53 protein-coding genes and 5 pseudogenes (1 of these 58 cut by a window edge) are annotated in these 90,377 nt (G+C 71.9%); 31 read left to right on the plus strand and 27 right to left on the minus strand.

Annotation, left to right across the window (positions count from 1 at the left end):
- Together ELQ39_RS01015 and ELQ39_RS01020 are read right to left on the minus strand one after the other, a co-directional pair.
- Positions 1 to 1,355: the beginning of a type I polyketide synthase gene (locus ELQ39_RS01015; protein ID WP_242590626.1), read on the minus strand. Its footprint begins 15,040 nt before the window's first position; only the first 1,355 of its 16,395 coding nucleotides appear in the window; its start codon is at positions 1,353 to 1,355; the stop codon falls past the left edge of the window.
- Positions 1,356 to 1,387: 32 nt separating this feature from the next.
- Positions 1,388 to 2,581 carry a cytochrome P450 gene (locus ELQ39_RS01020; protein ID WP_242590627.1) on the minus strand — a complete coding sequence of 398 codons (1,194 nt, stop codon included), beginning with the start codon at positions 2,579 to 2,581 and terminating at the stop codon, positions 1,388 to 1,390.
- A gap of 470 nt (positions 2,582 to 3,051) precedes the next feature.
- Between ELQ39_RS01020 and ELQ39_RS01025 the strand changes: the two genes are divergently transcribed.
- The 4 genes from ELQ39_RS01025 (at position 3,052) to ELQ39_RS01040 (ending at position 6,704) form a co-directional block, all read left to right on the plus strand.
- Positions 3,052 to 3,669 (plus strand): FMN-dependent NADH-azoreductase, encoded by a 618-nt coding sequence (locus tag ELQ39_RS01025; protein ID WP_277994579.1) that lies wholly within the window; start codon positions 3,052 to 3,054, stop codon positions 3,667 to 3,669.
- Between the two features lie 143 nt (positions 3,670 to 3,812).
- Positions 3,813 to 5,069 carry a cytochrome P450 family protein gene (locus ELQ39_RS01030; RefSeq protein ID WP_242590629.1) on the plus strand — a complete coding sequence of 419 codons (1,257 nt, stop codon included), beginning with the start codon at positions 3,813 to 3,815 and terminating at the stop codon, positions 5,067 to 5,069.
- A gap of 76 nt (positions 5,070 to 5,145) precedes the next feature.
- Entirely contained in the window at positions 5,146 to 5,865 is a 720-nt protein-coding gene (locus ELQ39_RS01035; RefSeq protein ID WP_242590630.1) for a class I SAM-dependent methyltransferase, read from the plus strand.
- 41 nt (positions 5,866 to 5,906) lie between these two features.
- Positions 5,907 to 6,704 carry a methyltransferase domain-containing protein gene (locus ELQ39_RS01040; protein ID WP_242590631.1) on the plus strand — a complete coding sequence of 266 codons (798 nt, stop codon included), beginning with the start codon at positions 5,907 to 5,909 and terminating at the stop codon, positions 6,702 to 6,704.
- A 987-nt stretch (positions 6,705 to 7,691) separates the two neighbouring features.
- On the opposite strand, the gene ELQ39_RS01045 is transcribed toward ELQ39_RS01040, so the two are convergent.
- The gene (locus ELQ39_RS01045; RefSeq protein WP_190005839.1) at positions 7,692 to 8,708 is read right to left on the minus strand and encodes a Gfo/Idh/MocA family protein; all 1,017 of its coding nucleotides are present in this window, start codon (positions 8,706 to 8,708) and stop codon (positions 7,692 to 7,694) included.
- Complete coding sequence (locus ELQ39_RS01050; protein WP_242590632.1) at positions 8,705 to 9,700, minus strand: Gfo/Idh/MocA family protein; 996 nt, start codon at positions 9,698 to 9,700, stop codon at positions 8,705 to 8,707. Before ELQ39_RS01050 ends, ELQ39_RS01045 begins: the two co-directional genes overlap by 4 nt.
- A 970-nt stretch (positions 9,701 to 10,670) precedes the next feature.
- Between ELQ39_RS01050 and ELQ39_RS01055 the strand changes: the two genes are divergently transcribed.
- From ELQ39_RS01055 to tpg, 3 genes and pseudogenes are all read left to right on the plus strand, one after another.
- The gene (locus ELQ39_RS01055; protein WP_190005837.1) at positions 10,671 to 11,123 is read left to right on the plus strand and encodes a MarR family transcriptional regulator; all 453 of its coding nucleotides are present in this window, start codon (positions 10,671 to 10,673) and stop codon (positions 11,121 to 11,123) included.
- The gene (locus ELQ39_RS01060) at positions 11,120 to 11,431 is read left to right on the plus strand and encodes a replication initiation protein, RepL2 (protein ID WP_190005836.1); all 312 of its coding nucleotides are present in this window, start codon (positions 11,120 to 11,122) and stop codon (positions 11,429 to 11,431) included. Before ELQ39_RS01055 ends, ELQ39_RS01060 begins: the two co-directional genes overlap by 4 nt.
- Before the next feature lie 617 nt (positions 11,432 to 12,048).
- A pseudogene (tpg, locus tag ELQ39_RS01065) lies at positions 12,049 to 12,366 on the plus strand (telomere-protecting terminal protein Tpg); the annotation flags it as partial.
- 81 nt (positions 12,367 to 12,447) lie between these two features.
- Here the strand turns inward: tpg and ELQ39_RS01070 are convergent.
- From ELQ39_RS01070 to ELQ39_RS01085, 4 genes are all read right to left on the minus strand, one after another.
- Entirely contained in the window at positions 12,448 to 13,695 is a 1,248-nt protein-coding gene (locus ELQ39_RS01070; protein ID WP_242590633.1) for a ParB/RepB/Spo0J family partition protein, read from the minus strand.
- Complete coding sequence (locus ELQ39_RS01075) at positions 13,692 to 14,954, minus strand: ParA family protein (protein WP_242590634.1); 1,263 nt, start codon at positions 14,952 to 14,954, stop codon at positions 13,692 to 13,694. Before ELQ39_RS01075 ends, ELQ39_RS01070 begins: the two co-directional genes overlap by 4 nt.
- A 202-nt stretch (positions 14,955 to 15,156) precedes the next feature.
- The gene (locus ELQ39_RS01080) at positions 15,157 to 15,966 is read right to left on the minus strand and encodes a hypothetical protein (protein ID WP_242590635.1); all 810 of its coding nucleotides are present in this window, start codon (positions 15,964 to 15,966) and stop codon (positions 15,157 to 15,159) included.
- A 263-nt stretch (positions 15,967 to 16,229) separates the two neighbouring features.
- Positions 16,230 to 17,720, minus strand: a complete 1,491-nt coding sequence (locus tag ELQ39_RS01085) for a SulP family inorganic anion transporter (protein ID WP_242590636.1) — start codon at positions 17,718 to 17,720, stop codon at positions 16,230 to 16,232.
- 368 nt (positions 17,721 to 18,088) lie between these two features.
- Between ELQ39_RS01085 and ELQ39_RS01090 the strand changes: the two genes are divergently transcribed.
- The 4 genes from ELQ39_RS01090 to ELQ39_RS01105 all read left to right on the plus strand — a co-directional run bounded on the left by ELQ39_RS01090 (position 18,089) and on the right by ELQ39_RS01105 (position 22,264).
- Entirely contained in the window at positions 18,089 to 18,508 is a 420-nt protein-coding gene (locus ELQ39_RS01090) for a MerR family transcriptional regulator (protein ID WP_242590637.1), read from the plus strand.
- A gap of 836 nt (positions 18,509 to 19,344) precedes the next feature.
- Positions 19,345 to 20,343 carry a bifunctional DNA primase/polymerase gene (locus ELQ39_RS01095; RefSeq protein WP_242590638.1) on the plus strand — a complete coding sequence of 333 codons (999 nt, stop codon included), beginning with the start codon at positions 19,345 to 19,347 and terminating at the stop codon, positions 20,341 to 20,343.
- A complete protein-coding gene (locus ELQ39_RS01100; protein ID WP_190005830.1) occupies positions 20,340 to 21,866 on the plus strand; it encodes a DNA primase family protein in 1,527 nt (508 codons plus the stop codon). Before ELQ39_RS01095 ends, ELQ39_RS01100 begins: the two co-directional genes overlap by 4 nt.
- Complete coding sequence (locus ELQ39_RS01105) at positions 21,863 to 22,264, plus strand: DUF6009 family protein (protein ID WP_190005829.1); 402 nt, start codon at positions 21,863 to 21,865, stop codon at positions 22,262 to 22,264. The genes ELQ39_RS01100 and ELQ39_RS01105 overlap by 4 nt, the downstream gene beginning before the upstream one ends.
- 127 nt (positions 22,265 to 22,391) lie before the next feature.
- On the opposite strand, the gene ELQ39_RS01110 is transcribed toward ELQ39_RS01105, so the two are convergent.
- Genes ELQ39_RS01110 through ELQ39_RS01120 form a run of 3 tightly spaced genes read right to left on the minus strand, consistent with a single transcriptional unit; the run spans position 22,392 to position 24,822 of the window.
- A complete protein-coding gene (locus ELQ39_RS01110) occupies positions 22,392 to 23,177 on the minus strand; it encodes an ABC transporter permease (RefSeq protein WP_225628244.1) in 786 nt (261 codons plus the stop codon).
- Positions 23,174 to 24,136, minus strand: coding sequence for an ATP-binding cassette domain-containing protein (locus ELQ39_RS01115; protein WP_242590639.1), 963 nt, complete (start codon positions 24,134 to 24,136; stop codon positions 23,174 to 23,176). Before ELQ39_RS01115 ends, ELQ39_RS01110 begins: the two co-directional genes overlap by 4 nt.
- An 11-nt stretch (positions 24,137 to 24,147) precedes the next feature.
- Positions 24,148 to 24,822: a DUF4097 family beta strand repeat-containing protein gene (locus ELQ39_RS01120; RefSeq protein ID WP_242590640.1), complete on the minus strand. Its 675-nt coding sequence runs from the start codon at positions 24,820 to 24,822 to the stop codon at positions 24,148 to 24,150.
- Between the two features lie 223 nt (positions 24,823 to 25,045).
- On the opposite strand from ELQ39_RS01120, the pseudogene ELQ39_RS01125 reads away from it, so the two are divergent.
- The 5 genes and pseudogenes from ELQ39_RS01125 to ELQ39_RS01145 form a co-directional block, all read left to right on the plus strand.
- Positions 25,046 to 25,129 (plus strand): annotated as a pseudogene (locus ELQ39_RS01125) (MarR family transcriptional regulator); the annotation flags it as partial.
- Positions 25,130 to 25,478: 349 nt separating this feature from the next.
- Positions 25,479 to 31,772: a non-ribosomal peptide synthetase gene (locus ELQ39_RS01130; protein ID WP_242590641.1), complete on the plus strand. Its 6,294-nt coding sequence runs from the start codon at positions 25,479 to 25,481 to the stop codon at positions 31,770 to 31,772.
- Positions 31,773 to 31,891: 119 nt separating this feature from the next.
- A complete protein-coding gene (locus ELQ39_RS01135; RefSeq protein ID WP_242590642.1) occupies positions 31,892 to 39,253 on the plus strand; it encodes a non-ribosomal peptide synthetase in 7,362 nt (2,453 codons plus the stop codon).
- The gene (locus tag ELQ39_RS01140) at positions 39,250 to 40,479 is read left to right on the plus strand and encodes a cytochrome P450 (RefSeq protein ID WP_225643949.1); all 1,230 of its coding nucleotides are present in this window, start codon (positions 39,250 to 39,252) and stop codon (positions 40,477 to 40,479) included. Before ELQ39_RS01135 ends, ELQ39_RS01140 begins: the two co-directional genes overlap by 4 nt.
- A 35-nt stretch (positions 40,480 to 40,514) precedes the next feature.
- Positions 40,515 to 41,762, plus strand: coding sequence for an MFS transporter (locus tag ELQ39_RS01145; RefSeq protein ID WP_242590643.1), 1,248 nt, complete (start codon positions 40,515 to 40,517; stop codon positions 41,760 to 41,762).
- Positions 41,763 to 41,779: 17 nt separating this feature from the next.
- On the opposite strand, the gene ELQ39_RS01150 is transcribed toward ELQ39_RS01145, so the two are convergent.
- The 3 genes from ELQ39_RS01150 to ELQ39_RS01160 all read right to left on the minus strand — a co-directional run bounded on the left by ELQ39_RS01150 (position 41,780) and on the right by ELQ39_RS01160 (position 48,343).
- Positions 41,780 to 44,695 carry a helix-turn-helix transcriptional regulator gene (locus tag ELQ39_RS01150; RefSeq protein ID WP_242590644.1) on the minus strand — a complete coding sequence of 972 codons (2,916 nt, stop codon included), beginning with the start codon at positions 44,693 to 44,695 and terminating at the stop codon, positions 41,780 to 41,782.
- 167 nt (positions 44,696 to 44,862) lie between these two features.
- Positions 44,863 to 45,075, minus strand: a complete 213-nt coding sequence (locus ELQ39_RS01155; RefSeq protein WP_093764685.1) for a hypothetical protein — start codon at positions 45,073 to 45,075, stop codon at positions 44,863 to 44,865.
- Positions 45,076 to 45,208: 133 nt separating this feature from the next.
- Positions 45,209 to 48,343 carry a type 2 lanthipeptide synthetase LanM family protein gene (locus ELQ39_RS01160; protein WP_242590645.1) on the minus strand — a complete coding sequence of 1,045 codons (3,135 nt, stop codon included), beginning with the start codon at positions 48,341 to 48,343 and terminating at the stop codon, positions 45,209 to 45,211.
- A 434-nt stretch (positions 48,344 to 48,777) separates the two neighbouring features.
- On the opposite strand from ELQ39_RS01160, the gene ELQ39_RS01165 reads away from it, so the two are divergent.
- Together ELQ39_RS01165 and ELQ39_RS01170 are read left to right on the plus strand one after the other, a co-directional pair.
- Positions 48,778 to 49,392 carry a LuxR C-terminal-related transcriptional regulator gene (locus ELQ39_RS01165; RefSeq protein WP_242590646.1) on the plus strand — a complete coding sequence of 205 codons (615 nt, stop codon included), beginning with the start codon at positions 48,778 to 48,780 and terminating at the stop codon, positions 49,390 to 49,392.
- Positions 49,389 to 50,033 (plus strand): helix-turn-helix transcriptional regulator, encoded by a 645-nt coding sequence (locus ELQ39_RS01170; protein WP_242590647.1) that lies wholly within the window; start codon positions 49,389 to 49,391, stop codon positions 50,031 to 50,033. Before ELQ39_RS01165 ends, ELQ39_RS01170 begins: the two co-directional genes overlap by 4 nt.
- A gap of 158 nt (positions 50,034 to 50,191) precedes the next feature.
- On the opposite strand, the gene ELQ39_RS01175 is transcribed toward ELQ39_RS01170, so the two are convergent.
- The 3 genes from ELQ39_RS01175 to ELQ39_RS01185 form a co-directional block, all read right to left on the minus strand.
- The gene (locus ELQ39_RS01175; RefSeq protein ID WP_225628235.1) at positions 50,192 to 50,926 is read right to left on the minus strand and encodes a Type 1 glutamine amidotransferase-like domain-containing protein; all 735 of its coding nucleotides are present in this window, start codon (positions 50,924 to 50,926) and stop codon (positions 50,192 to 50,194) included.
- A gap of 177 nt (positions 50,927 to 51,103) precedes the next feature.
- Entirely contained in the window at positions 51,104 to 51,826 is a 723-nt protein-coding gene (locus ELQ39_RS01180) for a 4'-phosphopantetheinyl transferase family protein (protein WP_242590648.1), read from the minus strand.
- Between the two features lie 157 nt (positions 51,827 to 51,983).
- A complete protein-coding gene (locus tag ELQ39_RS01185) occupies positions 51,984 to 52,235 on the minus strand; it encodes an MbtH family protein (RefSeq protein ID WP_024888416.1) in 252 nt (83 codons plus the stop codon).
- A gap of 257 nt (positions 52,236 to 52,492) precedes the next feature.
- Here ELQ39_RS01185 and ELQ39_RS01190 point away from each other — a divergent pair, with 257 nt between their 5' ends.
- From ELQ39_RS01190 to ELQ39_RS01210, 5 genes are all read left to right on the plus strand, one after another.
- Entirely contained in the window at positions 52,493 to 54,814 is a 2,322-nt protein-coding gene (locus tag ELQ39_RS01190) for a lantibiotic dehydratase (protein ID WP_242590649.1), read from the plus strand.
- A complete protein-coding gene (locus ELQ39_RS01195) occupies positions 54,814 to 56,346 on the plus strand; it encodes an amino acid adenylation domain-containing protein (RefSeq protein WP_242590650.1) in 1,533 nt (510 codons plus the stop codon). The genes ELQ39_RS01190 and ELQ39_RS01195 overlap by 1 nt, the downstream gene beginning before the upstream one ends.
- The gene (locus ELQ39_RS01200; RefSeq protein WP_242590651.1) at positions 56,343 to 57,389 is read left to right on the plus strand and encodes a threonine ammonia-lyase; all 1,047 of its coding nucleotides are present in this window, start codon (positions 56,343 to 56,345) and stop codon (positions 57,387 to 57,389) included. The genes ELQ39_RS01195 and ELQ39_RS01200 overlap by 4 nt, the downstream gene beginning before the upstream one ends.
- Positions 57,386 to 57,643 (plus strand): acyl carrier protein, encoded by a 258-nt coding sequence (locus ELQ39_RS01205; RefSeq protein ID WP_225628231.1) that lies wholly within the window; start codon positions 57,386 to 57,388, stop codon positions 57,641 to 57,643. The genes ELQ39_RS01200 and ELQ39_RS01205 overlap by 4 nt, the downstream gene beginning before the upstream one ends.
- Positions 57,644 to 57,829: 186 nt before the next feature.
- Entirely contained in the window at positions 57,830 to 60,130 is a 2,301-nt protein-coding gene (locus ELQ39_RS01210) for a lantibiotic dehydratase (RefSeq protein ID WP_242590652.1), read from the plus strand.
- A gap of 52 nt (positions 60,131 to 60,182) precedes the next feature.
- Here the strand turns inward: ELQ39_RS01210 and ELQ39_RS01215 are convergent, their stop codons facing one another.
- From ELQ39_RS01215 to ELQ39_RS01225, 3 genes are all read right to left on the minus strand, one after another.
- Entirely contained in the window at positions 60,183 to 60,908 is a 726-nt protein-coding gene (locus ELQ39_RS01215; RefSeq protein ID WP_242590653.1) for a dienelactone hydrolase family protein, read from the minus strand.
- Between the two features lie 131 nt (positions 60,909 to 61,039).
- Positions 61,040 to 61,168: a zinc-binding dehydrogenase gene (locus ELQ39_RS32500; RefSeq protein ID WP_242590654.1), complete on the minus strand. Its 129-nt coding sequence runs from the start codon at positions 61,166 to 61,168 to the stop codon at positions 61,040 to 61,042.
- Positions 61,169 to 62,704: 1,536 nt separating this feature from the next.
- Positions 62,705 to 63,178 (minus strand): MarR family winged helix-turn-helix transcriptional regulator, encoded by a 474-nt coding sequence (locus tag ELQ39_RS01225; RefSeq protein WP_242590655.1) that lies wholly within the window; start codon positions 63,176 to 63,178, stop codon positions 62,705 to 62,707.
- Between the two features lie 73 nt (positions 63,179 to 63,251).
- On the opposite strand from ELQ39_RS01225, the gene ELQ39_RS01230 reads away from it, so the two are divergent.
- The 7 genes from ELQ39_RS01230 to ELQ39_RS01260 all read left to right on the plus strand — a co-directional run bounded on the left by ELQ39_RS01230 (position 63,252) and on the right by ELQ39_RS01260 (position 84,350).
- Positions 63,252 to 63,626, plus strand: a complete 375-nt coding sequence (locus ELQ39_RS01230; RefSeq protein ID WP_242590656.1) for a cupin domain-containing protein — start codon at positions 63,252 to 63,254, stop codon at positions 63,624 to 63,626.
- Between the two features lie 154 nt (positions 63,627 to 63,780).
- Positions 63,781 to 65,358, plus strand: coding sequence for an MFS transporter (locus ELQ39_RS01235; protein ID WP_242590657.1), 1,578 nt, complete (start codon positions 63,781 to 63,783; stop codon positions 65,356 to 65,358).
- 407 nt (positions 65,359 to 65,765) lie between these two features.
- Positions 65,766 to 71,165 carry a type I polyketide synthase gene (locus ELQ39_RS01240; protein WP_242590658.1) on the plus strand — a complete coding sequence of 1,800 codons (5,400 nt, stop codon included), beginning with the start codon at positions 65,766 to 65,768 and terminating at the stop codon, positions 71,163 to 71,165.
- Between the two features lies 1 nt (position 71,166).
- Entirely contained in the window at positions 71,167 to 74,547 is a 3,381-nt protein-coding gene (locus ELQ39_RS01245; protein ID WP_242590659.1) for a type I polyketide synthase, read from the plus strand.
- Complete coding sequence (locus ELQ39_RS01250) at positions 74,544 to 82,691, plus strand: non-ribosomal peptide synthetase/type I polyketide synthase (RefSeq protein ID WP_242590660.1); 8,148 nt, start codon at positions 74,544 to 74,546, stop codon at positions 82,689 to 82,691. The genes ELQ39_RS01245 and ELQ39_RS01250 overlap by 4 nt, the downstream gene beginning before the upstream one ends.
- On the plus strand, positions 82,688 to 83,818 hold the full coding sequence (locus ELQ39_RS01255; RefSeq protein ID WP_242590364.1) for an LLM class flavin-dependent oxidoreductase: 1,131 nt from the start codon (positions 82,688 to 82,690) through the stop codon (positions 83,816 to 83,818). The genes ELQ39_RS01250 and ELQ39_RS01255 overlap by 4 nt, the downstream gene beginning before the upstream one ends.
- 19 nt (positions 83,819 to 83,837) lie before the next feature.
- Entirely contained in the window at positions 83,838 to 84,350 is a 513-nt protein-coding gene (locus ELQ39_RS01260) for a flavin reductase family protein (protein WP_242590361.1), read from the plus strand.
- A gap of 300 nt (positions 84,351 to 84,650) precedes the next feature.
- Here the strand turns inward: ELQ39_RS01260 and ELQ39_RS01265 are convergent.
- From ELQ39_RS01265 to ELQ39_RS01280, 4 genes and pseudogenes are all read right to left on the minus strand, one after another.
- A pseudogene (locus ELQ39_RS01265) lies at positions 84,651 to 85,786 on the minus strand (IS256 family transposase).
- A 243-nt stretch (positions 85,787 to 86,029) separates the two neighbouring features.
- Entirely contained in the window at positions 86,030 to 86,710 is a 681-nt protein-coding gene (locus ELQ39_RS01270) for an SMI1/KNR4 family protein (RefSeq protein WP_242590359.1), read from the minus strand.
- Positions 86,707 to 86,883, minus strand: a pseudogene (locus ELQ39_RS01275) (transposase); the annotation flags it as partial. The gene ELQ39_RS01270 and the pseudogene ELQ39_RS01275, both read right to left, overlap by 4 nt.
- Positions 86,884 to 86,928: 45 nt before the next feature.
- Positions 86,929 to 87,480: a type 1 glutamine amidotransferase domain-containing protein gene (locus ELQ39_RS01280; protein ID WP_337662985.1), complete on the minus strand. Its 552-nt coding sequence runs from the start codon at positions 87,478 to 87,480 to the stop codon at positions 86,929 to 86,931.
- A gap of 234 nt (positions 87,481 to 87,714) precedes the next feature.
- On the opposite strand from ELQ39_RS01280, the gene ELQ39_RS01285 reads away from it, so the two are divergent.
- Complete coding sequence (locus tag ELQ39_RS01285; protein ID WP_242590661.1) at positions 87,715 to 89,022, plus strand: LysR family transcriptional regulator; 1,308 nt, start codon at positions 87,715 to 87,717, stop codon at positions 89,020 to 89,022.
- Between the two features lie 321 nt (positions 89,023 to 89,343).
- On the opposite strand, the gene ELQ39_RS32620 is transcribed toward ELQ39_RS01285, so the two are convergent.
- The 3 genes and pseudogenes from ELQ39_RS32620 to ELQ39_RS32630 form a co-directional block, all read right to left on the minus strand.
- Positions 89,344 to 89,715, minus strand: a complete 372-nt coding sequence (locus ELQ39_RS32620; protein ID WP_443334318.1) for a helicase associated domain-containing protein — start codon at positions 89,713 to 89,715, stop codon at positions 89,344 to 89,346.
- Between the two features lie 40 nt (positions 89,716 to 89,755).
- A complete protein-coding gene (locus tag ELQ39_RS32625) occupies positions 89,756 to 90,031 on the minus strand; it encodes a hypothetical protein (RefSeq protein ID WP_443334322.1) in 276 nt (91 codons plus the stop codon).
- Between the two features lie 130 nt (positions 90,032 to 90,161).
- A pseudogene (locus ELQ39_RS32630) lies at positions 90,162 to 90,290 on the minus strand (hypothetical protein); the annotation flags it as partial.
- Positions 90,291 to 90,377: the final 87 nt, after the last annotated feature.

The raw sequence follows: 90,377 nt of genomic DNA on the forward strand, positions 1-90,377 counted from the left end.
GTGTCGTGGGGTGCGCCGGCGACGGCCGCGTCCGCGACGCCCTCGACGGTCCGCAGGACCGCCTCGACCTCCTCGGGGTGGATGTTCTCGCCGCCGCGGATGACGAGTTCCTTGATGCGGCCTCGGATGGTGAAGTATCCGGCGTCGTCGCGCCGGGCGAGGTCTCCGGTGCGGAACCAGCCGTCGCGCAGCGCCTCGGCGGTCGCGTCGGGGGCGTTGTGGTAGCCGACCATGACGTTCGGCCCGCTGACCCAGACCTCCCCGTCCGTTCCCGTCGGGACGTCGGTGCCCGTGGCGGGGTCGACGACGCGGACGTCGACCCCGGGTACGGGCAGGCCGCAGGAGCCGTCCACCCGGGGGCCGTCCGGCGGGTTCATGGTGATGGCGCCGCAGGTCTCGGTGCTGCCGTAGGCGTCGACCAGCGGTACTCCGAGGGTCTCCTCGACGTCGCGGCGCAGGCCGGCTCCGGTGACCGCACCGCCGACCAGGCCGATGCGCAGGTCCGGGGCGCTGAAGCCGTTGTCGCGGGCGGCCGTCACCAGGTGGTGGTAGGTGGTGGGGACGCCGGCGAGGAAGGTCGAGCGGTCCTCGGTCAGTACCCGCATGACGTCCTCGGCGGAGCTGCCGTCCATGAGCCGTGCGGTGGCGCCGGAGACGGTGACGGACAGCACGCACGCGATGTGCGAGAGGCTGTGGAAGAGCGGCAGCGGCCACAGCACCCGGTCCCGGTCCGTCAGGCCGGGGATCGGTACGTAGCTGGAGGCGACGGACCACAGGCAGTTGCGCTGGGTCGACAGCACGCCCTTGGGGCGGCCGGTCGTTCCCGAGGTGTAGAACATCCAGGCCACGTCGTCCAGGGCGAGGTCGTCCCTGGCGGGCACGGGCGGTTCGCCGTCGGCGAGTTCCTCGTACGCGTGGACGCCCGGCCCCTGGGGCAGGCCCCGCGGAGCCCCGCCGGTCACGACGAGCACGGTCTCGGGCAGCTCCCCCGGGGCGCCCCTGAAGTTCCGTGCCCGGGCGGTGTCGGTGATGACCAGGGCGGCGCCGCTGTCGGCGAGCAGGTACTCCAGCTCGGCCGGTGCGGAGGCGGGGTTGAGCGGCACCCCCACGCCTCCGGCGCGTACGATCGCCAGGTAGCTCTCCACGGTGGACACGGTGTTGCCGAGGCAGAGGGCCACGCGGTCGCCGCGCTCGACGCCGAGGTGCGCCAGGTGTCCGGCCAGTCTGCGTGTCCGTGCCTCCAGGTCCCCGTAGGTGACCGCGCGCCGGTCGTCCGCGAAGGCGACCTTGTCGGGGAAGCGGACCGCGTTCTCCAGAAGTGCGACGGGCAGGGGCTTGATCAGGTCGGTGCGCACTGGGCCGCGGGTCCTTTCGGGGAAAAGGGGGTTCACCAGGAGACGGGCAGGCTCTTCACCGCGAAGACGGATCCCTGGAGTCGCAGCGGCACCTCTTCGGGGGCGACGGCGAGGCCGAGGTCGGGGAACGCGCCCAGGAGGGCGGAGAAGCCGACGCGGAGTTCGACGCGCGCCAGGTTCTGGCCCAGGCACTGGTGGATGCCGAAGCCGAACGCCATGTGACCGGAGGTCTCACGGTCGATGTCCAGCTCGGCGGGGCACGCGAACTTCGCCGGGTCCCGGTTGGCGGCGGGCAGCGACACGGTGACGCTGTCGCCCTTCTTGACGGTCTCACCGCCCAGTTCGATGTCCTCCAGGGCGGTGCGGTACGTGTCGTACTGGTTGACGGTGAGGTAGCGCAGGAGTTCCTCGATCGCGGCGTCGAGCTTGCCGGGATCGGCGCGCAGTGCGGCCAGTTGGGCGGGGTGCTGGAGGAGGGCGAACACGCCGACGGCAAGGGCGCTCTCGGTGGTCTCGTAGCCGGCGAAGAGGAGCAGCGTGACGATGTTGCACAGTTCCTCGTCGGACAGTTGGCCGTCGGCGATCAGGCGGCTGATGAGGTCGTCCTGCGGTTCCTTGCGCCTGCGCTCGACGACCTCGGCGAAGAAGGCCGCCGCCTGTCCCATGGCCGTCATGGCCTCCTGGGGGTCGGCGTCGGGGTCGTGCAGGAGGGTCGGGGCGTGGCCGTAGCGGTCGGCTTCCTCGTAGGGCAGGCCGACGAGTTCCGACAGGATCCGCAGGGACAGCGGTTTCGCGTAGTGCTTGACGAGGTCCGCGGGGGAACCGTGTGCCCGCATGGCGTCGATCTGTTCGGCGGCCACGGTCTCGGCCCGCGCGGCGAGCCGGCCGGCCCGGCGGGCGGTGAACTCGCCGGTGAGCATGCGCCGGTAGTGCGTATGGTGCGGCGGGTCCATGTGGATGAACATGCCGGGGATCCGCGGGTGGTTGGGCATCACCTGTCCGCGGTGCGTCACCGGGAAGTGCCCGATTTCCGTGCTGTGGCTGAACCTCGGGTCGCTGAGGACCGAGCGCGCCAGTTCGTAGCTGGAGGTGATCCAGCCGACGTGTCCGTCCGGGTACACCATTCTCGCGAGCGGCCGTTCCGCGCGCAGCGATTCGAATATCGCGGGGGGATCGAACTGATGGGTGCGCGCCCACGGTTCCTCGAAGGATATTGCGTCGCTCATGGAATCCTTCCCCGGTTTTTCCTGCCTGCCATTCCGGCATCTCGGCAGCCAGATTAGGCGAGCGGCGACGGGGGGTCATCCCTCGGTCCGGTAGGGGGCCCGCATTTCAAGCGGTCCTGTTACGCACTTCGAGCGCGGGCGGTTTCCTTGAATTCCGGTCCAGGACCGCTCGACCTTCGCTCCAGGAATCCCGCTCATGTGTTCCGGTGACGCGGCGGCCGCGATCGGACTCAGCTCGCCCGCGAAGGGGCGAGCACGCCTGTCACCAGGGCGCCGGCGTTCTCGCGGCCGACCGGGACGGTGCGCGTGAACGCCAGGCCCCGACACCCCCCTACCAGGTCGGGGGGTGTCGGGCCGGCAAGGGCTCACTTAGTCTCGCCCATGAGATCAAGACCATGCTGTCGCGACGAATTGAAGAACGTCGCCGACCAAGTACAGGCGCGTTTCGCGACCATTAAGGGGATGTCCGCATGTCGCACCTTCTCCATGTCGATTCAAGTCTCGGTACTGAATCCGTGTCGAGGCGGCTGACGGCGTATTTCGCCGAGGAATGGCGTAACCAGCACCCGGGCGGCGGGTACGTCCACCGCGACGTCTCGGCTCAGCCGATCCCGCACATCACCGAGCCCGTGCACAAGGCGCTCACCTACCCGGGCACCGACAACGGCCAGAGTGCGCAGGAGCGCGACCTCACCGAGGCGATCACCCGGGAGGTGGTCGAGGCGTCCACGATCGTCCTGGGCGTCCCCATGCACAACTTCACGGTCCCGTCGACGCTCAAGGCGTGGCTGGACCGCCTCGTGCACCCGGCCCACATGGCGGTCCCCAGCCCGCTCGGCGGCAAGAAGGTCGTCGCCGTGCTGTCGCGGGGCGGCTCCTACGCCCCCGGCACACCGCGTGAGGCGTTCGACTACCAGCAGACCTATCTGAAGGCGATCCTGGAGGCGATCGGCCTCGGCGAGGACCTGACGTTCGTGACCGCCGAGCTGACGATGGCCACGGTGGCGCCGCAGATGGCGCAGTTCAAGCCGCTGGCCGAGGCCTCCATGGCGAACGCGTACGAGACCCTCGAGAAGCTGGCCCAGTAACCCAGTACCCCCGGGGGTCCTCAGGGCGAGACGCGTTCGCGGGCCCGCGCCTGTGGGCGCGCTTCGCCGACGCACAGCACCCGTTCCTGATCTGCTCGTTCGCGTTCGGTCCGCTCTTCCTTTGATGCAGAAGGGGAACACCCATGACCACGACCATCGGGAATCCGACCGATGTGGTCGAGCTTCTCTCGCCGGAGCTGACGGCCGACCCGTTCGGCGAGTACGACACGTTGCGCGAGCAGGCTCCGGTCCTGACCGGCACCTTGATGGGCGGGCCGCCGATGTGGCTGGTCAGCCGCTACGCCGACGTGCGCCGGCTCCTGACCGATCCCGTGTTCGTGAACAACCCGGCGTCCGTGCCGGGGGCCGCGCCGCGCGACCGCTTCACCATCATGAAGAAGCTCAACATCCCGACGGACCTGGTCGATTACCTCGCCGACAAAATCTTCGAGATCGACGGCCCCGACCACCGTCGCCTGCGCAAGCTGGCCTCCCGCGCGTTCACCGCGCGACGCGTGGCCCGGCTGCGGCCCCGCATCGAGGAAATCACCTCCACCCTGCTCGACCGGATGGCTCAGGCCGCACGCGACGGCTCCCCGGTCGACCTCATGGAGGCGTTCGCCTACCCGCTGCCGATCACCGTCATCTGCGAGCTGATAGGCATCGACGAGGCCGACCGGCCGCAGTGGCACGACTGGGGCAGCGTCCTGTCCACTCCCATGGCGCACGTCGAACGGCTCCCCACCGTCTTCCGCGACAGCATCGGCCAGTTGCTCGACATCATCGCGCGCCGCCGTGCCGCACCCCGTGACGACCTGATCAGCGCGTTCATCCAGGCCCAGGAGGACGACGGCGACCGCCTCTCCGACCGGGAGATGGTGTCCCTCGTCTTCACCATGGTGATCGCCGGCCACGAGACCACGACGTATCTGCTGGGCAACTCCGTACTCGCCCTGCTGGAGAACCAGGACCAGCTCGCGCTGCTGCGTGAGGATCCGTCCCGCTGGCCGCAGGCGGTCAACGAGCTGATGCGCCTGGGCCCCGCGCAGTTCGGGCAGCCCCGCTACCCGGTGGAGGACGTCGAACTGGGCGGCGTCAGCATCCCGAAGGGCGACCCGATCATTCCGCTGCTCCTGTCCGCGAACACCGACCCGCGCAAGTACGAGGACCCCCGGCGCCTGGACGTCGGCCGGGACACCGGGCACGCCCACGTCGGATTCGGGCAGGGGGCGCACTACTGCCTCGGCGCCCCGCTCGCCCTCCTGGAGGGGGAGGTGGCGTTGAACGCGCTGTTCACCCGGTTCCCGGACGTGTCCCTCGCGGTGGCCCGCGACGAGATCCCGTGGACGCTGCGCCCCGGCTTCACCCGGGCCGAGCGCATCCCGCTGCACCTCGGCTGAGCAGACCGCCGAGCCGCGCACCGGCGGGCCGGCACCGTCCGTCCTACGCCCACCACACCGTTCGCTGGAGACTCACGTGACCGAACAGAAGTACACGCTGCGCACCGTCACCCTGGACAACCTCAATCTGGAAGCCGTCTACGAGGGCTACCGCGAGGACACCCCGGACGCCCTGCCCACCCCCTGGGACATCGGCCGGGCCCAGTCGGCCCTGGTGGAACTGGAGGAGGCCGGCCAGATCAAGGGTGAGGTCATCGACGTCGGCTGCGGGCTCGGCGACAACGCCATCTTCCTCGCCTCGCGCGGCTACCGCACCACCGGCGTCGACGGTTCGGCCAACGCCATCGACGAGTGCCGCAAGCGCGCCGCCGCCCAGGGCCTCGACGTCGACTTCGCGGTCGCCGACGCGGCCAGCCTGGACGGCTTCGAGAACCGTTTCGACACCGTCGTCGACAGCGCCCTCTACCACTGCCTGAACGAGGAGAACCAGCGCAACTACGTCGCCGCGCTGCACCGTGCCACCAGGCCCGGCGCCAAGCTCCACCTCTTCTGCTTCTCCAAGGAACTCCCCCCGGCCTTCCCCGTCCTCCAGCGGATCAGCGAGCAGAACCTGCACGAGACCGTCGGCAAGCTGTGGAACATCACCTCGCTCAAGCCGGCCTCCTACGACACCTCCCTCACGCCCGAGATCCTCGGCCAGCTGACCGGCAAGCCGCCGCGCACCGGCCTGGACCTCGACAAGGAGGGCCGGATCCTGTCGCAGGTCTGGCAGCTCACCGCCGAACGCATCGACTAGCCGCCGCACCCACCCCGAGACCTGAGAAAGGACTTCCGCCGATGACCGAAACCCACGCCTGGAAGGCGGAGGATTTCGCGCAGGTGAACGCACCGCACGTCAAGACGGCACTGGCCGCGCTCCAGCTCACGGGCGACGCCCTGGAGCGGGGAGGCGCGTTCGCCGAGATCGGCTGCGGCACCGGGGAGGTCGCCCGGTTCGTCGCGGAACGGGGGTTCGAGGTCTGGGCCAGTGACGCGTCGCAGTCCATGGTGGAGGCCACCCGGAAGCTCTGCGACGGGCTCCCCGTGACGGCCGAGGTCCGCCCGGCCGAACAACTGGACTTCGGGGACAGCCTGTTCGACATCATCCACTCGTCCTGGGTGCTGCACTGGGTGACCGAGATCGACGAGCCGCTGCGCCGCGTGGCCCGCGGGCTCCGTCCGGGTGGGTACGTCGTCCTCCAGTGGACCGGCGCCCACCCGCGCCGCGAGGGCCCCGGCATGTTCGGCATCCTGCGGGAGATCGCCGGCAGCCCGAAGTGGAAGGACCTGCTCGCCGAGGCCCAGCCGGGGTCGTACGAGTACCCGGCCGACGAAGTGGCCAAGGTGCTGGAGGCGGCGGGCCTGGAACTCGTCCACTACGTGCCGGAACTCCCCCACCCGTTCAGCGCGAAGAAGACCCTGGCGGACCTCCCCGAGATGCGTGAGCGGTACAAGCTCGCCGGGTTCGCCACCCAGGCCGCCGCCCTGGGCGACCGTGGCGACGCGTTCGTGGACGAGGTGCTGACCGCCATGATCCTGGCGGGCAGGACCGACCCCCACCACGCCCGGATCATCGCCCGCCGCCCGGCGGCCTGACCCGGAAGCCCGCCCCGCACCGCCGAGCACGCGAACAGCGGGCCCGCCCCACCACGGCGACGGGCCCGCTCCCTTCATGCCTTGCCCGCGTGATCAGGAGCTGCACCGGTCGTGGGAACGGTCCCCGGACCGAGGGCACGGGTTCCAGCCAGGCGCGGAAGTGGCGCAGCAGCAGGGCGTTCTCGACGATGCGGTACCCCGGGACCCGGTCCTCGTCCTTCACCACCGCCGCCAGGGTCCGTCCGACGTGGTCCAGGTGGCTTCGGGTGTACGTCCGGCGGGGAAGCGCGAGGCGCAGCAGCTCGTACGGGGCGGTGGTGACCGGCCACCAGCCGGCACCGTCTGGGGGTACCCGGCGAGCACATCCTGACCGTGCCCTGCCTCACGCTCCCTGATCCGGACGCCGCGTGCGACGCCCAGCAGCCCCTGGAGTGCTCCGAATCCGTACGTCTCCTGGCGCAGCGCGCCGCCGCGCGCGTCCGCTCCGGCGTTCGCCGTCACGCCGCGCAACCGCGCCGCCGTCGCCCAACTGTGCCGGCGCCTCGACGGCATCCCCCTCGCCATCGAACTCGCGGCGGTACGTCTCGGCGCGATGGCGGCCGAGGAGATGCTGGAACGCCTCGACGACCGCTTCCGCGTGCTCTCCCTCCCCGACATGCCACGCACCGAGACGCGCTACCAGCACACCCTGCGCGGAGTCATCGACTGGAGCCACACCCTGTGCGCCCCACAGGAACGACTGCTGTGGGCACGCTTGTCCGTGTTCAGCGGCGGCTTCGACCTGTCCGCCGCCGAAGCCGCTTGCGGCCCTGAACGCCCAGGAGTACGCACAGGCGTGGGCGGACGGCGCCTCGGAGAACAGCGTGCTCCTCGCCCTGCGCACCAGCGCGAGGCCACCGTAGGGGAGCGCGGCTTCCCTCTGGAAGCCGCGCTACCGGGTCGCCACGACAGCGGTCTCCGTCCGACGGCGGGCGGGGCCCCGCTCGGCTAGGACGCCACGCCGTACGGCACGGCCAACTCGACGGGCCTGCCGGTACGCGCCGACTCACGGGCCGCCCGGATGACGCGCAGGGTGCGCAAGGCCGCCGCTCCGTCCGGGCCCGCCCCGCTCCCCCGGCTGACCCCGGCGACGAACTCGCCGAGCATGACCGCGTACGGGTCGGTCCCGCGCGTCTGCGGGCGCTCGCGGGACGTGACGGCGTCGAAGCCGCCGAGCAGCCGCGGGCAGGCGGTGAACTCCACGCTCGCCTTCTCGCCGATGAAGGTCATGACCGGCCCGGCCGCCGACGGCCCCGCGTCCGCCGCCCCCCAACTGCAGTCGAGCGAGACCACGGTTCCGTCCGCGTAGCGCACGGTCACCAGGGCGGCGCTCGCCACACCCGGCTCCGCACCCACCCCGTTCGTCTGCGCGTAGACCTGCTCCGCGTGGACACCGCCGAGCACCGCGTCCACCATGTCGAGGAGCTGGGGCGCGTTGGTCCCCAGCGCTCCGCTCCGGGCCGCCCGCTCGCCGGCCGGACGCGGCCCGTTGTACGCGCCGTGGATCGTCGTGAGGCGGCCGGTCACTCCACCCTTGGCGAGCTCCCCGCGCACGGCGGCGAACGCCGGGCCGAAACAGACCGGTGAGACGACGCTCAGCCGCACACCCGCCTCCTCGCAGACCCGCGCCAGCACGTCGGCGTCCCTCTCGGCGTCCGTCTCACCGTCGGTCGGCGGATACTCGCACAGCACCGGGACCCCGGCCCTGGCGGCCCGCTCCACCAGCGGGCGGCACGCGCCGGGCTCGCCGACGACGACCACCGCGTCGGGCCTCAGGCCGAACAGCTCGTCCCAGCCCTCCGCGAACGTCGCGCCGAGCCTGCGGGCAGTACTCCTCCCCCGCCCCGGGTCGTCGGGCGAACCGTCGGGGTCCGCGAGCAGCAGGTCCACGTCCGGCATCGCATGCAGCAGCCCGGCGTACGTCGCGGCACGCTCCTCGGCGAACGACAACACGGCGACCTTCATGCGGCAGCCCCCTTCACGGGCAGTTCGACGGCACGTCCCGTCCACGCGGACCGCGCCGCGGCCTGGGTGATGCGGACGGCGGCCAGCGCGTCGTGCGCCACGAGACGCGGCTGTGGCCCGCCCCGCAGCGCCTGGGCGAATTCTCGGATCTCGGAGGTGAACGGCGATTCCCCGTAGTAGCCGAACGTCCCGGCCGGACCTCCGGACACCTGGATCTCCTGGGGCCACTCGGAGTCGTGGACGATCGTGCCGCCCGTGCCCGAGACATGGAACGTGACCCGGATCGGCGGCTGCGGCGTAGGCGTCCATCGGCTCACCACCTGGCTCAGCGCGCCACCGGCGTGTGTGAGGACGACCGTGCCCACCGCGGCGGTCCCCTGCGGGGCCGGAGCGGTGATCTCGCCCTGGTAGTGGGCGTGCACCCGTACGACGTCCCCGAAGAGCCAGTAGGCGATGTCCACACCGTGCAGCATCTGATCGGTCAGGATGCCGCCCGACTCCGCGGTGGCATGGCCGGTCCAGGGACGCGGGTGGTACCCGGCCACGGTGAACCGGGCCACCGTGCCCGCGCCCAGACCCCCCTCGGTCACCAGCTCGTGCAGTCGGGCGAAGGCCGGGGCGAAACGGATGTCGTGCGCCGGGTAGACCGGCACACCGGCCTTCTCGGCCGCACCGACGATCTCCTCGGCCTCGGTCACGTCGGCCGCCAGCGGCTTCTCGCACACCACGGCCACCCCCCTGGCGATGGCGGTCAGGGCGATGTCCCGGTGCGTGTCCGTCGGCGAGCAGATGTCGACGGCGTCGACTCCGTCGAGGGCCTCGTCCAGGGAGTTCACGGCCTTCACCCCGAACCCGTCGAACTCCTGGACCAGTTCCTCGGCACGCCCGTCCAGCGAGTGGATCCGCACGCACGCCCCGGCGGCGAGCCACGCCTCCAGGTGCATCCGTGCTATCAGCCCCGCGCCGATCAGTGCCGTCTCGAGTTGTCGCACGGCGTCCCCCGCTTCTCTTCCCGGTAACTTCCGGTGTCTCCCCGGCACTTCTCCGGCACGTGTCGCCGCCGACACCCACAGGTCCGCAGCCTGGTCAGTGTCACCCGCCCCGCTGGAGGCGGCCATCACCAACGTGAGTAGTCCCCCACGTATCCCCCCTTGGACCCGACCGTCCTCACCGGCTCTCCCCGGGTGGCGGGTCAACGGTCCGCGGTCACGCACAGGTCCTCCCCGGCACGGTCACGGCACAAATGGCGTGGTCGGGGCCCGTGGTGGTTGCTGGAGGCACACGCGCGCCTGCCCGCCGAAGCGCGGGCATCGTCGTGGCTGACTTTCGGTGGTGCGGGTTCAGAACGGGCGGAGAGGAACTCGAGTGCGGGTCGAACAGGGCCGGTGCGGGCGCGGCGCGCCGTCGTCACCGGTCGCCGTACGCGAGGGCCGCTTCCCTCGCCTGTACGGCGGGACGTCACGGACCGTCGCCGAGGACCGCCCGAGGGCGGGGCGGCGCGGGGTGGAGCAGTTGGCGCTCACCTCAGCCAAGGGAAGAGAGTCCCCTGCCAGAACACCACCTGACCTGCATAAATACCCCTTCCGACCCAGATCGGCGGAACTGCCAGGCAGTTCCCTCAGCCGCACAGGACGATCAAGGGAACTGAGTGCCCGGTTCCAGGGATCGTGGCACCCGGTTCCGTCGGTCTGGCACCCGGTCCACAGGAACCGCCACACGGTCCTGAGGATCTGAGTACCACGATCCTGGGAACGCCTCAGATTGACGTCACGTACATGTCTGCGAGGTCGGAGGCACGCCGCCGGACCTGTTCGGCGCGTGGCAGGCGGTACTGTCGGCCGGCAAGGAGCACGGCCCACGAGCGCGGTTGATTGACTTCCTGATCATGTACGTTATGTTCATTTGGTCGGCCTCACGGCCGTCTGCCGCGAACACCGTCAAAGCCCACGCGTGGAGGGTCCTTTGGGAGCAGTACGCAGGCTGGTCGATGCCGACACCGGCGAGCCGGTCCCTTACGCGCCGTACGCCTTCTCCGGCAGGCACACCCAGGTGGACAAGGCACGCGTCGAGGCGATCACCGAGTCCAAGGCGTTCACGCCGAGCCAGAAGTTTCTCGTCCTTTGGTGGATCGGCGTCTCCCCCGAGGGGATGGAACCGCTGCGGGCCACGGGAGCGGACATCGCCAAGCGGGTAGGAATGTCCACGGACGCGGTGGGGAAGATCAACAGGAAGCTGGTCAAGCACCGCATCCTGGTCGTGCGGGGGCGCATCGGCAACTACAAGCTTTACCGCATCAGCCCTTACATTGCTTTCCACGGAACAGGGCTGGAGCAGCGTGAAGCGGTGAAGGCGTGCAACCCGCCGGACATCCCCGGTTTCGACAAGAAGACCCCCTCGCGGTGGGAGGCCCAGTGACCAGCGACGACAAGCAGAAGAACCTGGACCTGCTGAAGGCCACGGCCGGCATGACCGCGAACCAGCGTCTCGTCGTGATGCTGTACGCCCTGCATCCCACCGACCGGTCCGGGGCGATCCTGGAGACCGCCGCCAACCTCGCGAAACTGGTCGGCATGGCTCCCCCGGTGTTCTCCCGCACTCGCAAGCAGGTCATCGAGGCCGGCTGGCTCGAGGAGACGGAGAAGATCGGCCACATCAAGTACTACCGGCTCGCCCCCAAGCATCTCGGCGAGAACGTCGTCGTCCCGCTGCGTCGCGCGACCTGACAGCACCGCAATCCGACACGTCCTGAGCGCCGTCCCTCATTGACGTCACGTACATGAGGGACGGCGCTCAGGACGTCCTTGATGATTCCTGGGACAGCATCGAGAGGGGCCCCTGCCCGCCGGGGCGGGCGAGCGGCACGCCGCCGGTGATCATCGGCCGCAGGGACGGACACGCCTGTACGCGTTTTCGTACGCATCACGTACGCGAGATGTACGCCATGGGTGCCTTCGCGCGGTAGCGTGGCTCCGGTGCCGAGGCCGCCGCCGCGCCCTCCGGTGCCACCGTCGGCGTGCCCCCGCAGGAGCCGTTCTGCGGGCGGGGCGTCGGCCTCCGCGCCGTCCGCCCCGGCGCCGCAGGCTTCCTCCGGCCCGCAGCCCGACCGCGGGACCGGAGCGTCCGCCGCCCGGACCGCTCGCTCCCGGCCTTCGGCCCCGGCCTCGACGCCGACCGAGGTCAGGCCGGCACAGGTACTCTCCCCCACCGCCGAGTCGGTGCCGGGTCGGACCGTCAGGCAGTCGTCGGCCCCCGTCGTCCGGCAGCGGGCCGGACCGTCCCGGCGGGTGACGATCCGCGGTTCGAGAACGGTCCGCTCGCGGTCCTCGACGTCGAGGACGGCCAGGTGTGCAGGCGCTGGCAGCCCCAGGTCCGCGCCAGGGCGCGGCAGCGGGCGGCGACCATCGACGGCATCGTCCTCGACACCCGCGCCCGCATCGGCTACACCGCTCCCATCGGCACCACCGACGACGCACGTCTGCGCCAGTTGACCGTCGCCCTTCCCCCGCAGTACGCCGCCCGGCTCTTCGACGCGCAGCAGCAGGGCGCCGGCGAGCGGGGCCTCATGGAGATCACCGCCGAAGGGCTCAAGGAGGTGTACTTCCAGGACGTCGGCCGCCGCGCCGGCAGCCTTGTGGGGCACGTCGACTTCGAACTGTAGGCGGGCCGGCCGGGGAGGATACGCCCTGTCGGCACACCCCGCATCCGGTCGGCCCGCCTGCCACGACGGTGCGCTCTCGCGCTACTCCGCCCTGGCAGCCGACTGCTTCGACTGCTCCGACTGCTCCACGAAGCCACGCGCCAGTTCCTCCAGACGAGCCGGGTCCCGCTTCAGTGCCTTCATGCTGAGGAAGCGCAGGAGGGCGAAGAAGACGTCGTCCTTCTCGATCTTCGTGTCCAGGAGCATCGCGAGAGCACCCGGTTCGTCATACGGCACCTGGCGGACCTGCTGCGCGTCCCCGGACCCCTTCGATCCGGCACGGGACTCGGGCGTGTCCGTCCGCGGCTCCGGCACCGACTGAGGCTGCGCCGGAGCAGCCGGAGCCGGGGCCTGCACCGGGGGCTGAGCCTTCGTCCGACGCTGACCCTGCATCTGCGGACGCGCCTGCGCCGACGCCTGCGGGGAAGGGTGATCGTCAGTAGCCTGACCGGCTTCCGCCCGAGCCTTCGTCTCGGCGTCCCTTATTACGTCGTAATAGCTCTCGGCGGCCTTCTCCCCGTCCGTGCTCTCCGGCCGGGCCTCCTCCACCGGCTTCTTCCGGTTGCGTTCCTTCCGCTCGGCTTCCTTCCGGGCCCGCTCCTCCTTCAGCGCCTGGAGCGCCGCCTCCTGCTGCTCGGCCGGCTTGTTGCCCACGGCCCGCAGCAGGTCGATGGGCTCTTCGCTGATCCGAGCCTGGAGTTCCGGGGTGAGGTTGAGGAGAGCGAGCCGCTGGGAGACCCAGCCCTGGGAACGGTGGAGCCGCTTGGCCAGCGCGGTCTGGCTGCCATGGATGGCCAGGAGCCGTTGCAGGGCACGCGCTTCGTCCAGCTCTTCGAGGTCCTGCCGATGGATGTTGGCGACGAGAGCAGATTCGAGGAGTTCCTCGGAGGTGCTGCCCTGGTCGTCGCTGACCATCACCTTGAGCACGGCGAGGCCGGCTTCGCGGGCTGCCGCGAGACGGCTACTGCCGTCGATCACCACATGGGTGGTGTCGCGCTCGAGGTCCGCCGCGCGCTCCGGATTGGCCTTGATGTAGGCGTCGCGGTTCATGACCGTGATCGCCTGCTTCTGGCCGTGGGTCTTGAGACTGCCCGCCAGGTCGGTGAGGTCACCGAGGCTGGAGCGCGGGTTGTCGGGGTTGAGGCTGATGCGGTGCGGGGGAAGCACCGTCGGCGGGGCCACACCGTCGGTGGGGACCCCGGTGGCGGCGGCGACGGCCTGGCGGCGGGCGCTGACCGGGCGCGCTCCCCCACCGAATCGGCCGGCACCGAGCTGATCGGCCTTGCTCATGCGATCTCCCTGGCCAGCGCGCGCATGCCGATCGCCTGCTGGGACTTGGGCGCGTACGACAGCAGGGGCTGCTTCATACGCACGGCTTCCTTCTGTTCCTTGAGGTCTCCGATGAGCCCGACGACACGGGGATCCTTTATGTCCACCCACCCCTGGAGCGAGGAGGTGGCGATATAGCCGCGGCGGGAGTCGTAGAGGTTGACGACGATGCCGAGGTAGTCGATGTCGATCTGGAGGTCACTGCGCAGGTCTTCGATCTGCGTGGTGAGCAGTTCGTAGGCGTCGGCGGAGCTGTCTTCGGCCTGGACGACGATGAGGGCGCCGGACTGGCCGGGCTTCTCTCCGTCACGTCGGCGGCCGTAGTAGGAGGCCGCGTCCATGCTGAGGCCGAGGCTGGGCGGGCAGTCGACGACGATGAAGTCGTAATCGGATTCCAGCGGAGCCAGCGCCCGCTCAAGGGCTGCCTCCCTGGCGCGTACGGCGGACAGGCGGACGTCGAGGAGGAAGGCGTCGTTGCAGGCGGGCAGCAGGTGAAGCCGGCCGTTGAAGGTGTCGTCGTCGATGGAGACGATGAGGTCGCGGAGATCGCCCTTGGGGTCGCCTGCCATGTGGTTGGTGAGGCTGTCACCGTTCATGGGCAGAGGGCTGGCGCCGAGCTGGTTGGTGAGGTGGCACTGCGGGTCGAAGTCGACCAGGAGGACACGCAGTCCGAGACCGGGAAGGTTCTCGACGTCGAGGGGGTCGCTGCTCTGCGAGGGGTCGAACTCGGCGTCACTGGCACGGAGGGCCTTGGCGAGGGCCTTGGCGATCTGCACGGCGTGCAGGGTGTTGGGGTCCTCGGCGAGAGCCTCACCGAGTCCGGCGGTGATGGCGGTCTTCCCGACCCCGCCCTTCTGGTTGCAGACGATGACGCGGCGGGTGATCTCGGGACGGTCGACGTCGGGCGCGGGGTTGGAGTCGAGCCAGAGTTGCACGGACTGGGCCAGACCCTGGATCAGGGAGACACGGCGATCGGTGGCGATCTCACGGAACTCCTCCCACTGGCCCGGCGGCAGGAAGGTGGAGAAGGAGTCCGCGCCCGAGGTGTCGATGGTTGCCGGGGTGGACGCCAGGCTGCACCAGTCCCTGATGCCCTGTTCGACGGCGGCCTGGATCTCGATGCCGTGTTGAGCGGCTCTGATCTTGAGGTTCTGCCGGAGCCATCCCGGCAGCTTGGAGACGACCTTCTCGCGGTCGCTGGAGGTGGCTGGAGAACTCATGGAAGACACCTTACTAACGTCCATGATCCTTTGTGGCACCGACACGTTAGCAAGCAGGGCCCGTTGGGGGCGATGCCGCTATTACGCCGTAATAGCCAGCCCTGGCCGACCGGGGTCCGGTCAGACGCGGCACGGGTCTGACCGGACCGACCTACGAGCTATTACGCCGTAATAGCTCCTGTGCGGGAACGGACGGTTCACGTCACTCGGCCAAGGCCGAAACAACTGCCGCGCAGGCGGCGTGCGCCTCGTGGGTCCTCGCCGATGGCTGGCCCGTCCGGTGCTCAAGTCTGCGCAGGGCGCGCAGCGCCGCACTCAGGTAGCGGCTCAGACCGAGCATCTGCGTGGGCGTAGTGCAGTGGGGGAGAACTTCCGCGACTTCGCCGAGCCAGTACTCGACGTCCTCGTCCATGACGAGAGCGTCCTGTTGGTCCAGGAGGCTCTGCGCGGCACCGGCAAGCAGGTGGTGTCGTTGCCGGGCCGCCGCCTGCGCCCGTTCCTCGGCGGCCCGGTGTTCCGCGATACGTCGTTCAGCCTGCCTGACGGCTTCGGGCGTGCGCCGCACCCGTCCGGTGCCCGGGACCGCATCGGTCAGGGAACCGGCCTGAAGGCGCCTTGCTTTGTTGTAGGCGGCACTTGGTGTGCCGACCGCCAAAGCGGGAGCCAGTTCCCTCCATTCGGCGCCTGCGGAGCGGGCATCGTCGATGGCCGTGCTCTGGTGGACGCGCAGGCGTTCGCTCAGGAACTCCCAGAGCAGTACACGGATCAGAGCGGCCGCCTTCTGCTTCTCCACCGGCAGTGCCCGGAGAGAGCCGGCGCGCTTCTCGGCGTAGAGGAGCGCCCCGTAGAGCTCCTCGTCGGCAGGCATGCGCTCGATGCCGGGATCCTCCGCCTCCTCATGGAACTGACGCAGCTCGCCGACGAGCGCCCGGGCGTCCACCGGACCGACCCTTCTGACCTGCCTGACCAGCGGCTTCGTCGGGTCGGGGGACCCTTTCCTGCGAGATGCCATGAGGAACAGGATGCCCCTTCCCGGGTCGATTCACAGAATGTGAATCGCCGTGCAGGGCTGGCTCGTGGGGGAGTGAAGGCCCAACACACCCCCGCCTGACCTGCACTGACGCCTCCTCACCGCAGGGGCTGACCTACGCGGCGAGGTGTGGGACGACGGTGGTGGCCCCACTCGTGCTCTGGCTCGGCGTCACGGCGACACGGCAAAGGGGAAGGACCCCGGCCTGGCAGGCCGGCGTCCTTCCGCTGGGCGTGTGACGGGGGTCAGTGGCTGCCGACGAGTTCGCCGGTGAGCTTGCCGTGGAGGTCGGCACTGGGGTCGTTCAGGCCGATGATCTCGACGGTCTTGCCGCGCTGGGCGTACTTGGTCTCGATGGCGTCGAGGGCGGCGACCGAGGAGGCGTCCCAGATGTGGGCAGCGGACAGGTCGATGACGACCTTGTCGGGGTCGGTGGCATACGAGAACTGGCCGACCAGGTCGTTGGAGGAGGCGAAGAACAGCTCGCCGGTGACCCGGTAGACGACCGTGGCGCCCTCGGGGTCGACCACGGCGGTGACCTCGGCGAGGTGGGCGACGCGCTTGGCGAAGACGACCATGGCGGTGATGGAGCCGACGACGACGCCGATGGCGAGGTTGTGGGTGACGACGACCACGGCGACGGTGATGACCATGACGCCGATCTCGCCCGCGGGCATCCGCTTGAGGGTCTTGGGGGCGATGGAGTGCCAGTCGAAGGTCGCGCAGGACACCATGATCATGACGGCCACGAGGGCGGCCATGGGGATGTCGGAGACCACCGAGCCGAAGGCGATGCACAGCACCATCAGGAAGGAGCCGGCCAGGAAGGTGGACAGGCGGGTGCGGGCGCCGGAGACCTTCACATTGATCATCGTCTGGCCGATCATCGCGCAGCCGCCCATGCCACCGAAGAAGCCGGTGACGATGTTGGCGACGCCCTGGCCGATGGACTCGCGGGCCTTGTTGGAGTGGGTGTCGGTGATGTCGTCGACGAGCTTGGCAGTCATCAGCGACTCCATGAGGCCGACCAGCGCCATCGCGAACGCGTACGGGGCGATCGTCGTCAGGGTGTCGAGGGTGAACGGCACGTCGGGCAGGCCCGGCGCGGGCAGGGAGGACGGCAGCTCACCCTTGTCGCCGACGGTGGGCACGGCGATGCCGGCGGCGACGGTGATGACGGTCAGGATGACGATGGAGACCAGCGGGGCGGGGATCACAGTGGTGATCTTCGGGAAGAACACCATCAGGGCCAGGCCACCGATGATCAGCGGATAGACGGCCCAGGGCACGTCGTTCATCTCGGGGACCTGGGCCATGAAGATCAGGATGGCGAGCGCGTTGACGAAGCCGACCATCACCGAGCGGGGGATGAACCGCATCAGCTTCGCCACGCCGACCGCGCCCAGGATCACCTGGAAAACTCCGGCGAGGATGACGGCGGCGATCAGGTAGCCCAGGCCGTGCTCACGGTTGAGCGGGGCGATGACCAAGGCGACGGCGCCGGTCGCGGCGGAGATCATCGCGCGGCGTCCACCGACGATCGAGATGACGACGGCCATGGTGAAGGAGGCGAATAGGCCGACCGCCGGATCGACCCCGGCGATGATCGAGAACGAGATTGCCTCGGGGATCAGAGCGAGGGCGACGACCAGGCCCGCGAGGATTTCGGTGCGCCAGACCTTCGGGTTGTTCAGCCAGTCCGGCTTGAGGCCGCGCAGACGCGCGGCGGGAGTCACAGCAGCAGAAGACAAGGAGACGCGTACCTGTCGGGCTCGGGCACACCCCTACGGCAGGCCGGGGCGTACGGAAAGGACACGCGGGGGCCGGGCCGGCACCCTGCGGACGGCCCGCTGAACGGGACCGGAAGTCGTGGAAGACAGACGCGAGGCGGCGGCGCGCGCAGGCGGTCGGCGTCATGGGCTCGCGCACGCTCTCTCCTGCTAGAACTGGATCTTCGCCGGGGGCGCCATCGGCCCCGGAAACGACAGCAGCGGGGCAGCCGGGCCGCCCTCACCGTCAACAACTCTACCCTAACGTTAGAGTAGAGTTCGGAGGGTCGTACGGGACGCGGCTCGCCACGACCAGAAGGGCCAGGACCACGGGCATGGACTCCAAGCTCATGCAGATCGGCGAGGTCGCCGCGCGGACGGAGCTGTCCCTGCGCACCATCCGGCATTACGAGGAGACCGGCCTCGTCATCCCCTCCGCCCGCTCCCAGGGCGGCTTCCGCCTCTACACCGAGACCGACGTAGCACGGCTCATGGTCATCCGCCGGATGAAACCCCTCGGCTTCACACTGGAGCAGATGCGCGACCTGCTGGACGCCACCGACCGCCTGGACGCCGCGACCGGTCTGGACGCCGACGAGCGCGACGCTCTGCTGGAGCGCGTGCGGACCTACCGGCAGGCCGCCGACGAGCAGGTGGCCAAGCTGCGCATCCAGCTCGCCCGCGCCGAGGACTTCGCCGCCACCCTAAGTGCCCGCTTGGAGCAGAGCACCCCGGCCGCCCCGGCCCGGAGCTGAGACGAAGGGGTGCGCCTGATGCGGCACCCCGCGTCTGGGAGCAAGTGGTCCCGCAACCACGCCCAGCACTGCGGGTGCGACCGGGACTGGCTCGAAGCCCACGCGTTCCGGCCGGGTTCACGGTGATCCCCCGGGGGCAGGACCGGCCACTACGGGCACGGGGAGTCGGAGGCAGCGCAGACGAACCGGGGGAGTGGTGGGGAGCCTGAGTGACCGGGTCGCCGGTCCTTGAGTCGCTGTCCTGTGAGTCGCTGGCGGGCCTCAGTCGCTTCGGTAGCTTCAGTCGCTGGCCTCTTTGGGGCGCTGAGACTCTCTGAGACTGAAGACCAGCGACTCAGCGACTCTCGGTCGCTGCCTTCAGTCTCAGGCAAAAGACCAGGTCAGAGGCGTTTTCTAGACGCAATAGCGACTGAAGCGACTGAAGTTCCGGGTATATGAAGACATTCGCGTGCGCGTGTGCGCGTCATATATAGAAGCCTTCAGTCGCTTCAGTCGCTGTTTGGTTGGTCAGATACCATCTGACCTGCGGTTTCTTTAAGCGACTCAGACAGCGACCCAACGCCCTTGAGTCGCTGGGCTTGAGTCTCGGTAGCTGAAGAGCGTCATCCGGCCCCATCGACACGGCGTCGCAGGACTTTTCCCCAGGCTCCATGACCTCACCGGCCACGTTCGCTAGTCTGTGTCCATCGTTGAGTCGCTTCAGTCGCTGATGGGGGAGAGAGATGCCTGCTGAGCTGCGGCTTTCTCGCAGCGACTCACAGCGGCGCGCCCCGAAGACTTCAGTCGCTGAGCTCTCCCTGGCCACCGCACGTTGGTGTGCCCGCAGGGGCTGGCCGGTGCATCCCCTCGCCGCCGGTCGCAAGACCCCCGTGGCGAACTGCAGCGACTGTCGCGCACACCCGCACACCCCCGCCGACTGCCCCTGCATCCCCGCGGGCCGCTGGTGCCACGGGTTCCACTCCGCCACCCTGGATCAGGACCGCATCCAGCAGTGGTGGGGGAGCAACCCCAAGTTCGGTATCGGAGTCTCCTGCGGCGGGGCCGGACTCGTCGTCCTCGACATCGACGCCCACCCCGTCCAGCCGCCCACCCGGGACCGGATCCTGCCGGGCATCCCCATCGCCGACCACATCGACCTCACCGGTCTGGCCAACGGCTTTCACACCCTCGCCGTCCTGGCCGCACTGCGGGGACAGCCCAGCCCTGCCGACGACGCGTCCACGCTGCGCGTCCGTACCCCCTCCGGCGGGCTCCACGTCTGGTACCGGGTCGGCGACGGCCGCCGCTGGCAGTCCTCCGTCGGCTCCAGCCCCGGCCGGGCACTGGCCTGGCAGGTCGACGTCCGGGCCCACGGCAGCTACATCATCGCCCCCGGCACCGCTACCCGGCAGGGCGTCTACACCCCCCTCGGCACCGTCCGCGAACCGGCGGCGCTCCCGTTGTGGCTCGCCCAGGAACTCGAACGCACCGGGCACCTGCCCGCCCCCAACATCCCCGCCCCCAGGCCGGTCCCGCCCAGGGCCAGGCAGGCGGTGCTCGCCGCGGGCGGCGGCGGACGCGAGCAGCACGTCCTCGCCTCGGTCCTGGCCCCCGTCGAGGCTTGCGGGCAGGTGCCCGAAGGGGCAGGGTTCTCGGACACCCTCAACCGCGCCGCGTACACGCTCGGCGGGCTCGTCGCAGCCGGCCGCGTGGCCCGCGAGGAAGCTGAGCAAGCCCTCCTGCGGGCCGCGACCGAGGCCCGCCCCGGACAGGAGCGACGCATCAGGCAGATCATCCGCAGCGGCCTCACCGCAGGCTTGAACCGGCCGCTCCATGACAACGGGAGGCGCCAGTGACGTCCCCCAGGCCCGAAGCGCTCTTCCAGTTCGATCCCGAAGCCGTCGCCGCGCAGATCCGTGCGCAGGGCACCGCGGCCGTGCCCCGGCCCGCCCAGGCCGACGCCCCCCACAGTCCGGTGGGGGAGGCGACGGCCAACGGGCTGCTGCCCGACACCCTCTCCGACCGAGGCAACGCCAAGCTCTTCGTCAGGCTCTACGCCAACGACTACCGGCACGTTCCCGGCATCGGCTGGTACCGGTGGGACACCACCCGCTGGCAGATGGACGAGGACGACACTGTCCTGTGGGCCGCCGGCGACCTCGCCGAGAGCATCGCCACCCACGACCCTCGGGGCACCTTCACCACCACCGCCCTGCAGACCCACCGTCGCCGGAGCCTGTCCACCGCGGGTATCAACGCGATGCTGGCGCAGGCGAGGTCGGCGCCCGGCATGGTGCTCAACGCGGCTCGTCTGGACGCCGACCCGTACGCGCTGTGCACCCCGGACGGCATCGTCGACCTGCGCACGGGTCTTCTCAAGTCCCCCGACCCCAACAAGGACTTCCACTCCCGCTCCACGACCGTGGGCCCTCTGCACAACCCCACGCCCCGCTGGGAGAGGTTCCTGACCGACACCTTCGGCGACGACGCCGAAGGCCGGGAAATGATCGACTACCTGCAACTCCTGCTCGGGTACTCGGTCACCGGCGATGTGGGCGCCCAGGTGCTGCCGTTCCTGTTCGGTTCCGGCAAGAACGGCAAGTCCGTCCTCCTCGATGTGCTGATGAAGCTCCTCGGGGACTACGCCGACGCCGCGCCGCCGGGCTTCCTGATGGCGCGTCCCTACGAGGGCCACCCCACCGACCTGGCGGAACTGCACGGGCGCCGCGTCATCGTCTGCTCCGAGGTCAAGCCCGGTGACAAGTTCGACGAGGCCCGGGTCAAACTCCTCACCGGTGGTGACCGCATCAAGGCGCGTCGGATGCGGCAGGACTTCTTCAGCTTCCAGCCGACGCACAAGCTGTGGCTGCTGGGCAACCACCGTCCCGAGGTCGGCACCGGCGGCTTCGCCTTCTGGCGCCGGATGCGGCTGATCCCCTTCGAACGCGTCGTCCCCGACCACCGGAAGATCGACAACCTCGCCGACATCCTCGTCACCGAGGAGGGCCCCGGCATCCTGGGCTGGCTCATCGACGGCGCACGCCGCTACCTCGCAGGTGACCGTGACCTCACCGGCCCTGAACGCGTACGCATCGCCACCACCGCGTACGCGGAGACCGAGGACCACACCGGCCGCTTCTACGAAGAAAGCTGCGTGCTGGCACCTGATCTGCGCGCGGAACAGACGGCGCTCTACGCCGCCTACAAGACCTGGTGCCAGAATGAAGGGGCACCGGTCATGTCCTCAAGGGCGTTCGCGGCCCGTACCCGGGAACTCGTGGGACTGGCCTCGCCCAAGGAGATGATCCTTTCCAACCAGCGCAAGCACTATCCAGGCATCGGCCTGCTCACGGACCAGGAAAGGGCTTCAGGCGCATGAGCTCCCTGATCACCGAGGACGAGATCAGTCACGAGAGCCAGCTGGTCTGGCTGGAGGACATCGACGACCTCGACTACGTTCGCCAGAGCCTGGACCGACTCCCCACCCGGAAGGGCAAGCCCGCCTACCACCGTGACGGTCGTATGGTCGGCTACGCCATCCTCGGCCCCACGGCCAAGGCGTCCCGGGCCTCCGGCACCTTCCGCCGCCGTGTCTTCTGGCTCCTGCCCCACGACCGCGACAGCCAGCCCGACGGCCTCTACGCCAAGAGCGCCCCTGCCGAGGCCGTCGACCCGCGGACGCTGGAAGCCTGCGTCAAGGGCTACAAGACCGAGCGGTCCGAAGGCGGACCGCCGTCCAGCGCGATGCAGCAGTTGGGCATAACCCTGCCGCTGTGAAGCCGGCCGTCGCAGCCGACGCCGAAGGCCCGCCGCTGGTCACCCGGGAGGTGACTGCGACGGGCCTTCGGGGCGTGGTGCCGGGCCGGGGTGGGCGGTCGGGAGTGGTGCGCGTTGCCCACACCGCTTATTTGGGGTCGCGGTTGAACTGCGCCTGCGCCCAGCAGTAGCCGAGGACGGTCAGGGCCAGGCACCAGGCGACGGCGAGCCAGCCGTTGTGGCCGATCTCGGTGCCGAGGAGGAGGCCGCGCAGGGTCTCGATGGCGGGCGTGAACGGCTGGTACTCGGCGATCGGCTGGAACCAGCCCGGCATGGAGTCCACCGGGACGAAGGCGCTGGAGATGAGGGGCAGCAGGATCAGCGGCATGGCGCTGTTGCTGGCGGCCTCGGCGTTGGGGCTGCCCATGCCCATCCCGACCGCGATCCAGGTGAGGCCCAGGGTGAAGAACGCCACCAGACCGAGCGCCGCCAGCCATTCGAGAGCGGTGGCGTCGTTGGAGCGGAAGCCGATGGCGAGGGCGATCAGTCCGACCAGGACCAGGCTGACGAGGGCCTGGAGGACACTGCCGATGACGTGTCCGACGAGGACGGAGCCGCGGTGGATGGCCATCGTGCGGAAGCGGGCGATGATGCCCTCGGTCATGTCGTTGGAGACGGAGACGGCGGTGCCGATTGTGGTGCTGCCGATGGTCATCAGCAGCAGGCCCGGGACGATGTAGGCGATGTAGTCGGAGCGGTCGCCGCCGTCGATGCCCGCGCTCATGGCGTCGCCGAAGATGTAGACGAACAACAGGAGCAGCATGATCGGTGTGAGCAGCAGGTTCAGGGTCATGGACGGGTAGCGGCGGGCGTGGAGCAGGTTGCGGCGCAGCATGGTGGTCGAGTCGCGTACGGCGAGGGAGAGGGTGCTCATCGGACGGCCTCCTTGGGCTGGTCGGTGCGGGTGACGGTGGTGTCGCCGGTGAGGGCGAAGAAGACGTCGTCCAGGTCGGGGGTGTGGACGGTGAGTTTGTCGGCTTGGATGCCGGCGGTGTCGAGGTGGTCGAGGAGGCCGCGCAGGGCGCCTTGGCTGCCGTCGTTGGGGATGTGGAGGGTGAGGGCGTCGTCGTCGTGGGCGGCGTCGTCGAGGGTGCGGGTGGCTTCGCGGTAGGCGATGGGGTCGGTGAAGCGGAGGCGGACGTGTCCGCCGGGGATGAGGCGCTTGAGCTCGTCGGCGGTGCCTTCGGCGGCGAGCTTGCCGTTGTGGAGGACTGCGATGCGGTCGGCGAGTTGGTCGGCTTCCTCCAGGTACTGGGTGGTGAGGAAGACGGTGACGCCGCCGGTGACGAGTTCGCGGATGATCTGCCACATGTTGTGGCGGGCGCGGGGGTCGAGGCCGGTGGTGGGTTCGTCGAGGAAGATGATGCGCGGGCTGCCGACCAGGGTCATGGCGATGTCGAGTCGGCGTTTCATGCCGCCGGAGTAGGTGGAGGCGGGCTTCTTCGCGGCGTCGGCGAGGTCGAAGCGTTCCAGCAGTTCGGCGGTGACCCGTCGGCCCTCGGCCTTGGAGAGGTGGTGCAGGTCGGCCATGAGGAGCATGTTCTCCTCGCCGGTGATCAGGCCGTCCACGGCGGAGAACTGGCCGGTGACGCCGATCGCGGCGCGTACGGCCTGAGGGTCGGCGGTGAGGTCGTGTCCGGCGACCTGGGCCTGTCCGCCGTCGGCGGTGATGAGGGTGGACAGGATCTTGACGGCGGTGGTCTTGCCCGCCCCGTTCGGGCCGAGCAGCGCGAACACGCTTCCCTCGGTGACGGTCAGGTCGACGCCGTCGAGGACGGTCTTGTCGCCGTACGACTTGCGCAGTCCGTGGGCGGCGATGGCCGGGTTGGTCATGGCGGGGCTCCTTAGAGGCTGTGGGCGCTGATGTCGCCGTAGGCGGTGGTTGCGTGGATGTTCAGTTCGGCGGTGGCGCCGTCGGCGTTCTGGAGCGAGTTGCTGACGCGGCCGTAGGTGGTGCCGGCGTCGAGGGTCGCGGAGACCCCGCGGGCGGCGCCGACGGAGATCTCGCCCTGCTCGGTGCGCAGCGTGACCTTGCCGCGGGTGGCTTCGGCGATGCGGATGTCGCCCTTCTGGACGCTGATCTGTGCGGGACCGCCCAGGCGGCCGAGCGAGACGTCCCCGGCCATGAGCTCCAGGCGGACGCCCGCGGCCTCGTCGATCTTGACCGAGCTCTGGGCGCCCTGGAAGGCGACGTCCCCGAGCCGTCCCACGCCCCGCAGTTCGGCGGCGGCCGCCTTGCCCTCGACGCTGGACCCGGAGGGCAGCTGAACGGTCACCTCGACGGCGCCGGACGAGGTGCCGAGGACCCGGTTCTTCACCGGCGCGGCCTCGATGCGCAGGACGCCGTCGCCGTAGGAGACCGCGATCTGCTCCGCCGCCTTCACGTCGCGGCTCTTGGAGGCGTCGGCGGGCAGAACCTCGACGACGGTGTCGGTGCGGTCGGCGGCGATGAACCGGATGTGCCCGGCGGGGATGTCGATGACGGCCGAGACCTGGGTGGGAGTGTCGAACTGCGGCATGGTGCTCTCCTTCGCCGTTCCGTTTCCGATGACAGAAACGCTACGTTGCATTCACGACCTGGGCAACACATATGTTGCATGTATCAGAGAAATAGCCAGCTCAGAGCCGCTATTTCGTTGCAACGGTCTCTCGGATAACGCAACGCCCGTCCAGAGGTTCATTGCAATGATATGAAGGTGAACGCTATGCTCGGGGCGCCACAGCACACGGAAGGAGGCCGCGATTCCGGGAGGCAGGCTCACTCAGCAGGAACGCCGGCAGATCTCGCTGGGACTGGCCGACGGCCTCGCCTACGCCGAGATCGCCTGACGCCTGGACCGCCCCACCTCGACCATCACGACATCCCGGCGTCGCGGGGTCCGGCACGCACTCCCTCACTGCCCTGAACGGGCGTGGGGGCACCCCCAGCGGCGTTGTCGTCGGTTGCCAACGCCCCCACCCTGGACCTCGCGCGGGCGGGACGGTGACCGTCGATCTCGACGGGGTTCCGGTGGTCGCGCACCCGGACATCCCCGCGCCGGCCTCCGACCTCCCGCTGCCGCCCGCCAGACCCCGCTCCGGCAACCCGGTCTGCGTCCGGTGCTGCGTCTTCTTCCCTATGGAGCCCCGCCCCGCCGACGGCAGTCTGCTGGAAAACACGGCTTGGAGGCTCACAGTGACAGCAGGACCGGCCCCGGAGAGGGCTCTGGACGGCCTCGACATCCGCACCGCATCCTTCGCCCAGCGCCGACTGTGGTTCATGGACCAGCTCGCCGGTTCCTCCACCGGGTCGATGCTGCCGCTGGTGCTGAGGTTGAGCGGGGCCCTGGACGTGGAGCGGCTGCACGGCTCGCTGTCGGCGATCGTGGACCGGCACGAGGTGCTGCGCTCGCGGTTCACCGCCGTCGACGGCGAACCCGTGCAGGTGGTCGACGCCCCGGCCGGCGTCGCCCTGGAGCGCGTCGAGGTCAGCGGCCCGCAGGAGCTGTACGACCGGTTCCTCGGGCGCCCCGTCGACCTCGCCGCGCAGCACCCTGTCCGCGCCGTCCTCGCCCGCGTCGCCCCAGACGAGCACCTGCTGCTCGTCGAGGTGCACCACATCGCCGTGGACGGCTGGTCCTGGGGCGTGCTGCTGGAGGAGCTGGCCGCCGGGTACCGGGGGGACGCCGTCGCCGCACCCGCCGTCTCCTACAGCGACCTCGCCCGGGCCCAGACGGAGCGCCTGAGCGGGCCGCGTCTGAAGCGGATGCTCGCGCACTGGCGTGAGCGGCTGTCCGGGCTCACCCCGCTGGACCTGCCGACCGACCGCCCGCGACCGCGCACCTGGGACGGATCCGGCGACGTCGTCCGGTTCGACCTGCCCGCCGACGTGGTCGCCGCTGTCGACACCTACGCCCGCTCCCGCCGAGCCACCCGCTACATGTTCCTGCTCACCGCCTACCAGGTGCTGCTCGGACACTGGGCGGGCCGCGACGACGTCGCCGTGTGCAGCACCCTCGCCGAACGCTCCCGGCCCGACGCCGCCGGACTCATCGGCCCTCTGGTGAACACCGTCGTCCTGCGCACCCACCTCGCCGGCGCCCCGGACTTCGCCGGACTGCTCGACCGGGTGCGCCGCCGGGTCCCCGTCGACCTCGCACACGCCGAGGCGCCCTTCGACCTCGTCGTCGGTGCCGTCGGCGGATCCCGCGACCTGTCCCGACACCCCCTGGCGCAGGCCTCGTTCACCCTCCTCAACGCGCCGATCCAGCCGGTACGGATGCCCGGCCTGAACGTCGGTCTGGTCGAACCGCCGTTGTCCGAGACGCCGTTGGACGTCTTCCTCGACCTCACCCTGCGCGCCGACGGCAGCATCGCCGCCCTGCTCCAGTACGCCACCGCCCTGTTCGACGCCGCCACCATGCGCGCCTTCGCCCAGGCGTACGTCGCCCTGGTACGGGCGGTGTTGGCCGCCCCCGAAACCCCCTTGCGGGAGCTGCTCCGCGCGCTTCCCACGCGACCGGGCGCCCTCGCCCAGCCCCGCCCCGACTGGCACCGCGCCCCCGACCGCCCCGCCGGCCCGGCGCCCGATCTCGCCTTCTCCGGCGACCCCACGGCGATCGCGCTGAGCTGCGGCGACCAGAACGTCACCTACGCCGAACTCGACGCCATGACCGGAGGACTGGCCGCCGCCCTGCGGGAGGCGGGGGTCGAACCCGGCGGCGCCGTAGGCGTGCTGCTGCGCCGGGGGCCGTGGTCGGTCGCCGCCGTCGAGGGCATCTGGCGCGCCGGCTGCGCCTATGTGCCCCTCGACCCCGAACTCCCCGCCGAGCGACTGCGGTACATGGCGCGACAGGCCCGCCTCGCCTGCGTCCTCACCGACGCGGCGACCGCGGCCGACGCCGACGGTCTCGCCCCCGTCCTCCTCGACACCGGCGCCGTCGCCCCCGACGCCGACGGTCCCCGGCGCCGGCCCCATCCGAGGGAGCTGGCCCACATCATCTTCACCTCCGGATCCACCGGCCGCCCCAAGGCCGTCGGCGTCGAGCACGCCGCCCTCGCCTCGCACGTGGCCGCCGCCCGCGAACGCCTCGGCATCACCGCCGCCGACCGCGTCCTGGCCTTCGCCTCGTTCTCCTTCGACGCCTCCCTCGACCAGGTCCTGCCCGCCCTCACCACCGGTGCGCGCGTCGTCATGCGGCCCGACGAACCGTGGCTGCCCACCCAGGTCCCCGAGATCGTCGAGCGGCACGGCCTGACCGTCGTCAACGTGCCGCCCACCTACTGGGCGGAGCTGACCCTCTCCCTCGACCGCCGGCTCGCAGCCCGGCTGCGCGGCCTGCGGCTGCTGGTCCTCGGCGGCGAGAGCGTCCCGCCCGACACCCTCGCCGCGTGGCGCGCCGCCGTCCCCCACGTCCGCGTCTGCAACGCCTACGGCCCGACCGAGACCACCGTCACCGCCACGACCTACGACGCCGACGACCCGCCCGCCCACACCGTGCCCATCGGCCGGCCGCTGGGGGAGCGGCGCGTGTACGTCGTCGACGGCGACGGCGAACCCGTGCCCGTCGGCGTCGGAGGCGAACTCCTCATCGGCGGCACCGAGGTGGCACGCGGCTACCTCGGGATGCCCGCCCTGACCGCCGACCGCTTCGTGCCCGACCCGTTCGGCCCGCCCGGCGGACGCCTCTACCGCACCGGCGACATCGTGCGCTGGACCGCGAGTGGGGAACTGGAGTTCCTCGGGCGCCGCGACGACCAGGTCAAGATCCGCGGCTTCCGCATCGAACTCGGAGAGGTCGAGACGGTGCTGCGGGCCTGTCCCGAGGTCGCCCAGGCCGCCGCCCGCCCCGACCGCGCCACCGGCCGCAGCCTGATCGGCTACGTCGTGCCCGCCGAGGGCGCCGGCCCGGCCCCCGACCGCGCCGCCCTGCGCGCCTGGTGCGCCCGCCACCTCCCGCAGCACGCCGTGCCCTCGGACTTCGTCGTCCTGGACGCGCTGCCCGTCGGCGTCTCCGGCAAGCTCGACCGCTCCGCGCTGCCCGACCCCGCGCACACCCGCGGCGCCTCCGGGCCCGCCTACGCCGCGCCGCGCGACGAGACCGAACGGGTCGTCGCCGAGGTGTGGGCCGACGTCCTCGGCCTGGACCGGGTCGGACTCGACGACAGCTTCTTCGACCTCGGCGGACACTCCCTGCTCGCCACCATGGCCGTCTCCCGGATCGCCCAGCGCCTGGGCCGCGAGGTGGAGCTGCGCACCGTCTTCGAACACCCCACCGTCCGCGGCTTCGCGCCCGTCGTGGCCGGCGCCCGGGTCCCGGGGGCCGCCGACGTGGCGCCCGTCGACCGCGACCGGCCCCTGCCGCTGTCCTTCGCACAGGAGCGGCTGTGGTTCCTGGACCGCACCTCCGACACCGGCGAGTCCTACCTCCTCTGGTACTGCTGGCGGGTGCGCGGCGGACTGGACCGCACCGCCTGGCAGCAGGCCCTGGACGACCTGGTCGCCCGCCACGAGGTGCTGCGCACCGCCCTCATCGAGCGCGAGGGACGCCCCGTCCAGGAGGTCTGCCCGCCGGTCGGCGTGCCGCTGCACTGGGAGCGGGCGCCCGAGGCCGCCGAGGGACGCGACCGCGTGGCCGGACTGCGCCCGCGCGCCGCGGCCTTCGCCACCCGCCGGTTCGACCTCGCCCGGCCGCCCCTGCTGCGCTCAGGCGTGTGGGAACTCGCCGAGGACGACCACGTCGTCCTGATCAGCCTGCACCACGCGGTGACCGACGGCTGGTCCAAGAACGTCCTGCTCGACGAACTCGCCCGGCACTACCACGCCCGCCTGCGGGGCGAGAGCGCCGCGCTGCCGCCGCTGCCCGTGCAGTACGGCGACTTCGCCGTCTGGCAGCGCGACCGCGCCGACAGCGGCGCCATGGAGCCCCAACTCGCCTACTGGGAAGCCGCGCTCGACGGCGCTCCCGTGCTCGACCTGCCCACCGACCGGCCCCGCCCCGCCGCGTTCACCGGCCGGGGAGGAGCCGTCGAGATCGACCTGCCCCACGACCTCGTCGGCCGGGTCGACGACCTGGCGCGGGAGCACGGGGCCAGCCGCTTCATGGTGCTGCTCGCCGCCGCGCAGGCCGTGCTCGCCCGCTGGACCGGACAGGACGACATCTGCGTCGGCACCCCCGTCGCGGGCCGCGACCGGCTCGAACTGGAGCCGCTGGTCGGCTTCTTCGTCAACACGGTCGTCCTGCGTACCGACCTGTCCGGACGGCCGACCCTCGCCGGTCTCGTCGACCGCGTGCGGGACGTCGTCCTCGGCGCTTTCGGTCACCAGGAGGTGCCGTTCGAGAAGGTCGTGGAACGGCTGCGGCCCGAACGCGACCTCTCCCGCAACCCGCTCTTCCAGGTCATGGTCGACGTCCAGGACTCCGCAGGCGGCGGCCCGGCGCTGCCGGGCCTGGACGCCACCGACCTCGCCCTGCCGTGGAGTTCGGCCAAGTTCGACCTCACCGCGACCTTCGTGGTCCGGGACGCCGGGTTCGCCCTCAACGTGGAGTACGCGGCCGACCTGTTCGAGGAGGCCACCGCGGTCCGCTTCGCCGAACACGTCGGACGCCTCCTGCGAACCCTCGTCGACGCCCCGCACACCCGCGTCGACGAAGCGCCCCTGCTCTCGCCGCAGGAGCACCGCGACCTGCTCGCCGCCGCGGGCCAGGACGCCCCGCAGGCGCCGGCCTTCGCGGTGGAGGGCCGACCGGAGGCCACGGCCCTCGCCTGCGAGGGGACCACCCTCACCTACCGCGCGCTCGACGCCCGCAGCGGGGGGATCGCGGCCGCACTCGTGGCCGCGGGCGTCTCCCCGGCCGATCCGGTCGGGGTGTGCGTGAGCCGGGGTGTCGGAGCGGTCACGGCCATGCTCGCCGTCTGGCGGGCGGGCGGCGTCTACGTCCCGCTCGACCCCCGGTTGCCGGCCCGGCGGCTGGAGCACATGCTCCGGGAGGCAGGGGTGCGGCACGTCCTGTGCGACGCGGCCACCCGCTCCACCGTGGACGCCCTGGACGCGCGCCGCGTCGACCTCGACGACGCGCCGCCCCGCACCGACGGTCCGCGCCACACCCCCGGGCCCGACGACCTCGCCTACGTCATCTTCACCTCGGGCTCCACCGGCAGGCCCAAGGCCGTCGGCGTCCCACACCACGCCCTGGACGCCCATGTCGCCGCCGCTCGCGAGCTGTTCGCGCTGACCGACCGGGACCGGGTGCTCACCTTCGCCTCGACCTCCTTCGACGCCTCGCTCGAACAGATCCTGCCCGCGCTGAGCGTCGGAGCGAGCGTGCAGGTGCGGCCCGACGAGATCTGGGCCCCCGAGGAGCTGGCCGAACGCGTCGCCGAGGCCGGGATCACCGTCATGGAGCTCACCCCGTCGTACTGGGCCGAGGTCGTCGCCCGCCTGGACACCATGGCGCCCCGGCTACGCACCCTGCGGCTGCTGGTGACCGGCGGAGAGGCGCTGCCCGCCGACCCGCTCGAGCGCTGGTTCGCCCACCTGCCCGGCGTCGCGGTCGTCAACACCTACGGGCCCACCGAGGCCGTCATCTCCGCCACCGCGCACACCCTGCGGGCCCGGCCGGACGGCCGGGTGCCCATCGGACGGGCGCTGGGCAGCCGGCGCACCTACGTCGTCGACGCGCGCGGCGACCTGGCCCCGCACGGCGTGCCCGGCGAGCTCCTCATCGGTGGCCCGGAGTTGGCGCGCGGCTATCTCGGCAGGCCCGCCCTGACGGCCGAGCGGTTCGTGCCGGACCCGCACGGCGGACCCGGCGCCCGGGCCTACCGCACCGGTGACGTGGGGCGCCGACTGCCCAACGGGGAGCTGGAGTTCCTCGGCCGTAACGACGACCAGGTCAAGATCCGGGGCTTCCGCGTCGAACCCGGCGAGGCCGAGGCCGTCCTGCGCGCCCACCCCGGCGTGCGCGGCGCGGCCGTCGTCGTGCGCACCCTGCACGGCGAACCCGCGCTGGTCGGCTACGTCGCCGGGGACGGCCTGCTGGAGGAGTCCCTGGCCGCCCACTGCCGGGCCCAGCTGCCCCACTACCTCGTCCCCTCGGCGTTCGTCCTGCTCGACGCCCTGCCGCTGACCGTCCAGGGCAAGCTGAACGCCAAGGCGCTGCCCGAGCCGGAGCCCCGCGAGGCGCCCACCCTGGTGCCGCCGCGGACGCCGGCCGAGACCGTGGTCGCCCAGATCTGGTGCGAGGTCCTCGACCTGCCCCGGGTCGGCGTCCACGACGACTTCTTCGCGCTGGGCGGCCACTCCCTGCGCGCGGTGTCGGTCGCCTCCCGGCTGCGGACCGCCTTCGACTGTCCCTTCCAGGTCCGCGACCTGTTCGAACACCCCACGGTGGAGCGGCTCGCCGCCGAGGTGGAACGCCGTCTGCTGGAGCTGATCTCGCAGATGAGCGACGACGAGATCGACCTGTCCCTGACCGCCGAACTCTGACCGCCGAACTCTGACCACCGGACTCCCCCCCCGAACCCGGACGGCCGCCTGCCGAGGTCCATCCGGTTCGCCACCCGGCCCACAGCTCTGCCCCAGACCCTGAGATTCGGAGTGCCCTCATGACCACGTCCGACGTGCGCCCCGGCCCCCAGCCCGCAGGCGGTGGCCTCTCCCCGGCCGCCCGGCGACTGCTGGAGCAGCGGCTGCGCGGCCGGAAGGCCGTCCACGACGACGGCCCCGTCCGCGTCCGGCCCCGCCCGGAGCGAACCCCGCTGTCCCCGGCCCAGCAGCGCCTGTACTTCCTGGACCGCCTCGACCCCGGCGCCGCGACCTACCTGCTGCCCGCCGCGTGGCGGCTGCGCGGCCCCCTGGACGTGCCGGCCCTGCGCGCCGCCCTCGCCGACCTCGTCGTACGGCACGAACAGCTGCGCGTCGTCTTCCCCGAGCACGAGGGCGTCCCGTACCAGCGCGTCCTGCCGGCCGGCGACGCCGTGCTCGACGTCGTCGACGCGGCCGCGGGCGGAGAGGCGGACGCCGGCGCGGTCCGCGAGGCGGATGCCGTATCCGTCGGCGGGACGGATGCCGTCCCCGAAGACGAGGCCACCGCCCGGCAGGTGAACGCCGCCGTACACGCCGCCGCCCTGCGCCCCTTCGACCTCGCCCGCGAACCCGCCTTCCGGGCCACCCTGGTGCGCGCGGCCGACGACGACCACGTCCTCGTCCTCGCCATGCACCACATCGTCTCCGACGGCTGGTCCCTCGACGTCCTCGTACGGGACCTCGCCGAGCTGTACCGGGCCAGGCGCGAGGGCCGCGACGCCGATCTGCCCGAACTGCCCCTGGAATACGCCGACTACGCCCTCTGGCAGCGCGCCGCCGACCAGGGCCCGGCACTGGACCACTGGACCTCCCGGCTCGCCGGACTGACCCCGCTCGACCTGCCCACCGACCACCCGCGCCCCGACACGCCCTCCAGCCACGGCGCCGTGCACACCGTCACCCTGCCGGCCGCCCTGACCGACGGCCTCACCGCCCTCGGCCGCACCGCCGGGACCACGCCCTACATGACCGTGCTCGCCGCCTTCCAGGCAGCGCTCGCCTTCCACAGCGGACAGCACGACATCGCCGTGGGCACCGTCGTCGCCAACCGCGAGCGGGCCGAGACCGAACAACTCGTCGGGTTCTTCGTCAACACCCTCGTGATGCGCGGCGACTTCTCCGACGACCCGACCCCGGTCACGCTCCTCGCCCGCACCCGCGACGGGGTCCTGGAGGCGTTCACCCACCAGTCGCTGCCCTTCGAGAAGGTCGTCGAGGCCCTCAGCCCCGAACGCGACCTCGCCCGCAACCCGCTGGTGCAGGTGCTCTACACGCACACCGAGACCGGCGCGGGCGCCCTCGCCCTCGGGCAGGCCGAGGGCACGCCGTACCGCATCGGGCTCACCACCGCGAAGTTCGACCTCACCCTCGACCTGCGCGAGGGCGCCGGGCGCACCGAACTCGCCTTCGTCTACCGCCCCGACCTGTTCGAGGAAGAGACCGTCGCCGCGCTGGCCCGGCACACCGTGGCCTTCCTGGAAGCGTTCCGCACCCGCCCCGACGCGCCCCTGAGCACCGTCGACCCCCTCACGGCCGCCGAACGCGCCCGCCTGCTCGGCCCCGACGGCCCCGCCCGCAGGACCGACACGCCCGCCGCCCCGCCGCGCACCGCCGTCGACCGGCTCGCCGGACACATCGCCCGCACCCCCGACGCGCGAGCCGTCACCGGCTCGGGCCGGGACCTGACCTACGCCGAACTCAACGCCCAGGCATCCGCGTTGGCACGGCGACTGCGCGCGGCCGGCGTCACCCCGGGCGCCCTCGTCGGCGTCTGCCTCGACCGCACCCCCGACCTCGCCGTCGCCCTCCTCGCCGTCTGGCGGACCGGAGCCGCCTACCTGCCGCTGGACCCGACGCACCCCAAGGCGCGCCGTGAGTACACCGTCACCGACTCCGGCATCGAACTCATCGTCACCGACGCGGCCACCCGCGACGCGGTGGAGGGCCTGCCGGCCCGGCTGCTCGAACTGAACGCCACCGAGCGGGACACCGACGACCCGCGCCCCGCGGCGCGGGACACCGCCGGAGCGGGCGCCGCGCCGTCGCCGGAGGATGTCGTCCCCGCCCACGACGACCTCGCCTACGTCATCTACACCTCCGGCTCCACCGGCCGCCCCAAGGGCGTCGAGATCACCCACGGCAACCTGGCCTGGCTGCTGGGCGCCGCCGACCGGCACTTCGACTTCGGTTCCGACGACGTGTGGACCCTGATGCACTCGCCCGCCTTCGACTTCTCCGTGTGGGAGCTGTGGGCGCCCCTCGCCACCGGCGGACGCGTCGTCGTCCTCACCGGGGACGAGGTGCGCGACCCGGCCGCCGTGCACCGGGTGCTGCGCGAGGAGGGCGTCACCGTCCTCAACCAGACCCCGGCCGCCTTCAAGGGGCTGCGCGCCCATCTCGCCCAGAACGGGGCCGACTTCACCGACCTCGCCCTGCGGACGGTGGTCTTCGGCGGCGACGCCTTCGACGTGCGCGACTACCGCGACTGGTTCACCGGACCCGGGCCCCGCCCGGAGCTGGTCAACATGTATGGCATCACCGAGACCACCGTCCACGTCACGATCCGCACCATCACCGAGGACGACGTCCACGGCGACGTCCGCTCACCCGTCGGCCGCCCGCTCACCGCCGCCCACGGCTACGTGCTGGACACCTGGGGCCGCCTCGTCCCGCACGGCACCGTCGGCGAACTCCACGTGGCCGGCGGGGGAGTGGCCCGCGGCTACCGCAACCGGCCCGAGCTGACCGCGGAGCGCTTCCTCGACGACCCCTTCGGCGCCCCCGGCTCCCGCATGTACCGCACCGGCGACCTCGTGCGTGTCCTGCCCGACGGACAGCTCGCCTACGTCGGCCGCGCCGACCACCAGGTCAAGATCCGCGGCTACCGGATCGAGCCCGGCGAGATCGAGACCGCCCTGCGCGCGCTGCCCGGCGTCGCGGACACCGCCGTGGTGGCCCGGCGCGACGGCGGCGCCGCCCGCCTCGTCGCCCACGTCGTCACCCCCGAGGGCCGCCCCCTGGACGCGCCCGCCCTGCGCGAGGGACTGCGGCTGACGCTGCCCGAGTACATGGTCCCCGCCCTGTTCGTCCGCCACGACCGCCTGCCGCTGACCGCCAACGGCAAGGTCGACCGCGCCGCCCTGACCGCCGTGCGCCCCACCACCGCCCAGGATGCGGCGCACGTCCCCCCGCAGGGACCGACCGAGCAGGCCCTGGCGGAGGTGTTCGGACAGGTCCTGAGCGTGGAGCGGGTCGGACGCACCGACAACTTCTTCGACCTCGGCGGCGACTCCATCCTCGCCCTGCGCCTGGTCGGCGTCGGCCGGCTCGCCGGGCTCGGCTTCTCCGTCGCCGACGTCTTCCGCGCCCGCACCCTCGCCGACCTCGCCGAACTGGTCACCGACGCCGCCGACACCCCCGAACCGGTCGCCCCCTTCTCCCTCGTCGACCCCGCCGACCGGGACCGGCTGCCCGACGGCCTCGCCGACGCCTACCCGCTCACCATGCTCCAGGCCGGCATGCTCCACGAGATGCTCGCCGACCACCGGCGCGGCGCCTACCACAACGTCACCGACCTGAAGATCACCGTCCCCGAGGGCTTCGACGCCGCCGCCTTCCAGTCCGCCGTCGACGCCGTCGTCGCCGCCCACCCGATCCTGCGGACCTCCGTCGACCTCGTCGGCTACCGCGAACCCCTCCAGCTCGTCCACCGCACCGCCCACCTGCCCGTCGGCTACACCGACCTGCGCGGACTGCCCCGCGAGGAGCAGCGCGAGCGGCTGCGCCGGTTCGTCGACGCCGAGTTCGACCGCCGCTTCGACCTCGCCGCCGCCCCCCTCGTCCGCATCCACCTGCACCACGTCACCGACCACGACCTGCGCCTGGTCCTCACCGACTGCCATGTCGTCCTCGACGGCTGGAGCCTGACCTCCCTCGTCGCCGACCTGCTGGCCCTGCACCGCGAGGCGGTCACCCGGCGCACCGCTCCGCGCCCCCCGAGCGTCCCGGCCTTCGCCGAGTACGTCGCCCTGGAGCGGGCCGCGCTCGCCGACGAGGACTCCCTGGCCTACTGGCGCGACCGGCTCGCCGCGCTGCGCCCGGTCACCCTGCGCCGGCGCACCGACACGGCCGCCGTGGACGGTCCGCCGGTGCACGAGGTGCGCCGCTCCTACGCCCACCTCGCGACACGGATCGGACGCCTCGCCAAGGATGCGGGCGTGCCCCGCCGCACCGTGCTGCTGGCCGCCTTCCACCACACCATGAGCCTGTTCGCCGACCGCGACGACAGCGTGCGCGGCCACAGCATCGGCCTGGTCACCAACGGCCGCCCCGAGGTGCCCGGCGCCGACCGGATGCGCGGACTGTTCCTCAACACCGTGCCGTTCGGCGTGGACCGCCCGCGCGGCGACTGGCTGACCTACCTGAGGGACGTGTTCGGCGCCGAGCAGGAGATGCTGCCGCACCGCCGGGTCCCGCTGGTCCGCATCGCCCAACTGCGGCCCACCGAACCGAACCTGACCGACACCGTCTTCAACTACGTCAACTTCCACCGCCTGGCGCACGACTCCTGGGACGACTCCCTGGAGATCGCCCGCACGATGTTCCCGCTGCTGGTCAACGCCAGTGTCAACGCCTTCACCCTCGACGCCGACCCCGAGTACGTGGCGCCGGCCACCGCCGAACAGGTCGCCGACGTCTTCGTGGCCCAGCTCGAGGCCATGACCGCCGACCCGCACGCCCGGATCCGCCCGCCCGCCGCCACCGGCGCCGCCCGTGAGACGGTCCTCGGCTGGGCCGCGGGCCCGGACCTGCCCTCCTCGCCGCTGCTGTTCCACGAGCACGTCGCCGCATGGGCCGCCCGCACCCCGCACGCCGTCGCCGTCGAGCACCGCGGCCAGACCCTGACCTACGCCGAACTCCACGAGCAGGCCGAACAGATCGCCCGCCGCCTGCGGCTGCTCGGCGTCGGACCCGAGAGCGTCGTCGGCATCTGCGTCGACCGGGGGCCGGACTGGGTCCGCGCCGCGCTCGGCGTGCTGCGCTCCGGCGGCGCGTTCGTCCCGCTCGACCCCCAACACCCCACCGAACGACTCGCGTTCATGGCCGAGGACAGCGGCATGCGGGTGCTGCTGACCCAGCGGGCGCTGGACGGCGCCGTCCCCTTCGACGGCCCCACCCTCCACCTGGACGTGCCCGCCGAGCCGGTCGGACCGGTGCCGGGCCGCGAGCCCGACGCCGACACCTTCGCCTACCTGATCTACACGTCCGGCTCCACCGGCGTGCCCAAGGGCGTCGCCATCGCGCACGGCGGCCTGTCCAACATGCTCGAAGGCCAGCGCGACCTGGTCGGCCCCACCCCCGAGGACCGCGTCCTGCAGTTCGCGTCCTTCGGCTTCGACGCCTCCATCCTGGAACTGACCTGGGCCCTCGCCAACGGCGGCCGCCTGGTCACCGCACCCAAGGAGGACCTGCGCCCCGGCCCCGACCTGGCCCGCACCTTGCGCGAGGCCCGCGTCACCGGCGGCATGCTCCCGCCCAGCGCCCTGGCCGTCCTCGGCGAGGACACCTTCCCCGACCTGCGCGTCCTCCAGGTCGCGGGCGAGGCCTGCCCCGCCGAACTCGCCGACCGCTGGTCACGGGGCCGCCGCTTCCAGAACGTGTACGGGCTCACCGAGACCACCGTGTGGTCCGTCGCCGCCGATCTCACCCCCGGCCAGGGCCGGCCGCCCGTCGGCACCCCGATCCGCAACACCCGCGTCCACGTCCTCGACGACGACCTCCAGCCCGTCCCGGTCGGCGTCCCCGGCGAGATCCACCTCGGCGGACGGGCCGTCGGCCGCGGCTACCTCGGCCGCCCCGGCCTCACCGCCGCCACCTACGTCCCCGACCCCTACGGCGGCCCCGGCGAGCGGCTGTGCCGCACCGGCGACCTCGGCGCCTACCGGCCCGACGGCACCGTCGAATGGCTCGGCCGCCGCGACGCGCAGGTGAAACTGCGCGGCTTCCGCATCGAACTCGGTGAGATCGAGCACGCCCTGCGGCGACTGCCCGGCGTCCGCCAGGCCGTCGTCCTGCACCGCACCGACCTGCCCGGCGGCGAACCCGCCCTCGTCGCCTACCTGGTCACCGACGACACCGGCCGGCACACCCCCGAGGAGCTGCGCGGCGCCCTGCGCACCGCACTGCCCGCCTACATGGTGCCCTCGCGTTTCGTCCTCCTAGACGAGATGCCCGTCAACCGCAGCGGAAAGATCGACCGGCGGGCGCTGCCCCTGCCGCCCGCCGAACGCGACCAGGACGAGACCGCGTACGTCGCCCCCTCCACCCCCGCCGAGCGGATCCTCGCCGAGATCTGGCGCGAGGTGCTGGGCCTGTCCCGGATCGGCGTCCACGACGACTTCTTCCGGATCGGCGGCAGCTCCCTGTCCACCGTCCGCGTGTCCCTGATGGCCGCGGGACGCGGACTGCCCGTCACCGTCGGCGACCTGATCGAACACCCCACCCTCGCCCGCCTCGCCGCCCACGCCACCCGCGCGGTCGGCGCGGGACTGCCCCGGACCGTCACCTCCGAGGTGCGGCTGCGTGAGGGCGACGGCGAACCCCTGTGGTGCGTGCACCCCACCGGCGGCAGCGCCGCCTGGTTCGTGCCGCTCGCCCGCGCCTTGCCGCCCGGCCGCCCCGTCCACGCCTTCCAGGCCCGCGGACTGCTCGGCGGCGTCGACCCCAGCACCGTGACCGGCATCGCCGCCAACTACGCCGCCGAGATCACCGACCGCGCGGCGCCCGGCCCGCACGCCCTGCTCGGCTGGTCCATGGGCGCCAACATCGCCCTGGAGATGGCCACCCAGCTGCACCAGTCCGGCCACCGAGTCGCCCCGCTCGTCCTCATCGAGCCCTACCTGCCCAACCCCGCCGCCCGCGCCCGCCTCGAAGGCGTCACCCGCGACCTGCGGGAGGCCCAGCGCCAGCGCGACCGGCTGCGCGAGATGCCCGACTCCCCGCAGCGCGACCGCGCCACCGCCGAACTCACCGCCACCCTCCTCGGCGCCGGCATGAGCCCGGCCGAGGCCGCCCTCGTCGAAGGCGCCCCCATCGAGGTCTGGCACTCCCTGCTCGCCGCACTCGCCGCCTACGAGGTCCGCCCCTACCCCGGCCACCTCCACCTCGTGGTCGGCAGCGAGGCCGCGAACCTGCCCCGCGGCGTCCCGATGCCCGGCCTCGACGTCGACTTCGACACCTACGTCGAACGCTGGCGGGCCACCGCACGCGGCGGGCTCACCCTGCACATCAGCGAGGGCGACCACATGTCGATGATGGCCGAGCCCCAGGTCACCGGCATCGCCGACCTGCTCGCCGCCCTGGAGACCGGAGAAGCCCGATGACCACGTTCGCCCCCGCCCCCACCGAGCGCTATCTCCTCGCCCCCGACCTGGTCGCCGACCCCTACGGCCACCTCGACGCCCTGCGCGAGAGCGACCCCGTGCAGTGGAGCCCGCTCCACCACGCCTGGCTCGTCACCGGCTACGACGAGGTCATGCGCTGCCTGCGCGACCGCGCCGTCTCCGCCGACCGGGTCCGCCCCCTGATGGACGCCGTGCCGCAAGGAGCCCGCGAGGACGCCGAGCGCGCCTTCTCCATCCTGTCCCGCTGGATGGTCTTCAACGACCCGCCCCAGCACCGCCGGCTGCGCCAGGTCTTCCAGGAGGCCTTCGCCGCCCGCGCCGTCGCCCGCTACAGCGCCTTCACCGAGAAGGTCACCCGGGCCGTCCTCACCCGCAAAGCAGCTCCCGGCCACAGCGGCGACCTCATGGCCGACGTCGCCAAACCGCTGCCCGCCCTCGTCTTCGCCCGCTGGCTCGGCATCCCGCCCACCGACGGCCCCTCCTTCTGGTACTGGAACGCCCGCGTCGCCGACCTCGTGCTCGGCACCGCCCAGGAGGAGAGCGAGTACCGCGCCTCCCTCCAGGCCCTGGTGAGCCTGGAGGACTACCTCGGCGCGCTCGTCGAACGGCGGCGCGCCGAGCCCGGCGACGACCTCATCAGCCAGGTCCTCGCCGAGGGCCGGGTCGGCGACACCGTCAGCGAGCAGGAGTTCGTCGGCATGCTCACCCAGATGGCGTTCGCCGGCGGGGAGACCACCAGCAACCTCATCGCCAACACCGTCCTGGCCCTGCACACCCGCCCCGACCAGCTCGCCGCCGTCCGCGCCGAACCGGACCTGGCCCAGGGCGCCGTGGAGGAGACCCTGCGCCTGGACGGGCCGTCGAAGATGTCCATCCGCACCGCCGCCCAGGACCTCCAGCTCGGCGGCCACACCCTGCGCGCGGGCGACCGGATCTTCCTCGTCACGGCCGCCGCCAACCGCGACCCCGCCCGCTTCCCCGACCCGGGCCGCTTCGACGTCACCCGCGGCGGCGCGACCCACCTCGGCTTCGGCTTCGGCGCCCACTTCTGCATCGGTGCCGCGCTCGCCCGCCTCGTCGCCGTGTGCGCCGTGCGCACGCTCGTCTGCGAGCGGCCCGGCCTCGCCCTCGCCGACCCCGCACGGCTCTCCTGGCAGCCGTCCCTGCTCAACCGCAGCCTCACCGCCCTGCCCGTCCACTACTGACCGGACCGCACACGTCCCCCGAAGAGAGGCACCCCATGGCCACGACCCTCGCCGCGGACCGCCCGCGGCTGTGGGCGCCCGCCCGGCACCGTTCCTTCCGCCTGCTGTGGACGGGGCAGGCGCTCTCCCTGCTCGGCGACGGATTCACCGTCGTCGCCTTCTCCTGGATCACCCTGAGCCTGACCGGCTCCACCCTCACCCTGGGCTACGTCCTGGCCTTCCAGGCCGTGCCCCGGGCCCTGCTCACCCTGGTCGGCGGCACCCTCGGCGACACCTGGTCCACCCGCACCCTCATGGTGGCCTCCAGCTGGACCCGCAGCGCCCTGATGGCCGCCGTCGGCATCGCCGGACTCACCGGACACCTCACCGTGTGGATGCTGTGCGCGGCGGCCGCCGCGTTCGGCGCCGTCGACGCCTTCTTCCAGCCCGCCCGCGTCTCCATCCTGCCGTCGGTCGTCGACAAGGACCTGCTCGCCCCGGCCAACGCCCTGCTCGGCGCCGGCGCGCGCACCGCCGCCGTCCTCGGCCCTGCCGTCGGCGGCACGGTCATCGCCCTCACCGAGGCGCCGGTCGCCTTCCTCGTCGACGCCGTCTGCTTCGCGCTGTGCGGACTGTGCGTCGCCCGCATCCGCACCCGCCCCCGGCCCGACACGCCCAAGGCCGCCCCGGAGGAGAAGGGGCCCTCCCTCGGCGCCCGCATCCGCGAAGGCGTCACCTTCACTCTGCGCGACCCGCGTCTGCGCACCGTCGTCGCCCTCGACACCGCGGTCAACTTCTGTTACGCGGGCCCCTTCACGGTCGGCTTCGCCACCCTCGCCGACCAGGTGCTGCGCGGCGGCTCGGCCACCCTCGGCGTTCTCAACGGCGCCCTGGCCGGCGGTGCGGTCCTCGGCACCCTCGTCGGCGGGGCGGTCGGCGGACGGCCCCGCGTCGGCCTCCTGGTCGCCGGCCTCGCCGGCTGGCTGGGCGCGGGAATGGCCGTCCTCGGCCTCGCCCAGAACACCCCGGTCGTCATCGCGACCGTCCTCGCCATGGGCTTCGCCATCGGCTACCAGGGCGTGTTCGGACTGAGCTGGATCCAGCGCAACATCCCGCAGGACGTCCTCACCCGCGTCGTCTCCGTCGACATGGTCCTCGGCTACGCCGCCGCCCCGCTGTCGCTGATCCTGTGCGGCGCCCTGGCCCGGACGGGACACCTCGCCCTGTTCGGGGTCGTGGCCGCGGTCCTCGCGGTCACCGGGCTCGCGGTGCTCGGATCCCGGGCGGTGCGGGAGATGCGCTGAACCCGCCCTCGGCCCGTTCAGCCCGAGCGCAGGGCGGCCGACCGTGCGCACAGGTCCGCGCGGTTGGCCGCCCCCGTCTTGGTGATCAGGCTGGCGATGTGCTTCTCCGCCGTCCGGGGCGAGATGAACAGCCGGTCCGCGATGTCCTTGTTGCTGAGCCGCTCCGCCAGCAGCCGGAACACGTCGAACTCCCGGACCGTCACCCCTTGCGTGCGCAGCTGCTCGGGAATGCCGCTGGTGCCGCTGCGGTGCTGGTGCACCGGGGCGCCCAGACGGCGCAGCCCTGCCCGGCAGGCGCCGGTGACGGCCGCGATGTCCCGCTCGTGGAAGTGGTGTTCGGCGCGCCGCAGCCAGCCCACCGGATCGCCCCAGCCGCCCTCGTGCGCGGCGTCCGCGACCAGCCGCAGCCCCAGGTGCTGGGCCAGCGGATACGGCTCCGCCGCCGCCAGCGCCCGCGCCACGGCGGCCGCCGCGTCCGCGCCGGCCCCCTCCCGGCCCAGCAGGACCGCCTCGGCGAGGTGGACGAACTGCCGGTTCCAGCGCATGCGGGCCATCGCCGTCGCCGTGATCTCCGCGTACCGGGCCCGGTCGGCGTCACCCTCCAGCACGTCCAGCAGGAGCCCCAGTCCGTGGGTGCCGCCGAGATGGTAGGTGGAGGGGTTGTCCGCCTCCATGGCCTGCACCGCCGCCAGTTCCTCGCGGGCCAGCTCCCGGTTCTCCTCGAGCAGCGCGCAGAACGCGCCGGCCAGGCCCCTGGTGAGCGGCTCCTCCTGCGAACCGGCCCCGTCCCACTCGGTGAACGCCGCCAGCGTCGCCTCCATGGCCTGCCGGTCACCGCGGTGGGCCTCCAGCGTGGCCTGCGCCATCACCACGTACCGCACGGCCGGGGCCATCCGCAGCCGGCGCACGACGGCCAGGCACTCCGCGGCGGCGGAACGCGCCACGTCGTCCCGGCCGCGCAGCACGGCGTCCAGGACGAGGATGCCGTCGACAGTGTGCACGATGTTCACCGAGCCCAGCCGTAACGCCTCCGCACGGGCCGACAGCAGCCCGCCGGTGTCGCCCTCGGCCAGCCAGGCGTTGCCGCCCATGCGGGTCGCCGCGTACATGCGCTGCAACGGCAGCCGGTGCCGCTCGGCCGCGGACATCGCCTGTCCGAGCATGGCCTCCGACTCCTGCGGATCCCGCTCGCGCGCGACCGTGGCGAGCAGTTCCCAGGCCTGGCAGGCGACGACCGGCAGCCCGTGGCGCTCGGCCGTGTCGGCGGCGGAACGCGCCAGCTTCTCCGCGTGCTGGGTCCGGTCGGGGCCGGGGGTGTCCAGGGCGAGGTAGGCGGCGGTGACGTCCACGGCCGCCGCGGTGGCCTCGTCGGGGGTGCCCGCCAGCACCTCGCGGGCGCGGTCGACCTGCCGGTTGCCGTCGCTCCACCGCCCCGCCGTGTGCGCCACCTTGGCCAGCCGGGCGTGCAGCGTCGCCAGCCGGACGGGGCTCAGCCCTTCGCCGCCGAGCGCGTGCAGGTCGTCGGCCAGGTCGAAGGCGCGCGCGAAGTCGCCGGCCTCGGCGAGCGCGGGGAGCAGGTTCTCCAGGGCGGCGGCCCGCGCCTGCGGATCGCCCCCCTCGGCCAGCAGCGACTCGGCCCGGCTGAGCAGGGTCACCGCCGAGTTCAGGGCGCCCGCGGCCAGGGCGCGACCACCGGCGTCGGCGTAGAGCAGTCCCGCCTCGACCCGGTCGCCGGCCTCGCAGCGCAGACCGGCCGCCAGCGCGCACCAGTCGCCCTCCAGCGCCGGGTGCAGCTCTTCCACGGCCTGGGCGCCGCGCCGGGCCAGCTCCGCGCGCCGGCCCGGCGTCATGTGCGTGAACAGGGCCTTCAGCGTGGGGGAGTGGCGGAAGGAGTACCAGTCGGGCGCGGGTTCGTCGGGGACCACCAGGCGGGCGGCGACACCTGCGTGGAGATGGCCGAGCAGGGTCCGGTCGTCGACCCCGGTGACACGCTGGAGCACCGAGAGCGGGAAACGGCGGCCCAGGACCGCGGCGGCCGACATCAGCGTCAGCCCCTGTGCGCCGAGCCGGTCGATCCGGCGCAGGATGCCGCGCGCCAGCGTTGAGGGAACGTCACGGCGCGGATCGCCGACGGCACGCCAGCCACCGGGACCCTGCACCAGGGTGCCCGAGCCGATCATGGACTGGAGCAGTTCCTCGACGAGGTAAGGGCTGCCCGCACTGTCCTCCCACAGTCGGTCGAGGACCTCGGCGGGGACGTCGCCGGGGCTGTCCACGCCGAGCTGGGTGGCGACCATCTCGTGCACCTGCGGCCGGGACAGCGGCGGCAGTTCCACCACGGTGGCGGCCCCGCGGCGGCGGGCCGACTGCGCCAGGTCCAGCGCGTCGCTGATGTCGGTGCGCACCGTCGCCACCAGCAGCACGGGCGTGTAGGCCAGGTTGTCGACCAGGTACTCCAGGACGCCGAGCGTCTCGGGGTCGGCGTCGTGCAGGTCCTCCAGGAGCAGCAGCTGCCCCTGGCCGCGGCCGGCCGCGATGAGCAGCCGCAGCACGGCCTCCCCGAGGATGACCATGGAAGTGCTGTCGCGTTCCCCGGTGTCCCAGTCCGGGATCAGCCGCCCCAGCACCGGACGGTAGGGGCCGAGCGCCAGGTCGTCCAGGGGATCGCCGCCGCGGAACAGCGACATCAGCGCCTCGGTGAGCGGCCGGAACGGCACGGCGGGACCGGTGGTGCTGCTCCGGCCGCGCAGCACCCGCATCCCGGAACCCACGGCCTGGCCCACCGCCTCCGCCGCGAGCCGGGACTTGCCGACCCCGGCCTCGCCGACCAGGAAGACGACGCTGCCCATGCCCTGCCTGGCGTCGGCCAGGGAGCGCTCGAGCTGGGTGAGGTGGAGGTCCCGCCCGACCAGGGAAGGCGCATGGGAACGCATGAACGCTGATGATAATCGGCCGAGTCGGCCGGGGGCAGGTCGCGCCGGGGTCGAGGTCGACCGCAGATGCGCCGGAGCGCGTCGGGTGGGTGCGCGCGCCAACGCCGCGGCGCGGGCCCGCCGTGGCGAGCCCGCGCCATCACGGGGAACAGCCGGTGGAAGCGGGGTCAGTTGGGGGCGGAGACCGAGGTGTCGAGGCTGCTCAGCGTGATGACGATGCCGCTGGTGAGGACCATGCCGGCCAGCACCCGGGCGCGGGCGCAGGCCCGGTTGCGGCCGGAGAGGGTGATGCCGCCCACGACGTCCCGCTCGGTATGCGTCTCGGCGGACTCGACGGCGGTGAACTCGGCGGAGTCGGCGGCGGCGAGGTGCTGGTCCATGACGGTGGTCCCTTCTGGTGTCCCGTGTGGGCGCGCGGGTTCGGATCCGGGGAGGTGCCGTGGTGCTGACGAGCGCGGGTGCGAGTGGTGCGGGTGTGACGGGTGGAGCGAGCGGCACGGAAGGTGCGGGCGGTCAGTGGTCCGGGTGGTGCAGGAGCAGGACCGACGGGACGGTCCCGGGGTGGGCCAGGCGGAGCAGTCCGTAGCCGATGCCGGCCAGGCCGGTCAGGAGACCGGGGGAGGGGACGTGGTCGGGGGTGGCGCAGCGGTGGCCCTGTGCCTCGACGAGGGCGAGGACGTGACCGGTGTGCCGTCGCAGCGCCGAACGGGCCGTGCTGTCGCCCTGCCCGGCCAGGACGGTCAGAGCCTCCAGCCGGCCGAGGACGCCCTGGGCGAGGCTGAGGTCGGGACCGACGGGCGCGTCCGCGAGCCGCACGGAGGCTTCGAACAGGCTTGCGTCGTCCGGCGGTCCGACCGGGTTCGACAGCCCGGCGACGGCCCGTCCGGCCAGCCCGTGCGACCAGGACAGGTCCGCCGGATCGCCGTGGTGCGCACCGGGGTCCAGCAGGGCGACGGCCGTGCGCTCGGCGTGGGCGGCGCGCTCGGGGCGGTGGCCCGCGTAGCGCCGCAGCGCCCAGGCGATGCCGGCGGCGCCGTCGGCGAAACCGGCGGACGACGGGAGGCCGGAACCGGCCACGGCGGGCGTGACCGGGCACTCCCCGAGCGCCTGCACCAGCAGCAGGTCCGCGACCTGGTCCGCCAGCCGCAGCGCCGCCGGATCACCGGTGGCCTCGTACGCGGCGACCGAGGCGGCCAGGGCTCCCGCCCGCCCCTGGGCCAGACCGGAGTCGGCGCAGGCCGCCGCCGCGTGCCCCAGGGCGGTGAGCGCGTCCGGCAGACACGCGCGCAGTCCCTCGCCGAGGAGCCCCGCCAGCCGGACCAGGGCGTACACGATCCCGCCGAGTCCGTCGTAGGCGCCGGGGCCGGCGGCCTCGCTCAGCTGGGGGTCCTCGGCGAGCGCCTTGAGCAGGGCCGGCAGCGGACGCACCGCCTCGCGGGCCGCCGCGCCGTAGCGTCCCGAGCCGGTGAGCGCCTCGGTGTGGGCGAGGAACAGGGCGACTCCGCAGTAGCCCTGGGCCAGGCCCGCCCCCATCGGCAGGACGGCCCAGTGGTCGCCCGACACCCGCTCCAGACCGATCCAGTTGGTGCGGGTGCCGCCGCGGACCGCGCGGGCCGCGATCTCGTCTGCGATCCCGCAGGCGGCGGCCAGCAGCCGGGACGGGTCCGGCGCCACCGGCGGCACGGGGGCCGGTGCCAGCTCCGACCGGGGGCGGTCCGGCGGGGAACTCGCCCCGCGCACCGCGAGGGTGGCCGAGATGACCCACTCCTGGTCGAGGCAGTCGACCTCGTCCATACGGCCGATCTTCTCGCGCACCGCGGTCACGGCGGCCACCGGCAGAAGGTCGGGCACGCGGGCACCGTCGTCGGCGGTCACGGCCGTGCCGGTGGGCCGGTGGGTGAAGAAGGGGACGTCACCGCGCCACAGCGCCGCCGTCTCGTGCTCGATGAGCCGCTCGCGCGCCGGGTCCTGCGCGGACTCCGACCACAGCACCGCGAACACCCCTTCCCGGGCCAGGGCGTCGCCCAGCAGTGCGGGGTGGGTGGACTCCTCCAGCAGGGTGGCGTAGAGCCGGGTCGCGCGGGCGATGAGCCGGGCCGGACGGTCGCCCCAGCGGGCCAACGGGCCGTCATCGCCGACCAGTTCGCCGCGGTGGGCGACGATCGCCGCGTAGGCGGCGCGGAACCCCTCCAGCAGGGCCGCCGTGTGGTCGGTGACGGAGAGGGAAGTGCCGTGCGGCAACGGGTGGTTCTGGGCGGCGGGGCTGGCCAGCGGCCCGCGCACCGCCCGCATCGTGTCCAGTCCGCTGTCCTCCCAGCGCAGGCCCTCGCTGGGGAAGGTGCCGTCGGTGTCCCGGCCGAGCGCGGAGATGTCCAGCGCGCCGTGCTCCCCGATGAGCAGATGCGGGAGCAGGCAGGTGCGGTGGACGGAGGCGGCCAGCGCGTCCGCCGCCGGGTCGGCGCCCGCCGTGAGGGCCTGGCCGAGACCGGTGTGCAGCAGCGTCTCGGCGTCCACCAGGACCGGCTGGTCACCGTGCGCGATGACGTTCTCGTAGTGCATGTCGGCGCCGTCCACCGCGTACAGCAGGGCGAGCAGGGCGCCTTGGCGGCGGTAGAAGGTGTCGGTCTCGGTCACCGAGGAGCACCAGCGGTGCTCGACGAACTCCAGCCAGCCGTGGGACTCCCGGCGCAGCGTGCGCGGGGTGCGCAGGCCCAGACCGGGGACCTTCGCGTTGAGCCAGGAGACCAGGTCGTCGAGGAGGGCGTGCTGGTCGAGCGGACGGGGCTTGTGGACGAGGCGGCGGCCGTCCGCGAAGTGCAGGATCGCCACCGACCGGTTGCCCTGGTGGGCGTCGCCGCGGCCGAGGTCGACGCGGACCAGCCGGCCCGGCGTCCGGCCGTCGAGGAGAGCGGCGACCAGGTCCGCGCGGTCGGACCGGAAGCGGGCGACGAGTTCGGCCGTGGCCTCCGTCGCGTCCAGCGCGGTCCGGCTCAGCATCCGCGCCAGGACCGGGTAGGCGGTGAACAGGTCCGACAGTCCGCGCCGGGTGCCGGCCGCCGCGACGAAGGAGGCGAACCGCTCGCGCGGGCCGGCGCCCGCCAGGCGCCGGGAGCGCCGGGCCCGGTGCAGCTCCTGGGCCAGCGTGCGGGCGGCGAGCCGGACCAGCTGGTGGGTCAGACGGCGGGTGAACGCGTCTCGCCACACGGTGGCCTCGGCGTCCGGGACGCCGGCCGTCCGGTCCGCGAGGCGGGCGGCGGCCATGGCCACCAGCGGGCGCACGGCCGGCGCGAACGCGTCGGGACCCTCGCCGCCGACCTCGACCTCCGGCAGCCCCTCGGGGGCCGCGGCCAGCACCTCCTCCGCGTACGACGCCCAGTCGGGCTCGACGGCCCGCTCCGCCAGACGCTCCGCGGGCTCGGCGGCCAGGGCCGCCGCCGTGGCGCCGTCCACACCCAGCCGGTCCAGCCGGAGGGCGAAGCCCTCCGCGTCGCCGACCGTCCAGGGCAGCGGCCCGGCGGCGCCGGTCGCGGCGGCCGGCCCGGGGAGCCCGGGGGCGGCGAGCCGCTCTGCGAGGGTCAGCGCCGGGGCCCACCAGGCGGCGGGGAGTCCGGTGCTCCGGGAGGTCAGGAGGCTGGCGGTGTCGGTCACGGGAAAAAGGTCCCAGACCTCCCGCGCTCCCCACATGGGTAACCGTCCCCCATATTCTCCCCGGCCCCCTCCCCACGTGCGGGGGCATGGGGGACGGCACGAGAAAACCGCGGAGGGGGCATCCCTCTACGGGCGCGCGTGACGCATGGCCCGCGGACGCGACGGGCCGTGCGGGCCCGGGACGGGTACCCGGAGGGGCGCGCCCCCCATGCTCACCCCGGAGGGCCGGTCGGCGTCGCTGCTGGGCCCCCACCGGGCCGTCGCCCCCGTCCGACCGCCCGCCCCACCCCCACGACCCGGGCGCGTCCGGCGCGCAAAAGTGGGGTCCGTCTACCGATGCCCCGGCGGTCACGGGAGCGGCACGGTGTTCCCGAGTCCCCACGCCAGACCGCCCGCTCAGTCGAAGGGGCGCACGAACCTCCAAGGAGCAGCAGATGGGAGCATCCGTACCTGTCAGTGTGGTCGCACTCGACCCGGTGCTGGAGGCAGGCATCCGCGCGACCCTGCTCGTCCGGCCCGAACTGACCGTGTGCGAGCCCGCCGACGCGCGGGTCGCCGTCCTCACCGTCGACCGCCTCGGCCCCGCCGAGCTGGACACGGTGCGCGCCACCCGCACCCAGCCCCACCGCCCCGCCGTCGTCCTGGTCGCGGGCGCCCTCGCCTCCGGAGACGTCCTGCACGCCCTTGCCGCCGGCGCCCGGGGCCTGCTGCTGCGCCGCGAGGCCGACGCCTCCCGCCTCGCCCACGCGGTGCTGGCGGCCGCGCGCGACGACTGCACCCTGCCCCCCGGCCTGCTGGAGGAGCTGCTGGACCAGCCGGAAGCTCCCGTGCGCGGCTCCGGCGGCGGCTGGAGCGAGGGCTTGCTGTCCGAGCGGGAACGGTCGGTGCTGCGCCTGGTGGCCGACGGCCACGAGACGGCGGAGATCGCCCAGCGGCTCGCCTACTCGCCTCGCACCGTCACCACCGTCGTGCACGACATCACCCAGCGCTTCCGGCTGCGCAACCGCGCCCACGCGGTCGCCTACGCGCTCCGGGCGGGCCTGCTGTGACCGCCACCCTGACGGCGTCGCCCGTCACCGCGACGTCCTCCGGCGCCACGGTCACGACCGCACCCGCCGTCGTGGTGCGGGCCGTGCCGGCGCCGCGCGCGGAACGGGTCCGCGCGCTCGCCGAACGCGCCGGACTCCGGTCCGCCGCCGACGAGCCGGCCCCCTGCGCCACGGTCACCGTGATCGTCGCCGCCGACGCGGACCAGGCGTTGCGCGCGCCGCGCCCGCACGGGCCCGTCCTGTTCGTCTGCGACAGCGTCGCCCCCGAGGACCGGCGACGGATCCTGCGCGCCGGAGCGGTCGTCGTCGGCGCGGCCGAACTGGACGAGGAGAGCCTGCTCAGGGCCGTCCACCGGGCCGCGTACCCCCATCCGAGCATCCCCTACCCGGAGTTGTCCGGAGCGCTGAGCACCAGGGGCCGTGCGGACGGTCCTACGCGCCGGAGACCGCCGGCCCTGACCGCACGGCAGACGTCCGTCCTGCGGCTCATGGCCGAGGGCCACGGCAACGCGGACATCGCGCTGCTCCTCGGCTGTTCCGAACACACCGTCAAGAACGTCATCTACGAGCTGATGACCCGGCTCCAGGCCCGCAACCGCGCCCACGCGGTCGCCCACGCGGTACGCCAGGGCCTGGTCTGATCCCGGTCCGATCCCGGTCTCCGAACCCCGTCGGGGGGACGAGGTGGCTCACGACGCGGGGCACGGGAACGCGCGGACCCGGTGCGGGGGCGCCGGGGGCCGACCGCCCGTCGCCCCGCACGGTCGTGCGAGCGGCGGTGGCCGGCACGGGGCCGGGGTCACGCCGACGGAAGCAGACGCGGCTCGATCCGCTCCTCCACGGCCCGGCCGTCCTCCCGCCGCACCACGTACGCCGCCTTGCGCGGCAACTCCGCCACGGCCTCGACGAGTCGGGTGCCGCGGTAGACCAGGCCCACCCCGTCGTCGGTGCAGTGGGCCTCGGTGAACGTGCCGTCGGCGACCAGCCGGTGGAGCAGCGGGCGGCGGCCCTCGTCGGAGTCGTAGTGCACGCCGTTGCCGTAGGGGAGCAGCGCGAGTCCGTCGGTGACGGCCCGCAGGTCCGGGCCGAAGGAGTCGGTGGTGCCGCCCTGGTACCAGCAGATGGAGCCGGCGCTCACCCCGGCGAGCACCACCCCCGACTGCCAGGCGCGCCGCATGATCGCGTCCAGGCCGTGGACCCGCCACACCGCGAGCAGGTTGGCCACCGAACCGCCCCCCACCCACACCACGTCGTGGTCGAGCACCGTGGCCTCGACGTCCTCGACGTTGGGCATCGGGAACAGCTGGAGCGGAGTGAGGTCGTAGCCCGCCACCCGGGCCGCCTCGGAGACCCGTGCCGCGACCATCTCGGCGTCGCCCGCCGCCGTCCCCACGTGGAGGACGCGCGGCCGTCGGCCGTGCACGCCGGAGAGGTCGACCGCGTGGTGCACCAGGGCGTCGAAGAGCACCCGCGTACGTCGGCCGGGGCGGAAGCCGCCTGAGGTGGCGACGATGGTGGGTTCGGGCGCTGTCACGGGCGTGATCGTATCCCGGTCGCCCCGGTGGAGAGCGTGCGTTGTTCGTGAAGGCGGCGCGCGGGCCGGACCTCTCGGGGCGCAGCGCCCGGGCGTTTGCGCACGGCTCCGACGAAACGCCAACAGCGCTGCGGGGGAACGGAGTTGTCTGTTCCCCCGCCGCGCTGCCGTGCGCGGTCAGCACGTGCGCAGTCCCACCGCGGCCGCATAGCCGGAGGGCACCAGGACGTCGCGCACCGCCCAGCCCGGCGCCGGGTCCGCGGGCGCCGGACCCGTGCCCAGGTAGTCGAGCGCGGGGTTGCGCACCAGACCCGTGCCCAGACCCTTGAGGTAGGCCTCCTTGCGCACCCAGGCGCGGGTGAACGCGGCCGGCCTGCCGTAGGCGGGCAGTCGCGCCAGCTCGTCCGCCTCCGCCCGGTGCAGCGCCGACTGCGCGCTGAGCATGACCTTGACGGTGGCCAGCTCCTCCACGTCGACCCCGACCGGCGCCGGCGCGAGCGCCACCAGCACCAGACCGCCGCTGTGCGACAGGGAGAAGTGCACCCCCGACGCGGACAGCACCGGCCGCCCGTGCGGCCCGCCGCAGCCCGCGCAGGGCTCACGGGCCAGCGCCAGCGCGTCGGCCCGCACCCCCGTCACGACGCTCAGCACGTTCCGCAACCCCGCGTGGGCGACCACGTAGGCGTCGCGGTCCCGGCCGTGCCGGAAGGCGCGGGCACGGGCCCGCTCCTCCGCGTCGAGCACCTCGCGGGCGTACCGCAGGGTCTGCGCGTCCTGCTCCGCGACCCGGGCCAGATACAGCTCCACCGGGGCCCGCAGGGCCCGCGGGCCCCGCGCGGCGCGTCCGTCCCGCAGTCCCGACAGGTCCAGCACCGCCGGACACAGCCGCTGCGGCAGCACCGGCGGCGCGCCGGACCCGGACAGCGGCGCTCCCGGCGGCGCGGCGCCCGGCGCCGGGACTCGTGCCGACTGGACTCCCGGCGTCGGGGCGCCGGGCGTCAGGGCCCCTCGTGGCGGGTCGTGGGCCGAGGGTCCCGGGAGCCTGCCCGGGAGCCCCTCAGGCATCTGCCCCGGCCAGCCGCCGGCGCAGGCTCAGCGGACGCATGTCCGTCCAGATCACGCCGATGTGGTCCAGGCACGCCTGCCGGCCGCCGCGCACCCCCTCCGGGTACCAGCCCGCGGGCAGCTCACGGTCCGCCCGCCAGATCGAGTACTGCTCCTCGTCGTTGCGCACCACGAGGTACTCCTCGTCGGTGTCCGGGCGGGCCTCCTCGGCGTCCGCGCCGTTCGCGAAGTCGGGTTGCGTCACGGTGAACCTCCCGCGGGTGATGGGGCCGGCCGCAGGTCACGGCCGACGCCGACAGCGTGCACCGGGCCCGCACACCGAGATCAGGGACGAACACGCCGACCCCGCGGCACCTGTTGCTGCCGGATCTTCTCTGTCGGCCCGCCCCCGCCGCGCGGGACCGTGCTGTCCGGCCGGAGAACCCGGCGAACCCGGGGCGGACCACCGTCCGCCCCGGGGCCGGTCGCCTCCCCGCACCCCCTTTCCGGAAGGAGCACGCGATGTCGGACGAGCACGCACCTGTCCTGCTGCCGGGCGGAGGCTGGCGGCTGTGGGAACAGTTCGCGCTGCGCGGTCCGGGCTTCCCGGCCGACGGCGTGCTGCGCCTCGCCCCTCCCGGACTGGCCGAGGCGGCCGACAAGTTCACACCCGGCGCCCCGCTCACCGGCCCCGAGTGGGACGGCTTCACCGAGGAGCTGGCCGCCGCCGCCGTGGACACCGCCCGCCACCTCCAGGAGGTCGCCGCCCGGCCCCGCTTCCAGGCGGCCCTGGCCTGGCAGAACCCGGCCGTGCTGCGCACCGGCATCGCGCCGTTCCTGCGCTGGAACCCCGACACCGACAAGCGCAGCAGCATGCCCCGCCAGCGCGAGGAGCTCGTCGCGCACTACTGGCAGCGGTTCTGCGTCAAGAACGACACCATCGGCTTCTTCGGCCCCGTCGGCTGGGGCCGCTGGGACCTTGCCGCGACGGACGCCGTCGCCACCCGCGCCGGAGACACCTTCCTCGCCGCGAGCGCCGTGTACTTCTCCGGCTGGGCGATCGACGCCCTGGCCAAGGTGCTCGCCGAGGACCCCGCGCTGATGCGCTGGATCCCGCCGCGCCGCGTCTCCCTCGTCCGCACCGACGGCCTTACCGTGCGCGTGCCCGGACGGCCCGCGCAGCAGATGACGGAACGCGAGGCGGCCGTCCTGCAGCTCTGCGACGGAACCCGCCCGGTGCCGGAGATCGCCGCCGCCCGCGACCTCACCGAGGACGAAACGGAAGCGCTTGTCCGGGAGCTGGTCCGCCGGCGCTGGGTCCACTGGCGTCTGGAGGTGCCCGCGGCCACCCACCCCGACCGCGCCCTGCGCGCCATCGTGGAACGGGTCCCCGACGAGGAGGCCCGCGACCGCGCCCTCGCCAAGCTCGCCGTCCTGGAGCGCGGGCGCGACGCCGTCGCCGGCGCGGGCGACGACGCCGAGGCGCTGACCTGTGCCATCGGCGCCCTGGAAGCCGACTTCGCCACCCTCACCGACGCCGAGGCCCAGCGCGCCAAGGGCGCCCGGACCGCACCCTGCCGCGGACTCGTCTACTCCGACACCCGCCGCGCCGCCACCGCCACCGCCGGGCCCGGCCTGCTCGCCCACCTGGAACCCCTCCAGCTGTGCCTGACCGCCGCCCGCTGGATGACCAACCGCTTCGCCGACGGCATCCGTGCCCGGCTGCGCGCCGTGTACGACCGGCTCGCCGCCGACGGCCCCGTCGACCTCGCCGCCCTGTGGCTGCACACCCTGCCCTCCCCGCACCCCGAGGCCGGCGCCCTCATCGACGCCGTCCAGGGCGAACTGCGCGCCAAATGGACCCGGTTGCTCGATATCCCGCCCGGCGCCCGCCGCGTCCGGCGTACCACCGCCGAACTCGCCGCCCGCGTCCGCGAGGAGTTCGAGGAGCCCGGCGACGGCTGGTCGCTCGCCCGCTACTTCAGCCCCGACGTCCTCGTCGTCGCCGAGGACGAGGCGGCGCTGGCCCGCGGGGACGTGGAACTGGTACTGGGCGAGATGCACAGCGCCCTCAACACCATGGGCGCCTCCCTCTTCGTCCACCAGCACCCCGACCGCGACGAGCTGATCGCCGAGACCAGCCGCGACTTCCCCGGCCCCCGGCTGCTGCCCATGCTCGCCAAGGAACTGCCGCTGAAGTGGTCCACCCGCAGCCGCCCCTGTCTCGACCGCGACCAGGACCACTACGTGGCGCTGGTCGACCAGACCGGAGACCCGCACCGCCCCCGCACCGCGCTCGGCGCCGACGTCCCGGTGGAGGACGTCGACGGCAGGCTGACCGTCCGGCTCCCCGACGGCACCCGCTACGACCTCCTCGACGCCTACGCCAACACCCTCACCCAGCGCGTGATGGACCGCTTCACCCTGCGCCCCGAGGGCGACCACACCCCCCGCATCAGCGTCGACCGCATGATCCTGGCCCGCGAGACCTGGCAACTGCCCGTCGCGAAAATCGACTTCGCCGACGAGAAGTCGGAGGCCGCGCGCTTCGTCCGCGCCCGCCACTGGCGGCGCCGCCACGCCCTGCCACGCTTCGTCTTCGTCGTCTCCCCGACCGAACCCCGCCCGTTCTACGTCGACTTCGACAGCCCCGTCTACACCACCATCCTCGCCAAGGCCGCCCGCCGCCTCGCCCGTACCGACCCGGACGCCCGGCTGAAGGTCAGCGAGATGCTCCCCACCCCCGAACAGGCCTGGCTCACCGACACCGACGGCCGCCGCTACACCTCCGAACTCCGCTTCGTCGCCGTCGACCAGACCGTCACCGCCGAGGGGGACCGGTGATGCGCACCCTCGCCGACGACCTCGCCGAACACGCCGCACGGCACCCGGACCGGATCGCCCTGGACACCCCGGACGGGCCCGTCACCTACGGGCAGCTCGACCGGCGGACGCGGGAGGTGACCCGGCTGCTGCGCGCCCACGGGGTACGCCCGGAGACCGTCTGCGCCGTCGCCGTGGAACACGGCCCCGACGCCGTCGCGGCCATGACGGCCGTCCTGCGCTGCGGCGCCGCCTTCCTCACGCTGGACGTCACCCAGCCCCGGGACCGGCTGGCCTCCTTCGTCCGCAGCGCCGGCGCCCGCCTCCTGCTGACCACGACGGCCCACGCAACCGCCCTCGACCTCGGCACGCCCGTGATCGAGCTGGACGCGCCGGGCCCCGATGCCCCGGACACGACGGCCGCCGACGCGTGGCACCCGACGGTCGCCGACACCTCCGCGTCCCCGGCGGCCGTCGACCCCCACGCCCTCGCCTACGTCAGCCACACCTCCGGCAGCACCGGCGAGCCGAGTCCCGTGTTCGTCGAGCACCAGGCCCTCGACACCTACCTCCGCGACACCGTCCGCGCCTTCGGGCTCGGCCAGGACACCGTCGCCCTGCAAACCGCCCCGCTCGGCTACGACGCCTCGATCCGTGACACCTTCGCACCCCTGCTGGCCGGGGCCCGCCTCGTCCTCGTGGAGCGCGCGCGGCTGCTGCGCCCCGCCGATTTCGCCCGCACGGTGCGCGAGCACGGCGTCACCGCCCTGCTCAGCGTCACCCCTTCCTTCCTCACCCACCTCGCCGGACAGCGCGACCTGCCCGACCCGCTGGCCGGCGTCACCCTCGTCGCGTCCAGCGGTGAGTCCCTGCGGCCCTTCCTCACCGCGGGCGGCCGGTCCCTCGTCCCGGGCCGGCTGGTCAACCAGTACGGGCCGACCGAGTGCACCATGACGACCACCCGCCACGACGTCCCGGCGGACCCCGACCCGGCCCACGACGTGGTCGGCCTGCCCCGGACCGGCGCCACCGTCCGCGTCCTCGGCCCCGACCTGACCCCCGTCCCCGACGGAACCGTGGGCGAGGTCTACATCGGCGGCACGGGCCTCGCCCGCGGGTACGGAGGGCTTCCGGCCCGCACGGCGGCCGCGTTCCTCCCCGACCCCTACGGTCCGCCCGGCTCCCGCATGTACCGCACCGGCGACCTGGGCCGGTGGACCCCGCAAGGGCTGCGCTACGAAGGCCGCGGCGACCGCCAGATCAAGATCCGCGGCTACCGCGTGGACCCCGCCGAGGTGGAGGGCGCGCTGCTCACCCACCCCGCCGTGAGCCAAGCCGTCGTCACCCCGCACACCGACGACCGGGGCCGCGTGTACCTGGCCGCCCACGTCACCGGCGACCACACGACGCCGGACGCCGCCCTGCGCCGCCACCTGGCCCGCACCCTGCCCCCGCACCTGATGCCGCGCCGCTTCCTGCGCCACACGGCCCTGCCCACCACCCGTGGGGGCAAGGCGGACCGCGGACGCCTGGTCGCAGGGAGCACCGCATGAACGCACCGACCACGACGGGCCGCCCGGCCGCCACAGTCCGCCCGACGACCACGGTCCGTCCGGCCACGCCGGCCGCCGTCCCGCACTCCGCGCTCGGCGTCCACGGGCCCGCCGACCTCGCCGTCGCCGCCGCCCGCATCGCCCCGTACACCGTGCGCACGCCCCTGCTGCCCGGCCCGACGACCACCGTCTGCGGTCCAGGCCTGCTCCTGAAGGCCGAACACCTCCAGACCGGCGGCTCCTTCAAAGCACGTGGCGCCGCCAACGCCGTCCTCGCCCTCGCCGCCGACCGCGTCGTCACCGGTTCCTCCGGCAACCACGGCATCGCCCTCGCCCGCATCGCCCGCACCCTCGGGCTGGAACTGACCGTCGTCCTGGCCGCCGGCGCGGCCCCCGCCAAGGCCGCCGCCATCCGCGCCCTGGGCGCACGGGTCGTCCAGGCCGGCGGGGGAGTGGCCGAACGCGAGGAACGTGCCCGGACGATCGCCGAGACGACCGGCGCCGCCCTCGTCCCCTCCTCCGACCACCCCCTGGTGATCGCCGGCCAGGGCACGGTCGGCGCCGAAGTCCTCACCGACGCCCCCGACACCGACACGGTCTACGTCCCCGTCGGCGGCGGCGGCCTCCTGGCCGGAGTCTGCCTCGCCGCCGCCGGACACCCCGTCCGCGTCGTCGGCGTCGAACCCGCGCTCACCCCGCGTTACGCCCGCTCCCTGGCCGCCGGACACCCGGTCCAGCTGCCGCCGACCCGGACCGTCGCCGACGGCCTGCGCGGGCAGCGGCCCGGCCACTTCACCTATCCGATCATCCGCGACCGGGTCGACGACCTCGTCGCCGTCGGCGAGGCCGAGATCCTCGCCGCGGCAGCTCTGCTGCACCGCCACGGCGTCGACGCCGAACCCAGCGGCGCCGTCGCCCTCGCCGGAGCCCTGCGGGCCGCCCGGCGCCGCGAAGCCGCGGTGGCCGTCGTCTCCGGCGGCAACACCACCGCCCGACTCCACACCCTCACCGCAACCACCACCCTCCGGAAGGACACGCCATGACCCAGAACTCCGCCACCGCCGTCAGCACCCTCGACCTGCTCGTCGACATCTTCCGCGACGTCCTCGGCTATCCCGGCCTCACCGCGGACACCGACTTCTACGAGGCCGGCGGCGACTCCCTGGCGGCCTTTCAGGTCACCGGCCGCCTCCAGGAGACGCTGGGCTGCGACGACATCCCGGTCTCCCTGGTCTTCGCCTACCCGACCCCGCGCGACCTCGCCGAGGTCGTCGACGCGGACTTCGGCCGCGACTGAGCGGAGGGCCGGCGCGGCGGCCCCGCGGCGCCTGCGCCGCCCCGACGTCGCCCGACAGGCGCAGGCACCTGGGCCGCCCGCCGACCCTGCCGGACACAGGCACCGACCGACACCTCAGGACCCACCACACACGCCCCTCCACGACCACACCCCCCTCGTCCCGTAACGCGTCAAAGGAGTGCCGTCATGTCCGAAGACCTCGTGCCGTACCTCGGCAGATGGCGCCTGTGGAACCAGTTCGCGCTGCGCGGGCCCGGGTTCCCGGCCGACGGCGTGCTCCGCCTCGCCCCGCCCGGACTCGCCCAGGCCGCCGACAAGTTCGCCCCGGACACGCCGTTGTCAGGACCCGACTGGGAAGCCTTCGCCGCCGAACTGGGCACCGCCGCAGTGGAGACCGCGCACGTCCTCCAGGACATCGCCCGCACCCCGGCGTTCCGCCAGGCACTGGCCTGGCAGAACCGCCCGCTGCTCGACTCCGGCATCGCGCCGTTCCTGCGCTGGAACCCCGACACCGACAAGCGCAGCAGCATGCCCCGCCAGCGCGAGGAGCTCGTCGCGCACTACTGGCAGCGGTTCTGCGTGAAGAACGACACCATCGGCTTCTTCGGCCCCGTCGGCTGGGGCCGCTGGGACCCCGCGGCATCCGGCGCACATATCACCCCGGGTACCGGGCTGATCGCAGACTCCACCGTCTACTGGGCGAGTTGGGGCATCGACGCGGTGGCCAGGATGCTGGACGCGGACCCGGCGCTGCGCGAGTGGATCGCCCCGAGACCGGTCCCGTTCGTGGTGCTGAACGGGAACGAGGCGCGCGTGCCCGGCCGCCGTCCGACCACGGTGTCCGACGCCGAGGCAGCGGTCCTCGCCCGCTGCGACGGCGTGCGTCCGGCCCGCGACATCGCCGCCGACCTCCCCGGCACCGACGTGGCCCGGACGCTGCACGACCTGGTCGCCCGCCGCTGGGTGACCTGGCGACTGGAGGTCCCGGCCGGCACCCACCCCGAACGCGCCCTGCGCGGCTGGCTGTCGACCGTCGGCGACCCGGACCTCAGGCGACGCGGCCTGGACGCCCTCGACCTCCTGGAGCGGGGCAGGGCGAAGGTGGCGGCGGCCACCGACGAGACCACACTCCTCACCGCACTCCAGGACCTCGAACGCGACTTCACCGCACTCACCGACACGGCCGCGACCCGCGAGAAGTCGGCCTCCACCGCCCCCTGCCGCGCCCTCGTCTACAGCGACACCCGGCGCTCGGCCACGGCGCGCCTCGGCCCGGCCGTCGTGGAGGCACTGTCCCCGCTGCGCCTGCTGATGGACAGCGCGAGCTGGCTCACCGCCCGGCTGGCCGCCGTCGTGGAGACCGAGATCCGCACGGTGCACCACCGCCTCGCCGCCGGCGGCGACCCGGTCGACCTGGCCTCCTTCTGGTTCGCGTGCCTGCCCGTGCTGCACGGCACCGCCCGTACTGCGGCGAGCGAGTTGCAGCGAGAGTTCGCCGAGCGCTGGCAGCGGATCCTCGCGGTCCCGGACGACGCGCGCAGGGTCACGCGGCGGGCCGTCGACATCGAGGAGCCCGTGCGGCGGGAGTTCGAGGGCGGCGGGGGCTGGACGGCGGCCCGCTATCTCAGCCCGGACATCATGATGGCCGCCGACGGCCCCGAGGCCGCCGCGCGCGGTGACCTCACCCTGGTCCTCGGCGAACTCCACCTGGCCGCCAACACCTTGGGCGCCTCACTCTTCACCCATCAACACCCCGACGTCCACGAGCTGTTCGCCCTGACCGACCAGGACCACCCCGGCCCCCGACTGATGCCGCTCATCCCCAAGGAACACCGGGCCCGGCTCTCCGCCCGCGTCCGGCACACGCTGGTACGCCCGGAGGACTACCAGGTCGCCCTCACCGACTTCACGGCCGACCCGGCCCGCCCCCGCGCCGTCCGCAGCGCCGACGCGCTGGTCGAGGAACGGGACGGCGCCCTCGTGGTCCGGCTGCCCGACGGCGCTATCTTCCCCGCGATCGACGTCTTCTCCCATGTCCTGACCACGCTCTCGATGGACCTCTTCCAGCCGCTGCGGCCGGCCGCCCACACACCCCGGGTCACGGTCGACCGCCTGGTCATCGCCCGCGAGGCCTGGCAACTGCCCGCCGCGGACGCCACGTTCGCCGACGACAAGGACGAGGCCCGGCGCTTTGTACGGGCCCGCCACTGGCGCACCCGCCTCGGCCTGCCCCGCTTCGTGTTCGTCGTCTCCCCGACGGAGTCCCGTCCGTTCTACGTCGACTTCGACAGCCCGGTCTACGTCACCATCCTGGCCAAGGCCCTGCGCCGACTCGCCCGCAAGGACCCGTCGGCCACGGCGACGTTCACGGAAATGCTCCCGACCCCGGAACAGACCTGGCTCACGGACGACGAGGGCCGCCGCTACACCTCGGAGCTGAGGTTCGTCGCGTTCGACACGCGGGGGAGTGGAGCGGAGGGGGACTGAGGCGGAGGGGGCGGCCCTGGCTTGCGGTTCGGAAGCGTGGTGGGCGACGGGGTCACTCCGCTGAGGTCAGACACTCGGTGAGGAGGCCGACGACGTCGTGCCAGGCGCGCTGCGCGTGCCGTGGGTGGTGGCCGACGCCAGGGAGCGCGGCGTGGTCCACCGGAGGGTGGTGGAAGGCGTGCAGGGCACCGCCGTAAACCACGAGGCGCCAGTCGACGCCCGCGGCCTGCATCTCGGCGGTGAACGCCTCCCGTTGCGCGGGCGGCATGATCGGGTCCTCCGATCCGACCCCGGCCCACACCGGGCAGCGAATGCGCGCCGCCTCGCCCGGCCGGCCTGTGATCAGTCCGTTGACCGTCCCGATGGCGCGCAGGTCGACGCCGGCGCGGCCGAGTTCCAGCGCGATCGCGCCGCCGGTGCCGTAGCCGACGGCGGCGATCCGGTCGGGGTCGGTCCGTGGTTCGGCGCGCAGCGTGTCGAGCGCCGCGCGGCCGATGTCCCGCATCCGGTCGGGATCGGCGAGCAGCGGCAGGCAACGGGCCAGCATCTCCTCGGGGTCGTCCAGATAGCGCCCGCCGTGAAGGTCGAAGGCGAGCGCCACGTAGCCCAGCTCGGCGAGCGCGTCGGCCCGGCGGCGCTCGACGTCACTGAGCCCCGTGCCCTCCGGCCCGAGCAGCACCGCGGGCCGGCGATCGGCACCGGCCGGGAGTGCGAGGTGCCCGATCATCGTCAGACCGTCGGCCAGGTACTCGACCGTGCGCGTGGTGATCGTCGTCATGAGACCGGACGGTAGTGATCGTCGGGTCCGGTCGGGCCGCTGTTCTGCCGCTGGCAGAACGGCGCGGGTGCTCCTCCGGCATGCGGCGACGGCTCACGGTCCGCGGACGGGACGAGCGGTGCGGGGCGGGGTCACGGCTCGACGTCGACGACGACCTTTCCGTCGGCCGTACCCCTCTCCACGGACCTGTGGGCGTCCGCCACGTCGGCGAGGGTGTAGCGGGTCCCGTCCAGCAGGGGACGCAGCTTGCCCTCGTCCACCAGCGCAGCGGCTTCGCGCAGGATCTCGCCGCAGTGTGAAGACCGAGTAGGTGGCTGCCCGGAACGACAGGGGTGCCGGCGCATGGGTGCCCCAGCCCGGCGCGCTCACCACATGGCCGGTGCAGGACGGGGCCGCCCACGATGTCGAATCCGGCACCGCCGGTGTGCTCGGCGACGTACCTCTCATCGGCCGCTCACCGTGGCCGCCTCGGCCGCGGTGGGACTGGGTGACCTTGCGGCGCCAGACGCCCTGCCTCCCCTGGCATGGGCTACAGGATCGCCACATGCAGCCGTTCTTCGTTCTCGTGCACAGTCCGTCCGTGGGCCCCTCAACCTGGCGCCCGTGGCCGAACACCTGGCGGCGGCGGGATACCAGGTGCGGGTGCCGTCCCTGCTGCACATCGGCGCCGGTGCTCCGCCCTTCTGGCCCCGCATTGTGGACGCCGTCCGCGACGACCTGCGGCAGGTCCCGGCCGGCAGTCCCGTCACGTTGGTGGTACACAGCAACGCAGGCCGGCCTGTTTCTCCCGGTGATCCGCTCGGGCCTGGACCATCCGGTGATCAGCTCGATCTTCGTCGATGCCGCCCTGCCGGCCCGGATCGGACCGACCCCCGTCGCCCCGCCCGAGGTGCTGGAGTTCCTCCGCCCAATGGCGGTGAACGGCAGGCTGCCCCGCTGGACCGACTGGTGGGACGAGGCAGACGTCGCACCCATGTTCTCCGATCCGCTGGTGCGGCGGACCGTCATCGAGGAGCAGCCCACCCTGCCGTTGTCCTACTACGAGCAGCACATCCCGGTCCCCGGCGGCTGGGACGACCATCCCTGCTCCTACTTGCTGTTCGGCCATACGTATGACGACCTTGCCGCCAAGGCGCGTGGCACACCTGCCCGGCGCGCACCTCCATCAGATCACCGATCCCGCCGGCACAGCCCGGCACCTCGTCGAACTCGCCATTACGGCTTGATCCACTTTCGATACCCGCCCGAGCCCTGGCCTCCGCTGGAAGGAAGCACTCGCCGCGGTCGACGAGGCTCTCACGCCGGCCGACCGGACCGCTTCGGTGAACCCGGTGGCGTATGCGGACCTCGTCGGCAGCCCACGGGACATCAAAGAGGCCTTTCGGCGACGGCAGGCCCCGGGAGTGTCGCGCGGCTGAAGGCTCCGGTCGTTCAAGAAAGCCCACACGTGCTAGAAACGCGTCACGCGTCGGTACCCGAGGCTTTGCGCCCAGTGGGCATGGACACCAGGGTTCCGGTGGGCAGGAGGACAAGAGCCGTGTGACGGGTGACTGTTCCGCACGGTTCTGTGGGAGCCCAGGGGTGCGACTCCTTCGGGCGCCCCGATCATCACGGCGCTACCGTGAGCCAGGGGCGACAGTTTGGTGTTAGCGCATCTCGTGTTGGATGAAGCTGCACGACCGTGCGCCACTGCCCTTACATGCGGACAGCGATCGGCGCATGAGCTCGGTGCGCAGCCCCCCGCTTCACCTGCCGTGGTGGCCGCGATCATGAATCGTCACACCGCCGGTGCTGCTTCACCAGACGGGGCGCAACGGCGGGATCGAGTCGCCGGCCAAGGAACGGATAACGGCTGCGAGTTCAGCTCGCGGGACCTGCCGGCCGACTTCGTGGAGCCGCTCGGCCAATTGTGCCTCCAGCTCGTGCAGGATCCGCCCGGCCACGGCGAGGTGCTTCAGGGCCTTGTCGGTCAGGACAACGAGCTTGCGCCGACCACCGGCGGGATGTGGACGGCGTTCCACGTAGCCCCGCTTCTCCAGGTCGTCGATGATCTGGCCGGCGGCCTGTTTGGTGACCCCGAGTTCCTCGGCCAGCTCACTGCTGGTCGCGCCGGAGCCGTGCAGCACCTGGAAGACCAGGCCGTGCATGGGGCGCAGGTCGGCATAGCCGGCGGCGTCAAGGCGGCTCACGAACTCGGAGAGGACCAGCTGGAAGGCCATCCCGAGCAGGAAGGTGAGCTCGGTTTGCTCGAGGGGGTCGTCGGTCTCCATCGGTTCATCTTGACACACCGATATAAAGTCGCTTTACTCGCTGCGAGTAAAGATGCTTTACATGGGAGGCGTTATGAACGTGGTCAGCGAGAGCGAGCAGCGGACGACCAAGACCCCCGCCGGTTCGATGTTCGGCCTGGCGGCACCCAGCCAGGGGAGCGCCGAGGTCAGCACCTGGCGGGTGGAACTAGGTGCGGACTCGGTCACGCCGGTGCACATCATCGACCGTGAGCAGGTGTGGATGCCCCTGTCGGGCGAGTTCGAGGTCGAGGTGGAAGGCGAGACCGGGCAGGCCAAGGCCGGCCAGGCCGTCATCATTCCCGCTGGTGCTGTACGGCAGCTGAAGGCTGTGGGCGGCCCGGCGGAGGCGCTGGTCGCCATGGTCGTCGGCGGCAAGGCGATGATGCCCGGCAGCGAGGACAAGATCCCGCTCCCGTGGGCCGAGTGACCATGCCCGACTGAACAGCCCGACCAGGCCAACCCCCGATGGATCTGGTCGGGCTGTTCGCCTCTCCGGGCTCTGTGTCGCCGTCCCCGCGTGACCGCGAAGCCAGAGATATCAGACATCAAGCGCAACCCGACCAATCCGATTAAGGGCAGGTATGAATACCGAAGTGAGCAGCGGGCGCCGCCGGGCGATTCTGGCTCTGCTCGCCATCACCGTACTGATCGTGGTCATGGACCTGACGATCATCAATGTGGCGCTTACCCCGATCCAGCAGAGCCTGGACGCGACCAACGCCGAGCTCCAGTGGTCGCTCGACACGTATCTGATCACCTTCGCGGCCTTCCTCTTCACCGGTGGCGTGTGCGCGGACCGGTTCGGGCGGAAGCTGACACTCATGGCCGGCCTGGTGGTGTTCGGCGCCAGTTCGGTGCTGGGCGCCTACGCCGACACCATCACGGAACTCATCGTGTGGCGCGGCGTCATGGGCGTGGGGGCTGCGGTCGTACCGACCGTCACCCTGGCCATCATCATGAGCGTCTTCCCGCCCATGGAGCGGCCCAAGGCGATCGCGGCCTGGGCCTCGGCCGCAGGCGTCGCCTTCGCCGTCGGGCCGGTGCTCGGCGGGCTGCTGCTCGAGCAGTTCTGGTGGGGGTCGATCTTCCTCATCAACGCCCCGCTGGTCGTCGTGGGTCTGATTCTCATGGGGTGGCTTGTCCCCGAGTCCAAGAACCCCGCGCCCGCCAAGTTCGACCCGCTCGGCGTGCTGCTGTCCATCGTCGCGGTCGGCCTGCTGGTCTACGGCATCGTGACGGGCGGCGAGGACAACGACTGGCTGGCTGCCGACACGCTGGGCGGGCTCGTCGGCGGTCTCGTGCTGCTCGTGCTGCTCGTGGTGATCGAGTCGCGGATGGCGGCACCGTCGCTGGACGTCAGCCTGCTGCGCAGTGCCCGGTTCTCGGCGGGTTCGGGGGCCATCGCGCTCTGCTTCTTCGCCCTCATTGGGGCGATCTTCATCACGCAGTTCTACTACCAGGCCGTGCTTGCTTTCTCCCCGATGAAGGCCGGCCTGCTGATGCTGCCCATGGGCATCGGCTCCGTGGTCATGTCCGCCCGCTGCCCCAAGCTCGTGATGCGGTTTGGGCCGCGCGCCGTGGTGGCCGCCGGTTCATGCGTCATGGCGGTCTCCTTCGTCCTCACGAGCCAGCTGAACGCAGAGACGCCCACCTGGCTGCTGATCGTCGCACAGTTGATCTTCGGTCTGGGCTGGGGATGCATCATGGCGCCGGCCACCGCTTCGCTGATGTCTGCCGTGCCGCCGGTCAAGGCCGGTGCCGGTCAGGCGGTGTCGCAGACCATGCGCCAGGTCGCTGGCGCACTCGGGGTCGCGGTCATCGGAAGCATTCTCGGTGTGGTGTACCGCTCGGGGATGGAGGACTCCGTGAGCGTGCTCCCGGAGGCCCTGCGCGACGAGGCCGCCGGGTCGATCGGCGGCACTCTGCGCGCGGCCGAGGCCGCGAAACTCGGTGACCAGGCTCCTGCTCTGATCGACCAGGCCGTCGACACCTACTTGTCGGGCATGGAGATCACCATGCTCGTGGCTGCCGGTGTTGCGCTGCTCGCCGCCGCTGTGTCCCTGCGCTGGCTGCCGAAGACGGCACCGAAGCCGCCCGTTCCGCCGGCACCGAAGCCGACCGCGGGCGAGGCCGCCGGCGCGCCGGCGGCACGTGCCTGAGGACCACCTGCACTCGCAAGCGAGAACACGGGGTGCCCGCCGGGGTGTACAGCGGCGGGCACCTTTGTGTCTCGCTCCTGAGCAGAGTCGACACACGGACTTCGCAATTCCGCATCACCGCGCGTAGCGGCGTACCGCGTCCAGGCCATGGCCCTGCGGCGCGAACAGGGATGAATCGGGCGGAGCTAAGTGTTCCAAATTTGTCAGCATGACCAAGAGTAAAGGTGCTTGACTTACGCTCTTGTGGATCCATAGTGTCGTGCCATCGGGCGGCCCTCTCAGTGCACAGGGTGGGGTGCAGGGGCTGCCTTCCATGTGTCGTTGACTGGTAAACAGATTCAGCGATAGTTGTTTTGTTTCCTAATGTGGGCGCTCGGCGCCCGGCGTCGTTAGGACGGGGGTAAGCGGTGTTATTTGGTGATACCGAAAAGACGTCGGCCGGTAATGATCTGGAAACGCTCAAGGGTGTCTCTTCGTGGCTGCGTTGTGAGGTTGCCGCACTGGTCGGCCGTGAGGTCGGCGATGTTTCCGAGGGTGAGCTCTTCTCCAGCCTCGGGATGGACTCGATGCGGGCCACCAGCCTCATGGCGGCACTCTCTCGCGCCACGGGAAAGCGCTGGTCACCAGCGCTTCTGTGGGCGAATCCGACGATTAGTGACCTCGCGGAACGGGTGGTCGCCGGCGGCGTCCTCCCTGCAGACTCGAAGGAGGCGACCCGCTCCTCGGGTCAGGGAGATCTCCGTTCCGGTGAGCCCATCACCGTCGTGGGCATGGCATGCCGCTTCCCGGGTGCGGACGGCGTCGAGGGGTTCTGGAACCTACTGGAATCAGGCGTGGACGCCGTCCGGGACGTGCCGGAAAGCCGGTGGAAAAAGGTTTCCCCGGCCCATGGAGACCCTGATGTTCCCGGCTGCATGACTACGACAGAAGCCGGTTTCCTGGATGGGTCGATTGACAAATTCGACCCGCTTTTCTTTGGGATTTCTCCAAGGGAAGCCCAAGAAATGGACCCGCAGCAGCGGCTTTTCCTCGAAGTCGCCTGGGAGGCGCTCGAGGATGCGGGGGTCAATGAGCGGAGCCTGGCTGGCAGCGACACCGGCGTGTTCGCCGGAGCGATCTGGCACGACTACGCCGACCTCGCCTCTGGAAACACCGGCGGCCTGTCCTCGCACTCCGCTACAGGACGGGCACTGAACATGATCGCCAACCGGCTGTCCTACGTTCTCGGGTTGCGCGGCCCGAGCGTGGTCCTCGACTCCGCCTGTTCGTCGTCCTTATTAGCAGTACACCTGGCCTGCCAGAGCATCCAGAGCGGCGAGTCGTCCATGGCAATCGCCGGTGGGGTCAATCTGCTGCTGAGCCCTGAAACCATGGTGTCTCTCAGCCGGTTCGGTGGGCTGTCCCCCGACGGCCGCTGCAAGGCGTTCGACGCGAGGGCAGACGGGTTCGGCCGGGGCGAAGGCTGCGGAGTCGTCGTCCTCAAGCCGCTGTCGCGCGCTCTGGCGGACGGGGATCACATCTGGTGCACGATTCGGGGTTCCGCTGCCAACAACGATGGCCTGAGTAACGGACTCACCGCCCCCAACCCGGCAGCACAAGAAGGTGTTCTGCGCGCCGCCTACCGCAATGCCGGCATCGCCCCCCATCAGGTGCACTACGTCGAAACGCACGGCACCGGAACCGCGCTCGGCGACCCCATCGAGGCCATGGCCCTCGGTGCCGTGCTGGGAAAGGACCGACCTGAAGACCGGCCCCTGCGCCTCGGATCGGTCAAAACCAACATGGGACACCTCGAAGCGGCGGCGGGAATCGCCGGCTTGATCAAGACCGCTCTGGTGCTCAAGCACCGGCGGGTGCCGCGGAATCTGCACTTCGAGACCCCGAACCCGCACATCCCCTTCGATGAACTGCGCCTGACGGTGCCCACCAAGGCCGAGCCGTGGCCCGAGGAGGGCGGGCTGTATGCCGGGGTCAGCTCCTTCGGCTGGGGCGGCACCAACGTCCATCTGGTGGTCGAGGGGCACCGGGAGCCTGCCCGGCTGGCGGTGCCCGACAGTGCGGCGCGTGGCATACCCGGCCGTCCCCGGATCGCGTTCGTCTGCTCGCCGTACGGGCAGCAGTGGGTCGGTATGGCGCGCAACCTCTATCGCACGGAACCGGTCTTCCGGTCCGTTCTGCAGGAGTGCGACCGCGAACTCGCCCGCCACACCGGGTGGTCGCTCGTCGAGGAGCTGTTCCTGAACGAGACGCAAGCCCGCACCGGTGACGTCGGGGTCATGCAACCCGTCGTCTTCGCGATACAGGTGGCCCTGGCGACCTGGCTGGAGGCCGCCGGGGTGCGACCCGGCGCCGTGGTCGGGCACAGCCTCGGGGAGATCGCCGCGTGTGTCATCGCCGGCGTGCTCGACCTACCCGATGCCGTACGGCTGGTCCACCACTACAGCGACCAGCAGCGCCGGGTGGCCGGTCCGGACCAAGGCATGGCCGTGGTCGAGCTGTCCGCCGACGCACTGGAGGAGCGCCTGGCCGGGCGGGACTCCTCGGTGTGCGTCGCGACCCGCAACGGGCCGCGCACCACGGCACTGGCGGGCAGCCGCACAGAGCTGGAGGAGATCGTCGCCGAACTGAAGGCGGAGGGCGTGCTCTGCGCCATGATCCGCGTCGATCTGCCAGCCCACAGTGCGGCGATCGACCCCATCATGGCGGACCTGGAGAAGGCCCTGGAGGGCATCGCCGGCCGGCCCGGCCGAATCCCCGTCATCTCCTCGGTAACCGGGCGGCCCCTGGACTGGCGGGAGGTGGGCCCCGCGTACTTCGCGCGGAACCTGCGCGAACAGGTGCGGCTCGCCGACGCCACGGCACACCTGCTGCGGGAGAAGTTCGACGTCCTGCTGGAGATCAGCGCCAACCCGGTGCTCGCCCCGGCGCTCCAGCAGAGTGTCGACGACTTCGGCCGCACCACGACCGTCATGACCACGATGCGCCGCGGCGACGACGACCGGACGGGGCTGACCGAGACCCTTGACGCGCTTGCCCGGCTCGGTACGAAGGTACGGCCGCCGAGCGTGCGGGACGAGCCGGTCGCGGAGCTGTTCACGCTGTCTGCCAAGTCGCCCGAGGCCCTGCGTGAGCTGGCCGGGCGAACCGCCGCGAGCCTTGCCGGGACGGGCTCGGAGGGCGGGGCGGCGACGGATGCTCTGTCGGCGCTGGCGCAGGCGGCCCTGCCGCGGGCTCACCGCCCCTACCGGCTGGCGCTTTCGGTGCGGGACGAGGAGGAACTGGCCGAGGCCCTTGCCGCGCACGCCCGTGGCGAGGACCCCCCGGGGCTGTACGTCTCCGGCCGGGCGGCCGAGAAGCGGCCCAAGGTGGCCTTCGTCTTTCCCGGCCAGGGCTCCCAGTGGGTCGGGATGGGCCAGGAACTCATGCAGAGCGAACCGGTCTTCCAGGCGGCCATCCGGGAGTGCGACGCGGCAGCCCGTGCCTTCGTGGACTGGTCCATCGAGGCCGAACTGACCGTCGGCGACGGGGATCTGATGGTCGACCGCATCGACGTCATCCAGCCCGTGCTGTTCGCCGTTGAGGTGGCCCTCGCCGCGCTGTGGCGCTCCTGGGGCGTGGAGCCCGACGCGGTGGTCGGACACAGCATGGGCGAGGTCGCCGCCGCGCACGTCGCCGGAGCGCTGAGCCTCGAGGACGCGGCGCGGATCATCTGCCTGCGCAGCCGTCTGCTGCGCCGCGCCAGCGGACAGGGCGCGATGCTCGCCGTCGAGCTCACCATGGACGAGGCACGAAAGGCGCTGGCGGGCCGGGAGCACGCCGTGTCCATCGCCGTGAACAACAGCCCGCGCTCCACGGTGCTCTCCGGGGACCGGGACGTGCTGGCCGAGATCGCCGGGCAATTGGAGGCACAAGACATCTTCTGCCGCTGGGTGAAGGTGGACGTCGCCTCTCACAGTCCGCAGATGGACCCGCTGCGGCCGGATCTGCTGGCGGCGCTGGCAGGGCTGGCGCCCCGCCGCGGGACCGTACCGGTGCACTCGACCGTCACCGGCGGGATCGTCGGCGGCGAGGAGATGACCGACACCTACTGGGCCGACAACCTGCGCGAGCCCGTCCTCTTCGGCGACCAGATCGCCCAGCTCGTGCAGAAGGGCGTGCACGCGTTCGTCGAGATGAGTCCACACCCCATCCTGCTGCCCGCCGTCGAACAGGTCGCCGCCGTGCGCGGGGCCGACACGGCCGTGCTGGCGTCGCTGCGCAGAAAAGAGAGCGCACGGGAGACGCTGCTCGCGTCCCTGGGGCGGCTGCACGTGCTGGGCGTGCCGGCCCGCCTGGACCGCGTTCTGACCCCTGCGCGCCCCAGTCGGCGGCTGCCGCACTACCCGTGGCAGCGGGAACGGTACTGGCACGAGCAGACCGACAGGCCCGCCGGTACGGGGCTTGCCCCCCGGCAAGGGCTGCTCGGCGAGCGGATCGATTCGGCGATCCAGCCCGGCACCCACTACTGGCAGATGGACCTGGGTACCTCGACCGCGGCCTTGGGGGACCATCGCATCGGCGGGGCGGCCCTCGTCCCTGGTGCGGCGTTCGTGGACATGGCCCTCGCCGCGGCCCGCCAGGTGCTGCCGGGCGACCAGCACCTGCTGTCCGACGTGCTCTTCCAGCAGCCGCTGGTACTGCCCGAGCAGGGACACGCGCGCGTGCAGGCGGTGTTGGAAGGCTCCCAGGAACAACAGGCGCGGATACGTTTCTTCGCCGCCGAGGAGAACGGTCCCGTCTGCGTGGCCGAAGCCATGCTGTCGGTGGCCGACCATGGCACCGCCCCGGATCCGGCCGCCCCCGGCGGCCTCGCCGGGCAGATGACGGACGCGCTCGACGGAGCGGACTACTACCGGGCATTGGCGGCCTGCGGTCTCGGCTACGGTCCCGCCTTCCAGGGCATCGTCCACATCGCGCGCGGCGACGGCGAGGCGGTTGCAAGGATCGGCCCGCAGGGACAGGAGCGGTGGCGCGGCATGGGACACGTCCTGCCCCCCGCGCTGCTCGACGCCGTCCTCCAGACGGCCGTGGCACCGCTCCTCGGCGCTGACTGGACGACAGCGGGTGGGTTCCTGAGCGAGGGCATTGGCCGGGTCGTCGTCCACGGCACGGTCCGCGGCGAAGTACGGGCGCACGCCGTCTGCCGGGCAGCGGGCGACGGACAGTGGGAGGCCGACGTCTCGCTCCACGACCCGGACGGCACCCTGCTCACCGAGGTCGCCAGACTGCGCATCGTCCAGCTCGCGTCTGTACCCGTACTTGCTACGCCACCGTCCGCACCTCCGGGCAGGGAGGACCTGGCACAGTCCGACAACCGGGGAGACGGTCCCGCCGCCCTGCGCGAGCGCCTCGCCGGGCTGGCGGACGGCGCGGAGCGCCGGGCGGCACTGGAGTCGGCGGTGCGGGAGAGCGTCGCCCGCGTCGTGAAGCTCCCCGCGCGCAGGGTAGATCTCGATCGGCCGCTGAAGTCCCTCGGGATCGACTCCCTGATGTCGCTGGAGCTGCGCAACAGGCTCGAAGGGACTTTCGGTATCCGGCTGTCGGCCACCCTCATCTACAACTACCCAACCATTCGCGACCTCGCCTCCTTCCTGGCCGGGAAGCTGCGGCTGGCGCTCGACGACGAGGCTGCGGCGGCACCAGAGCCCCCGGTCCTGCCGGCCCCAAGCGCGGACATCGGCCATGGGCAGGAAGACGGGGACCTGAGCCCCGAGGAACTCCTTGAACGTGAACTCGCCGAGCTCAACGAGCGGATGGAGACCATCTAGCATGCGCGGCACATCCGGGACCCCCATGGAGCGGGACGCGGCCACAACCGCCGACGACAGCAGCATCACCAAGGCCCTCGCCGCCATTCGCCAACTGCGCGACAAGATCGACTTGTTGGAGCAGACGAAGCGGGAAGGGATCGCCGTGGTCGGCATGGGATGCCGACTGCCGGGCGGGGCGACGTCACCCGACGCCTTCTGGCGAGTGGTCTCCGAGGGCGTCGACACCATCGGGGAGGTGCCCGAGGACCGCTGGGAGCTGCGCCGGGCAGACGGACCCGGCGAGCCGTCCGACGGGACGCTACTGCCTCACGGCGGCTTCATCGACGGCGTCGACCGGTTCGACCCCTACTTCTTCGGCATCTCGCCGCGCGAAGCGGCCCGCATGGACCCCCAGCAGCGGCACTTCCTCGAAGTGGCCTGGGAGGCACTGGAGGACGCCGGACTGACCCGAGAGAAGCTACAGGGCAGCCCGACCGGTGTTTTCGTGGGCGCCAACGCCTCGGATTATCTCCAGCTCCAGCTCGAGGGCGCCGCGGCCGACACCTACACCGTGGTGGGCGGTACGAACTGCATCATCGCAAACCGGCTGTCGTACGTGCTCGACCTACGAGGCCCCAGCCTTACGGTGGACACCGCCTGCTCCTCCTCGCTCGTGGCCGTGCACCTCGCCGCCCAGAGCCTGCGCAACAAGGATTGCGACGTGGCTGTCGTCGGCGGCGTGAACCTCATCCTGTCGCCCAGCCTGGCCGAGGCCCACGCCAAGGGCCTGCCACTGGCCCCGGACGGCCGCTGCAAGACCTTCGATGCGGCCGCGAACGGCTACGCCCGCGGCGAGGGAGTCGGCGTGCTCGTCCTCAAGCGCCTCTCCGACGCTGTGGCGGGCCGCGACCGGATCTGGGCGGTGATCCGCGGCTCCGCCGTCAACCAGGACGGCCTGACCAACGGGCTGACCGCCCCCAACGGGCTGTCCCAGCAGGGTGTGATCCGGCAGGCCCTGCACCACGCCAACCTCGAGCCTTCCCAGGTGACGCTGCTGGAGGCGCACGGCACAGGCACCGAACTCGGCGATCCCATCGAGGTGGAGGCGCTGAGCGCCGTCTACGGACAGTCCGGGTCCGAAGGCGACGTGTGCGCGCTCGGCTCGGTCAAGACGAACATCGGCCATCTGGAGGCCGGGGCCGGCATGGCCGGGCTGATCCGGTCCGTGCTGAGCATCCACCACCGCACCATCACCCCCCACCTGCATCTCACGGCCCTCAACCCGCACATCGACCTTGACGGAACCCGGCTGGTCGTACCGACCTCCCTGCACCCGTGGGACGTGCCTGACGAACGGCGGCATGCGGCCGTCAGCTCGTTCGGTGCCGGTGGCACCAACGCGCACGTGATCCTCGGTCCCGCACCGGCGGATGCCGGTTGCGCCGACGAGCGGCCCCCGGCCGGAGACGGCCCTTGGCTGCTGCCGGTCTCCGCGGCCACCAGCGACGCGCTCGCCCCCATGACCCGCGCTTACCGCGACCACTTGCGCTCTGCCGAAGGGCTCGAGCAGCGCTTCGACGACATCGTTCACACGGCGACGGCCCGCCGCACCCGCCATGAGCATCGGCTCGCTGTCGTCGCCGGAACGCACGACGAGGCAGCGGGCCGTCTCACCAAGTGGCTGAATGGGGAGGAGACACCCGGGGTGGTCACCGGCCGGGCGAACGGTTCCGTGGCCGACGGCGTCGTGTTCGTCTACCCGGGGCAGGGCTCCCAGCGGGCCGGCATGGGCCGGGAACTGCTGGACACCTGCCCCGTGTTCCGCAAGGCGGTCGGGGAGTGCGACGACGCGATGCGCCCCTTCCTCGGCGGGCGCTCGGTCGTCGATCAGGTCATGCGCCTGGAGCCCGACGCGGCACTCGACCGCATCGACCTCATCCAGCCCGCCCTGTTCGCCCTCGCCGTCGGCCTCACCGCCCGCAGCCGCTCCTTCGGCGTTGAACCGGACGCCGTGGTCGGCCACAGCATGGGCGAGGTAGCCGCGGCCCACATCGCCGGGGCACTCACCCTGGACGACGCCGCCCGGGTCATCTGCCGGCGCAGCGCCCTGCTCCGCCGCATCAGCTGCCAGGGCGCAATGCTGGTCGTGGCGCTCCCCCTGGACCAGGCGGACCGGCTCATCGAGGACTGCCGGGACAAGGTGTCCGTGGCGGTCGCCAACAGCCCCACCTCCACGGTGCTGTCGGGCGATCCGCGCACCCTGGTTGACCTGGCCGAGACGTTACGTGCCCGCAACGTGTTCTGCCGCCCGGTGAAGGTCGACGTCGCCTCGCACAGCCCTCAGGTGGACCGACTGCGCGACGAACTCCTCGCCGACCTCGCCGGACTGTCGCCCCGGCCGTCCCGCATCCCCATCCTCTCGACGGTCACCGGCGAAGCGACCGATGGCTCGGACTTCGACGCCGACTACTGGATGCGCAACCTGCGCGAGCCTGTGCTGTTCTGGGACGCCGTGCAGTCGCTCATCGCCCGGGACAACGGGGTGTTCATCGAGATGAGCCCGCACCCGGTGCTGCTGTCCGCGGTCGAGCAGGCCTTCGAATCCAGTGAGCGGGACGGACTCGCCCTGCCGACGATGCGGCGCGACATGCCCGAGACACACGGCATGCTCGAAATCCTCGGCGCTCTGTACACGCACGGCATGTCGGCGGCCGGTCTGGACACGTTGCTGCCCGCCGACGCCCGCCCCGTGGCGCTGCCCGCCTACACCTGGCAGCACGAGCCTTTCTGGTTCCGCGACGCCCGTGCGGCGCGCAGGGGCGCGACCGGCATACGGCGATCGGAACCCACCGCCGCCCAGGCGCCGGAACCCACCGAGGTTCCGGCGGTGCCCACGAATACGGATGGCGCGCGGACCGAACTGTACGACCGGCTGGCATCCGTATCCGTGACCGAACGCCGCGACGTGATCCAGCAATTCGTTCTGCGTGCCGTGGCCGACGTGCTCGAGATGGCACCGGAACGCATCGACCCCGACGCCGGGTTCTTCCAGATGGGCATGGACTCGATGCTCGCTGCCCGCGTCCGAGTGCTGATCGAGGCAGGGATCGGGAGCAAGCTGCCCGCACCCGTGATGTTCGAGCACCCGTCGGTCGAGGCGCTCTCCGCCCATCTTCTGGGCTTCACCGAGCGGCACCTGGGCCAGCAGCCCGCCGCGCCCGGCCCGCGGCAGCCCCCGGCCAAGGCCGAGGCATCCGCCGCGACCACCACGGCCCGACCCGACGAGCCTGTGCAGGCCCCGGTGGACGAGATCACCAGCGACCTCACCGAGGAGGAACTCCTCGCTCTGCTGGCCGAAGAAGTCCGCTCCTCGACCCGTACCGCAGGAGGTTCCCGATGACCGGCAACAGTTCTGAACGCCAGTCAGTCCTTGTCCAGAGCCTGCAGGAGATCCGCAGGCTGCGCGCCGAACTCGACACGGTGCAAAACGCCGGAACGGAGCCCATCGCCGTCGTCGGTATGGCCTGCCGCATGCCGGGCGGCGCCGACAGCCCTGAGGCGTTCTGGGAGTTCCTGGACCGCGGCGGGGACGGCATCGGTGAGATCCCGGCCACACGCTGGGACATCGACCGCTTCTACGACCCCGACCCGGACGCACCCGGCAAGATGTCCACCCGCCGCGGCGGATTTCTGGACGACGTCGACCGGTTCGACGCCGGGTTCTTCGGTATCTCCCCCCGCGAGGCGGCCGCCCTCGACCCGCAGCAGCGCCTGCTGCTGGAGGTGGGCTGGGAGGCCCTCGAACACGCGGGACAGTCGCCGGAAGGACTCCAGGGCTCCGACACCGGCGTCTACTTCGGGGTCACCACGTACGACTATCTGCAGGCGCAGATGCAGCAGGTCGACCCTGCCGACCTGACCGCCTACAGCCTCACTGGGAACGCCTCCACATTCGCGGCCGGCCGGCTGTCGTACTGGCTCGGCCTGAACGGCCCCAGCCTGTCCGTCGACACTGCCTGTTCCTCCTCCCTGGTCGGCGTGCATCTGGCGTGCCAGAGCCTGCGCTCGGGGGAGACCGACCTGGCCCTGGCCGGCGGCGTGAACGTGCTGCTGGCACCGGAGTGGTTCGTCGTCGCCTCCAAAGCGCACATGCTCGCGGCGGACGGCCGGTGCAAGACATTCGACGCGAGCGCGGACGGTTACGTACGCAGTGAGGGCTGCGGCATCGTCGTACTGAAGCGGCTGTCCGACGCCCGCGCGGCCGGGGACCGGATCCTCGCCGTGATCCGGGGCTCCGCCGTCAATCAGGACGGACGCAGCAGCGGCGTCACCGTCCCGAACTCCGCCGCACAACAGGCGGTGATCCGCCAGGCCCTGGAGTCGGCGTCCGTCGAACCGGCCCAGGTCGGCTACGTTGAGGCGCATGGCACCGGCACGCCGCTCGGCGACCCGCTGGAGCTGCGCGCCCTGGACGCCGTACTCGGCGAGCGCGGCGAGGCGGGTCCGCTGCTGGTGGGGTCGGTCAAGACCAACGTCGGCCACCTGGAACCGGCCGCCGGTGTCGCCGGGCTGATCAAGGTCATCCTGTCCCTCCAGCACGAACGCATACCCCCGCACCTGCACCTGTCCGAAGTCAACCCGGAAATAGGCATCGAGGACCTCGCCGTCGAGATCCCGGCCGAGGGCCGACCGTGGCCGCGCGGAACCACGCCCCGGATCGCCGGTGTCAGCTCGTTCGGCGCCAGCGGAACCAACGCGCATCTGATCATCGAGGAGGCCCCCGCAGAAGCCGACCCCGACGTCACCGTCCCGGAGCGCACCGCACACCTGCTGACCCTGTCCGCGAAGAACCCCGCAGCGCTCACCGCCCTCGCCGGGCAATACCGCGACCGGCTCGCCGCAGCGACCGACGCCGAACTCGGCGACATCTGCTTCACCGCCGCCACCGGCCGGTCCCACTTCGCCCACCGGCTGGCCGTGTCGGCCTCCTCCACCGCCGAGATGGGGCAGCGGCTGGCCGAGTGCGCCGAAGGCGGACAGCCCACCGGCAGCCGCCAGGGCCACGTGCGGGCCGGCACCCGCCCGCAGATCGTGTTCCTGTTCACCGGGCAGGGCTCGCAGTACCCGGGTATGGCACGCGCCCTCTACGGCACGGAGCCGGTGTTCCGCCGGGTCCTCGACGAGTGCGACGAGGTGCTGCGCCCCCTGACCGGACGCCCGCTGAGGACCGTCCTCGACCCCGCGCCCGAGGACGCCGAACTCATCCACGACACCTGCTGGACGCAGCCCGCCCTGTTCGCCGTCGAATACGCCCTCGCCCAGCTGTGGCGGTCCTGGGGCGTGGAGCCCGCGGCCGTGCTGGGGCACAGCGTCGGCGAGTTGGTGGCGGCCTGCGTGGCGGGAGCGATGGATCTCGCTGACGGTCTGCGGCTCGCCGCGCGGCGGGGGCGGCTCATGCACGACCTCGCCGACGGGGGAGCCATGGCCGCGGTCTTCACCCCCGCGGACCGCGTCACCCCACTGCTCGAACGCCATGCCACCGAGCTGTCCGTGGCGGCAGTCAACGGCCCGGAGAGCATCGTCCTGTCGGGCAGCGAGAACGCGCTGGACACCGTCCTGGCCGAGCTGTCCGAGCAGGGGGTGCGCGCCAAGCGGATGACCGTGACGCGCGCCTTCCACTCGCCGCTGATGGAACCCGCGCTCGGCGCGCTCGAACGCGAGGCCGCCGACGTGACGTTCCGGGCGCCCAGGATCCCCGTCGTTTCCAACCTCACCGGAGAGATCCTGACCGGAGAGGAGGCGTTCACCGCCCGCTATCTGCGCGAGCACGCCCGCGAGGCCGTACGGTTCCACGAGGGCATGACCACGCTGTACCGGGAGGGCTACCGCGTCTTCCTCGAGGTGGGACCCGCTCCCACGCTGAGCGGCCTGGCCAAGCGGTTCCTCACGGCCGATGCTGGACCGGGAGAGCAGCCAGAGCCCGACGAGCCGCCGGTGTTCCTGCCGTCCCTGCGCCCCCGCCGCGACGACTGGCAGGTTCTCCTGGACAGCCTGGGCACCCTCTACACGCGAGGCGTGGCCGTCGACTGGGAACGGTACGACGCCGACCGTGGCCGCTGTCGCACCGAACTGCCCACTTATGCCTTTCAGCGGGCCGGCCACTGGTTCCGGCCCAGCGCCCGGCCCGCAGCCACCGCCGAAACGGCACCGGCACCCGCGGACGGGCTGTCCCGTACGCTGCTCGGCGAGCGGGTCGCCTCTCCGCTTCCCACCGCGCAGTTCGCCGCCACGGTCGGCGCCGAGGCGCATCCCTGCCTGGGCGACTGCGTCATGGACGGGCTGCCGGTGGTCAACATCGGGGTCTACCTGGAGACCGCCCTCGAGGCGAGCCGGGAGCTGTACGGCGCCGGCCCGGCCCTGGTCGAGGACTGCCTGGTCGTGCAGAGCATGGTCCTCGACCCCGGCGAGCGCGCCGAGGTGCAGCTCCTGGTCGACGAGTCGACCGCGGGCCCAGGACGCGGCGCCTACCGTTACTTCGCCGCCCGCTCGGGCGACCACGACGACCAAGGCGCACCGCGCTGGACCCTGCACGCGCAGGGCAGGGTCGGCCCGTCCTCCGCGGCCACGGCGACCGAGGACCTCGACGCCCTGCGCGCCCGGCTCACCACGGAGATCTCCGGCGACGACTTCCACCGCGGGATGTGGCGGCGGAAGCTGTACCTCGGGCCCTCCGCGCAGTGGATCGAGCACATCCACACAGGTGGGGGCGAGGCGCTGGCTCGGATGCGCCCGGCGCGCCCCGAGGAGAGCGGCGCCTACCTGCTGCACCCGGGCCTCACCGACGCGCTGTTCCAGACCCTGTTCGCGTGCCTGCCGCCGGACAGTCCACCGGACGCCACGTACATGCTCGTCGGCATCGACCGCTTCCTACTGAACGGTCCCACCGGCGGCGGCGCGACTCACTGCAGGGTGCGGCTGCTGCCGTCCTCCGACCCGGCCACGATGCTGCTGGCCGAGGTCCGGCTGTACGACGACCGGGGACGGACCCTGGTCGAGGCGGACGGGGTGTGCCTGCGGCGGGCCGCACGCGAGCAGTTGCTGCGCGCGGAGCCGCAGGACGAGGCCATCACCCACCGGGCCATGGCCGAGCGGCCCGCCACCACGGCGCCAGCAGCCGCGGCCCGGGCGCCGCGTGACCCCGACGCCGTACGGGACCTCCTGGCGCGCACCGTGGCCACGGCACTCGGCAGCGACCGGGCCGACCTGGACGTCCACGAGCCGCTGCAGAACCTCGGCCTGGATTCGCTCATGGCCCTGGAGGTCAAGGAGACCCTCGCCGCCCGACTCGGCGTGTCCCTGCCCCTCGTGATCTTCCTCGACGGCCGCAGTGTGGACACGCTCGGCACGGAGCTCCTCGGCCTGCTCGGGGCCGACGACGCCAGCGAGGAGCCCGACACAGCCGGTGCCTCCCGGAGCGAAGGCGGCGCCCTGCCGGTCCTCGTGCCCGACCCAGAAGCACGTCACGAGCCCTTCCCACTGACCGATCTCCAGCAGGCCTATCTGGTGGGCCGTTCCAATGCCTTCGAACTCGGCAACGTCTCGACGTACTTCTTCATCGAGGTCGACGTCGAGGAGGTGGACCTCACCCGCCTCAGCGAGTCGCTGCGGCTGATGATCGCGCGCCACGACATGCTGCGGGCCGTCATGACCGAGGACGGCCACCAACGGGTGCTCGCCGACGTCCCGCCGTACGAGATCCGGACCACAGACCTGCGTGAGTGCAACGAGGACGAGCGAGGCCGGCTACTGCGGGACCTCCACGAGGAGGTGCGCGACCAGGTCTTCGACACCACGATCTGGCCGCTGTTCGACGTGCGGGCCACGTTGCTCGACGAGCAGCGCACCCGCCTGCACATCGGCCTGGACGCCCTGATCATCGACGCGTGGAGCACATCCCTGCTGTTCCGCGAGTGGGCGGCGGCGTACCGCGGCATAGCAGCCTCGCTGCCCGAACTGCCCTTGAACTACCGGGACTGCGTGGTCACCGCCCGCTCCATCGAGGGCACGCCCCTGCACACCGCCTCACTGGAGTACTGGCGCGGGCGCATCGACTCGCTGCCGCCCGCTCCCGAGCTGCCGCTCGCCAAGAACCCGGCCTCGCTCGACCGGCCCGTGTTCACCCACCGCTCGCACCGTATCGAGGCGGAGGACTGGAACCGGTTCAAGCAACAGGCGGCCGCCCTCGGCATCACACCCTCCGCGGCCCTGTGTACCGCCTACGCCCAGGTGCTGGCCGCCTGGAGCAAGTCCAGCCGGTTCACCCTCAACCTGCTGTTCTTCAACCGGCTACCGCTGCACCCAGACGTCGGCAACGTGGTCGGCAACTTCAGCGCCACCACCCTGCTGGAGATCGACAGTTCGGCCCTGGACGGCTTCGCCGTGCGCGCCGACCGCATCCAGAAGCAGTTGTGGAACGACCTGGAGCACAGCCACGTCAGCGGCGTCGAGGTCCTGCGCGAACTGCACCGGACCCGTGGCGGAGCCGGCCGAGCCTCCATGCCCGTGGTCTTCGCCAGCACGGTCAACTTCGCCGCCAAGGAGGATTCCGCGGCAGCCACCGGCCTCGCCCAGCACCTGACCGCACTCGGCAGCGCCGGCCGTGAGGTCTCCACCTCCATCCGCACCCCGCAGGTGTGGCTGGACCACCAGGTCGTCGAGGACGCGGGCGCCCTGATGGTGAACTGGGACGTTGTCGAGGAGATCTTCCCCGAGGGAATGATCGACGCGATGTTCGCGTCCTACGTGGACCTCCTGCGCGGCCTCTGCCACGACCCGCAGGCCTGGCAACGCCCCTCCCCGGTCCTGATGCCGGACGTCGACCTGGCCGTGCGCCGGGAGGTCAACGCCACCGCCGCGCCGCTGCCCACCGGGCTGCTGCACGAGCCGTTCACGGAGCGTGCCACGGCACACCCCGACCGCACCGCCGCCATTGCGGCAGACCGCACCCTGACGTACGGCGAACTCGACGCCCACACCAACCGACTGGGCCGCTGGCTGCGCGAACACGGAGCGCTGCCGGGCAGCTTGGTCGGTGTCGTGATGGAGAAGGGCTGGGAGCAGGTCGCCGCGACCATCGGCGTGCTGAAGTCCGGAGCGGCCTACGTGCCCATCGACGCGACCGTCCCAGCCGAACGGCTCCGGCTGCTCATGGAGAAGGCGGGCATCTCCCTCGTACTGACACAGGGCCGGGTGGAGAAGCGCATTGCCTGGCCGGACGACACCATACGGCTCAGCGTCGACGGGCCCGGAGCCGAGGCGCTGGACGCCGCACCGCTGACGCCGTCCCCGGCCTGCCCCGACGACCTGGCGTACGTCATCTTCACCTCCGGGTCCACCGGCACGCCGAAGGGCGTGATGATCGAGCACACCGGCGCCCTGAACACGTGCCTCGACATCAACGAGCGCTTCGGCATCACCGAGGACGACCGGGTGCTCGCCCTGTCCGCGCTCAACTTCGACCTCTCCGTATACGACATCTTCGGTGTCCTGGCCGCCGGCGGCGCGATCGTCCTGCCGGAGCCCGGTGACCAGCGGGAACCCGCGCGCTGGGCGCAGCTTGTCACCGAGCACGACGTCACGCTGTGGAACAGCGTGCCCACGCTAATGGAGATGTTCACTGAACACGCCCTCGGCGAGGGCCTGGCCGACACTCTCCCGCTGCGGACAGTGATGATGAGCGGCGACTGGATCCCGGTCACCCTCCCCGACCGCATCCGGGCCCTGCTGCCCGACGCGGCCGTGTGGAGCCTCGGTGGAGCCACTGAGGCGTCGATCTGGTCGATCCTCCACCCCATCAGTGACGTCGACCCCGACTGGGCGAGCATCCCGTACGGCACGCCGATGCGCAGCCAGCAGTTCCACGTGCTGAACGACGCGATGCAGCCTTGCCCCGTGTGGGTGCCCGGCCAGCTCTACATCAGCGGCGCCGGACTCGCCCGCGGCTACCTCGGCGACGAGGCCAAGACCCGGGCCGCCTTCCTGCGCCATCCATCCACCGGGGAGCGGCTCTACCGCACCGGTGACCTCGGCCGCTACCTGCCCGACGGCACCATCGAGTTCCTGGGCCGCGAGGACTTTCAGGTGAAGGTCCAGGGCTACCGGATCGAGTTGGGCGAGATCGAGGCCGCCCTCGCACAGTGCGCCGGCGTGCGGGCCGCGGTGGTGTCCGCCGTGGGTGAGAGGCATGAGGCCAAGCAACTCGTCGCGTACGCCGTGCTGGATGAGGGGCACGACCCCGCGGGCGCGCCCGAGAGGCTGCGCGAGGCGCTGGGCAAGACGCTGCCCGCCTACATGGTGCCGCAGCATGTCCTCGCACTGGACGCGCTGCCTCTGACCGCCAACGGAAAGGTGGACCGGACGGCACTTCCGGTACCCGGCGCCCATGCGGACGACGACAGTGCCGTGGTCGCTCCTCGTGATGAGATCGAGGCGGAACTCGACGCCATCTGGGCCGAGTTCTTCCCCGACGCCAGTGTCGGCGTGCACACCGACTTCTTTGCCCTCGGCGGCAACTCGCTGCTTGCCGTTCGCCTCATGGCCGGGATCAGCGCCCGCCTGAACTGCTCGCTTCCCCTGTCCACCTTGTTCGCGCGGCCGACGATCGCATCGCTCGCGGAGGCCGTCCGGGACGCCGGCAGCGGCCTGAAGCGCACAGCGCTCGTCCCGGTCCGCACCGAGGGCAGCAGGCCCCCGCTGTTCTTCGTGCACCCGGTGGGCGGCGACGTGCTCTGCTACGCCGAACTCGCTTCACTGCTCAGCGAGGAGCAACCGTTCTACGCCCTCCAGGTGCCGGACGGCCTCGAGCTGACAACGGTCGCCGAGCTGGCCGCCCACTACACCGGGGCCATCACGGCGGCAAACCCCGACGGCCCCTTCCGGCTGGGCGGCTGGTCCATGGGCGGTGTGGTGGCCCTGGAGATCGCCCAGCAGCTCACCCGGGCCGGGCGCACCGTGGAGAGCCTCGCGGTCATCGACCTGCTGGAACCGCCGGGGCCAGCGGACCACGCGCACGTCGATGACGCCGTTCTGCTGTCCTGGTTCGCCCGCGACCTCGCAGGTCTCGCCGGAGAGTCCTGGGAACCTAAGCCGGACACCTTCCGTGAGGCTGGTGGTCTTCCCGACGCGCTGGGCGTGCTCCACACCGAGGCCCGTCAACGATCGGTGCTGCCGCCCGACGTGGACGCCGGGACCCTCGGCGCGATCTTCGACCGGTTCGCACGCAACTTCCGGGCCCTGCTGTCCTACGAGCCGCGGCCCTACACGGGCCCGGTCCGCTTCTTCCGGGCGCGGGAAGGCGCCCCGGACGCGGTGGTGGCCGCCTGGCAGGCCTACTTCCGGAACGCCACGCAGGTCGTCGACCTGCCTGGCGACCACTACACCGTCATGCAGCAACCTCAGCTGCGCCGCCTGGCGGACGAGCTGACCACCTGGCTCGACGACTCCCGCCCGCAGTCACGACACGACAAAGAAGGAAGCCAGCGATGACTCTCCGCTTCGGCGCTTTCATCCCGCCTTTCCATTCGCTCGACGAGGACCCCACCACCGCCTTCTGGCGTGACCTGGACCTCATCGACTGGCTGGACGTGCTCGGCATCGACGAGGCCTGGGTGGGCGAGCACCACTCCGGCGGCTGGTCCACCGTCAGCTCACCGGAACTCTTTCTGGCCGCCGCGGCCGAGCGGACCCGCCGGATCAAGCTCGGCACCGGTGTCGTCAGCCTGCCTTACCACCACCCCCTCACCACGGCCAACCGCATCGTGCAGCTGGACCACCAGAGCAGGGGACGGGCCATGCTCGGAATGGGCGCCGGGGTCTCGCCGGCGGACGCTCACATGATGGGCATCGCCGCAGGTGACCAGCGGCGGATGATGGCCGAGTCGCTTGACGCCCTGGTGCAACTGCTACACGGGGACGAGCCGGTGACGGTCAAGACGGACTGGTTCGAACTGCGGGACGCCCGCCCGCACCTGAAGCCCTACACCAAGCCGTGCTTCGACATGGCCGTGGCCAGCGCAGGCTCGGAGCGGGGCATGCGCCTGGCAGGCCGGTACGGCCTGAACTCGCTGACCTTCGCCGGTCGGCCAGGCATGGAGGAGCCGCCGCTGGCGCGGCTGTGGGCGGCCGCGGAAGACGAAGCGGCCAAACACGGCAAGACCGTGGACCGGGCGAAGTGGCGGGTTGCCATCTGCGTGCACATCGCGGAGACGCGGGAAGAGGCTCTGAGTCAAGTCCAGGACGGCATGGCCCGGTGGTTCCGGGAGTACGTCCGGGACACAGTCGGTGCTCAGGCGAAGCTGCCCGAGGGACGCGAGGCCGAGGCGGCAGTCGAGACGCGGACCGCCATCATCGGCTCAGTCGACGACGCCATAGAGGCGATCCAGCGCATGCTCGACGAGAGTGGAGGGTTCGGAACTCTGCTGGTCAACACCCAGGACTGGGCCACGCGGGAACAGACCAAGCGCAGCTATGAACTGCTCGCCCGCTACGTAGCTCCGCACTTCACCGGTGCGCTGGAAAGTCGGCGCGCGTCGCAGCAATGGGTTGCGGAGCAAAGGGACGACTTCGCAGCCCAGGCGCGTGAGGCCGCCCGGCAGTCCCCGGCCAGCCGATAGCTCTCAGCGGGAGGTGCGCATGGTGAGCACACAGGTCGGAGACAGTCCGCCCGCTCTGGGTAGCACGGAGTTCCGCGAGGCGATGTCGTTCCTTGCAGCTCCGCTGACCATCGTCACGGCACGGGACGCCGAGGGGCGTTTGTGGGGGTTCACTGCCAGTTCGGTGACGTCTGTGTCGCTGGAGCCCCCGCTTGTGCTCGTGGGAATATCGCATACGTCCAGCTGTTTCGGGGCACTGTCCGAGGCCACCGAATTCAGCATCAACATCCTCGGAAGCGAGCATCGGGCTCTGGCCCGAAATTTCGCCACCAGTGGAGTGGACCGGTTCTCCGGAGTTCTCTTGGCGGACTGGCCCGACTCGACTGTGCCGTACCTCGCTGACATCGCGGTCGCTCTGCGGTGCGTTGTGACCAGTCGCATACCAGTCGGCGACCACACCCTGCTGATCGGAGAGCTTTCTGGGATGCGCAGGCAGGGGACGGCGGCATCGCCCCTGGTGTGGTACCGGCGCGACTTCCGGACATCTCTGTGAACGGCTGGTAGATGCCCTCTCTCGGACTTCCGGTTCGGTGCATAGCCGCATGTCGTCCCGGAAGGCGTACCCCTCCGCCAGACGGGACCCGCTGACGGAGGGGACCGGTCGCCGATCACCGCTCGGTGACCACGACGCCGCTGATCTCCGGTCGGGCTCACTCTTATCTGAGGGGCCCGGCCGGAGAGCATTGAACCGCTCCGGGTCTGACGGAGGCTCTGATGCGCCCCTCGCGGCGGGACACCGGTCACGTCTGCTGGAGTGGTGTATCGACGGCCACTCGGTGATCTCGTTTTGAGGCTATGCGGTGAGTTCGGTGGGCAGGGCGGTGTCGTCGGTTTCTGACTCGATCGGGTGGAGTCGGGCCTTGGCGAGGAGCTCGCGGCCCATGTAGCGGCGGGCTTCGGTCCATTCGTCGTTCTTGGGGGTTGTTCGACCAGATCTGCCGCCAGATCTCCCTCGGGAAGGCGGTGAAGGCCAGCAGGTCGTGCTGGGCGGCGTCCAAGTGGGTCGCGGCCTTGGGAAACTTGGCCTCCAGCGCGTCCAGGACGTGCCGCATCTGTGCGTGGACCGCGCCGGTGTCGGGCTGTTCGAAGACCGTCCGCAGCAGCGTGGCCACCCAGGGCTGGGCCGACTTCGGGACCTGGCTCAGCAAATTCCTCGCGTAGTGGGTGCGACAGCGCTGCCACGACGCACCAGGCAGCACTGCGCCGATCGCATCCACCAGGCCGGTGTGGGCGTCGGAGATGACGAGCTGGACGCCGGACAGGCCGCGGGCGATCAAGGAGCGCAGGAAAGCGAGCCAGCCGGCGCCGTCCTCGGCGGTGGTGACGTCCAGACCGAGGATCTCGCGGTGGCCGTCGGCGTTGACACCAACCGCGATCAGCGCGTGGACGTTGATGATCCGGCCGCCCTCGCGGACCTTCTGAGTGAGCGCGTCGACCCAGACGAACGAGTAGGGGCCGGCGTCCAGGGGCCGGTTGCGGAAAGCTGCGACCTGCTCGTCCAGGTGCTTGGCCATCGCGCTGACCTGCGACTTCGGTAGCTGGGTGACGCCGAGGGACTCGGCGAGTTTTTCGACCCGGCGGGTGGAGACGCCGAGGAGGTAGGCGGTGGCGACCACCGAGATGAGTGCCTGTTCGGCCCGGCGGCGCTCGAGAAGCCAGTGTGGGAAGTAGCTGCCCTGCCTCAGCTTGGGAACGGCCAGTTCGACGGTCCCGGCGCGGGTGTCCCACTCGCGCGGGCGATAGCCGTTGCGATGATTGACGCGTTCCTCGCTGACCTGCCCGTATTCGGCGTTGCAGAGGGCCGTCGGCCTTGGCGGACATGAGGGCGTCGGCGAACGTCTTGATCATCGCGCGCAGCAGATCGGGACTCGCCGCAGCGAGATTCTCCTCGGCGAGGGCGTGCAGGGGCAGACTGTCGGGTGCGGTCATCGTGCTGATCTCCTTCGAGCTTCGACATCTCGAAGATCAGCCGGTGGCCGTTCTCATATCCGGGCCCTCACTCCGACGCCAGGACAAACGCCCGGATCAGGTGGGAACCCGTACACCACTTCCCAGGACGCAACCCCGCCCGGCTGCCGCCCACCGACACCGTGCGCGATCGTCCGCGGCCCGGCAGTCTCCGTGCTTGTCTGAGCGCCGGGCTCAAGATCGCCCTGGCAGACCCGGAGCGGTTCATAGTGAGGCGGTCGCATGGCGAGGGCCGTCGTGAGGGCCCTCCCCGAAGGTGTGACCGTCGGCGTCGTAGAGAAGCACTGGGTTGTCGACTGCGCTCAATGAGACATGCCATTCCATCGTGCAGCCGCCGTAGGCGAGAAAGAGCCACGATGGTGGCATGCCCTCTGACAGGTTGCGTTCGTGGACGCTGGCCGCGCACGGCCAGTCACGCCGCACGTGCCCGGGGGCCCGGTTGCCGTCGTTCAGGGAGGCAAGCCCGCCATCGGGTCCGAATCCTCCGTTGGCGACCTCGGTGTAGAGACGCCGAAGCAATTCGGGAAGACCGCGCCCGATTCTGTGCTCTGCCTTCTCGATGTCTGGCAGGCAGATCGGAGGGAACAGCGGCCCGCGAGGAGCGTCGGCGTAGTAGTCGGTCACCTCCTCGGTCTCGGCCCTGAGCTCAACCGTCCCGTCACTGCCATAGGAAACTACGCCGTTTCGTATCTGCTCCAACCGGTGCTTGCCATAACGCTCGATGATCCATGCGACAGGCGCGTCCGCGCGGTCGAATCGCAGGCCCGGATCCCATGCACGATCCTGCAGAGCTTTGATCAACGCGTCGTCGTCCGCCTCTTGCCTGGTCTCCGGGCTGGGCTCATGACGGAGTGGCGCAGGTACGCCGTGGGGAGAAGAGGTCACGCGTCAGGAGCCCACTGCTGCACGTCGACTGCCTTCAGAAGCCGTCTGAGGCAGATGATCGCGCAGGCGAGTTCGAGCATGCCTTGATGGAGGACGGCGCGTCGCTCGTAGCAGGTGCGGAGTCGTTTGAACTGGTGAAGCCAGGTGAAGGCGCGCTCGACCACCCACCTCTCGGTGGACGGGGCAAGCCGCTCCCGGCCCGGAGTGGCGCTTCCCGGTCAGGCGTCCGGCAGGGCCGCGAGGACCTGCTTGGCGGTGGTCACGCTGGACTGCGGGTTCTGCCCGGTAATCAGGTTGCCGTCGACGATCACGGTGTCGGACCAGGCCGCGCCGGTCCTGACGTCGGCGCCGCGCTGGGTGAGCCGGCTCTCCACCAGCCAGGGAGCCTGGTCGCCCAGTCCGCCCTGCTTCTCCTCCTCGTCGGTGAAGCCGGTCAGGCTTCGGCCGGCGAAGACGAAGGTGCCGTCCTCCTTCGTGGCGCTGAGCAGCCCGGCGACACCGTGGCACAGCGCGGCGATGACCTGTCCGCGGTGGTCGGCCTCGGCGAGCAGGGCGCCGAGGCGGGCGTCGTCGGCCAGGTCGGCCATCGGGGCGTGCCCGCCCGGCAGGTACAGGGCCTCGTAGTCGGCGGCGCGGACGGCGGCGAGGTCGAGCGGGGCCGCCAGGTCCGTGTTGATGGACTCCAGGTACGCCTGGAACCCGGCGGCGTCGGCAGCGTCGACAACCGCCGCGCTCGTCGAGCGAGATCGCGTCGACGGTGGGCCTGGCACCGCCCGGGGTGGCGATGCGCACGGTGTGACCCGCTTCCGTCAGCACCTTGTGCGAGGCGGTGACCTCCTCGGCCCAGTAACCGGTGGGATGAGTGCTGCCGTCGGCCAGGGTCAGGGTGTCGGCCGCCGAAATGATCATCAGGATCTTCGCCATGGGACACGTCCTCGATTCGGAAAGGAGATACAGGGTGATGTCCGGGAGGGACATCACCAGAGTGCATCGGGAAAGCAGGCATGGCACGTCGCTGCCATAAGCATGCTTATGTATTGTCACTTGACGTGAAGGACTTGGATCTGGTCGCCACCTTTCTGGAGATCTACCGCCGGGGCTCCCTGACAGGCGCCGCGAAGGCGCTCGGTGTGTCCCAGCCCGCCGTCAGCGGGCAGCTGGTGCGCCTGGAGGAACAGGTGGGCGGCGCCCTGTTCACCCGGTCCCGCAGCGGAGCCCGGCCGACACACCGGGCCCACGAACTGGCCCGCCGTGTCGGCCCCCACCTGGACGGCCTGCGCCACGCGCTCAGAAACGACGAGGCGGAAACCGCCCCGCGGGGAACCGTGCGGCTCGGAGCAGCGGCCGAATTCGCCACCGCCCGCCTGCTGCCGGCCCTCACCCCTCTGACCCACCACGGCCTGGAGCTGGCGTTCACCCTCGACCGGGCCGAACCGCTGCTCACCCTCCTCACCGAGGACCGACTCGACCTGGTGGTGTCCTCGATCCGGCCGCCGCTGACCATACGGGGACTGGCTGCGATGCCGTACGTCGATGAGGAATTCGTCCTGGTGGGCACACCCACCGCCGCCCGGTCCATCGACCCCGGCCACCTCGACGACGATCCGGTCTCCGCCCTCGCCCATCTCCCCCTGGTCGCCTACGCCGAGGAACTGCCCATCATCCGCCGGTATTGGCGAAGCGAGTTCGGCCGCAGGCCCCCCAACCAGGTGGCCGTCGTCGTCCCCGATCTCCGCGCGGTCCTGACTGCGGTGAACCGCCGACGCGGGCATCTCCGTCCTTCCCCGCTACCTGGCCGAACCCGCCCTCCACAGCGGCTCACTGGAACAGCTCCACCACAGCCCCGTCCCACCGCTCAACACCCTCTACCTCGTCACCCGCTCCGGCCCCCTCGCCCCGCCCGTCGACCACCTGCGAACGCGCCTCATCGACCACGCCACCACCTGGGGATCCCTGTAACTCCCGGACGACAACCGGACAATGAGACGGTATGGATGCGGGCCGCGGCGGCTCCCGGACGGGGCCCGCATGGTCCTTCAGTACATCCTGGAGCACGGCGTAGTTCCGCCCAGTCAGAACATCGAACGTCGCTGAACCGTAAAACATCCACCGCCTCGCTCCCCAGACGGCTTACACCTCTGACCTGCCAGAACATCACCCGGCGTGCACACAGCACCGGGCCCTGGGCCTTGAGATGCCCGGGGTCCGGTGCGATGTGTCGGCTTTGCGTCAGTGAGGTTGTGCCAGTCACGATTGAGCGAGGAAAGGGTGTTCCTGCTGCTCATCGGTTCGTGACTGGAGCTTGCCACTGACACAGCGGTGGTACTTCGTGATCTCGCGGCTGTCATGAGTCGGTACATCCCCAGTTGGATCACTGCCACGAAGACGGCACATCGCAGGTCGCGAACAGAGCCGCCCCGGAACGCTCTTGGCCTGGGTACGGATACTCATGTGCGTGCAGCGGACCCGGAGGACCGTGACGGAAGGTGCCCGGCCCGGGCCCAGGCCCCCGGGTGGAACGGAGCTGATCGGTCGCTCAGTCGTCCAGTAATCCAGCCGTCGTCACGGGCGCAGTCGTCCGGTCAGGTAGACGGCCGCGAGCGCGACGACGGCCGTGGTGACGACGACGCCCATCACATCCAGCGCATGCCGATGGCGGTCAGCTGCTCGATCCGCTCCGACGACAGGGTGGCGGCTCTGCTGCGCTGGTTGCTGATCCATGCTCCGAGCCGGACTTCTCGAACCTCCTGGTCCTCGCCACTGCCGCCGCCCTCATCGCCGTTGACGACGATCCGTTCGACGTGCTTCCTCGGCACACGCAGGTGTCCCTCGCGTTCGTAGAACTGGCGGGCGGCCTGGTAGTTCAACGCCCACTTGTCGGCCTGGCTACGGCGCTGCTTGGGCTGCTCGTCCTCGCCGGCGGGTTCGATCCCGAGTACGTGCTCGCACATCCACTTCTGGACGGTGGTGAGCTGTCCCAGCCGAGCCGGACGGAGCGCACCCACCGTCCGAAGTCTTCGCCCTGGTACACAATCTCGCCCGGCGTCATGGGCAGCGGGTGGCCAGCCCTGACAGGTGCATGCGGGTGAGGTGGAAGCAGCGCTGCCATTCCACCGACCAGCTCGGGCACCACGACGGGTCGATTGTCCTCCAACTGCTCGCGCCGCGTCTGCGACAGCGCGCCGGCCGACGACTGAGCCGGCAGGCCTTCAGCACGCCGTTGTTCGATCTCTGCCGCTTTGCGGCGGCGGCCCGCTGGTTCTTCAGCCAGATGCCTACCCGGTAGCCCTGGTAGGTGGCGTCGTCGGTCGGTGCCAGCAGGTGTCCGTTCTCCTCGGCCCACCCACGCGCGGCGGCGAGAACCTTCCTCCCACGCGACGTCGAAGTGCGACCAGATCATGCCGAGCTTCTCCAGGTGCTCGATGCGGTCCCGCTCGAGACGGCCGCGGGCGTGGAAGCGCCGGTTGTCGGCGATCCACTGCCCGAGCGGGAACCCGGCTAGCGTGGCCGGCCACCCCTGCGCCCTCCACCACTTGGTCCTGGTCGTTCCCGCCGGGTACCCGGTACGTGAACGGCACACTGAGGTCGCCCGTGCAGCCGCTGATAGATGACGGCGGCTCGATGCCAGCGCCGCCAGTGGGCGTGTTCGGGGTTGATCACCGCAGGT

Origin of the sequence: Streptomyces sp. GB4-14 (genome assembly GCF_022696125.1) — a bacterium.
In the GTDB taxonomy this organism is placed as follows: Bacteria; Actinomycetota; Actinomycetes; order Streptomycetales; family Streptomycetaceae; genus Streptomyces; species Streptomyces werraensis.

Bases quoted from the DNA above. Each gene is read 5' to 3' on its own strand.
- ELQ39_RS01135 (WP_242590642.1), top strand. From the start codon at position 31,892: ATGACCACGTCCGACGTGCGCCCCGGCCCCCAGCCCGCAGGCGGTGGC.
- ELQ39_RS01020 (WP_242590627.1), bottom strand. From the start codon at position 2,581: ATGAGCGACGCAATATCCTTCGAGGAACCGTGGGCGCGCACCCATCAG.
- ELQ39_RS01105 (WP_190005829.1), top strand. From the start codon at position 21,863: ATGAGCTCCCTGATCACCGAGGACGAGATCAGTCACGAGAGCCAGCTG.
- ELQ39_RS01045 (WP_190005839.1), bottom strand. From the start codon at position 8,708: ATGAAGGTCGCCGTGTTGTCGTTCGCCGAGGAGCGTGCCGCGACGTAC.
- ELQ39_RS01255 (WP_242590364.1), top strand. From the start codon at position 82,688: ATGACTCTCCGCTTCGGCGCTTTCATCCCGCCTTTCCATTCGCTCGAC.
- ELQ39_RS01230 (WP_242590656.1), top strand. From the start codon at position 63,252: ATGAACGTGGTCAGCGAGAGCGAGCAGCGGACGACCAAGACCCCCGCC.
- ELQ39_RS01090 (WP_242590637.1), top strand. From the start codon at position 18,089: ATGGACTCCAAGCTCATGCAGATCGGCGAGGTCGCCGCGCGGACGGAG.
- ELQ39_RS01200 (WP_242590651.1), top strand. From the start codon at position 56,343: ATGAACGCACCGACCACGACGGGCCGCCCGGCCGCCACAGTCCGCCCG.
- ELQ39_RS01115 (WP_242590639.1), bottom strand. From the start codon at position 24,136: ATGACCAACCCGGCCATCGCCGCCCACGGACTGCGCAAGTCGTACGGC.
- ELQ39_RS01250 (WP_242590660.1), top strand. From the start codon at position 74,544: ATGACCGGCAACAGTTCTGAACGCCAGTCAGTCCTTGTCCAGAGCCTG.
- ELQ39_RS01285 (WP_242590661.1), top strand. From the start codon at position 87,715: ATGGCACGTCGCTGCCATAAGCATGCTTATGTATTGTCACTTGACGTG.
- ELQ39_RS01080 (WP_242590635.1), bottom strand. From the start codon at position 15,966: ATGGCATCTCGCAGGAAAGGGTCCCCCGACCCGACGAAGCCGCTGGTC.
- ELQ39_RS01205 (WP_225628231.1), top strand. From the start codon at position 57,386: ATGACCCAGAACTCCGCCACCGCCGTCAGCACCCTCGACCTGCTCGTC.
- ELQ39_RS01070 (WP_242590633.1), bottom strand. From the start codon at position 13,695: ATGAGCAAGGCCGATCAGCTCGGTGCCGGCCGATTCGGTGGGGGAGCG.
- ELQ39_RS01030 (WP_242590629.1), top strand. From the start codon at position 3,813: ATGACCACGACCATCGGGAATCCGACCGATGTGGTCGAGCTTCTCTCG.
- ELQ39_RS01150 (WP_242590644.1), bottom strand. From the start codon at position 44,695: ATGCGTTCCCATGCGCCTTCCCTGGTCGGGCGGGACCTCCACCTCACC.
- ELQ39_RS01195 (WP_242590650.1), top strand. From the start codon at position 54,814: ATGCGCACCCTCGCCGACGACCTCGCCGAACACGCCGCACGGCACCCG.
- ELQ39_RS01145 (WP_242590643.1), top strand. From the start codon at position 40,515: ATGGCCACGACCCTCGCCGCGGACCGCCCGCGGCTGTGGGCGCCCGCC.
- ELQ39_RS01225 (WP_242590655.1), bottom strand. From the start codon at position 63,178: ATGGAGACCGACGACCCCCTCGAGCAAACCGAGCTCACCTTCCTGCTC.
- ELQ39_RS01025 (WP_277994579.1), top strand. From the start codon at position 3,052: ATGTCGCACCTTCTCCATGTCGATTCAAGTCTCGGTACTGAATCCGTG.
- ELQ39_RS01165 (WP_242590646.1), top strand. From the start codon at position 48,778: ATGGGAGCATCCGTACCTGTCAGTGTGGTCGCACTCGACCCGGTGCTG.
- ELQ39_RS01120 (WP_242590640.1), bottom strand. From the start codon at position 24,822: ATGCCGCAGTTCGACACTCCCACCCAGGTCTCGGCCGTCATCGACATC.
- ELQ39_RS01210 (WP_242590652.1), top strand. From the start codon at position 57,830: ATGTCCGAAGACCTCGTGCCGTACCTCGGCAGATGGCGCCTGTGGAAC.
- ELQ39_RS01110 (WP_225628244.1), bottom strand. From the start codon at position 23,177: ATGAGCACCCTCTCCCTCGCCGTACGCGACTCGACCACCATGCTGCGC.
- ELQ39_RS01075 (WP_242590634.1), bottom strand. From the start codon at position 14,954: ATGAGTTCTCCAGCCACCTCCAGCGACCGCGAGAAGGTCGTCTCCAAG.
- ELQ39_RS01260 (WP_242590361.1), top strand. From the start codon at position 83,838: ATGGTGAGCACACAGGTCGGAGACAGTCCGCCCGCTCTGGGTAGCACG.
- ELQ39_RS01040 (WP_242590631.1), top strand. From the start codon at position 5,907: ATGACCGAAACCCACGCCTGGAAGGCGGAGGATTTCGCGCAGGTGAAC.
- ELQ39_RS01235 (WP_242590657.1), top strand. From the start codon at position 63,781: ATGAATACCGAAGTGAGCAGCGGGCGCCGCCGGGCGATTCTGGCTCTG.
- ELQ39_RS01245 (WP_242590659.1), top strand. From the start codon at position 71,167: ATGCGCGGCACATCCGGGACCCCCATGGAGCGGGACGCGGCCACAACC.
- ELQ39_RS01140 (WP_225643949.1), top strand. From the start codon at position 39,250: ATGACCACGTTCGCCCCCGCCCCCACCGAGCGCTATCTCCTCGCCCCC.
- ELQ39_RS01215 (WP_242590653.1), bottom strand. From the start codon at position 60,908: ATGACGACGATCACCACGCGCACGGTCGAGTACCTGGCCGACGGTCTG.
- ELQ39_RS01155 (WP_093764685.1), bottom strand. From the start codon at position 45,075: ATGGACCAGCACCTCGCCGCCGCCGACTCCGCCGAGTTCACCGCCGTC.
- ELQ39_RS01190 (WP_242590649.1), top strand. From the start codon at position 52,493: ATGTCGGACGAGCACGCACCTGTCCTGCTGCCGGGCGGAGGCTGGCGG.